The 83,239-nt window shown below is 59.8% G+C and carries 77 protein-coding genes, 2 tRNA genes and 1 pseudogene; 43 read left to right on the top strand and 37 right to left on the bottom strand.

Annotated features, from left to right (window positions below):
* Window positions 1-230 precede the first annotated feature (230 nt).
* From dapB to HMPREF2996_RS10320, 7 genes are all read left to right on the top strand, one after another.
* A complete protein-coding gene (dapB, locus tag HMPREF2996_RS10350) occupies window positions 231-977 on the top strand; it encodes a 4-hydroxy-tetrahydrodipicolinate reductase (RefSeq protein WP_070711328.1) in 747 nt (248 codons plus the stop codon).
* Window positions 977-1,726, top strand: coding sequence for an FAD-dependent thymidylate synthase (gene thyX, locus HMPREF2996_RS10345; RefSeq protein ID WP_070711327.1), 750 nt, complete (start codon window positions 977-979; stop codon window positions 1,724-1,726). Before dapB ends, thyX begins: the two co-directional genes overlap by 1 nt.
* Before the next feature lie 72 nt (window positions 1,727-1,798).
* Entirely contained in the window at window positions 1,799-2,707 is a 909-nt protein-coding gene (gene dapA / locus HMPREF2996_RS10340; protein ID WP_070711326.1) for a 4-hydroxy-tetrahydrodipicolinate synthase, read from the top strand.
* 2 nt (window positions 2,708-2,709) lie between these two features.
* On the top strand, window positions 2,710-4,779 hold the full coding sequence (locus HMPREF2996_RS10335; RefSeq protein ID WP_070446719.1) for a ribonuclease J: 2,070 nt from the start codon (window positions 2,710-2,712) through the stop codon (window positions 4,777-4,779).
* Window positions 4,780-4,822: 43 nt separating this feature from the next.
* Window positions 4,823-5,464: a TIGR03085 family metal-binding protein gene (locus HMPREF2996_RS10330; RefSeq protein WP_070731272.1), complete on the top strand. Its 642-nt coding sequence runs from the start codon at window positions 4,823-4,825 to the stop codon at window positions 5,462-5,464.
* 77 nt (window positions 5,465-5,541) lie between these two features.
* Complete coding sequence (locus tag HMPREF2996_RS10325; RefSeq protein WP_070731270.1) at window positions 5,542-8,760, top strand: DNA translocase FtsK 4TM domain-containing protein; 3,219 nt, start codon at window positions 5,542-5,544, stop codon at window positions 8,758-8,760.
* A 179-nt stretch (window positions 8,761-8,939) separates the two neighbouring features.
* Window positions 8,940-10,058: a TerC/Alx family metal homeostasis membrane protein gene (locus HMPREF2996_RS10320; RefSeq protein WP_070644975.1), complete on the top strand. Its 1,119-nt coding sequence runs from the start codon at window positions 8,940-8,942 to the stop codon at window positions 10,056-10,058.
* 17 nt (window positions 10,059-10,075) lie between these two features.
* On the opposite strand, the gene HMPREF2996_RS10315 is transcribed toward HMPREF2996_RS10320, so the two are convergent.
* The gene (locus tag HMPREF2996_RS10315; RefSeq protein WP_010190299.1) at window positions 10,076-10,366 is read right to left on the bottom strand and encodes a YciI family protein; all 291 of its coding nucleotides are present in this window, start codon (window positions 10,364-10,366) and stop codon (window positions 10,076-10,078) included.
* A gap of 47 nt (window positions 10,367-10,413) precedes the next feature.
* On the opposite strand from HMPREF2996_RS10315, the gene pgsA reads away from it, so the two are divergent.
* The 4 genes from pgsA (at window position 10,414) to HMPREF2996_RS10295 (ending at window position 12,821) form a co-directional block, all read left to right on the top strand.
* The gene (gene pgsA, locus HMPREF2996_RS10310) at window positions 10,414-11,004 is read left to right on the top strand and encodes a CDP-diacylglycerol--glycerol-3-phosphate 3-phosphatidyltransferase (protein ID WP_210386014.1); all 591 of its coding nucleotides are present in this window, start codon (window positions 10,414-10,416) and stop codon (window positions 11,002-11,004) included.
* On the top strand, window positions 11,001-11,486 hold the full coding sequence (locus HMPREF2996_RS10305) for a nicotinamide-nucleotide amidohydrolase family protein (protein WP_070644971.1): 486 nt from the start codon (window positions 11,001-11,003) through the stop codon (window positions 11,484-11,486). The genes pgsA and HMPREF2996_RS10305 overlap by 4 nt, the downstream gene beginning before the upstream one ends.
* Window positions 11,487-11,531: 45 nt before the next feature.
* The gene (locus HMPREF2996_RS10300; protein WP_070644969.1) at window positions 11,532-11,879 is read left to right on the top strand and encodes a helix-turn-helix domain-containing protein; all 348 of its coding nucleotides are present in this window, start codon (window positions 11,532-11,534) and stop codon (window positions 11,877-11,879) included.
* A gap of 105 nt (window positions 11,880-11,984) precedes the next feature.
* Window positions 11,985-12,821, top strand: a complete 837-nt coding sequence (locus HMPREF2996_RS10295; RefSeq protein WP_070446724.1) for a PspA/IM30 family protein — start codon at window positions 11,985-11,987, stop codon at window positions 12,819-12,821.
* Window positions 12,822-12,824: 3 nt separating this feature from the next.
* Here the strand turns inward: HMPREF2996_RS10295 and HMPREF2996_RS10290 are convergent, their stop codons facing one another.
* The 3 genes from HMPREF2996_RS10290 to HMPREF2996_RS10280 are packed head-to-tail and all read right to left on the bottom strand — an operon-like array spanning window position 12,825 to window position 14,713.
* Complete coding sequence (locus tag HMPREF2996_RS10290) at window positions 12,825-13,439, bottom strand: energy-coupling factor transporter transmembrane component T family protein (RefSeq protein ID WP_070446725.1); 615 nt, start codon at window positions 13,437-13,439, stop codon at window positions 12,825-12,827.
* Between the two features lie 3 nt (window positions 13,440-13,442).
* Window positions 13,443-14,135: an energy-coupling factor ABC transporter ATP-binding protein gene (locus HMPREF2996_RS10285; protein ID WP_070446726.1), complete on the bottom strand. Its 693-nt coding sequence runs from the start codon at window positions 14,133-14,135 to the stop codon at window positions 13,443-13,445.
* 5 nt (window positions 14,136-14,140) lie between these two features.
* The gene (locus HMPREF2996_RS10280; RefSeq protein ID WP_070711323.1) at window positions 14,141-14,713 is read right to left on the bottom strand and encodes a biotin transporter BioY; all 573 of its coding nucleotides are present in this window, start codon (window positions 14,711-14,713) and stop codon (window positions 14,141-14,143) included.
* A gap of 228 nt (window positions 14,714-14,941) precedes the next feature.
* Between HMPREF2996_RS10280 and HMPREF2996_RS10275 the strand changes: the two genes are divergently transcribed.
* The 6 genes from HMPREF2996_RS10275 to HMPREF2996_RS10250 all read left to right on the top strand — a co-directional run bounded on the left by HMPREF2996_RS10275 (window position 14,942) and on the right by HMPREF2996_RS10250 (window position 20,686).
* A complete protein-coding gene (locus HMPREF2996_RS10275; protein ID WP_070719132.1) occupies window positions 14,942-15,346 on the top strand; it encodes a hypothetical protein in 405 nt (134 codons plus the stop codon).
* Between the two features lie 267 nt (window positions 15,347-15,613).
* Window positions 15,614-16,747, top strand: coding sequence for a recombinase RecA (gene recA / locus HMPREF2996_RS10270; RefSeq protein WP_070446729.1), 1,134 nt, complete (start codon window positions 15,614-15,616; stop codon window positions 16,745-16,747).
* Between the two features lie 9 nt (window positions 16,748-16,756).
* Entirely contained in the window at window positions 16,757-17,356 is a 600-nt protein-coding gene (gene recX / locus HMPREF2996_RS10265) for a recombination regulator RecX (RefSeq protein ID WP_070446730.1), read from the top strand.
* A gap of 8 nt (window positions 17,357-17,364) precedes the next feature.
* The gene (gene miaB / locus HMPREF2996_RS10260; protein WP_210384585.1) at window positions 17,365-18,915 is read left to right on the top strand and encodes a tRNA (N6-isopentenyl adenosine(37)-C2)-methylthiotransferase MiaB; all 1,551 of its coding nucleotides are present in this window, start codon (window positions 17,365-17,367) and stop codon (window positions 18,913-18,915) included.
* A 21-nt stretch (window positions 18,916-18,936) separates the two neighbouring features.
* Window positions 18,937-19,569 carry an Rv2732c family membrane protein gene (locus tag HMPREF2996_RS10255; protein ID WP_070446732.1) on the top strand — a complete coding sequence of 211 codons (633 nt, stop codon included), beginning with the start codon at window positions 18,937-18,939 and terminating at the stop codon, window positions 19,567-19,569.
* Between the two features lie 28 nt (window positions 19,570-19,597).
* On the top strand, window positions 19,598-20,686 hold the full coding sequence (locus HMPREF2996_RS10250) for an alkene reductase (protein ID WP_083276477.1): 1,089 nt from the start codon (window positions 19,598-19,600) through the stop codon (window positions 20,684-20,686).
* On the opposite strand, the gene HMPREF2996_RS10245 is transcribed toward HMPREF2996_RS10250, so the two are convergent.
* The gene (locus tag HMPREF2996_RS10245) at window positions 20,668-21,744 is read right to left on the bottom strand and encodes a GNAT family N-acetyltransferase (protein WP_070731268.1); all 1,077 of its coding nucleotides are present in this window, start codon (window positions 21,742-21,744) and stop codon (window positions 20,668-20,670) included. The genes HMPREF2996_RS10250 and HMPREF2996_RS10245 overlap by 19 nt on opposite strands.
* A gap of 15 nt (window positions 21,745-21,759) precedes the next feature.
* Complete coding sequence (locus HMPREF2996_RS10240) at window positions 21,760-23,076, bottom strand: DUF349 domain-containing protein (RefSeq protein ID WP_070644957.1); 1,317 nt, start codon at window positions 23,074-23,076, stop codon at window positions 21,760-21,762.
* Window positions 23,077-23,207: 131 nt separating this feature from the next.
* On the opposite strand from HMPREF2996_RS10240, the gene HMPREF2996_RS10235 reads away from it, so the two are divergent.
* Genes HMPREF2996_RS10235 through dapF form a run of 3 tightly spaced genes read left to right on the top strand, consistent with a single transcriptional unit; the run spans window position 23,208 to window position 25,614 of the window.
* Window positions 23,208-23,840 carry a hypothetical protein gene (locus HMPREF2996_RS10235; protein ID WP_070644956.1) on the top strand — a complete coding sequence of 211 codons (633 nt, stop codon included), beginning with the start codon at window positions 23,208-23,210 and terminating at the stop codon, window positions 23,838-23,840.
* Complete coding sequence (gene miaA / locus HMPREF2996_RS10230; protein ID WP_070446946.1) at window positions 23,840-24,766, top strand: tRNA (adenosine(37)-N6)-dimethylallyltransferase MiaA; 927 nt, start codon at window positions 23,840-23,842, stop codon at window positions 24,764-24,766. The genes HMPREF2996_RS10235 and miaA overlap by 1 nt, the downstream gene beginning before the upstream one ends.
* Window positions 24,767-24,777: 11 nt before the next feature.
* Entirely contained in the window at window positions 24,778-25,614 is an 837-nt protein-coding gene (gene dapF, locus HMPREF2996_RS10225; protein WP_070446736.1) for a diaminopimelate epimerase, read from the top strand.
* A gap of 18 nt (window positions 25,615-25,632) precedes the next feature.
* Here dapF and HMPREF2996_RS10220 read toward each other — a convergent pair whose 3' ends face one another.
* Window positions 25,633-26,166, bottom strand: a complete 534-nt coding sequence (locus HMPREF2996_RS10220; protein WP_070446737.1) for a hypothetical protein — start codon at window positions 26,164-26,166, stop codon at window positions 25,633-25,635.
* A 20-nt stretch (window positions 26,167-26,186) separates the two neighbouring features.
* Window positions 26,187-26,969, bottom strand: a complete 783-nt coding sequence (locus tag HMPREF2996_RS10215) for a hypothetical protein (protein WP_070711317.1) — start codon at window positions 26,967-26,969, stop codon at window positions 26,187-26,189.
* Window positions 26,970-27,091: 122 nt separating this feature from the next.
* Between HMPREF2996_RS10215 and hflX the strand changes: the two genes are divergently transcribed.
* Both hflX and HMPREF2996_RS10205 read left to right on the top strand, forming a co-directional pair.
* Window positions 27,092-28,570 carry a GTPase HflX gene (gene hflX / locus HMPREF2996_RS10210; RefSeq protein WP_070731267.1) on the top strand — a complete coding sequence of 493 codons (1,479 nt, stop codon included), beginning with the start codon at window positions 27,092-27,094 and terminating at the stop codon, window positions 28,568-28,570.
* A 34-nt stretch (window positions 28,571-28,604) separates the two neighbouring features.
* Window positions 28,605-29,885: a uracil-xanthine permease family protein gene (locus HMPREF2996_RS10205; RefSeq protein ID WP_070711315.1), complete on the top strand. Its 1,281-nt coding sequence runs from the start codon at window positions 28,605-28,607 to the stop codon at window positions 29,883-29,885.
* A 98-nt stretch (window positions 29,886-29,983) separates the two neighbouring features.
* Here the strand turns inward: HMPREF2996_RS10205 and HMPREF2996_RS10200 are convergent, their stop codons facing one another.
* The 4 genes from HMPREF2996_RS10200 to HMPREF2996_RS10185 all read right to left on the bottom strand — a co-directional run bounded on the left by HMPREF2996_RS10200 (window position 29,984) and on the right by HMPREF2996_RS10185 (window position 33,862).
* Window positions 29,984-30,307 carry a hypothetical protein gene (locus HMPREF2996_RS10200; RefSeq protein ID WP_070711314.1) on the bottom strand — a complete coding sequence of 108 codons (324 nt, stop codon included), beginning with the start codon at window positions 30,305-30,307 and terminating at the stop codon, window positions 29,984-29,986.
* A 147-nt stretch (window positions 30,308-30,454) separates the two neighbouring features.
* Entirely contained in the window at window positions 30,455-30,724 is a 270-nt protein-coding gene (locus HMPREF2996_RS10195; RefSeq protein ID WP_010190265.1) for an HPr family phosphocarrier protein, read from the bottom strand.
* 58 nt (window positions 30,725-30,782) lie between these two features.
* Entirely contained in the window at window positions 30,783-32,867 is a 2,085-nt protein-coding gene (locus HMPREF2996_RS10190) for a PTS fructose transporter subunit IIABC (protein WP_070731265.1), read from the bottom strand.
* 23 nt (window positions 32,868-32,890) lie between these two features.
* A complete protein-coding gene (locus HMPREF2996_RS10185) occupies window positions 32,891-33,862 on the bottom strand; it encodes a 1-phosphofructokinase family hexose kinase (RefSeq protein ID WP_070731263.1) in 972 nt (323 codons plus the stop codon).
* A 238-nt stretch (window positions 33,863-34,100) separates the two neighbouring features.
* On the opposite strand from HMPREF2996_RS10185, the gene ptsP reads away from it, so the two are divergent.
* Complete coding sequence (gene ptsP / locus HMPREF2996_RS10180) at window positions 34,101-35,795, top strand: phosphoenolpyruvate--protein phosphotransferase (protein WP_070711311.1); 1,695 nt, start codon at window positions 34,101-34,103, stop codon at window positions 35,793-35,795.
* 82 nt (window positions 35,796-35,877) lie between these two features.
* Here ptsP and HMPREF2996_RS10175 read toward each other — a convergent pair whose 3' ends face one another.
* Complete coding sequence (locus HMPREF2996_RS10175; protein WP_070446745.1) at window positions 35,878-36,660, bottom strand: DeoR/GlpR family DNA-binding transcription regulator; 783 nt, start codon at window positions 36,658-36,660, stop codon at window positions 35,878-35,880.
* Window positions 36,661-37,028: 368 nt separating this feature from the next.
* The gene (gene lexA, locus HMPREF2996_RS10170; protein ID WP_070644943.1) at window positions 37,029-37,751 is read right to left on the bottom strand and encodes a transcriptional repressor LexA; all 723 of its coding nucleotides are present in this window, start codon (window positions 37,749-37,751) and stop codon (window positions 37,029-37,031) included.
* A gap of 750 nt (window positions 37,752-38,501) precedes the next feature.
* Between lexA and nrdR the strand changes: the two genes are divergently transcribed.
* Entirely contained in the window at window positions 38,502-38,960 is a 459-nt protein-coding gene (gene nrdR / locus HMPREF2996_RS10165; RefSeq protein ID WP_010190258.1) for a transcriptional regulator NrdR, read from the top strand.
* On the opposite strand, the gene hrpA is transcribed toward nrdR, so the two are convergent.
* The gene (gene hrpA / locus HMPREF2996_RS10160) at window positions 38,957-42,832 is read right to left on the bottom strand and encodes an ATP-dependent RNA helicase HrpA (RefSeq protein ID WP_070731261.1); all 3,876 of its coding nucleotides are present in this window, start codon (window positions 42,830-42,832) and stop codon (window positions 38,957-38,959) included. The genes nrdR and hrpA overlap by 4 nt on opposite strands.
* A gap of 108 nt (window positions 42,833-42,940) precedes the next feature.
* Between hrpA and HMPREF2996_RS10155 the strand changes: the two genes are divergently transcribed.
* Entirely contained in the window at window positions 42,941-44,008 is a 1,068-nt protein-coding gene (locus HMPREF2996_RS10155) for a hypothetical protein (RefSeq protein WP_070446748.1), read from the top strand.
* 106 nt (window positions 44,009-44,114) lie between these two features.
* Here the strand turns inward: HMPREF2996_RS10155 and HMPREF2996_RS10150 are convergent, their stop codons facing one another.
* Window positions 44,115-45,074 carry a hydrogen peroxide-inducible genes activator gene (locus HMPREF2996_RS10150; RefSeq protein WP_070446749.1) on the bottom strand — a complete coding sequence of 320 codons (960 nt, stop codon included), beginning with the start codon at window positions 45,072-45,074 and terminating at the stop codon, window positions 44,115-44,117.
* Window positions 45,075-45,247: 173 nt separating this feature from the next.
* Here HMPREF2996_RS10150 and HMPREF2996_RS10145 point away from each other — a divergent pair, with 173 nt between their 5' ends.
* Both HMPREF2996_RS10145 and HMPREF2996_RS10140 read left to right on the top strand, forming a co-directional pair.
* Window positions 45,248-45,841: a peroxiredoxin gene (locus tag HMPREF2996_RS10145; RefSeq protein ID WP_010190254.1), complete on the top strand. Its 594-nt coding sequence runs from the start codon at window positions 45,248-45,250 to the stop codon at window positions 45,839-45,841.
* A gap of 44 nt (window positions 45,842-45,885) precedes the next feature.
* The gene (locus HMPREF2996_RS10140) at window positions 45,886-46,419 is read left to right on the top strand and encodes an alkylhydroperoxidase, AhpD family (RefSeq protein WP_070446750.1); all 534 of its coding nucleotides are present in this window, start codon (window positions 45,886-45,888) and stop codon (window positions 46,417-46,419) included.
* Between the two features lie 128 nt (window positions 46,420-46,547).
* On the opposite strand, the gene HMPREF2996_RS10135 is transcribed toward HMPREF2996_RS10140, so the two are convergent.
* The 5 genes from HMPREF2996_RS10135 to HMPREF2996_RS10115 all read right to left on the bottom strand — a co-directional run bounded on the left by HMPREF2996_RS10135 (window position 46,548) and on the right by HMPREF2996_RS10115 (window position 52,709).
* Window positions 46,548-47,258, bottom strand: coding sequence for a VIT1/CCC1 transporter family protein (locus HMPREF2996_RS10135; protein WP_070731260.1), 711 nt, complete (start codon window positions 47,256-47,258; stop codon window positions 46,548-46,550).
* 142 nt (window positions 47,259-47,400) lie between these two features.
* Window positions 47,401-47,778 (bottom strand): hypothetical protein, encoded by a 378-nt coding sequence (locus tag HMPREF2996_RS10130; protein WP_070527229.1) that lies wholly within the window; start codon window positions 47,776-47,778, stop codon window positions 47,401-47,403.
* Between the two features lie 28 nt (window positions 47,779-47,806).
* Window positions 47,807-48,832 carry a PTS sugar transporter subunit IIC gene (locus HMPREF2996_RS10125; RefSeq protein WP_371441132.1) on the bottom strand — a complete coding sequence of 342 codons (1,026 nt, stop codon included), beginning with the start codon at window positions 48,830-48,832 and terminating at the stop codon, window positions 47,807-47,809.
* A 181-nt stretch (window positions 48,833-49,013) separates the two neighbouring features.
* On the bottom strand, window positions 49,014-51,587 hold the full coding sequence (locus HMPREF2996_RS10120) for a DEAD/DEAH box helicase (protein ID WP_070731255.1): 2,574 nt from the start codon (window positions 51,585-51,587) through the stop codon (window positions 49,014-49,016).
* 102 nt (window positions 51,588-51,689) lie between these two features.
* Entirely contained in the window at window positions 51,690-52,709 is a 1,020-nt protein-coding gene (locus tag HMPREF2996_RS10115; protein ID WP_070731253.1) for a PAC2 family protein, read from the bottom strand.
* Between the two features lie 352 nt (window positions 52,710-53,061).
* Here HMPREF2996_RS10115 and HMPREF2996_RS10110 point away from each other — a divergent pair, with 352 nt between their 5' ends.
* Entirely contained in the window at window positions 53,062-54,210 is a 1,149-nt protein-coding gene (locus HMPREF2996_RS10110) for a DUF4192 domain-containing protein (protein WP_070644935.1), read from the top strand.
* Here the strand turns inward: HMPREF2996_RS10110 and galE are convergent.
* The 6 genes from galE to HMPREF2996_RS12515 all read right to left on the bottom strand — a co-directional run bounded on the left by galE (window position 54,167) and on the right by HMPREF2996_RS12515 (window position 59,937).
* Complete coding sequence (galE, locus tag HMPREF2996_RS10105) at window positions 54,167-55,150, bottom strand: UDP-glucose 4-epimerase GalE (RefSeq protein ID WP_070731251.1); 984 nt, start codon at window positions 55,148-55,150, stop codon at window positions 54,167-54,169. The two genes, HMPREF2996_RS10110 and galE, sit on opposite strands and share 44 nt — an antisense overlap.
* Window positions 55,151-55,154: 4 nt before the next feature.
* The gene (locus tag HMPREF2996_RS10100) at window positions 55,155-55,835 is read right to left on the bottom strand and encodes a metal-dependent transcriptional regulator (RefSeq protein WP_070446758.1); all 681 of its coding nucleotides are present in this window, start codon (window positions 55,833-55,835) and stop codon (window positions 55,155-55,157) included.
* 287 nt (window positions 55,836-56,122) lie between these two features.
* Window positions 56,123-57,118: a sigma-70 family RNA polymerase sigma factor gene (locus tag HMPREF2996_RS10095; protein ID WP_046648202.1), complete on the bottom strand. Its 996-nt coding sequence runs from the start codon at window positions 57,116-57,118 to the stop codon at window positions 56,123-56,125.
* A gap of 139 nt (window positions 57,119-57,257) precedes the next feature.
* On the bottom strand, window positions 57,258-57,734 hold the full coding sequence (gene dtd / locus HMPREF2996_RS10090) for a D-aminoacyl-tRNA deacylase (protein ID WP_070446759.1): 477 nt from the start codon (window positions 57,732-57,734) through the stop codon (window positions 57,258-57,260).
* Window positions 57,735-57,833: 99 nt separating this feature from the next.
* A complete protein-coding gene (locus HMPREF2996_RS10085) occupies window positions 57,834-59,375 on the bottom strand; it encodes a DUF7782 domain-containing protein (protein ID WP_210398925.1) in 1,542 nt (513 codons plus the stop codon).
* 79 nt (window positions 59,376-59,454) lie between these two features.
* Window positions 59,455-59,937: a DUF3099 domain-containing protein gene (locus tag HMPREF2996_RS12515; RefSeq protein WP_141740731.1), complete on the bottom strand. Its 483-nt coding sequence runs from the start codon at window positions 59,935-59,937 to the stop codon at window positions 59,455-59,457.
* A gap of 48 nt (window positions 59,938-59,985) precedes the next feature.
* Here HMPREF2996_RS12515 and HMPREF2996_RS10075 point away from each other — a divergent pair, with 48 nt between their 5' ends.
* The 7 genes from HMPREF2996_RS10075 to dhaM all read left to right on the top strand — a co-directional run bounded on the left by HMPREF2996_RS10075 (window position 59,986) and on the right by dhaM (window position 66,931).
* The gene (locus HMPREF2996_RS10075) at window positions 59,986-60,237 is read left to right on the top strand and encodes a DUF3039 domain-containing protein (RefSeq protein ID WP_012715089.1); all 252 of its coding nucleotides are present in this window, start codon (window positions 59,986-59,988) and stop codon (window positions 60,235-60,237) included.
* Between the two features lie 102 nt (window positions 60,238-60,339).
* The gene (locus HMPREF2996_RS10070; RefSeq protein WP_070446762.1) at window positions 60,340-62,130 is read left to right on the top strand and encodes a DEAD/DEAH box helicase; all 1,791 of its coding nucleotides are present in this window, start codon (window positions 60,340-60,342) and stop codon (window positions 62,128-62,130) included.
* A gap of 215 nt (window positions 62,131-62,345) precedes the next feature.
* Window positions 62,346-62,792 (top strand): DUF2871 domain-containing protein, encoded by a 447-nt coding sequence (locus HMPREF2996_RS10065; RefSeq protein WP_070731247.1) that lies wholly within the window; start codon window positions 62,346-62,348, stop codon window positions 62,790-62,792.
* A 2-nt stretch (window positions 62,793-62,794) separates the two neighbouring features.
* On the top strand, window positions 62,795-64,423 hold the full coding sequence (locus HMPREF2996_RS10060; protein ID WP_070731246.1) for a DHA2 family efflux MFS transporter permease subunit: 1,629 nt from the start codon (window positions 62,795-62,797) through the stop codon (window positions 64,421-64,423).
* A gap of 124 nt (window positions 64,424-64,547) precedes the next feature.
* A complete protein-coding gene (gene dhaK, locus HMPREF2996_RS10055) occupies window positions 64,548-65,549 on the top strand; it encodes a dihydroxyacetone kinase subunit DhaK (RefSeq protein ID WP_070719178.1) in 1,002 nt (333 codons plus the stop codon).
* Window positions 65,550-65,551: 2 nt separating this feature from the next.
* Window positions 65,552-66,217 (top strand): dihydroxyacetone kinase subunit DhaL, encoded by a 666-nt coding sequence (gene dhaL / locus HMPREF2996_RS10050; protein ID WP_070644929.1) that lies wholly within the window; start codon window positions 65,552-65,554, stop codon window positions 66,215-66,217.
* Between the two features lie 3 nt (window positions 66,218-66,220).
* Window positions 66,221-66,931 (top strand): dihydroxyacetone kinase phosphoryl donor subunit DhaM, encoded by a 711-nt coding sequence (gene dhaM / locus HMPREF2996_RS10045; RefSeq protein WP_070446767.1) that lies wholly within the window; start codon window positions 66,221-66,223, stop codon window positions 66,929-66,931.
* An 88-nt stretch (window positions 66,932-67,019) separates the two neighbouring features.
* Here the strand turns inward: dhaM and HMPREF2996_RS10040 are convergent, their stop codons facing one another.
* Both HMPREF2996_RS10040 and ppgK read right to left on the bottom strand, forming a co-directional pair.
* Window positions 67,020-68,489 (bottom strand): RNA polymerase sigma factor, encoded by a 1,470-nt coding sequence (locus HMPREF2996_RS10040; protein WP_070446768.1) that lies wholly within the window; start codon window positions 68,487-68,489, stop codon window positions 67,020-67,022.
* A gap of 201 nt (window positions 68,490-68,690) precedes the next feature.
* Window positions 68,691-69,488, bottom strand: a complete 798-nt coding sequence (ppgK, locus tag HMPREF2996_RS10035) for a polyphosphate--glucose phosphotransferase (RefSeq protein WP_070731244.1) — start codon at window positions 69,486-69,488, stop codon at window positions 68,691-68,693.
* Window positions 69,489-69,822: 334 nt separating this feature from the next.
* Between ppgK and HMPREF2996_RS10030 the strand changes: the two genes are divergently transcribed.
* On the top strand, window positions 69,823-70,113 hold the full coding sequence (locus HMPREF2996_RS10030; RefSeq protein ID WP_070446770.1) for a DUF4193 domain-containing protein: 291 nt from the start codon (window positions 69,823-69,825) through the stop codon (window positions 70,111-70,113).
* A 64-nt stretch (window positions 70,114-70,177) separates the two neighbouring features.
* Here HMPREF2996_RS10030 and HMPREF2996_RS10025 read toward each other — a convergent pair whose 3' ends face one another.
* Window positions 70,178-70,705, bottom strand: a complete 528-nt coding sequence (locus HMPREF2996_RS10025; RefSeq protein ID WP_070446771.1) for a DUF3093 domain-containing protein — start codon at window positions 70,703-70,705, stop codon at window positions 70,178-70,180.
* A 113-nt stretch (window positions 70,706-70,818) separates the two neighbouring features.
* Here HMPREF2996_RS10025 and dut point away from each other — a divergent pair, with 113 nt between their 5' ends.
* From dut to dxs, 5 genes are all read left to right on the top strand, one after another.
* The gene (dut, locus tag HMPREF2996_RS10020; RefSeq protein WP_070446772.1) at window positions 70,819-71,295 is read left to right on the top strand and encodes a dUTP diphosphatase; all 477 of its coding nucleotides are present in this window, start codon (window positions 70,819-70,821) and stop codon (window positions 71,293-71,295) included.
* A gap of 45 nt (window positions 71,296-71,340) precedes the next feature.
* The gene (locus HMPREF2996_RS10015; RefSeq protein WP_070731242.1) at window positions 71,341-72,255 is read left to right on the top strand and encodes a DUF3710 domain-containing protein; all 915 of its coding nucleotides are present in this window, start codon (window positions 71,341-71,343) and stop codon (window positions 72,253-72,255) included.
* A 55-nt stretch (window positions 72,256-72,310) separates the two neighbouring features.
* Entirely contained in the window at window positions 72,311-73,066 is a 756-nt protein-coding gene (locus HMPREF2996_RS10010; protein WP_070446774.1) for a DUF3159 domain-containing protein, read from the top strand.
* On the top strand, window positions 73,063-74,355 hold the full coding sequence (locus tag HMPREF2996_RS10005) for a class I SAM-dependent RNA methyltransferase (RefSeq protein WP_070719187.1): 1,293 nt from the start codon (window positions 73,063-73,065) through the stop codon (window positions 74,353-74,355). Before HMPREF2996_RS10010 ends, HMPREF2996_RS10005 begins: the two co-directional genes overlap by 4 nt.
* 114 nt (window positions 74,356-74,469) lie before the next feature.
* A complete protein-coding gene (gene dxs / locus HMPREF2996_RS10000; RefSeq protein WP_070719189.1) occupies window positions 74,470-76,362 on the top strand; it encodes a 1-deoxy-D-xylulose-5-phosphate synthase in 1,893 nt (630 codons plus the stop codon).
* On the opposite strand, the gene HMPREF2996_RS09995 is transcribed toward dxs, so the two are convergent.
* Window positions 76,359-77,606 carry an HRDC domain-containing protein gene (locus HMPREF2996_RS09995; RefSeq protein ID WP_070731241.1) on the bottom strand — a complete coding sequence of 416 codons (1,248 nt, stop codon included), beginning with the start codon at window positions 77,604-77,606 and terminating at the stop codon, window positions 76,359-76,361. The two genes, dxs and HMPREF2996_RS09995, sit on opposite strands and share 4 nt — an antisense overlap.
* Before the next feature lies 1 nt (window position 77,607).
* Window positions 77,608-78,222, bottom strand: a complete 615-nt coding sequence (locus tag HMPREF2996_RS09990; protein WP_070731279.1) for a DUF3000 domain-containing protein — start codon at window positions 78,220-78,222, stop codon at window positions 77,608-77,610.
* 176 nt (window positions 78,223-78,398) lie between these two features.
* Here HMPREF2996_RS09990 and hemQ point away from each other — a divergent pair, with 176 nt between their 5' ends.
* Window positions 78,399-79,100 (top strand): hydrogen peroxide-dependent heme synthase, encoded by a 702-nt coding sequence (gene hemQ, locus HMPREF2996_RS09985; RefSeq protein ID WP_070446778.1) that lies wholly within the window; start codon window positions 78,399-78,401, stop codon window positions 79,098-79,100.
* A 56-nt stretch (window positions 79,101-79,156) separates the two neighbouring features.
* Here the strand turns inward: hemQ and msrB are convergent, their stop codons facing one another.
* The 5 genes and pseudogenes from msrB to HMPREF2996_RS09960 all read right to left on the bottom strand — a co-directional run bounded on the left by msrB (window position 79,157) and on the right by HMPREF2996_RS09960 (window position 82,763).
* Window positions 79,157-79,570 carry a peptide-methionine (R)-S-oxide reductase MsrB gene (gene msrB / locus HMPREF2996_RS09980; protein ID WP_070522057.1) on the bottom strand — a complete coding sequence of 138 codons (414 nt, stop codon included), beginning with the start codon at window positions 79,568-79,570 and terminating at the stop codon, window positions 79,157-79,159.
* Window positions 79,567-80,778 (bottom strand): glycosyltransferase family 87 protein, encoded by a 1,212-nt coding sequence (locus tag HMPREF2996_RS09975; RefSeq protein WP_070731239.1) that lies wholly within the window; start codon window positions 80,776-80,778, stop codon window positions 79,567-79,569. Before HMPREF2996_RS09975 ends, msrB begins: the two co-directional genes overlap by 4 nt.
* 104 nt (window positions 80,779-80,882) lie before the next feature.
* Window positions 80,883-81,326 (bottom strand): annotated as a pseudogene (locus HMPREF2996_RS09970) (dihydrofolate reductase family protein); the annotation flags it as partial.
* Between the two features lie 205 nt (window positions 81,327-81,531).
* The gene (locus tag HMPREF2996_RS09965) at window positions 81,532-82,428 is read right to left on the bottom strand and encodes a TDT family transporter (RefSeq protein ID WP_246823026.1); all 897 of its coding nucleotides are present in this window, start codon (window positions 82,426-82,428) and stop codon (window positions 81,532-81,534) included.
* Between the two features lie 260 nt (window positions 82,429-82,688).
* Window positions 82,689-82,763 (bottom strand) — tRNA-Val (locus HMPREF2996_RS09960).
* Between the two features lie 290 nt (window positions 82,764-83,053).
* On the opposite strand from HMPREF2996_RS09960, the gene HMPREF2996_RS09955 reads away from it, so the two are divergent.
* A tRNA-Gly gene (locus HMPREF2996_RS09955) sits at window positions 83,054-83,129 on the top strand.
* Window positions 83,130-83,239 lie beyond the last annotated feature (110 nt).

The following is an 83,239-nucleotide window of genomic DNA, read 5'->3' as shown; positions in this document are numbered from 1 at the left end:
CCATAGTTAGCGCTAAATTCATGTCAAGTCGTCACTATAAACGGGGGTAGCCACCATGGGTTAGCCAGGACATTCGATGCCGAATGACTTGAGTGGTGTCGCCTGTGTCCGCAACGAAAGGAAGAAAATGCGTATTAAAGGCAGCCTTTTGAGCCCTGTCTGAAACCTCGCCGGTGTCAGGGATAGACTGGGCACAGTTAACCGCACGAACACGTATGAAGGGATTGTGAATGACTATCAAGGTAGGCGTCTTGGGGGCTAAAGGGCGCGTGGGCCAAGCAATCGTGGAAGGCGTTAATGCGGCAGAGGATTTGGAGCTAGTTGCTTCCATCGACCGCGGGACCCCGTTGGAGAAGCTGGTTGAATCGGGTGCCGAGGTCGCCGTCGACTTCACCCAGCCGGCATCGGTCATGGACAATCTAGAGTTTTGCATCGCACATGGCATCCACGCTGTTGTGGGGACCACGGGATTCGATTCAGAACGCCTAGCCAAGGTGGAGGGGTGGACTCAGAAAGAGGACGCCGGCAACGTTCTCATCGCCCCGAACTTCGCTATTTCAGCTGTACTGACCATGGTGTTTGCCGCGCAGGCGGCGAAGTTCTTTGACAGTGCCGAGGTAGTTGAATACCACCACCCGAACAAGCTCGATGCGCCGTCCGGTACCGCGGTTCACACTGCGCAGGGCATTGCAAAGGCTCGCCAGGAGGCAGGCTTGGACGCTATGCCGGACAAGACCGAGCAGTCTCTCGATGGAGCGCGCGGCGCAGACGTCGATGGTGTTCACGTCCACGCAGTCCGTATGCAGGGAATGGTGGCTCATGAAGAAGTTATCTTCGGCACTCAAGGCCAGTCCTTGACCATCCGTCAGGATTCCTATGACCGCTCTTCCTTTACCCCCGGTGTTCTGCTGGGTGTACGAGAAATTGCATCCCACCCAGGCTTGACCGTGGGACTTGAGAAGTACTTGGGGCTGTAATGGCAAAAGTCTCTGAGCTTGATGTCCAGCTCATTGCGGCAACCGCTTTCCATGCGCCGCGAGGAGTGGACTGGGAGGTTGATGAGGGGGCGTCGGAAAGCGAGGCTCTAGTCGAATTTGCCGGGCGCGCCTGTTATGAGTCCTTCGACAAGCCGAATCCCCGTACCGCCTCAAATCAGGCCTATCTGCACCACATTCTGGAGGTAGGCCACGATGCATTGCTGGAGCATGCCACGGCGACGCTCTATATACGGGGACTGTCGCGGTCGGCGTCGCATGAGCTGGTTCGCCACCGTCATTTCTCCTTCTCGCAGCTCTCGCAGCGCTTTGTGCATTCCGAGGAAGCAGAGGTAGTTCTGCCCAAATTCATTGCGGAGGATGAACAGCTAACGCGGTTGACCTTGCAGGTGGCCGACGAAGCGAGGTTTGTCTACGAGGAGCTCCTTGACGCTCTCGAGTCCAAGCTGGAAGAGGAGCCAAATGCATTGCTGCGCAAGAAACAGGCTCGACAAGCAGCGCGTGCGGTATTACCCAATCTCACGGAATCCCGCATCGTCGTGACGGGAAACTATCGCGCGTGGCGTCACTTTATTGGCGCGCGGGCGACTGAACAGGCCGATACAGAGATGCGCCAGCTCGCCGTCACGTGTTTAAAGCTCTTGCGGGAGCAATCGCCGGTGCTTTTCGACGACTTCCATATCACCACCCTGGCTGACGGTACCGAAATGGCCTCGAGTCCCTACGCTTAAAGCACTCAGTAGGAGACTCGCGCACGACCCCGATGCGGCCAATGGGGGCGAAAGCAGGTAATCTTGACGCCTATGAGCACAGGTATGACAGCACAGGCAGGCGTCGACACCTTCGGACGCGTAGGCGTAGCTATGGTCACTCCATTTGACCAGGACGGCGGCTTAGACGTGTCCGCTGGTCGTCGCCTAGCAGCTCATTTGGTTGATAGCGGCGTAGATTCGCTCATTTTGTCTGGGACCACGGGCGAATCACCGACGACGTCGTTGGATGAGAAACTGGAGCTGTTCGCAGCTGTAAAGGAAGAGGTAGGCGGCCGCGCTAAGTTGTGCGCTGGTGCGGGAACTAATAACACCGCCACCAGTATTGAGGCAGCGCGCGCTTTCGCTGATGCGGGAGCAGACAGCCTTCTGGTCGTGACCCCGTATTACTCCAAGCCTTCCCAGGCTGGTGTGTACGCGCACTTTAGCGCTGTGGCTGACGCCGTGGACCTCCCAATTTGTCTGTACGACATTCCTGGCCGCTCGGGCATTCCGATTGAGACGGAGACCCTTCTTCGCCTCGCGGAGGTGCCGAACATCAAGGCTGTTAAGGACGCCAAGGGCGACCTTGTAGCAGCCGCACCGCTTATCCAGGAAACCGGTTTGGCATGGTACTCCGGAGATGACGGACTGAACTTGCCGTGGCTGGCCCTCGGTGCTTCGGGCGTTATTTCCGTGATTGGCCATATTGCTCCGCGGGCCCTGGCTGATCTCTGCGTAGCCTTCGATGAAGGCGATATTGCACGTGCACGAGAGATTAACGCGAAAACTTTGTCCCCGCTCGTCGAGGCACAAGGTCGCCTCGGAGGAGTAACTCTTGTTAAAGCTGCCCTGCGCCTGCAGGGTATTGAAGTTGGAGAACCTCGTCTCCCAGTTACCGCGGCTGACGCGGAGGAGATCGAGGCTCTCCGCCACGATTTGGAAAAGGCTGGAGTCCTTTAAGAATGACTGAATCCCGTAATCGCTCCCGCAAGGTAACCCGTAAGGCGGGTCCGCCTTCGGAGACTGAGACCGCCTCGAATGAGGCGGCTTCGCCGGTTTTCCAAGCGCCGAACGAATCGGCTGCTTCCGGCGCCACCTCTAAGGAGTCTGGAAACTCTGACGACGGCAACCGTCGTTCCCGTTCTCGTGGTTCCCGTGGCGGCCGTGGTCGCGGCCGCGGCGGCAACAACAACCACAACAACGGCAATAGCAACAACGGTGGTCGTAACAACCGTAACCGCAACAACAACCGCGGTCGCCGCAATGTGCCCAAGTCCATGCAGGGCGCGGACTTGACCAAGCGTCTGCCAGAGCCGCCGAAGCAGCAGAAGGATTCGCTGCGTATTTATGCTCTGGGCGGTATTTCTGAGATCGGTCGAAACATGACCGTCTTCGAGTACCAGGACGAAATGCTCATCATCGACTGTGGTGTGCTCTTCCCGTCCTCCGGTGAGCCGGGCGTGGACCTGATTCTCCCGGACTTTGGCCCGATTGAGAAGAAGATTCACAAGGTCAAGGCGCTCGTCGTCACCCACGCACACGAGGACCACATCGGTGCGATTCCGTGGCTGCTGAAGCTGCGCCCGGATATCCCGATCGTGGCTTCGCGCTTCACCATTGCGCTGATCGCGGCCAAGTGTAAGGAGCACCGCCAGAAGCCGAAGTTCGTAGAGGTCAACGAGAAGTCCGATGTGAACTACGGTCCGTTCCGCTGCCGTTTCTGGGCAGTGAACCACTCCGTCCCGGATGCGCTTGGCGTCATGCTGGGTACCCCGGCCGGCAACATCATCCACACCGGTGATATCAAGCTGGACCAGACCCCACTGGATAATCGTCCGACGGATCTGCCGGCCCTGTCGCGTTACGGCGATGAGGGCGTGGACCTCATGCTGTGTGACTCCACCAACGCCAACATTCCGGGTGTGTCTGCCTCTGAGGGCGACATTCCGGCAACGTTTAAACGCCTGGTGTCTGGGGCCAAGCAACGTGTGATCATCGCCTCCTTCGCCTCCAACGTTTACCGCGTGCAGGCGGCTATCGACGCCGCCGTCGCCGCCGGCCGCAAGGTTGCCTTCAACGGTCGCTCCATGATGCGCAACATGGAAATTGCGGAGAAGATGGGCTTCCTCAAGGTGCCGCGCGGCACCATTATCCCGATCGATGAAGCAGCCAAGATGGCTCCGCACAAGGTGCTGCTCATTACCACCGGTACCCAGGGCGAGCCGATGGCGGCGCTGTCCCGCATGGCCCGCCGCGAGCACCGCCAGATCACGGTCCGCGATGGTGACCTCATCATCTTCTCCTCCTCCCTGATTCCGGGTAACGAGGAAGCCGTGTTTGGCGTTATCAACATGCTCTCTCAGATTGGTGCTGAAGTCATCACCAACAAGGAAGCTAAGGTTCACGCCTCCGGCCACGGCTACGGGGGCGAGCTGCTCTTCCTTTACAACGCTGCCCGCCCGAAGAACGCGATGCCGGTGCACGGTGAGTGGCGCCACCTCCGCGCGAACAAGGAGCTGGCTATTTCCACCGGTGTGGCCCGCGACCGCGTGGTCTTGGCTCAGAACGGTGTTGTCGTCGATCTGCGCAACGGCCGCGCTGAAGTTGTCGGCCAGATCCCTGTGGGCAACCTCTACGTCGATGGTGTGTCGATGGGTGATGTCGACGCAGATACCCTGGCGGACCGCACCAACCTGGGTGCTGGCGGCGTTGTTTCCATCACCTGCGTCATTGATAACCGCACCTCGCGCCTGCTCGAGCACCCGACGGTGTCCACAACGGGCTTCTCCGACGATGACCGCGGAATCGTGCCCGAGGTGGCTGAGATGGTGGAGAACACCATGAATGACCTCGCAGCGGAGGGTGAGAACGATACCTACCGCATGGTGCAGAAGCTGCGCCGCAAGGTGTCGAAGCTCATGGATTCCAAGTACAAGCGCGAGCCGGTGATTCTGCCGACCATTGTGCCGACGAACTCGGATATCTTGCTGCCTGACGACGACGAAGTTCACGCTTCCCGTGAATCGCTCTAGGCTTTAGGCCAACAGCGCCCCAGCGTTCCCGTCTTTGGTGGGTATGCTGGGGCGTATGTCGTTTTCCTCAAGCGAGCGCGCCAAAATGGTGGCGTTATTTCATGAACTTGGTCCCGACGCACCGACGTTGTGCGTGGGCTGGTCGGCCCATGACCTCATAACGCATTTGTGGGTTCGTGAGAACCGCCCTGATGCTGCGATCGGGGCTTTTATCCCGGCACTGTCTTCTCATGCTGATGACATCGCTAGGAAGATTCGTGCGCAGAAGGCATATGAGGAGCTTGTTGATTCCTGGGGTAGGGGAGCGGGCAGACTCAATCCTCTGCGCTATGCGGACCCAGTATTCAATGCTGCGGAGCACTTTGTCCATCATGAGGATCTTCGCCGCGCCAATGGTCACACTGAACCGCGGGATTTGTCACGAGCCGCACACGCCGAGCTTCGTGCGCCGTTGAAACTACTAGGCACACGGCTGTTATCACGTTCTCGCCGTCCTGTCGTGCTGGAACCACAGGGCTTTCCACCGATCGTGGCCGCGGATAAGCGGCACGTTTCGGAGCAAGGCGATGCAGTGGTGCGGGTGCGTGGCACCGTGGCCGAATTGCTTTTGTGGGCTTTCGGCCGCGAGGCCGCGCGGGTTGAGATCGAGGGCGATGCCTCCGCCATCGTTAGGTCAAGCCTGTAGGCTGAACTGCGAAAATTCTTTAGCATGCGCGTGTGGCGTATGTGGTTAATGGTGCGTTTGCTACTAGAGTGGCAGGCATGTCTGTCAAGAACGCTCCGTCTCGCGCCTCCGGTCGAGGTCGCACCGTAAATCGGGCGCGGCCGTCGGGCCGCACAAGCTACTCGCTGACGTCTGCAACCCGCGCTGCCGAGACCTCCGAGGAGAGGACCGGCAGCGCCTTTCGTGCCGTTGGCCGCGGACTCGGCAGCGTTTTTGGCGCCACCGCCAAGGGCATGGGAAGCATGGCGCGGGGAGTCGGGCATGGCCTCGCTGGGCTTAAGCCAGCTGAAGCGGGAAGCCGGGACGAGGATCTCTACGATTCTGCTTATGATGCGCCCCATGATGAGGGGGCAATTGATGATTACGACGAGTTGAGGGAGCCAGGGGAAATTTCTGGACGCGCGAAGAATAAAAAAACTAGCAAGAGGGCAGAGGGCGCTGCTTCGTCGAAGAGCAAGGTGACCCGGGCCCATGACGTCGACGGTGATATGCCGACGACCGTTATGGAGCGCCCTACTCGCATGGAGAAGAGCATTCGTGTCTCTAATCCAGATGCGGTTGCGCTCGTGCTGATTGGTGTGGCCATCATCCTTGCCTGTGCAACGTGGTTCCAAGTCGCCGGCATTATCGGTGAATACCTCACCAATGCTGTTCGCTACGTCATTGGTGCAGGCGCCTATGTCCTTCCCGTGGCATTGATTGCGGTTGCCATCGCGCTCATGATGGACCTGTCCGGTCCCGCGGGCCATTTCAAGCCGCGCGTCGTGGGTGGCACCGCCCTCATCGTGGTGTGCATGCTCAGCCTCATTCATATTTTCGCTGGGCTCCCGAAGCTGACCTGGAAGGACAATGCCGCCGGAGAGGCCGGTGGTGGCATCGGGTATCTAGTAGGCGAGCTATTGGTAGCGGCCTTCTCCAGCTATGTGGCGGTGCCACTGCTTTTCCTGCTCATCGTGTACGGAGCGCTCAATATCACTGGCATCACCCTGCGCGAGGCATATGACTTCGTGGCCGCCCAGTTTTCCGCGCTCCTCGGCGGACTCCGCGATCGGAAGAACCGCTCAGATGAGGAGCTGCTTGACGACGCCCCCGCGGACGATTACGGCTACGCCAGCGAGGACATCGACGCCATCGCCGAAGGGCGCGAGCGTCCCGCACGCCCGGCGTATACTCCGCGCCCGCGCCCGAAGCTGACACCGAAGCAGCCCCCGAGGCAGATGCCGGATGAGAATGCCACGGTTTCCTTTGACTCCGCGGCACAGCCAGTATCCCAGGAGCCGGTACAGCACGGCCGCCCAAGCTTTGATAGCCGTGTCGATGACACAGATGAGATCCCTGTCGTGCCGGAACCGGAGCCTGCTCCGCAGTCAGAGCAAAAGGCGGCACCGCAGCCAGTATCCAAACCAGCACCGAAAAAGCGTCCCCGCGTGGACGTCGGCGGTGCCGCCGGTGCAGCACTGGGAGCGGCGGCTGCCGAGGCGTCGGCAAGCGCAGCGTCGGCTGGCTCAGCGGGAGAGGACGTGGTCTCCGCCGCTCATTCCGAGGCAGTGCGCATGTTCCAGGAACGATCCGGACGTGATGCGCGAACGGGTGCCAAGATTGAGGATGAAGCCCAGAGCGTAGCCGAAGAAACACCTGCAGCTCCGAGTGGTGCGGAAGACACTGCCCTGGGCGGCGGCTACGATGTGCCGACGACGGACCTGCTCACCGCCGGCAAACCTGCGAAGGCACGCACGGAGGCTAACGATCGCATCATCGAGGCCATCACCGAGGTCTTTGAAGAATTCAAGGTCGATGCCCAGGTCACCGGTTTTAGCCGTGGTCCGACAGTCACGCGCTATGAGATCGAGCTGGGCCCTGGCGTCAAGGTTTCGAAGATTACAAACCTGCAGTCCAACCTGGCCTACGCAGTCGCGACGGATAACCTGCGCCTGCTCACCCCGATTCCGGGCAAGTCTGCGGTCGGCATTGAGGTGCCCAATGCTGACCGCGAAATGGTGCGGCTGCGCGATGTCTTGGATTCCCCGGCACTGCGCGCCGACCATGACCCCATGCTGATCGGCTTGGGCAAGGACATCGAGGGTCAATACACCTCTTTCTCCGTAAAGAAGATGCCGCACCTGCTTGTGGCCGGCGCAACCGGTTCGGGTAAATCGGCGTTCGTGAACTCCATGCTGGTCTCGCTGTTGACCCGCGCGACGCCGGAAGACGTCCGCCTCATCCTCGTCGACCCGAAGATGGTGGAGCTCACGCCGTACGAAGGTATCCCGCACCTCATCACTCCCATCATCACGCAGCCGAAGAAGGCTGCGGCGGCCCTGCAGTGGCTGGTGGAGGAGATGGAGCAGCGCTACATGGATATGCAGGCTGCCCGAGTGCGCAAGATTGAGGACTTCAACCGGAAGGTCCGCAGTGGCGAATACCAGGCTCCTGCCGGCTCCCAGCGTGAAATGCGCCCGTACCCGTACATCGTGTGTGTCGTGGACGAGCTCGCAGACCTCATGATGACAGCCCCGAAGGAAATCGAGGATTCCATCGTCCGCATCACCCAGAAGGCGCGCGCAGCCGGCATTCACCTTGTGCTCGCAACGCAGCGCCCGTCCGTGGACGTGGTGACCGGTCTTATTAAGACCAACGTTCCTTCTCGTCTGGCTTTTGCGACGTCCTCGCTTACGGACTCTCGAGTCATCCTGGATCAGGGTGGAGCCGAGAAACTCATTGGTATGGGCGATGGCCTCTTCATCCCGCAGGGCGGCCGCCCAGTGCGTATGCAGGGTGCGTTCGTCTCCGACGAGGAGGTGCAGGCGGTTGTCGATGCCGCGAAGGCACAGGGCTCGCCGAACTACACCGAAGGCGTGACGGACGATAAGGCCTCGGAGGCGAAGAAGGAGATCGACGAAGAGATCGGCAAGGATATGGACGACCTCTTGGAGGCCGTCGACCTTGTGGTCACCTCCCAGCTGGGCTCCACGTCGATGCTCCAGCGCAAGCTGCGCATCGGCTTTGCCAAGGCCGGTCGACTCATGGACCTCATGGAGTCGCGCGGTGTGGTTGGGCCTTCCGAAGGCTCCAAGGCGCGTGAGGTATTGGTCAAGCCGGAGGAGCTCGACACCATCATCTGGATGATCAAGGGCGCTGACCCAGCAGAGGCCCCGAAGGAGGTCCAAGACGCTGAAGATGCCGGCGGGGTAGATGACGCTGAAGCCGATACCCGCACCGTAGAAATCTCCGCTAACCCCTCCACAGGTGCGTTCTAAGCTCCGTGTAGGATAGGACGAGTCTTGGAGGGGAGTACCCCAATCCACGGCGTCGATCGTCAACACGGCAACTGCGGTACAGTTCCCGGTCGCGCCGGCTAGCGGGACTGTGCATAGAGCCTGCTAGCGGGGGAGACCTCCGGTCTTTATTGTCGCGTCGACCGGAGGGATAACTCATTATGCATGTGCCACTATGGGTCTGGGCCATCACCATCGCGGTGATCTTGGGCTTTTTTGTTTTCGATTTCTATAGCCACGTCCGCTCACCCCACGAGCCCAGCATCAAGGAATCCGGTGGGTGGACACTGTTCTACATGGCCGTCGCCGTTGTCTTTGGCGGAGTTGTATGGGTGCTGTGGGACAGTGAACATGCGGCACAGTTCTACACCGGTTGGGTGACGGAACAGGCGTTGAGCGTGGATAACCTGTTCGTGTTCTCGCTCGTCATGGGCTCCTTCAAGATTCCCCGCAGGTATCAGCAGAAGGTCCTGCTCATCGGTATCGTCCTAGCGCTGGTTTTCCGCCTTGTCTTCATCTTGATGGGCGCGGCCATTATTGCGGCATGGTCGGATGTCTTCTACCTGTTTGCCATCTTCCTTATTTACACCGCAGTCAAGCTGCTCATCGATGAGATCAACGGGACGCCCGAGACCGACCCCAACGACATGCTGGTAGTCAAGTGGCTGCGCAAAGTGGTCCATGTGACCCCGCGCTACCACGGTGACAAGCTCACCCACCGTGAGGAATCCGGTGAGAAGAAGGGCAAATTCGCCCTGACGCCGCTTTTCGTTGCTTTGGCGGCTATCGGGCTGATCGACGTCATGTTTGCCTTCGACTCCATCCCAGCTATCTACGGCATTACCTCGGAGCCTTTCCTCGTCTTTACCACCAATGCCTTCGCTCTCATGGGGCTGCGCCAAATGTTCTTCCTCATTGATGGCCTGTTGGACCGCCTGGTCTACCTGCCTTATGGCCTGGGTATTATCTTGCTGTTCATTGGTGTCAAGCTGCTCTTCCACGCTCTGCACGAGAACAACTTGCCCTTCATCAATGGAGGTGAGAATGTCAGCGCAGTACCGGAGATTACGACCCTTGTGTCGCTACTGGTCATCGTCGGCGTCCTCCTGGTTACGGTGTTGCTGTCAGTGTGGAAGGACAAACGCGACCAAGCCCAGGGTGGCGTGGTGGTTTCTCACAACCACTATGATTGGGACGATTTTGGCAACAAGATCGTACGCAACAAGGAGGGCGAGCTCGTCGGCAAGGCGGACGAACTTCCCAAGTCCGAGCTGCCTTAAACTCGGGCCGCGGGGATTTAGAAGGAATTAATAACGGGATTCCACTCGCGGAAAGCGCGCCCAGTAACAGCGCCTTCGGTGTAGAAGGGATCCTGGTCCATGAGGGCGATGACATCGGCCACCTTTACGGACTCATCCTCAAATTGCAGGACGATGAGCGCCCCGCCCTTGGAATCGGTGTAGGGGCCAGAGCCACAGATCTGGCCCTTGTCGTGGAGTGCGCCGATGAATTCGCGGTGCTTCGGGCGAACCTCAGCAATAACCGGGTTAGATGGATTGTATTCATAGGAAACTGCGAAATACTTCATACCGACCATGGTAGTGCTCGCCCGAGGGGCAGGCAGGCCACGGTAGGATGAAGAGCGTGAATGATTCTCAGGCTGCGCACAAGCAATCTCAAACTACGGATGTTAACCCCGAGGTCTCCAATTGGAACCTGCCCAACATCCTGACCAGTTTGCGCATCCTCTTTATCCCCCTGTTTGCCTGGCTGGTGCTCGCTGGCCATGAATGGTGGGCTTTCCTCTGCTTCGCGCTCTTGATGCTCACGGATAAGTTGGATGGCGATATTGCACGCGCGCGGGGACTCATCACTAACTTTGGCAAGATTGCGGACCCGATCGCGGATAAAGCCCTGATGACCGCGGCCCTCGTGTGCCTCAATATCACTGGGGCTTTGCCGGTGTGGATCACCGTGCTGATTCTGTTTCGCGAATTCGGCATTACGATTTGGCGCTTCTTCTTGCTGCGTCAAGGGAAGGTGGTGCCGGCTTCCCAAGGCGGAAAGCTCAAGACGGCTCTGCAGACTGTGGCGGTGGCGTTGTATCTTTGTCCGCTGCCAGGGTGGATGGACCTTCCGAGCCTCCTCGTTATGTTGGCCGCCGCCTTCGTTACCGTCCTGACCGGCATCCAGTACCTCATTGATGGCCATAGGGAGAACCAATGAGCATCGAGGCGCAACTAGTATCCACGCTCAGCGAACGCGGTGAAACTGTGGCGTTCTGTGAGTCCCTTACTGCTGGTCTAGCCGCTGCGACTGTGGCGTGCATCCCGGGAGCCTCGGCGGTGCTGCGGGGTGGGCTGGTGACGTATGCGACAGAGGTCAAGGCTCATTTTCTCAACACCACCGTGGAAGAACTTGAGGAGCAAGGCGTGGTGTCTGCTGCGACTGCTGCGCAGATGGCTGAGGCGGCGGTCGTTGAAACGCGTGCAGATTGGGGGGTAGGGCTGACTGGTGTAGCCGGGCCGGACCTCCAGGAAGGCAAACCCGCGGGCACGGTGTACGTGGGGTTATGCGGGAGGGGTGGCGGGGGCGTCGCCAAGCGCGGCGTCCTTTATGAGCTTCCTGCTGAGGGGCGCAACGCGATTCGTTTCGCTGCCGTTGAGGCGGCATTGAGTCTTCTCCTATCAACTCTTGAAGAAAATTAGTTGATTGTGGGAACAAGTACGACTGCTGAGCCGTTGTATGGGGTGATGAACACTTCAGTTGCACTACTCGATAAACCCACCCAGTCCCCGGCGCGGTCGACGCGGACTCCTGAGCCGCTGCTGCGCGAGGCCCTCGGATTAACGCTTCGCGCCTTCCGCGCGGATAAAGGCGTGACCCTCCGCGAGCTCGCCGGTGTGGCGCGTGTTTCCCCGGGATATCTTTCGGAGCTGGAGCGTGGCCGCAAGGAGGTTTCCTCCGAGCTGCTGGCCTCTGTCTGCTATGCACTTGATGTCAGCGTCTCCGATGTCCTCATTGAGGCGGCCGGCTACATGGCGTTGCCGTCGATGGATGAGGAACTTGCATCCACTGCGCCAGCTGCATCCGAGTTATAGAACTGCGGCGTAGCTCTCCTTGCTTCGCTAATATTAGGCAGGCAGAGAATACTCTGATTACCCATTTATCCACACAACGAACTGCTGAGAAAGGCACCTTCTGTTATGGCGAATCCATTCGTAAAGGCCTGGAAGTACTTGATGGCTCTCTTTGACTCGAAGATCGAAGAGAACGCTGATCCGAAGGTGCAGATCGAGCAGGCGATCGAGGACGCGCAGCGCCAGCACCAGGAGCTATCCCAGCAGGCCGCTGCGGTGATTGGTAATCAGCGTCAGCTGGAGATGCAGCTCAACCGTCGTCTTAGTGAGATTGAAAAGCTGCAGCAAAACACCCGCAACGCTCTCAGCTTGGCGGACAAGGCCCGTGCTGAGGGTGACGTGCAGAAGGCTACCGAGTATGAGAACGCAGCGGAAGCCTTTGCCGCCCAGCTGGTAACCGCGGAGGAGTCTGTTGAAGACACCAAGAAGCTGCATGATCAGGCACTGCAGCAGGCGGAGCAGGCTAAGAAGGCCGTCGAGCGCAATGGCATGGCTTTGCGTGAGAAGGTTAACGAGCGCTCGAAGTTGCTGTCCCAGCTCGAGCAGGCCAAGATGCAGGAGAAGGTCTCCGACTCCCTTAACTCGATGAACGAGCTTACCGCGAATGGCAACACGCCTTCCCTAGATGCCGTGCGCGATAAGATTGAGCGCCGCTACTCCAAGGCTTTGGGTCAGGCGGAGCTCGCGGAGAACTCTGTGTCGAACCGAATGCATGAGATTGAGCAGGCCGGTGTGCAGCTGGCTGGCCACTCCCGTCTTGAGCAGATTCGCGCCGAGATGAACAATCCGAAGGCTGTAGAGGGCAACTCCCAGCAGGCAATCGGTTCGGCTGAAGCTAAGGCTCAGCCGAACGTACAGGATGATGCCGTCCAGGCTCGCCTGCGTGAGCTGCGCGGTGAATAAAGTTTAGTCTCCGACGCCGCGCGCTTGCAGGGCCTCGCCCATGGCGCGTGCGCGACGGATCGAGCGAATGATAACCGGGGTGCCAAAGGCGGTTAGTGATGCCGTGGCACCCCGGGCTTTTCGTGCGTCCAGCACCTCGACGACCGTCCCTAGCATCAGGGGAAGTAAACGAATGGTCAGGGACATCGCTAGCGTGATGTTCTCAACGGGGACCCCGAGGCGCCCCAGAGGAGCCAGGGCGCGATCCAGGGAGTCCATCATCTCCGAGACCTTTGTGGTGAGTGTTAGCAGCACCGCCGCGCTAATGGCGGCGTAGATGGTGAGGAACATGATGGCAGCCGCCGTCAGGTCTTTCTGCCACCACTGGAACGCGGCGAGCGCGAGGAGAAGGTAGAGCGGCGGTGCGAGTTGGCCAAACGCAACGCGGAAAGGAACTCGGGCAATAGGGAAGAGGCCAAGGGGGAGAGCCAGGCTCACCGCCGCCCAAGGGATCGTGTGCACCGCCAGCGATGTTACGAGAATGAAGGCGATGAGTAGTAGGAACTTCACCGCGGCGGGGATGCGGTGAATGATGGTATCGGCGTCGACATAGAAGCCGAGTGGGATGTTCTTGGGCATGAGTTAGAGCGGGCGGGATTCCATAAGGTTCGTGTAGAAGGGGATGACCTCCTCGGGTGCTCCATCGGCAACGACGCTGTGGTTGTCTATGCACAGAACGCGATCGAAATCGGAGAGGAAGTCTAGATCGTGAGTGACGACGATGAGCTGTTGTTCCAGACGTGCGAACTCGCGGCGAATGCGGTCGCGGTTGCGCAGGTCGAGCAGGGTGGTTGGCTCGTCAGCGATGATGATGGTCGGTTCGATGACCAGTACTGAGGCCAGTGCAAGGAGCTGTTTCTGCCCACCTGAGAGCGTGTGCGGAGACTGCTCTGCCAAGGGGCCTAGGCCGAAGCGTTCGAGGGCGGCGTCGACACGCTTGGTACGTTCTTCCCGAGACAATTTGAGACGACGCAGGGAGAACTCCACGTCATCGCGTACCTGCGGCATGACGATCTGGTTCTCGGCATCAGAAAAGACGAAACCCACGCGGCGTCGGATTTCCTTGCCGTGCTTGGCGACGTCCAGGTTGTCCACCACCACCTGACCGCTGGTGGGGTCACCGAGTCCGTTGATGAGCCGAACGAGCGTGGACTTGCCGCCACCATTGGCACCGATAATGCCGATGCGCTGTTCGCTCAAGCAAAGTGAAATGTCTTTGAGTACGGGGGTTTCGTCGAAGGCGACGGAAACATTGCGGAAATCGATCTGCGGCACGGGAGCTACTTCGCTTGAGCGCGTCGACCCATCAGATCGGGGAATGCTGCATGAACACCGACCGCGATAATGACCATGACGGCGACCTTGATGAGATCGGGGATGATGAATGGGCCTTGGGCAATGATGGCAGCCCCGAAGGACATGTCAGAGCGGAACACTAGGCCCAGGCTTCCACAGAAATATTGCACAGCTAAGCCAACAAGACCAGCAATGGCGAGGATGGCGGTCATGCCTCCCTTGCCGCGCGGCGCCCGGTAGGCGATAAGACCGGTGATGGCCGGAGCGACCACATATCCAACGAGGTAGCCCACCGTGGGGCCGGCGATAGCACTTAACGCGCTGCGCCCGCCAGCCAGGATGGGAAGACCAACGAGGCCGAGAGCTATGAAAAGCAGGCCCACGAAGAGGCCGCGCCGGCCGCCGAGAACCAGGCCGGCCAGGATGATAACGGCATTTTGGAGAACGATGGGCACACCCGCGGTGGGGGTGGGGATGGAGACGAAAGCAAAGACTATGATGAGCGCGGTGAAGACCGCGACGTACGCGATGTCAGCCGCGACGGAATTCTTTTTCATGGGCCAAAGTTTATCCAGCGGGGTAACGGTGCAGCAAATGAGCCCTTTTGAACACCGTTCAAGCATGGGCTTTGGATCCCACGATCACCCCGAACGGGGTACCCTCGGGGCATGGCAGATAGGCAGGGACAAGCACGGTTTAACGATGTGATGCACCTAAGCGTGCGCGGGGGTGCAATAACACTTCTCTCCGGCTTGGTCATAGGTAGTCTGACTGGATGTTCGTTGATGAATTCCGCGAATGTCATTGAAAATATCGATAGGGCAGCCGGGGTGAAGGAGGGGGATCCTGGCAGCGTGGACATGCAGATCGGTGACATCTTTGATTCCGAGTATGAACGGGTGATCTTAATTTGCCCCGGTGCTTCCGAAAAAGATGTCCTAGCGGCGAGCGAAGGTACCTGGCAGGGCGGTAGTGATGAGGACGATGAGTGGGTGCCGCCTGCTGCGGGGCAGGTTGAGCTCTACCGGGATGTGCAAAGGCCCGGGTATTCCTCATTCATGAGCAGTAGGGCTGACCTTGACGAGCTAGACATGTGTGGTCAACTAGGGGAGGAGGTGGCCGTTCTTCCAGCTTCTGAGAAGGTGACTTTCTCTCGGCAGGAGCAGGGTGGCCCGTGGGTGCTCCAGTAACGGACTTGGCGCCCTGGACACGCGTCACGGCAGAATGGCCAATCGAACACTTGTGTGTGTATTGTGGGGACGTGGTCCGGTGAGCGCGTTAGGGTGCTTTCGTGGCTTGTGGTGAGGATGAAAGGCTAATTGAGTCAAAGCCTGGGAACCAAAGTCACGAGGCGGCAGTCTAACTAGGTGCCACCTTTAATTAACACTCAAGCATTAACACGCACGTATTAACGAGCAAGAATGCACAACAACTGACGCACGATAGTGAGGAAATGAATGGCTACGAAGAAGAAGTCCTCGACGGCGAACAAGGGCGATGATCGTCAAAAGGCCCTTGATGCCGCAATGGCGATGATTGAGAAGGATTTTGGTAAGGGCGCCGTCATGCGTTTGGGCGATGATGACCGCCCGCCAATCCAAGCCATTTCCTCCGGCAACACAGCTATCGATATCGCATTAGGCGTCGGCGGTTTCCCGCGTGGGCGTATCGTGGAGATTTATGGCCCGGAATCCTCGGGTAAGACCACCGTTGCGCTGCACGCCATTGCATCGGCGCAGAAAACTGGTGGCATCGCCGCATTTATCGATGCTGAGCACGCTCTCGACCCGGAGTATGCGCGCCTACTCGGCGTGGATACGGACAACCTGTTGGTTTCCCAGCCAGATACCGGTGAGCAAGCTTTGGAAATCGCCGATATGCTGGTGCGTTCCGGTGCCATTGACATCATTGTCATTGACTCGGTCGCGGCGCTGACACCGAAGGCTGAGATTGAGGGCGAGATGGGAGATAGCCACGTTGGCCTTCAGGCGCGCCTCATGTCCCAAGCGCTGCGCAAGATGACCGGTGCTCTGTACAACTCGGGCACCACCGCCATCTTCATCAACCAGCTGCGTGAAAAGATCGGCGTAATGTTTGGCTCGCCGGAAACCACGACGGGTGGTAAGGCGCTGAAGTTTTACGCCTCGGTGCGTTGCGATATTCGCCGAATCCAGACCCTGAAGGATGGTCAGGATGCCATTGGTAACCGCACCAAGCTCAAGGTTGTGAAGAACAAGGTTTCCCCGCCGTTCAAGATCGCTGAGTTCGACATCATGTACGGCGAGGGCATTTCGCGCGAGTCTTCCATCATTGACTTGGGCGTCGAACACGGCTTCATCAAGAAGTCTGGCTCGTGGTTTACCTATGAGGGCGACCAGCTGGGCCAAGGCAAGGAAAAGGCCCGTAACTTCCTCAAGGACAATCCAGATCTCGCGGATGAGATTGAAAAGAAGATCTTCGTCAAACTCGGCGTTGGTGCCGCCGCTGCCGAAGCGGGCGAGGATGTAGCGATGGACGTGCCGGGCGCGGACGATCCGCTGACGGATGAGGCTGTGGATCTTGTACCGAACGTCGATTTCGACGACGACTAATCGGAATCAATGCCACAACCTTCACCAGAGAAACTCGAAAAGCTGCGTCGCGCTCTCGAAGCCTACGAGTCGGGTGACGCCGGCGGGCAACTCATTGACGCGGAAGCCGAAGCGGCGAAGGCACCCGTGCGTTCCCGTGCGCTAGGTCTACTGGATCAGCGGGCGCGTTCCCGCAAGGAGCTGCGTGACCGGCTCGTCGCTGCGGACTTTGAGCCAGAGGTCGTTGACACTGTCGTCGATGACTTAGCAGGGGTAGGGCTTGTTGATGATGAAGCCTTTGCCAAGGAGTGGGTGCGTCAGCGTCACGCCCGGCGAGGAAAATCGGCCCGGGCCCTCAACCTCGAATTGAAGGAGAAGGGCGTCGAGGCTGCCGACCGTGCCATAGCTTTAGAGCAGATCACTGAAGAATCTGAAGAGGCTGTCGCCCGCCAGGTAGCTGAAAAGAAGGTGCGAACCCTCAAGAGGGTTCCCGCTGACCGGCATGAGAGGGACAAGTTCTTGCGTCGCATCGTTGGCACGCTCGCGCGGCGCGGCTATAACCAGGAACTCGTTATGCGTATCTCCATTGAGGTCTTGGACGCACGCATTGCCGAACTTAAGGCATTATGAGTAGTCGGATGGGCCAGTTAGAATGTCCCCCCGTGAACTCCCCCGTAATTAATTCCCAGCCCCGCACCTATGAGGTGCGGACTTTCGGCTGCCAAATGAACGTTCATGACTCAGAGCGCATCTCCGGCCTGCTTGAGGAAGCCGGCTATTCGGCGGCACCGGAGGGCACTGAGCCTGACCTCATCGTTTTCAATACTTGCGCCGTGCGCGAGAACGCCGATAAGCGCCTGTACGGCACGTTGGGTGCGTTAAAGAAGACGAAGGAAAACCACCCGGGCATGCAAATCGCGGTGGGTGGCTGCTTGGCGCAGAAGGATAAGGACACAGTCCTTGACCATGCGCCGTGGGTAGACGCTGTTTTCGGAACCCACAACATGGCTGCCCTGCCGGCATTGCTGGAGCGTGCCCGCCACAACGATGAGGCCCAGGTCGAGATCGTCGACGCCCTGGAGGCCTTCCCGTCCGTGCTGCCGGCAAAGCGCGAATCCGCTTATGCCGGGTGGGTATCGGTATCCGTAGGCTGCAATAACACCTGTACCTTCTGCATTGTTCCCTCGTTGCGCGGCAAGGAAGAGGACCGCCGCCCAGGCGATATCCTCGCAGAGGTTCAAGCACTGGTGGACCAGGGCGTGTCCGAGGTGACCTTGTTGGGGCAAAACGTCAACGCCTATGGTGTCAACTTCGCCGACCCGGATCTGCCGCGGGACCGCTTCGCTTTCTCCAAGCTGCTGCGGGAAGTAGGCAAGATTGAGGGCCTTGAGCGCCTCCGCTTTACCTCCCCACACCCTGCCGAGTTTACGTCCGATGTAATCGATGCCATGGCGGAGACCCCAGCGGTGTGCCCACAGCTGCACATGCCGCTTCAGTCTGGTTCGGACAAGGTGCTCAAGGACATGCGCCGTTCCTATCGCACGAAGAAGTTCCTGGGCATTCTCGATGAAGTGCGAGAGAAGATGCCGCATGCTGCCATTACGACGGATATCATTGTGGGCTTCCCTGGCGAGACAGAGGAAGACTTCGAGGCCACTCTAGAGGTGGTGCGCCGTGCCCGCTTCGCGTCCGCCTTTACCTTCCAGTACTCGCCGCGCCCAGGCACCCCGGCTGCGGAAATGGAGAATCAGATACCGAAAGAGGTCGTGCAGGAGCGCTTCGAGCGCTTGGTAGCGCTGCAAGACTCCATCCAGGCTGAGGAAAACGCGAAGCTCGTCGGTTCCGATGTGGAGCTTCTGGTTCAGGCGGAAGGTGGTCGTAAGTCCGCCGAGACTCACCGCCTTACCGGCCGTGCTCGCGATGGTCGCCTCGTTCACTTCGCTCCCGTCGATCCTGCGGGCAAGGACATTTCCGCGGAGATTCGTCCCGGTGATGTCGTGCACACCACCGTGACGGGTGCGGGCTCCTTCTTCCTGGTTGCTGACTCCGGCGTCAGCGAGCACCGCCGCACGAAGGCCGGCGATATGTCGGCGGCAGGGCAGACACCTACGACGGCTCCGATTGGGGTGGGGCTGGGGCTGCCGGGCGTCGGCAAGCCCAGCGCGCCGGCTGATTCTTGCGGCTGTTAGAAGAGAGTAGGCTCCGGTTCTATGAGTGATGACTTGAAGCAGGTGCGCGACGCCGTCGCGGCAGAGAAGCGTGCAGCGAGGACCATTGAACTGGGAAAGCACAAATACGCGCTCATCGTATCCGTCCTGGCGTGGGTAGCGTACCTGGTGCTTCCTTATGCTGGCGAGGCTCGCGGATGGGAAGCGCTCTTCGTCGGAGGAACCGTTGAGGGAGTCCGGATCTCGCTTATGGAGACCGTCAGCGCCTGGCTAGCGTTGGGTGGCGTGGGTATTCTGACCACGGCCACACTCCTCACGCGGCGGACGTCTGTAGCTCTCGCCGCATGGATGATGGTGACCATCTCCTTTTTCGTCAACTTATGGGGCTTCTGGTACCGCGGCGGCGCCGCTGAGGGTGCATCCATCGGCATGTACGCGGGTGCTATCTCGACGTTGGTGGCCTTTCTTGTGTACTGCCAAGTTGCGTTGCGCCGCAGCCCTGAGCAGCTAGCCGCCGCTGAGCGTGTCCGTGAAGTCTCGGGGCAGCTTGACCACGTGGGTGTCTTGCAAAACGAAGCCGCGACTGAGCTGCCAGCGGAGCAGAACCCGCTGCTTATCGACGACCGCCGCTCACGCGCCGCCTCACGCCACCGCCGTCAGCAGGGCGAGGAATAAGCACTCCTACTATCGTGTTGTGGAGTGCATGACTACACTCTTCGACTCACTTGAATTGGGACGACTAACCCTGCCAAACCGCGTGACCATGGCAGCTTTGACCCGCTCACGGGCAGGCCGTGACGGTGTCCCCACACATGTGCACGAGACGTACTACACGCAGCGCGCTTCCATGGGCCTTATCGTGACAGAGGGCGTATTCCCCTCGATGACGAGCCGCGCCTTTCCTGGCCAGCCCGGTGTCGAAACTCCAGAGCAGATTGCCGGGTGGCGTCGCGTGACGGAGTCCGTCCATGAGGCCGGCGGGCGCATTTTCATGCAGGTAATGAATGGCGGGCGCCTGTCTCATGCCAGTCTCCTCGAAGGGGCACAGCCGGTAGCGCCCTCCGCAGTGGCCTCTGGGACTGCGGTCAGAGATTTTGAGTCCCGCAAAGAGTGTCCGGTTCCCCGAGCCCTCGACGTTGAAGAGCTACCTCGCATCATCGGAGAGTTCCGTCAGGCCGCTCGCAACGCCATCGACGCAGGGATGGATGGCGTAGAGATCCATGGCGCCAATGGCTACCTTCTGCATCAATTCCTTTCCCCGAGCTCCAATCACCGAGAGGATGCTTATGGTGGAAACCCAGAGAATCGCTATCGCCTCGTGGAGGAAATCCTCCGTGCTGTGGCCGAGGAGATCGGTGCAGACCGTCTCGCACTGCGGCTGTCGCCACAACACAATATTCAGGGCATCGAGGAAACTGACGCCGCGGATGTGCTTGCCACGTATGGAGGGCTGCTCCGTGCAAGTGAAGACCTCGGTCTGGCCTATGTTTCCTTCCTCCACGCAGAGCCTACCGGTGAGCTCATTACTGAGCTGAGCACCCTTGCACGCGCTAACGGGCGCACCCGCGTCATCCTGAATTCGGGATTTGTCCAGGTCACCCAGCGTGCCGAAGCCGAGGAGCTGGTTCAGCATGGTGATGCGGTGGCCGTGGGCCGCTTGGCCATCTCGAACCCGGACCTCGTTCGCCGCTGGCAGGAGCAGCTTCCAATCACCGCGCCGGACGAAGGAACGTTTTACACAGGTGGGGAGCGCGGCTACACCGATTATCCGCTCTACACGGTGAGCTCGTAGGCGCTGCTGGCGGAGATGATATGCGCGCCGAGGCGCGCGTAGAGCGCATTCATCGCTGGATCAGCTTGGGCCACAGAACAGTACGCCCGGCGAACGGTGGGCCAGTGGTGCGTCACCGCGTACTGAGCATGCTGCTTGGCGCGCGTGGCCAGTCCGCGCCGGCGGTAGGCGCGGTCGGTGACTGTGAGAGTCCACTCGCACACTTCGGGGTCTGCATCGCCGTGGCGCGACAGCTCCGTGAGTGCGACGACTCGACCGCGCTCGAGAATGCCGACGAGCAACGTGTGAGCCTTCCGGGAGCGTAGCCGGGCGTAAGCTTCGTTGAGGCGCTGCCGCGTCCACACGATGGGCTCAACGCTCAAGTCACCGTACACGGCGTCGGCGGAGGCAATGGTGAGCAAGCGGAGGACATCATCCAGAAGCTCTTTCGGGATGTCATAGTCCGGCCACACCTGCGCACCGAGCACCGGGGCAGTGGGCTGGATGTCGACGTACATCTGACGCTCGGCGTGCTTCTGGCGAAACCCCAGTTCGAGGTAGGCCTGCGACATTGGATCGTAGGTATGGCCCGCGTCCGGCGGATACAGCATGCCAACCTGGGCATTCTTGCGGCCCAGTTGGCGGGTAAGCCGGAGTGCCTCGCGGGCGAGGGCTCGCGTAACGTCGAGAGCCTCTGGCTCTAGTTCCTCCCCAGGCAAGGGCAAGAGATCCGCGGCGAGAACGCATTCGATATCGGCGTTGTCCGTTTCCTCCAAGAGAGGAAGTGAGATATGGATGAAACCGTCGAAGTCGATTTCTGGGCTGGGCTCGGCTGCTGAAATGACCGGCAGCCCCAGTTCTCCTGCAGTGCCCATAGCAGTGGTAGTGAGCCCGAAAAGGTAAGTCACGGACTCTGCGGAGCCTTGCAAGCGCTGGAGCACACGGCGTGGAGAGCCACTGGCCGCGGGATCACCGCTGGCTTCCTGTGCGGCAAGGTTAGCGTCGAAGACAAAGCTGCGGAGGCAATCCGCCGGCTCAGCGTGTGCCGAGCCCGGCGGGGCGACTATCTGAACGAACACTCAGACTGGGAGCCGCTACTTATCGTTGACAGCAGCCGCAGCGGCATCCGCGAACTCCTGCCATTGCTGCGCCTGGGCGCGCAGTTCCTCTGCCTTTTTGGCATTGCCCTTGGCGTCTGCGGCCTCCGCCTGTGCAGTGAATTCATCCACCTTGGCTTGGAACTGGGCCACGCGGGCTTGGGCCTCTGGGTCCGTCCGGCGCCATTGTGAATCCTCGGCGTCGCTCACGCGCTTTTCCAACGCCGAGATCTTAGACTCGTATTCGCGCACCTGCTTGCGCGGGACGAAACCAATCTCTTCCCACTTTTCCTGCAGCTCCCGCAGCTTGGCCTTTGCAGCGTCGATGGACTTGGATGGATCAATCTGGGAGTCATATTCCGCAATGAGCGCGTCCTTGGCGGCGGCGTTTTCTGCGAATTGCTTATCCCGTTCGTCGTTGACCGCGTTGCGGGCGTTGAAGAAGTGGTCCTGCGCGGCACGGAAGCGGGCCCAGAGTTTATCGTCGATCTCGCGGGGAGCGCGGCCAGCGGCCTTCCACTCCGTCATGAGGTCACGGTAAGCACGCGCCGTTTCACCCCAGTTGGTGGATTCCTTAATAGCCTCCGCGCGCTCCACTAGCTCTTCCTTCTTGGCGCGGGCTGCAGCGCGGTTGCGATCGAGCTCGGCGAAATGCGACCCCCGACGACGGTTAAAGGAATCGCGGGCGCGGGAATAGCGCTTCCACAGTGCATCATCCGTCTGACGGTCGATGCCACGAATCTGCTTCCACTCCTCGAGGATGGCGCGAATGCGGTCGCCGGCGGCCTTCCACTCCGTCGAGTTGGCGGCGATGTCCTCGGCCTCGGCCGCCAGCTTTTCCTTCTTGGCGATTGCCTCTTCGCGGCGGCGAGCCTTGTTAGCCTGCGCCTGCTCGCCGGCCTCCACGGAATGCTCAATGACGGTGCTCAGGCGCTTGTCCAAGGCGGCAATATCACCAATCACTGCCTGCGTGGGCAGGGAGTCCCGGAGCTCTGCCGCGGTTGATTTGATCGACGCTGCATCGTCCGGATGCGCCTGCAGGCGGGATTCCAGCAGCTCGATTTCGGTAGACAGATCGTCGTAGCGGGCGCCAAAGTGCGCCAAGCCTTCTTCTGGGGTGCCTGCCTGCCATTCGCCGATCTTGCGTTCACCTTCGGGCGACTTCACAAAGACCGAACCATCAGCATCAACGCGGCCCCATTTAGCGGGATCATTCTTTGCCGGCTGCACCGGTCGTGCGGCGGGGGCGGAAGCCGACGGGCCGGGACGAGCGCCCTTGCGGGGCATGGCTCCAGGAGAAGGAATAGCGGACATGGTAGGAAACCACCTTCGGTACTATCGCGCCGCGCGACACGGCTGCCAAAACTTATGTGACACAACACTACCGTTTCCGCCGTGCAGCCGCGTGTTAACCCCGAAAAACAAACCTTATAGGATGGGAGTTGATGCAGAATCTCATGGTTATGCCAGCCTCCCCGGCTCTGGCGGAAGAACTCTCTCCCGGCGATGACGCTTCGCGCGCGCTGCTCGGCGCGGCCTGCGAGCTCGCTCGCGATGCCGCACGCATAAGCGGCGGAGGCCCTCTCAAGGTAGATATCGTGGGATCGCGTGATACTCGGTGGCGCACCGAGCATACGGGAAGCTTGCGAGCATGGGGAGCGCCGCAGGTCGACGTCGGCGGAGGCAACTTTCTGCCAGAAATCATGGCCCGCTACGTGCTTTGTCGCGCGCTTGCCCACACACCCGATGAACCAGGCTTCGTGGTGGAGGATTCCCGCGCTGAACTCGGTGAGGTCCGTCCCGCCCGCCTGACCGTTGTCTGTGTTGATGGCTCAGCAGGCCTGACCAAACGCGCGCCACTAGCCCTCGTCGACGGCGCACGGGATGCCCACCTGTGGTGCGAAAGCGTTCTTGCCGGCGGGGAAGCACACTGCGACGAGGCACGTCTGCGGTCCGCAGGTGTGCTCGAGACGAACCTCTGGGCACAGCTGGCAGGCGTGCACCCACGGCACGCGGAGCTTCGGGCAGCGGATTCAACCCTCGGGGTAGGGCGCTATGTGGCGGGGTGGCAGTGCTGATGACTCATACTCACCCGCACGCGCCAACCCCCATTGCAGTGGTCGGCCCGACGGCCTCCGGAAAGTCGGCTCTCGGCGTAGCTCTTGCACACGAGCTTGACGGGGAAGTTGTCAACGTTGATTCGATGCAGCTCTACCGTGGCATGGACATCGGCACCGCCAAGCTAACGATGGAGGAACGCGAAGGTATCCCACACCATCAGCTCGATGTGTGGGACGTGACGGAAACGGCGTCGGTAGCACGCTATCAGTCCGCTGCCATCGCGGATATCGAGAGTATTCGAGCGCGTGGCAAGACTCCGATCTTGGTGGGCGGCTCCATGCTTTATGTCCAATCACTCGTGGATGATTGGCAATTCCCGCCCACTGATCCGCAGGTGCGCGCTCGCTGGGAAGCCCGGCGCCAAGAGATTGGTACCGATGCCTTGCACGCAGAGCTTGCCAGCGTGGACCCGGCAGCCGCGGCCATCATTGAAGATAAGGACCCGCGCCGTACCGTGCGCGCACTGGAAGTCATCGAGCTTACAGGCAAGCCTTTCAAAGCCAGCCAACCACCGAAGAACGCCCCGCCCCGATGGGGCACGAGAATCCTCGGGTTGCGCACGGAAGCCAGCTGGTTGAACCCGCGCATCGAGCTGCGTAGCCGCCTCATGTTCGACAAGGGGCTGGTGGAGGAAGTGGAGAGCCTCCAAATCCGCGGCTTGAAGGCTGAGTCCACAGCCGGGCGGGCGATTGGCTATGCCCAAGTTCTCCAAGCACAGCGCGGAGAGCTGACATGGGAGGAGGCAGTGGAGCGCACTATCACCGGAACCCGCCGCTATGTGCGCCGCCAGCGCGCCTGGTTCAACCGCGATAAACGGATCCACTGGTTGGATGCCGCGGCTGACACGACCACGCAGGCTTTGCGTGTCCTCGAAGGGCGTTAGACTCTACAGCTATGAACTTTGCTAAAGGCCACGGAACTGAGAACGATTTCGTCATTGTGGAGGGAACCGAGCCGCTACCGCCGGAAAAGGTGGCGGCACTGTGTGACCGTCGAGCCGGAATCGGCGCCGACGGTGTACTGCGCGTCATCCGCGCTGGTGAACTGCTCGCTTCTGGAGAAATCGATGAGCTCGCGCCGGGTATTAACGCCGATGACTGGTTCATGGACTACCGCAACGCGGATGGCTCCGTGGCGGAAATGTGTGGCAACGGCACCCGCGTCTTCGCGCATTGGGTCCGTTCCCGTGGGTTGGTGGAAGAAGACACCTTCACCGTGGGCACGCGCGCCGGCGCCAAGCAGGTTACCGTGCACTCTTTCAGCGAGACTGAGGCCGAAGTTAGCGTGGAGATGGGACCAGCACAGGTGCTCGGTGTCTCCACGGCTGCGATGGCGGGGGAGAGCTTCGCCGGGCTAGGAGTGGACGTGGGAAACCCCCATTTGGCGGCTGTAATCCCGGGGCTTAGCGCAGAGGCCTTGGCTGGAAAGCGCCTTGAGCAGCCTGTCTTTGACACTGATTTTTTCCCGGCAGGCGTCAACGTAGAGCTGGTGACACCTTTGCGCGATGGTGTGATTCACATGCGCGTCTTCGAGCGCGGCTCGGGGGAGACTCGCTCGTGCGGCACCGGAACGGTGGCGGCAGCGTGCGCCGCGCTTGCCGATGCCTCCCAGGTCACCGGCCACGTCCGCGTCATTGTTCCGGGCGGCGAGGTAGAGGTGGACATCACCGAAGACGGCTCCACGCTGACGGGGCCTTCGCGCATCGTGGCAACTGGTGAAACCTCACTATAGGGCTTTTCGGGACGGCGTTTAGCGTCCGTCCTCTTTTTTGTAGTTGGTGCCCAAGGCCAAGGCGGCGCGGCGGGCCGCGAGCCAGGCTTCTTTGAGTTCTGCGGCGCGCTCGTCGGCCACTTTAAGCAGGGATTCCAGCTCACTGGTTTCAACGTGCGGTGAGTTCACCCGCGCATCGAGGCGGCGTAAGAAGCGTTGCGCACCATGCATCTCGTAGTGGAACGCTTCGATGACGGGGTTTGCGCAGTCGACGTCGACAAGCGCGGGGCGGTGCAATGTTCGGTCGGCTAAGGACTCCGCGTCATCGCTCGTAGCAAACGTGGCATAGTCCTCGAGGACACCCGTGATGTCCTCCACCGTGAGCGCAATGGAAGCCCGCAGTGCCGCATGCTCCGAGGCGTTGGGGCGGGCATCGGCGAAAAGCCACAGCGCGCCGCAGACGAAAGCAGCGAGGATGACTCCCGGCAGCTTCAGCGTCACAATCAACACCGCAGCGGTAACTGCGGCGAGAAGCAGCGCTAGACCGCGACGCTGAGATGCGGAAAAAATCATGGTGACAACTCTCCGAGACCTTAGTGGCCTCCGCAGCCTCCAGAGCCACAAGCGCAGCCGCCTTCGCCGCCACAACCACCGGTGGGCAGCGCAATCGAGGCCGTCAACATCGCCGAACCCGCAAGAACGGAATCCTTCGGTGGCAGCTCACCAAAGCTCTCCGGCAGACACAGATCGAAGGGGAAGGTGCCATCCATGACGAGGTGCATGAAGCGCTTACCTGTGAGCTGGTTGTGGCGCCACTCGGATTCCATGACCCGTGCGGAAAAAGTGCAGCCCGGCGTGGGGGATTCGGAACCGGAACCGGCCGCAACAATTGCCGCGCCAGTGGATTCAAACGTGGCTGGGTAGGCACCCTTCTCGGCTTCGTAGGCTTCAGTGCTGTCGAAGGCGGTGACGTCGAGGCCCATCGCGGTGAGCTCTACCTGTTGCCACTGCTGGGTGTCCTCATCTGCCAAGAGCGGGCCCTGCGCCAGGTTCGCCGTTGCTTGCGCGAGAACGTTTCCGAAAGGATCGATGATGTCCAGGTAAGCCAAGACATCGTTGATCATAGAGACGTGAGCGAATCCTTGGGTGACGCCCTCGAAGCCGATAAAGGTGGCGAAAGGTTCGACGGCAAGGATATTGAGTTGCGCCCCGGAAGGATCCGAGAACTGAATGAGTTGTCCTCCGCGAACCTCCCCGGTGACTGCCAGCTGGTTGGTGGAAATGGCGGCTTCGACGGCGTCCTGCCAGCGCTCGTAGTTGAGGCCAATGGCCTGCATCTCTGGGTGGGTGGTCTCTTTGACGGTCATGCGGCCCATTGTATCTGGCGCCGCGATGACTCAAAAATGTTGTCGGTGAGCCTTGCCGCCGGGATCGGCACAAGGTCGTGTGCAACGGAGATTCCCTGTTAAGAGGCGTGACGTGCAAGAATAGAAAACATATGACACAAGAAACCCATGATGATCTCCTCGCGCAGGCTTTTGGTGAGCCCGCGCCCATGCCACAGGTGCCGTCCACCGGTGATTTCGACCTCGCGGAGCGCAATGCCTTCCGGCGAGTGAACCGTAAGACCACAATCCGCTCAGAAGACAGCACCGACATCTACGAGGTGGAGTACCGCAAGCTCCGCCTTGAGCAAGTGATCTTGGTGGGCGTGTGGACCGAAGGCACCGTGGCCGAGGTTGAGGCCACGATGGCGGAGCTTGTCGCGTTGACGGAGACCGCGGGTGCAGAGGTCATCGAAGCCCTGTATCAGAAGCGCGACAAGCCGGATCCTGGAACCTATATCGGTTCCGGCAAGGTGAAAGAGCTCAAGGATATCGTGACTGCCACCGGCGCGGATACCGTGGTATGCGACGGCGAACTTACCCCGGGCCAGCTCACGGCATTAGAACGAGCGCTCAACACCAAGGTTATCGACCGCACCATGCTCATCTTGGACATCTTCGCGCAGCACGCCAAGTCCAAGGAAGGTAAAGTCCAAGTCTCGCTCGCACAGCTGGAGTACCTCTACACCCATACACGCGGTTGGGGCGGTAACCTCTCGCGCCAGGCGGGTGGCCGAGCCGGATCCAACGGCGGTGTCGGCTTGCGCGGACCCGGTGAAACCAAGATTGAGACGGATCGTCGCCGCATCCGCACGCAGATGGCGCTGCTGCGCAAGGAACTTAAAGGGATGAAGACGGAACGCGAGATCAAGCGCTCGCGCCGCGCATCCTCAACGATTGCGCAGATCGCTATTGCTGGCTACACCAACGCTGGCAAGTCTTCGCTCATCAACGCGATGACGGGCGCTGGCGTGCTGGTGGAGGACGCGCTGTTCGCTACCTTGGATCCCACTACGCGCCGCGCCGAGCTGGCCGATGGCCGTCAGGTCGTCTTCACCGATACCGTCGGCTTTGTGCGCCACCTGCCGACGCAGCTGGTGGAAGCCTTCAAATCCACCTTGGAGGAAGTCCTCGCAGCGGACTTGATGCTTCATGTGGTGGACGGCTCTGATCCTTTCCCGCTCAAGCAGATTGAAGCGGTCAACAAGGTCATCTATGACATTGTGAAGGACACCGGTGAGGAAGCCCCGCCGGAGATTATCGTCATTAATAAGATTGACCAGGCTGACCCCCTGGTACTCGCGGAGCTGCGCCACGCCCTCGACCGCGACAATGTCGTCTATGTCTCCGCCAAGACAGGGGAGGGCATCGATGAGCTCACTGCGCGTGTGGAGCTGTTCCTCAATTCCCAGGACGAACATGTGCAGTTGCTCATTCCGTTTACCCGCGGGGACGTGGTCGATCGCATCCATACCCAGGGCACCGTGCGCAGTGAAGAGTACACGGGTCAGGGCACGCTTGTCGACGTTCGCCTGCCCGCCTCTATTGCCGCCGAACTCAGGGAATTTCGCGTGGCCGGTGAGGACGCTTAGGTTTCAGTGCTCCCGTGAGCCATAATTATGGTTCGTGAGTAATTTTGGCTGGGCCGTCCACGGGGACGGAAAAACGATTAAGCCGGGCGCGGTCGTCGCACCCGAAGAACGATTGAGCTGGGGCCGCACTATCGGCATTGGCATGCAGCACGTCGTGGCCATGTTCGGCGCGACACTGCTGGTGCCCACCCTGACCGGATTCCCGGTCAATACGACGTTGCTGTTTTCAGGCCTGGGAACAATCCTATTCCTCCTGATTACCCGCAACCGCCTGCCTTCCTACCTGGGATCCTCTTTCGCGTTCATTGCGCCGCTGAGCGCCTCCCAGCAGTACGGCATTGGCGCACAGGCGGGTTCCGTCTTAGTGACTGGCCTGGTCCTGGTGGCGATTGGTTTCGCGGTGAAGGCGGCGGGCCGGAAGGTCCTTGACGCCGTCATGCCGCCGGCTGTGACCGGCGCCATCGTGGCACTGATTGGCCTTAACTTGGCGCCCAATGCTGCCACCAATTATTCGAGCCAGCCTCTAGTTGCCACGGTGACGCTGGCGGTCATCATCCTTGCCACCGTCGCCGGTCGCGGCATGGTGTCGCGCCTGTCGATTCTTATCGGCGTCGTCGTCGGCTGGGCTTTCGCGGCCGCTACAGGCAACCTTGGCGAAGGCGCTGTGGAGTCCATCCGCGAAGCAGCCTGGATTGGCTTCCCGCAGTTCCATGCGCCGGAGTTCCACGTTTCCGCCATCGCGGCAGCCCTGCCGGTGCTGGTTGTGCTGATTGCTGAGAACGTCGGTCACGTCAAGGCGGTCTCGGAGATGACCAAACGCGATCTCGATGATTTGGCCGGTGACGCTCTCATCGCTGATGGCCTGGCTACCTCCCTAGCCGGTGGGTTCGGCGGCTCCGGCACAACAACCTATGCGGAGAATATCGGCGTTATGGCCGCGACCCGCGTCTACTCCACGGCCGCCTACTGGGTAGCTGCTATCACAGCCATCGCTCTGGCCTTCATCCCGAAGTTTGGCGCGCTCATCTTTACCATCCCCACCGGCGTGCTGGGCGGCGCTTGCATTGTCCTCTACGGGCTCATCGGCATGCTCGGCGTGCGCATCTGGATGGACAACAAGGTCAACTTCAATAACCCGGTGAACCTCACTGCTGCGGCGGTGGCGCTCATCGCGGGTATTGGCAACCTCACCCTCGACGTCTTTGGCGTGACGCTTGAGGGCATTGCCTGGGGCTCTGTCGGCATCATCGTGCTCTACCCGGTGATGAAGAAGCTCTACGGCTCCATTGGTGAGGGCCGCGGCGCGAAGTACTAGACATACCCTCGCCGCCTGAACGGAGTAAAGGCACCATCTGGAGGCTTTGATTTAGAAAATCCCAGGTGAATGTGTGCAGAAGTCTGCATAAGGTGCTTTTACTTCGGTCCCTTTAGAGCTCTCCCCACGAACTCATCATTCAGCCAGACATCATCACTGTCGGAATGAGCCTGTGCGTAGTCCAGCAGCTCTTCCACCGTGTGTATGTATACCTCGTCGTCGGTATGAGTTGGCCACGAAATGGTTTCGGGGTTGGCGAAGTCTGCTTTTCCAATCGGATAATCTCCCGCTAATTGATCCGCCCAGAGGCGTGAGGCGACTCCGTGGTAGAGGGTTTCGGTATCGAGGTCGCCGCGGAACCGGGTCAACGCTCCCATGACCTCGTAGCCGAAGTCTGGGGGCGTTGTTGGCTGGCCAGTCATGTCTTTGACTCTACACAGTAGGTCACTTCAGTCGAGGGGAGAAGACGAGAGAAAGAGCCCGCGCAGACACGGAGAAACAAAAAGCTCCCGCCACCCTCAGTACAAGAGGGAAGCGGGAGCTCTGCCGTTCTATAGACGGAAAGTGCTTTAGGAAGCGTCGAGGTCCTGCTCGATGAGACCGGCGATCTTCTCCACAGCGGCCTCGTTCTCAGAAGTCACGGTGACTTCGTCGCCTTGCTCGGCGCCGAGAGCCATGATCATGAGGGAGGAAGCAGCATCGGTCTCATCCTCGTCCTCATCGCCGACGAGGGTCAGGAAGATGTCCTCGTCGAACTCAGCGGCGGCATCGGCGATGATGGAGGCCGGACGTGCGTGCAGTCCGACGGAGGAGCCAACCTTGACGGTCTTAGAAGCCATGATAATAATCCTTTCGAATTACGGTGTTTCGTGCTTACAAGTGTACGCGGCTTAGGCGCTAGGCGGCGGCCTTGGTCTTGTCTGCCTTCGCAGCAGCTTCTTCAGCAGCCTTGTTAGGCCAGAATTGCTTCATCGCGATGACCGCAATGGCGGACACGATGACGCCGGCAAGGATAGCCACGAAGTAGGCCCACGCAGGTTCGATAGCGAAGATAACAAAGATACCGCCGTGCGGGGCGCGAGACATGACGTCCAGGGACATCGACAGAGCACCAGTTACTGCGCCACCGAGCATCATTGACGGGATGACACGCAGCGGGTCGGCAGCAGCGAATGGGATAGCGCCCTCGGAGACGAAGGACAGCCCCAGCAGCCAGGCGGACTTACCGTTTTCCTGCTCCGCAGGCGTGAACAGGTTCTTGCGTACGAAGGTAGCGATGGACAGTGCGATCGGCGGAACCATGCCGGAGGCCATAACGGCGGCCATGATCTTCATGGAAGCCTCATCACCCGTGGACAGGCCAGCAGTAGCGAAGAGGTAAGCAGCCTTGTTGACCGGGCCACCCAAGTCGGAGCACATCATAAGTCCCAGGATGATGCCCAGAAGGACCGCGGAGGAACCGGACATAGAGGACAGCCAGTTCTGCAGGCCTTCCATGATGGCGGCCAGCGGTGCACCGAGCAGCAGGTACATGAGCAGGCCGGTAATCATCGTGGCGAGCAGCGGGATGATGACCACAGGCATGAGGGAGCCGATCCAGCGCGGGACCTTCCACTTGCCAATCCACATCGCAACAAAGCCAGCGATAAGGCCGGTGACCAGACCACCGATGAAGCCCGCACCGAGGGTGACCGCAATGGCACCACCGGCGAAGCCCGGCGCGATGCCCGGGCGGCCCGCCAGCGCGAAGGCAATGTAGCCGGAGAGCGCCGCGACGATGAATCCCATCGATGCTTGACCGATGGCGAAGAGCACGGCGCCGATGTACAGGGCGAACCCTGCCTTCTTGAAGGTCATCATTTCGCCATCAACCATGACGTCATGGCCCGGCAGGTTGGTCAACGAGTAATCGCTGGTGATGGCCTGCCAACCGTTGGCCATGTCGTAGCCACCGAAGAGGAAGCCCAAGGCTAAGAGGAGGCCACCGGCAGCGACGAAGGGCACCATGTAAGACACACCGGTCATGATGGCCTGCTGAATGCGCTTGCCCCAGCCCAGACCTTCGCCTTCTTCTGCGGAACTAGAGGAGGCTGCGCCTGCCGTGCCTGCGACCTTGTGTGCGTTGGGGTTCTTGGACGCAGCGATAGCTTCATCGAGCATCACGCCCGGCTCGTTGATGGCGCGCTTGACGCCTGATTCAATAACGGGCTTTCCGGCGAAGCGCTCCCGGTCGCGAACACCGACATCGGTAGCGAAGATGACGGCGTCGGCAGCCGCGATGGTGTCTGCAGAAACAGCGGTGTTATTGGAGGAACCCTGGGTTTCAACGGTGAGCTCGACATCGTCGCGCTCCTCGGCGGTTTGGGTGAGGGCGTCGGCTGCCATGTATGTGTGGGCAATGCCGGTCGGGCATGCGGTCACAGCCACGATGCGGGTCTTCTGTGAATACGCAGCCTTGCTCGCCGCAGGCGCTGCAGTCGCAGCTGCAGGTGCTGATTCGCTGGCCGTAGCCTTCTTCTTCGGTTTTTCGGCGTTAACCACGTCGAGTACCAGGGAGACGATTTCCTCCTTGGTCTGCGCGGTGCGCAGAGCCTCCAAGAAGTCCTTCTTCACCAGCGCGCGAGCCAGCTTGGAAAGGATCTTCAGGTGTGCTTTACCGCCACCTTCCGGGGCGGCGATGAGGAACACCAGGTGGGCGTCGCCATCGGGCCCGGAGAAGTCTACACCGCGCGAGAGGCGGGCGAAGGCCAAGGTGGGTTCAGACACTGCGGCGGAACGGCAGTGTGGGATGGCAACGCCACCGGGGACACCGGTGCCAGCCTTTGCTTCACGCTCGATGGCGGGGTCAGCCAGTTCCTCCACGGAGGTGGCGCGGCCGGTGTCGTGGACAAGCGTGGCCAGGTTGGTAATGACTGTCTCGATGCTGTCACCGAAGTCGGCGTCGAGCGCCACAAGATCGGTGGTGATGAGTTCTGATGACATCGGGTACGTACTCCTCAGTACTGCTAAAAGTCGGTGACGGCCTGAACCGTCGTGTGTTCGATATCTAGTTCTTCAGGGGTTGGTATCTGGGTTCCCGGGAGTGCTGCGGCAGCCGAGCCGTAGGCCACCGCTTGGCGCAGGGCTTCCGAGTAGGAGGCACCCGAGCGGCGGGCGAGGATATAGCCGGAGAGCGAAGAATCACCGGCGCCCACGGTAGAGCGCAGGGTAATCGGCGGGGGAGTAGCGGCCCACGCTTCATCGGCAGTGACCAGCACTGCGCCAGCGCCACCCAGGGTGACGAGAACCTCGGGGATGCCGCGCTTGACGACGACCCTCGCGGCCTTGACCACACCGCTAAAATCACCGTTCTCGGCGGCAGCTTCGAGGGCCTGACCATCCACGTTGGCTAGCTGGCCAAGCTCAAGACCATTCGGCTTGATGAGGTCGGGGCTGGCGGTTTCGAGGTTTTCTCCGAGAGCCACCATAGGGGCGTCGGAGGTGTCGACGGCTACACGGATGTCGGGGTTGGCTTCGCGCGCGACACAGATGAGCTGCGTGTACCAATCTGTAGGAACGCCTTGGGGAAGAGAGCCCGCCATGACGATCCACTCGGCGTCAGCGCAGAGTTCAGCAACGGCCTGTGCCACGTCTTGCTGAATTGATTCATCGAGCGTGGGGCCGGGTCCGTTGAGTTTGGTCGTACGGCCATCCGGTTCGGTCAGGGTGGTATTGGTGCGCACCGCGTCATGTGCCGGCACGGCGTGCACGGGGATAGACGCGTCAGCGGCGAGGGCTAAGAAAGGGTCTGAGGCCACAGCCGGTAGAAGGGCCAGACTGTCGACGTTGGCGAGCGTTACGGCGTGCGTGACGTTGACGCCTTTACCACCGGCAACGCTGGATACAGACCCTGCGCGGTGTACAGCACCAGGCTCGAGTTCCTCGTTTAGGCGCACGGTGGCGTCGATGCTGGGGTTGGGGGTCAAGGTAAGGATCATTGTGGACAATGTCCCCTTTCGCGGAGTGCGTATATTGGGGGCAAACGCGCCTCGGCGGCTTAAACAAGAACTCCCGTGCGGATTGCCCGTGGTCAGCGTGAAAGTAATGTTGCTTAATGTTGATTATTGCCCGTATGTGTCCGAATGTCAACGGAATCACTGTGGTTTTCGTTGCATTTTTGACCGACTTGTGATGATCTGGATAGAGAAAAACATCGTCTCCGTAAGGAAATGTGTCATGGAAAACGCATCCCCATCCACCATTAAAGGCACCGGCGTCGTCGCCGGCGTTGCATACGCTGAGGCGGTGTGGGTTCGCCCACGCCCAGAACTGCCCACGGCTGGAGAAACCGTGGCGGAAGAGCAACGTGATGCTGAATACGATCGCTTCCTCGAAGCCGCCGACATCGTTGCCAGCAGGCTAGAACAGCGTGCCGCTGGTGCTGAAGGTCAGGCAGCAGAAGTTCTGGGCGCTACTGCTGGAATGGTCAAGGACCGAGGTTGGCACAAGGCAGTGCGCAAGGGCATTCGCAGCGGCAAGAACGCCGAATATGCAGTTGTTGGTGCCACAGACAGGTTTGTCACCATGTTTGAGGCCGCCGGCGGCGTAATGGCCGAGCGCACGACTGACCTCAAGGACGTGCGCGACCGTGTCATCGCACAACTGCGTGGTGAGCAAGAGCCGGGCCTGCCCATGGTTGAAGGGGAGGCGGTGCTGCTGGCGGATGACCTTGCACCGGCGGATACCGCAACCTTGGACACCACCCATATCAAGGCGCTTGTGACCGAGCTGGGCGGTCCCACCAGCCACACGGCAATTATCGCTCGTCAGCTCGACCTTCCGTGCATCGTGGCGGTCGGCGCTGAGCTGCGCACGATTGAGGCGGGAACCCAGATCTTCGTCGATGGCTCCGTGGGAACAGTGGCCCTTGGTGCGGATCGCGCTGCCTCGCTCAAGGCTGTAGAGGAATACCGCGAGAAGGCGGCACGAGTGGCCGAGTGGCGGGGTCCGGCCCAGACCAAGGATGGACACCGCGTGCAGTTGCTCGCCAATGTTGCCGACGGCAACGCAGCTCGCATCGCCTCTGATTCGCAGGCAGAAGGTATCGGTTTGTACCGTACAGAGCTGTCCTTCCTCTCCGCGAGCGAAGAGCCCACCGTGGAGGAGCAAGCGCGCATCTACGGCAAGGTTTTCAACGCTTTCCCGGACTCCAAGGTCGTTGTTCGAACACTCGATGCCGGTTCTGATAAGCCGATCTCCTATGCCACGTTAGACTCTGAGGAGAACCCCGCCTTGGGCGTCCGCGGCCTGCGCATCGCCCGCGATAACGAGGCACTTTTGACCCGTCAGCTCGATGCCATCGCGCAGGCCGCAGAAAAGCGTGCCGAAAGTGCCACGACGTGGGTTATGGCACCGATGGTGGCCACGGCAGTCGAGGCAAAGTGGTTCGCCGAACTCTGTCGCGAGCGTGGGCTCACGGCTGGTGCGATGATTGAGGTACCGGCTGCAGCCCTGATGGCGGATACTATCCTGCCGCACCTCGACTTCGTGTCCATCGGTACCAATGACTTGACGCAGTACACTATGGCCGCTGACCGCCTATCGCCCCAGCTGGCCTACTTGACTGATCCGTGGCAACCGGCCGTGTTGCGTTTGATCCAGCACACCTGCGTGGTCGGGCGCGATAATAATGTTCCGGTGGGCGTCTGCGGCGAAGCAGCAGCAGATCCCATGCTCGCCTGCGTGCTAACTGGCCTTGGTGTGACTTCACTGTCTGCGGCGTCGACTGCGGTCGCAGGTGTTGGCGCACAGCTTGCTGAGGTCACTCTTGAGCAATGCCAGAAGATGTCGGACGCAGCAGTAAACGCTGAGGGCCCAGCTGATGCCCGCGCCGCGGTGATTGACCTATTGGAGCAATTCCAAGCGTCCTAGATTATTGTGAATGCGCAGGAGGTGTGTGCCCCTCACCATGAAGGGGTGCACACCTCCTGAAACGATCTAGGGGCTAAAGCGCCTACTTCTCTGCAGCAATGATCACCTCAATGCCGTGCTCACGCAGCGCTTCAACGTAGGAAGCGGGCGCGCCGGCATCGGTGATAACGACATCAATTTCATCGAGGGACGCAAAGCTCACGAGGTAGTCATTGCCCAGCTTTGAAGAATCGCACAGTACGACGACGCGGTGCGCATTGGTGACGAAAGCGGACTTGATCGCAGCCTCTTGCGAGTCTGCCGTTGAGAGACCGTGATCAATGGTCAGTGCGTTGGTGCCGACAAAAGCCACGTCGGCACGCATGAGCGCCATGGTGCGAAGGGCGGTATCACCAACCACGGCCTGGGTAATTGCCCGTACTGTACCGCCAAGGAGCTGGACTTCGGATACCCCGTTGCTGGCTAGCGAAAGGGCGATCGGCAGGCTGTTGGAGACGATGCTGAACTGACCTGCCGAATAGCGCTGGCCAATGAGATCAGCAAGCGCATTCGTCGTGGTGCCGGCGTCGAGGAAGATGCTGCCGCCATCGGGAAGCTGTTCCAGTGCAGCGCGCGCAATGGCCATCTTGGCGCCCGTGGCCGAGCGTTGACGGGTATCAAGGGTTAACTCCGCGGTTTGGAAGGATTGGGAGGCAACCGCACCGCCATGGACTCGGTGCACGACTCCTTCCCGGTCCAAAACCGCGAGATCGCGGCGAATCGTCTCAGCGGTAACATCGAAGCGTTCAGAAAGTTCGGTGACATTGACACGGCCTTCGACGGCGGTCAATGAGGCAATTTGTCGGCGACGCTCTTCTGCGTACATAGTTCCTCCCGGTGAAGTCTGCCTGTGGTGGTCACTGCGCCCGCCGCGGAAAGGAAACGGGGCTGGGGCGTGTGAACGAAAAGAACAACGAATGTTGCGGCGATGCTTCTATTGTCCCACTGAAGGTGAAGAAAACGGAACGAAACAAAGAAAAACTCACATTGAGATTGCTGTCTTAGTGTAAAAATTCCGTCATAACCTGCACATATGTAAATGTGTGATGTCGGACGCTAAAGCGGTAGGAATCGGGCATGTACACACACAAGGGGGTAGAAAGAAACAATCCCCCGGCCCTTTACGCCCGCACCGAGTGGACTGGCGCTGCGGGGTGGGTAGGGCCCTGGGGGATGGCTGCGAAGTGATGATTCCTAGAGCTTGCGGAAAACTGACACTACCTTGCCCATGATCTCAGCTTCGTCGCCCTTGATGGGGGAGTAGGCATCATTATGGGGGAGAAGCCAGACGCCGGAGGAGTCGCGGTGAAATTCCTTTACGGTGGCTTCTTCGCCGTCTAGGAGAGCGGCGACGAACTCGCCTTCCTCTGCGACGGATTGTGAGCGAATAATCACCCAATCGCCGTTGAGGATTCCGGCGTCCTGCATAGAATCGCCCACGACCTGCAGCATGTAAAGCTCGCCGCTGCCAAGGATTTCGCCCGGCATGGGGAAATAAGCGTCAACGTTTTCTTCGGCGGTAATTGGGGAACCTGCGGCAATGCGGCCGACAACAGGGATATAGTTCGGCGTCGCTGCGTCCTCGGGGATATCGGGGGTGGAAAGATCCGGAGACTTGTTTGCCTGGCTTGTCTTGCGGCCGGGCTTCTTCGAGTCTTCGGCACCGGGGAAGTGGCGGACATCAACGGCGCGCGGCTTGTTTGGATCGCGGCGCAGGAAGCCCTTCTCCTCAAGCTGCTTCAGCTGGTAGGCCACGGATGATGTGGACTGTAGGCCGGTGGCATCACCGATCTCACGAATGCTTGGCGGGTATCCGCGGAGCATTACGGCATCATGGATAACCTCCAGGATGCGGCGCTGGCGGGCGGACAGGGTGTCGAGGGAAGGGTGGTCGCTTCGCTTGGATTTGCGGGCCATTCTTTCTCCTAAAACTATTGCGATGTGCACATTCGTGGTTGAGGCTTTGGCATGCCAGGCATGTATGGGGCTGCCGATGGTGCTTCTGCTTTCCTTTTTAGCACGACAGGAAAAAATGTTCGACTGGCGTCGCCGAATTATGGACAAATTTTCGAGACGGTGCTATAAATCGAACATACACGCTAAATCGAACGGTTGGTCGATGGTGATGTTCGAAAGTGTCTGCCTGGATTCTTATACTTCGGATATTGCATCGATGGAGAAGGAAGAACTAGAAAGGAGCCGTCATGGCTATCGCTCTCAATAATGCCTCTGTACTGCGTAGGGATGTTCGTCGGAAGCCTCGCAATACGGCAGTGCTGGTCCCTCCGGCGGCAATTTGGGATCCTGTGCAGGGCCAGGTGCGAACCCATGAATTATCACCTACTTCTTCCCGTGGCTCGTCTGTTGTTCGAACGCTCTCTTCGGAGGGTAGAACACAGGGGCGCACGATCAGCTCGGCACCATCCTGTGTTTCTTCCCCGCGGAGTGTGTCGCGGAGCCGGCGTGGTGGGTCGAACGTAGGTAACTATGTTTTGGGCGCGGTCTTTGGCGCTGCAGTCTTTATTGGAACAGTGTGGGGTGGCCTCAGCATCGATAGTGAGGTTCCTAGTAACAATGGTGCTTCAGCTACCGCGGAGGCAACTTCGCGCTAGAATTCCTTGGGCCGGGGAAGCAAGGCGCATCGGCGGAGAGGAAGGTTACGGCACTATGTATTGCCCGTTCTGTCACAATGAACAGTCACGAGTCATCGATTCGCGCGTGATTGATAGTGGAACCTCAATCCGGCGGCGTCGCGAATGCGCCGCATGTAAAGGCCGTTTTACCACGATCGAGAAGGCGGTCCTGTCGGTAGTCAAGCGCAATGGCTTAGCGGAGCCCTTCAGCCGCGACAAGCTGATTCGCGGCGTCAAACGCGCGTGCCAAGGGCGTGATGTAAGTGATGATGCTCTGAAGAAGCTTGCACAAGAAGTCGAGGAGACCGTGCGCAGTCATGGGTCTTCCCAAGTCAATGCCAACGACATCGGCCTTGCCATCTTGGAGCCTCTCCGCGATCTCGATGAGGTCGCCTACCTGCGCTTCGCCTCCGTATACAAGTCTTTCGAAAGCGCAGACGACTTCGAATCGGAAATCCGCCTGATGCGTCGGCGTGACCGCGATAGCTTCTAGCGCAATTTATCCGCGGCCTTTTGGATTCTCCGAACAGACACCGCATGAGCGGTTCCTAGGCGTTGCGCGAAGAGCGATACGCGCAACTCCTCGATCATCCACAAGATCTCCTTAACTTCACGCTTCTTCTCGCGGCCTGCAGGCAAGGAGCGCAAACGATTATTCAGGTAGGCCTTGGCCTCGTCGACATCTGCCTGGCGGTCAGCGTCACGATCTGGATCCAGGTTCATATCATCAAGCCTGATACGTGCAGCCTGGATATAGCGCGGTAGGTGGCGCAAGTGTTGGATTCCATGCACGGTGATGGCGTGCGGTGGCAATAGGAAGTCGAGCTGAGCGCGAATATCATCGATTGCCGGCCCCTCCCAGTGCTTCAGCTCTGCGTTGAGGTTGGAGTACTCTGCCAACCCTGGGGCAATGGCCACCACCGCCTGACGCACACGCCCCGGGACCTCAGGCTTTACGGCGTTCAGCAAGGCGGTAAATTCCTCAGGAGTTCTTACGGGCCCGCCCTTCTCCATCATGATGTCGCGCACTGCGGCTACTCGTGCATCGTTGACCAACCCTTCGGCTCCGCCGTGTGGGTAGGAGTCGACAGCTACCCGCTGCTGTAGCGGTAAGCCCTTGACCATCTGTTGTGCACTCACGGAGATTTCCCGAAGCAACAAGGTGAGGGTGGCGGTGATCATGGAGGCGTCGGCAGCCGCTTTTGTCGGGTGCACCTTGAGAGCGACGCCTTCCTTCGTTGCTACGAGTGCTGGATAGGCGGTGACCTCGTGCCCATCAACGACAGTGGTTACCTCTTCATCGATAGCGCCCAGAGTGTCCTTTGACCATTCCTTGACGGCGGTGGATTCAGCTGCCCGGCCAACACGCGAGACGGAGGACGAGATATGCCCGGCTTGGCGTTGCACGAGCGCCTTCAAGTCTCGATCGGAATCGATGACCTTTCCTCGTTTGTCCACTGCCGCGTAGTTCATGCGCAGGTGCGGAGGGAGCTGGTCGGGGCGGAAATCCCCTGCGTTGATGCCTTGGCCGCCCATTTCTTGCAGAACAGCAGCGAGTTGCTCAGTGAGTGCGCCTTCATAGGGCACAAGCTTGGGCAGCGCTCGTTCAGCGAATTCGGGTGCTGGAACCACAGTGCGCCGAAGAGCCTTCGGGAGTGAGCGAATCAGCTCCGTTACCAGCTCTAGCCGCAGGCCGGGTACGAGCCAGTCGAAGCCCTCGGAGTCCAATCCCGCAAGGAGGGGGACAGGGACCATGAGCGTGACACCATCGAGGGGGTCACCGGGTTCAAATTTATAAGAGAGGTCGTAGTCGATGCTTCCCTTCAGCCATCGGTCGGGGAAAGCCTCTTCAGTAACAGTGTGGTCCTCTTCGAGGAGTGCTTCCGGGTCGAAGTCCAAAGAGTGCTTGTTCTTCTGTTTCTTCCACCAAGAATCGAAGTGACGGGCAGTGGTGACAGACTCGGGGATTCTCTGGTCATAGAAGTCGAAGAGCGTGTCTTCATCCACCACGAGGCCGCGCCGACGGGCCTTCTCCTCATACTCGGAGGCCTCGGCAAGCTTGCGCTTGTTGTCGTGGAAGAAGTGATGGTGGGTGGTCCATTCGCCGTCGACAAGCGCATTGCGAATGAACATATCGCGTGCCGCCGCAGGATCGACGCGGTGGTAGGGCACCGTCCGGTCTGCGACCACGGTGACGCCGTACAACGTCGAGCGTTGGGTAACGACCGCTGAGCCACGCTTCCGTGACCATGTTGGATCGGAATAGTTGTGTTTCAACAGATCCTTCGCCAGTTTTTCCACCCAGGCCGGGTCGATGGCGGCAACATCGCGTGCCCACAGTCGCGAGGTTTCCACCAGCTCGGCTGCCATGAGGAACTCCGGTGGCTTCTTTGCGAGCGCTGATCCCGGGAAAACAAGGAAGCGGGTATTGCGTGCGCCAATGAACTCCTTGGAGTTACCGTCACGTGCGCCGATGTTGGACAGCAGGCCAGAGAGCAACGACATGTGGATGTCATCGGGGCGCCGTTCGGTGCCCTCTTGAGCGTTCCATCCGAGCTGCTTGGTGACGTCCCGCAGCTGCCGCACCAGGTCGAACCACTCGCGGATGCGCATATAGTGCAGGAAATCGGCCTTCATCCGTTTGCGGAAAGCATTGCCGCTCATCTCCTCGCGCGCTTCTTGGACAAAGTCCCACAGGTTGAGCATTGCCATAAAGTCTGAAGACTTGTCTTTAAAACGAGCATGGGCTTGGTCAGCCTGCGCTTGCTTGTCGGTAGGCCGCTCGCGCACATCCTGGATTGTCATCGCGGCGACAATGACCATGACGTCGTGGAGGCATCCGGAGGTGTTGGCTTCAACGAGCATGCGGGCCATGCGCGGATCCACGGGAATGCGGGCAAGATTGCGTCCAATTCGGGTTAGTACCGGCAGCCCATCTTTTTCTTTGCCCTCGAGTGCGCCCAGTTCGTGGAGGAGGAGCAGACCATCGCGCACGGCCTTCGGTTCGGGGGATTGAACGAAGGGGAAGTCGGCGATATCACCGAGGCGCAACGAGATCATTTGCAGGATGACGCTGGCCAGGTTGGTGCGCAGGATTTCGGGGTCGGTGAATTCTGGCCGGGAGAGGAAGTCCTGTTCACTGTAGAGGCGGATGGCAATGCCATCGGCAACGCGACCACATCGGCCTGAGCGCTGGTTAGCGCTTGCTTGGGAGATCGGCTCAATGGGCAGTCTTTGCACCTTGGTGCGAGTGGAATAGCGCGAGATGCGCGCGGTGCCCGTGTCGACGACATAGCGAATGCCAGGCACCGTCAATGAGGTCTCAGCGATGTTGGTAGAGAGCACGATTCGGCGGCCGCGGTGCGAGCGGAAGACGCGATGTTGTTCCTGGTTGGACAGTCGTCCGAAGAGCGGAGTGACCTCCACGTTGCGCCAATGGCGCCCTTCGATGGCTTCCATGGCGTCGCGGATATCGCGCTCGCCCGGGAAGAAGCACAGAATGTCTCCTTCGCCTTCGGCCATGAGTTCTTCGATGGCTTCGCAGAGGGCGTCCAAGGGATCGAGGTCGATGGTCTTGCCACCTGATTCGACCTCGAGCGGGCGGTAGCGGATCTCCACGGGGTAGGTACGCCCCGATACCTCGATGATCGGCGCTGGTTCACCGTGAGCGTCAGCGAAGTGCTTGGCGAAGCGTTCCGGATCAATGGTGGCGGAGGTGATGATCACCTTTAGGTCGGGGCGCTTGGGCAGCAGCCTTTTGAGGTACCCGAGAAGGAAGTCAATGTTGAGCGAACGCTCGTGCGCCTCATCGATGATGATCGTGTCATAGGCGTTGAGGAAGCGGTCACGCTGCATTTCTGCCAGCAAGATGCCGTCCGTCATGAGTTTTACAGCGGTGGTGGAGGAGACTCGGTCATCGAAGCGGATGGCATAGCCGACTGAGTCCCCGATGGATTGGTCAAGCTCTTCTGCAATGCGCTCAGCAACCGTGCGCGCTGCCAAACGTCGTGGCTGAGTATGCCCAATGAGCCCTCGACGCCCGCGGCCGAGCTCCAAACAGATTTTGGGAATCTGGGTGGTCTTTCCCGAACCAGTCTCACCGGCGATGATGACTACCTGATGATTCTCGATAGCTTCAGCTATATCATCGCGGCGCCCAGTGACGGGAAGCTGTTCGGGGTAGGTAATGGGTGGTACATGCGCATCGATGGTGCGCACCTTGTCTTGGGCGGCTGCGATATCAGCTCCAATGGCATCCAGGGCCTTGGGGGAGCGGGCCTTGCGCAGGCGACGGCGGAAAGCGCGCTCATCACTCAAGGAAACCGAAGTGAGAGCGCCGTAAAGGTCTTCGCGAGTAGCAGTCATAATCGACCTAAAAGTCTACTCGGAAGGCTATTCGCTCACAGGTCGAGGTGGAGATATTGGTACCCTCGTGTTTATTGCGTGAACACTAATCAATGAAGGGTATGAATTATGACTAATCCTTTTGAATCGAATCCGGAGGATAACGGCTCCAACCGGGGCTTTGGCAGCAACCCGGCTCATAACTCCGGCGACTCCTCCGGAAACAACGGCGGACTTCCCAAATACGAGCCTACTTCTCACCCAGAAGATCAGGCTGGCTTCGGCCAGTCCAGCAGCTACGGCAATTATGGCGGCGGCGCCTACGGCTCCCAGTCCTATGGTGGGTACGAGGCTGGCCAGCCGGGCTACGCTGGTGCGGGCTATGGAAGCGACTCCAGCTACGAAGGCCCAGGCCCAGGCGCCGGCCCGGCCTACACCGGTCCGGTCAGCGCTATCGAAGCTATCAAGTGGGGTTTCAAAGCCGCGCTCAGTAACGCACTTTTGTGGGTGCTGGGCGCCGTCGTCGTGTTTGCTATTCAGTTTGTTCCACAAATTGGAATCAGCGTTGGTGCGCAGAACGCCGATGGGGCGGAGACCTCCATTATGTTGGACCTCTTCTCCTTCGCGGTGTCCATCCTGTCCTTTGTCATTGCTCTGGTTGTTTATCGTTTGGCCTACCGTGAAATCGACAAGCCGAGCCCCACATGGGGCACCCTGTTCCAGGGTGTTCGCTGGGTACCGCCGCTCGTGGTGAACATCGTCTTGGGCATTCTTGGTGCGATTGTCTTGGTGATTGTCATCGTCGGCCTGCTTATGGTGGGCCTCGGTGGTGTGGCAGGTGTGGACCTCCAGAACCCAGAGCAGCTCAGTGAAAATGATATTTTTGCACTCGTTGGCTCTATCTTCGGCGGAGTCATCATCGTCATGCTGATTGCGCTGTTCATTCAGCCCTTCTTCACTCTCATGCCGTGGTTGGCAGCCGATAGCTCCTCCGTTGGCGAGGCTTTCTCCCAGGGCCTGAAGCTGGGCAAGGAAAACTACGGTCACATCTTGCTGTTCATTGTCCTGTCCGGTCTGATGGCTTTCGCCTCCCTCATCACCCTGGGCTTGGCACTGATCATCATCGCGCCGGCACTGCAGCTGGCAACCGCACACCTGTGCCGCCAGTGCCAGGGTCGCTATGCTCCTGCAGCCTAAGGCTTAAGCTGTCGAATCGATATGCAACGCCGCCCCTGACTTCATGAGGTGAGTTAGGGGCGGCGTTGTCGTCTTCTTTAGCTCTGATGCTGGAGCTGGGGAACAGTTAGGAGGCCGTGAAAAGTGTCCGGGAACGCTCCGCGGCGTCGTGGAAGGCAGCGGTGACCAAGGTCCCGAAAGCGCTGAACTCATCGGCACGGGCAGCGGAAGAGCGGAAGACAAGCCCCACGTGCCGCTCCGCCGTGACAGAAGGGGCAAAGTGTGCGACGGAGAGCCGCGGATTCTGGCATTCCGTTGCCAGGGCGGACTCGGGGACGAGAGTGGCGCCGAGGTTTCCCATGACCAGCTGCAAGATAGTAGTCAGCGATGAGGCTCGAGTGACGGCATTGGTGGCTTCGGAGGGATTGACCTTCGCGCGGCGGCACAGGTCGAGGACTTGGTCGCGGAGACAGTGGCCGTCGTCAAGCAGGAGCAGATCAAGGTGCCCTAGATCCTCGAGCGTGAGATCCTTTCGACCCGCAAGTGGGTGCTCTGCTGGGGTAACTGCGGTGAAGGCCTCGCTGTAGAGAGGAATCTCCACCATTCCGGGGGCTTCGGTGGGCAGGGCAACAATGGCCAGGTCCAGGTTGCCCTCGCGCAGCTTGTCTAGCAGGTGCTGGGTCTGTTCCTCGACGAAGCGGGGTTCTAAATCGGGATAGGTCTCGCTGATGGACTGCAGTATCCCCGGCAAAATATAGGGCGCGATGGTGGGGATGATGCCGATAGTGAGGGGGCCGTTAAGCGTGCCGCTGGCGCCGCGCGCTTGGCTGAGGAAAGCATCGGAAGCTTCGAGTGCTGCCTTGGCATAAGGCAGTAGCGCTTCACCTGTGGACGTCACGATGACCTTGCGGGTCGAGCGTTCGATCAGCTGTACTCCCAAACCTTGCTCGAGTGCGACGAGGGCCTGGGAGAGCGAAGGTTGGGAGATATCGAGTTTGGCGGCTGCGGTTCCAAAGTGCTTGTTTTCCGCAATCGTGACGAAGGTGCGCAACTGGGCGAGGGTTGGGCGATACTCCTTATTGTTCATGCCTATAACTCTAACATCTCTAATTCGTGGAGCCTATTGACGTGCCAAGCCTTCCGTGGCATACTTAACAAGCGAGCGACTGCGTACCAGCCAAAAGGCAAAGTGGTGTGCGGTCGTAGAGATTTGCATCACTTTTGTGCATTGTTGTGACTATTGAAGGAGATGAGTCTTCTATGCCTATCTTGACCGTTGGTGAGAAGTTCCCGGAGTTCGAGCTGACCGCGCTGAAGGGTGGCGACCTCCACGACGTCAACGCTAACCAGCCGGAGGACTACTTCGAGCAGGTATCTCTGGACAAGTACCAGGGAATGTGGAAGGTCGTGTTCTTCTACCCGAAGGACTTCACCTTCGTCTGCCCGACTGAAATTGCGGCTTTCGGCAAGCTGAACGAGGAATTCCTGGACCGCGATACCCAGGTTCTTGGCGGCTCCACCGATAACGAGTTCGCGCACTTCAACTGGCGTGCAACCCACCCGGAGCTGAAGGAAGTTCCGTTCCCGATGTTCTCTGATATTCGCCACGACCTGATCCGTGCCCTCGGTGTGGAAAACGCCGACGGTGTTGCTGACCGCGCTACCTTCATCATCGACCCGGACGGTGTTATCCAGTTCGTGTCCGTGACTCCGGATGCTGTCGGCCGCAACGTAGATGAGGTTCTGCGCGTGCTGGACGCCCTGCAGTCTGAAGAGGTCTGTGCCTGCAACTGGGAGGCTAATGACCCGACCAAGAACATCGACAAGCTCGAGGTTGTTAAGTCCGCTCTATAAACCAGCACTAAGCACAACCGCCCAACCTTAAAGGAGTTAGATCAGTGTCCATCGAAAATCTGAAGTCCGCGCTTCCGGCATATGCCAAGGATCAGAAGCTCAACATTGGTTCCCTTACGCGTAGCACCGAGCTGAATGAGGAGCAGCTGTGGGGCAGCTTGGTTGCTGCCGCCGCTGCGACCCGCAATGACCTGGTGCTGTCGGAGATTCTTGAGGAAGCTCGCGAGCACCTCAGCGAGGAGGCAATTGACGCAGCTCTCGGCTCCGCCACGGTGATGGCTATGAACAACGTGGCCTACCGCGCAAAGAGCTGGTTGGGTGATGATTTTGCCCAGGTCAAGTTTGGTCTGCGCATGAATATCATTGCTAAGCCTGGCGTAGACAAGGCTACGTTCGAGCTGTGGAGCACCGTCGTCTCCGCCATCAACGGCTGCGAGCACTGCCTGTCCGCACACGCTAATACTCTCCTCGAGGAAGGCGTGACCAAGGAGCAGATTTGGGAAGGCATCAAGGTCGCTGGTGTGGTTGAGGCCGTTGCACAAGCGCTCCAGGCCGAAGCCGTACGCTCCGCTGAGTAAATGACTCAGTGCGCTTTCCCAAGCGCAGTTAAGCAGTCCCACTCACCGCTCGCACTGCGGTGAGTGGGACTTTGTGCATTGTCGGCTTGGGCCCGGACCTGGGGCAGAGGAAAGTGTCCTAGCATGGGCTAGCCGATGACCCCGCCGAAGGCTACGCCGATGCCATAGGTGATGGCTAAGCCGAGCGCACCACCGATAACCAGGCGGCAGACGGAGCGCGCGGCATCCGTGTCAGCGAGGCGTGCCGAAACGTAGCCCGTGATTGCCAGGGCGATCAGGGTAACAATGGCGACTGTTGCTGCAGCCATGCTCATGGGTGCGAGGAAGATTGATAACAGGGGGAGTGCGGCGCCGGCAAGGAAGGATACGGCCGACCAAAACGCGGCGTGCCAAGGATTTGTCAGGTCTTCGCCATCAATGCCCATCTCCAGTCGAAGGTGTGCCTCGAGAAGTCTATCTTCGGCAGCGATCTCGCGGGCGGCAGTATCCGCGGTTTCGGTATGCATGCCGTAGCTGGCGAGCATAGAAACGAGCTCGGCATGCTCTTGCTCGGGGAGATCTGCCAGCTCGCGGGTCTCCTTGTCTATCATCATGCGCTCGGAGTCGCGTTGTGCCGAAACAGAGACATATTCTCCGAGTGCCATGGAGGCAGCGCCCGACACCGTTGCGGCTAGGCCGGCGGTGAGGATGGCGCTTGCCGACGCCCCAGAACCAACGACGCCAAGTAGAAGTGCCGCGACGGAGACGATGCCGTCGTTAGCCCCAAGTACACCTGCGCGAAGAGAGTTCAGACGAGCGTTGTGTGAGGCTCCGTGGGGTTCGCTGATATGTTGTGGCATTGCCAGCTCCTTGGATACCAGAATATGCGTGGCTCTCTAGTGCTTTCGCAGTTGTCTAGAGAACTTCTTATGTTCCAGTATCGCCGCTGGTCAGGGCCTTGTAAAGCGTGTGTAGGCTTAGCTGAATGCAGAGAGTGAAGGCTTAGATTATAGTGCCGGTCCATTCACCGCATGCCGCACCGTCCACGGAAAGAGCCATGGTAAACACTTCTTCCGAGAGGTTGAAATGAGCGGTGGGGAGGGTAACAGTCAACTCTTCCGGGGTGTACTCGTAGGGGTAATCAACCCGACGGTGGGCGTCCCTGGTGTCCTCGCCGAAGGAAGAGATTTCCATCGACGTGAGCTGCTCTTGTTCGAAGTGAGCGGTGAGCTCCAGATCGAGGGTGTGCAGGGTGAACACGACGTCACGGTGGTGGGGCATTCCTCCAAGGAGCCAATGCACGGTGACGGCGTCTTCGTGCGTCTCAAAATGAACGCCTGCGAGGCGGATGCCGGTGGGCGGGGTGTTCTGTTCGTTCATAGCGGTCCCCACTGTACTCCCCGGATACCTACTTAAAGTCGAGAGAAAAGTACTCAGCCCTAGTCAGGTGCAGAACCTTTTCAAAGAGCCAGCAAAAGAGCAGCGCAAGGGCGAGGGGAAGGATGACATAAACGAAGGTAATAATCATCACGTTGCTGGCGCTCCAACCCCAGCCTTCGTAACTGAGGGCTGCCAGTGGGCCCATGAGGCCGGAGATGCCAAAGCCAGCAGAGATAGGGGTGCCGGAGATTCCTAAAGCGCCACCGACGCCGCCCAGCACGGCAGCGGAGCATATCACGGGCAGGAAGGTGACTGGCTTGGATAGCATGTTGGCCATTTGCACCTTCGGGGAACCCAAAACATGCAGGATAGAGGTGGCGAAGCCGTTGACGCGCCAGCCGGCAACGAGGAGTGTGAACCCAGCGGCGACGGCGCCCAGGTTCGCGGTACCGGAGGCGATGCCGTCAATGAAGATGGCAGTGGCAATGCCGACTGTGGAGACTGGAGAGACAATCATGATGGCGAAAAGGACGGCGAGGACAACACCCATGAGAACCGGCTGCAAAGTAGTTGCCCCATTGACCAAGTTGCCCAGCCAAAGAGTGAAGACCTTGACGATGGGGAAGGTGACAGCCCAACCGATGGTGCCCGCCACCAGCGTCACGATGGTGGATAGCAACAAAATAGAGTAATTTTTCAGCCTGTCGCCGATAAAGAGCAATAATCCCACTGCTATGGCTGCGGTAAGGCCTGAGTTGATAACAAGACCGGTGCCTTTGAGGAAGAAACCGCCTTCGGGATTAACAGTGGCCACGCCTGAGCCGCAGAAGGAAGCAATGCCGACCGCAGCAGTCTGGATGGGGGTCATCTTGAATTCGATGCCCACGAGGACACCAATCATTACCGGCAAGAGGCTTGCGGCTAAGCCCGTCAGTGCAATGACGGTGGCTGCGCCGGACCACAAGGGGAGTAGCGCCTTGGCTAATTCACCGAGCAGTGCTTGTGGGACGAGCGACACAACGACGGCGATGGAGATGCCGTTGAGGACCTTCATGGTGAAGGAGCCGGGGGTGAGGCGCTCGGCCGCAGGCGCTGCGCTGGCGTGAGGGATAGGGGAAAGCTTGCGTTCGTCTATCTGCTGTGGCGTACTCATTCCCCAATCATACGCATAATATGCGGTGTGTAGAAAATATTAATTCAGAAAGGGGGGTATTAATAGTCCCTGCTTATGCGCCCTAGTACTCCACGCGCAGCTCGGATAGCCGTACCTCCCCGGCTTCATCGGAGGCATCGAGATCTACGGTGCCAACGAGCTGATAGGAATTATCACCCTCTGGGTCCTTAAGGATCTGACGCACGGTCCACGACCGCGAGCCGCCAACGCCACGAGAGCCCGAACCTGAGTCGCCCTTGTCCAGGAGGAAGTATTCCTGGCCCCTAGCCGCTGGCCCAGTGTCAATGTCATCGTAGTCATCGAAGTAGTCATCGAGGGCACGGCTAAAGTCAGGAATCTCCTCCAAGTAGTCCAACAGGTCTGCCAAGCGCTCTTCCTTCTCCAACGCAAAGAGTTGGGCAAGGCGGAAGAAGTAGTTGCGCACCATGATGCTGAAAGCCCGCTGATTCGCGGTCAAGGCGGTGGGATCCTCGACTCCGAAGGCCAACTCGCGGTCCAAATCTTCCTGGGAAATGGGGGAGTCCTCGCCAGCCATCTCAGCCCACTCGTCGACAAGCGAAGAATCGACTTGGCGGATAAGCTCCCCGAGCCAGACGATAATGTCCTCGAGTTCCTCTGTGAGGAACTCCGCAGGGATAGACTGCTTGAGCGTGCGCCAGGCATCGGTCAGGTAGCGCAAAATGACGCCTTCCGAGCGGGCCAGACCGTAGGTGGCGACGAGATCGGAAAAAGTCATGGCGCTCTCCAGCATGTCGCGCACTACAGACTTAGGCCGCAGCTCGAACTCCTTCGCCCATGGGTTGGTCTGGCAGAAGGTCTCATAGGACTGTTCGAGGAGCTCTTCCAGAGGCTTTGGCCACGTGATGTCTTCCACGATGGCCATGCGCTCGGTATAGTCCACGCCCTCGGCCTTGAGCGCCGCGATTTCCTCACCGCGCCGCTGCTTCTGTTGGGCAATGAGTACCTGGCGAGGATCATCCAGCACCGATTCAAAGACAGAGATGACGTCGAGTGCATAAGTATCCGATTCTGGATCTAATAAGGTGAGCGCTGCCAGCGCGAAGGGTCCTAAAGGCTGGTTGAGGGCGAAATCGCGCGGCATCTCTCGCACGACGTGGTAGGGACGGCCGTAGATATCGAGCCCCTTCGTAGACTTTTGCACTACGCCCGAATTGAGAAGTCCCCGGAACAGACTCAATGCCGTCAGGATGTCTTCGTTCTGGCGGGCACGCGTGTTGTGGCTGGTGCGCAGCAGGTGCTTGAGATGCTCGTAGCCGTTGCCGTGCCGGGCGAGCACGTTGAGCAACATGGAATTGGACACTCGGAATTGGGACGTTAGTTGCTCCGGTTCGGCGTCGATAAGCCGTGCGTAAGTCTGTTCCGACCACGACACTTCACCGTCGCGCGCAGACTTCTTTTTCAGCTTCTTGAGCCTTGCTGGGTTATCGCCCACACGGCGCCGCGCCTTGGCGTTCTCAATCTCATACTCCGGCGCCTGCACGACGACGGTGCCTTCCGTGTCATAACCGGCGCGGCCAGCGCGGCCGGCAATCTGGTGAAACTCGCGAGACTTCAGAATGCGCTGGCGGGTTCCATCATATTTGGCAAGGCCGGTCATCAGGACTGTGCGAATGGGGACGTTGATGCCCACGCCCAAAGTATCGGTGCCGCAAATAATCTTGAGAAGGCCCTTCTGGGCCAGGCGCTCAACCAAGCGCCGATATTTCGGCAACATACCAGCGTGGTGCACACCGATTCCCTTACGCAGAAGCTTAGAGAGGTCTTTGCCAAACGTCGTGGTGAAGCGGAAGCCCGCGAGCTCAGCTGCAATGGCCTCCTTCTCCTCCGGGGTGATGATCTTCGACAGGGAAGTCAACGCCTGCGCGCGCTCTGAGGCCTCGCGCTGGGAGAAGTGGACGACATAGACAGGGGCCTTGCCATCGGCGAGCAATTCTTCGATGGTTTCGTGGACCGCGGAAAAGACATAAGAGAAGTCGAGGGGCACTGGGCGAGTTGTTCCCGCTACCAGAGTCGTCGTACGGCCGGTACGCTCCGTCAAATCCTTCTCCAGCCAGGCGGTATCGCCCAAGGTGGCGGACATGAGCAAGAATTGGGCCTTCGGTAGCTCCAACAGCGGAACCTGCCAGGCCCAGCCGCGATCAGGCTCGGAGTAGTAATGGAACTCATCCATGATTACCTGATCAATGGCGGCTTCCGCGCCATCACGCAGCGCAATATTGGCCACAATCTCAGCCGTCGCGGCGATGATGGGAGCGGAGCCGTTGACCGTGGCATCACCGGTCATCATGCCGACGTTCTCGGGGCCGAAAATCTCGCAGAGCGCGAAGAATTTTTCGCTCACCAAGGCCTTGATGGGTGCGGTGTAGAAGCTGCGCTGGCCGCGCGCCAAAGCAATGAAGTGGGCGGCGTTGGCCACCATGGATTTGCCGGAACCAGTGGGAGTTGCCAGGATGACGTTATCCCCGGCAAGAATGCCGAGGGAGGCCTTTTCCTGCGCTGGGTAAAGCGAAATACCACGGCCAGAAGTCCAGGACAAAAATGTGTCCCAGATGGCCTCATCAACCATCGACTCGGGGACTTCGGCGAGATCGGGCAACATCTGAGAAAGGTTCACCCGTCCCACCTTAGGCGAAAAGCACCGCGGACTAGGCCTCCACCCCGGATCCCCAGATGGCTGTCCTCGGTGCCTGTGCTCGTGCGGTAGATCTAACCGCGATTAGACGTCATCGTCCATATCCGAGCCGGGTCCTTGCTCCCGCCCATAGTTGTCTTCGCGGTCATCGATATCATCGGAGAGGATATCCGGATTGTCGTCGAGGCCCGCCAGGAAAGCTTCAAAGTCTGCTCCGATCTCCTCACCAGTAGGCATGTGCTCTTCGCCAGGCATGATGGCCTGCGGGTGGCGGGAGCGGTAGCGCTCCATGTAGGCGTCGTACTGCTCCTCCAGCTGGTGGACCACGCCTGCAATTTCCTCAGAGTTGGTAACCTGCTCCTCCAACTGCTGGTTAACGCGAGTCACGTCTGCCTCCAAGCTGCCCAGTGGGATGTTGAGGCCAGCTGCGGTTGCCACCGAATCCAAAAGACGCAGCGTGGCCGACGGGTACGGGGAGGCGGCCAAGTAGTGCGGAACATGGGCGGTGTACCCGGCAACGCGGCGGCCCTTCTTGTCCAAGGCTCGCTCGATATACAGGGCGGCGGCGCCGGGGACCATCATGGTGGATTCCATGCGCACCATTGAGTTAAGGAGCTCCGGCGAATTGCCATGCGCTGTTACCACAGTGGGGCGGGTGTGCGGCACCGGCATGGGGGCCGAGTAGAGCATGATGGTGTTCTTGATATCGAATTTCTCCACCAAGTTCACTACCGCATCAGTAAAGGCCTCCCACCGCAAGTCCGGTTCAGGGCCCGAAAGAAGCAAGAATGGAGTGCCAGAGTTATCCCGCAGCACCTTGATACCCAAGTCAGTGTTCTCAATCTCCACCGTGCGGTCATGATCGATGGTGACGGCGGGGCGGCGCGAGCGGTAATCAATGAGCTCGTCATTGTTAAACGAGGCCAGCTGGCGGTTTTCCAAAGCGGCCTTGAGGTGATCGGCACTGGCTTCGACGGCTTGTCCGGCGTCGGCATAACCATTCATAGCAACGATCATCGTGGGGCCGTTGTCTGGAGTCGAATCATCCTTGATCACTGGAGCGGGATACTCCAGCTCATACATGCGGCGCTGTTCTTCCTGCATGGTAGTGACTCCTCCTTCTCATCGTGCGCTTCTTAACGAGCGTACGGACTTCATCAGCGTTCTGTGTCATGCAACGCTTAAGGCTTGCTGCCTATTCCCAGCTGAAATGGTGCTCCAAGGAGAACACAAACCCGGGAGGCTGCGTATGTGGGACTGCCTGCGGGAACTGGTGTTGATCGTACAAGCATGCCATATAGTCATTACTTCTTCCAGGCTTGCCTTTGCCAAGGTGTGGATAACCCAGTGGATTTCCATGGATTGAGTGGCAGTCCGGACTTGTTATCCACAGATATGCCGTGCGCGCCGGGGTATCCCTAGCGGTGGCTACCGTTGGTGGTTCAGGCTACAGGGTATGAACACTTTTTCAACGCACACAGACCGTACACCACCAATAACAACTCCAGGTCATCTTCTCGCTAACATCCCCGGCCTCTTAGGCTTCTATCCCACCGAATCAGTGGTGTTCATGGCCATCGACACCACTCCACGCGGCCCAGCCATGGGGCCGCTCGCTCGCGTCGACATCACGGATGCCCAAGGAACGATCACAGACATCGCACCGCTACTAGCGGAGCATGCCCGCGAAGGTGTCTTTGCCTTCCTCATCTCGAAGCAGCCTCTCACCGAACTGCGGGAAGTGTCCCACTGGCTTTATGGCCTGGACCGTGCTGAGGATGGGGTGGAGATCGACGCCGCGTGGTATGCCCAGGAAATCACCCAGAATGCGCCTTATATATTGCTGCATGGAACCGTCAACGCGGACGGTAGCGGGCCGATGAAGAAGTGGGTTGAGGGGACTATACCGGCGCTAACCGACGCCCCCTCGATGCGCTCTTGCGTCGACCACAATGTGGTACCTGAGCTAAACCGGGAGGATTTCTTTTCCGTCTTTGCGCCGGGGAATAGCTACCTCGACGCTGAAGAAGCTAAAGTCTTAGCGCAGCAAGCCCGCGATTCGGCAACGCGATATCGCGAGCAGGTGGCCGTTGCGCACGGAAAGAAGCGCAAAGACCTGCTGGATCACTTTCTTGAGGATGCCCAGTGGGCGCTTGACCAAGTGGCATCGGTGGAAGAAGCAGAACAGGACAGCAAGCTACTGGAAACCTGCGCAGTGTGGCTCGCGACGACGTGGACGCGCGACCTCGTAGTAGATATCTGCGCGAAGGCAGGCGAATCCGGGGCGGACCTTCTCCTCGCAGCGGCCCGCACATTCAGCGGGGAGCTGCGGGCGAATGCGCTGACCCTTTTCGCATTAGCGCAGTTGGAGCAGGAGTGGGATATCCTTGCCGGACCAGCATTGCAGCTCGTCACGGAGGAGTTTCCCAGCCACCGCCTCGGGGCGCTGCTGTGCCAAGCGTACCGCCATGGCCTGCATGAAAAGGTACGTGATTCGATTCATACAGGGGCGCTCAAGGCTTATGACACCGCCCTAGGGGAGGAGCCTAAAGAAAAGACGCTTAGCGCCGAGCGGAGTGAGCCCGCTCGCCGAGCTGCCGGGTGAAATTCCAAGCATCCGTGACGATGGTCTTCAAGTCGGTGCGGCCTGGGTTCCATCCGAGCTCGGATTTAATCTTGTCTGAGGACGCCACGAGCGTCGCGGGGTCACCAGCGCGGCGCGGCGCAAGCTCTGCTGGGATGGGGTGTCCAGTGACTTCGCGGCAGGCCTCAATAACCTGCTTGACCGAGTAGCCGTCCCCGGAGCCCAGGTTGTAGATGCGGTGGGTGCCAGCGGCATTGCTCTCCAGCGCTAAGACATGGGCTTCGGCCAAGTCACGAATGTGGATGTAATCGCGCACTGCGGTGCCATCGGTGGTGTCGTAGTCATCGCCGAAGATGAAAATCTTTTCGCGATGTCCCAGCGCTACCTGCAGGACAAGGGGAATGAGGTGGGTTTCCACCTCGCGGTTCTCTCCGATATCGCCGTAGGCGCCGGCGACGTTGAAGTAGCGCAGGGAAGTCGCCCCCAAGCCATAGGCCCGGGCATAAGAAGTAATCATGTAGTCGATGGCAAGCTTCGATGCGCCATAAGGGTTCGTCGGCTGGGTGAGCATCGTCTCCGTGATCGGCACTTGCGCCGGCTCACCGTAGGTGGCAGCGGTTGAGGAAAAGACGAGGTTGGTGACCTCGAATTCACGCATAGCGTTGAGCAGCTTTAGAGTTGTGACCACGTTGTGCTGCCAATAGTCAGCCGGGGCCTCCACAGATTCGCCCACGAGGGAGCGGGCCGCGAAGTGCAAGACTCCTTCGAAACCGCCCTCAGATAACACCTCACGAGCGACATCGGCCACGTCGCCTTCGACAAGGCGCGCCTTCTCCGGGATGGCCTCGCGGTTGCCGGTAGAGAAATTGTCGATGATGGTGACATCGTGGCCTTTTTCAACGAGGACGGCCGCGCATACGCTGCCGACATAGCCGGCGCCGCCGGTAACTAACAGCTTCATCGGTTTAGTCCTCCTTGACGCGGATAGCGTGAGCAAGGTCGTCGACAAGCTCGACAGTGTGTCCTGATTTCGTTGTCAGCCTAATCGTCCCGCTCTCATTGACTACGGTGACGTGCGAGCCAACCTGGATTCCGCAGGCATACAGGTCGTGGAAGGTGGAATTATCAGCTTGCAAGACCTCATTGATTTGCACGATAGTGGCCTCGGTTTCTTGCCCCGTGGGAAGGTCGATGGCGCGCGTGCCCAAGTCGAGCTCTACCGGAGACATGCCCAGCTGTGCCAAACCGGGGATTGGGTTGCCGAATGGTGAGCGGGAGGAATCCTCCAGCACCGCGACGACTCGCTTTTCTACTTCTTCGCTCATGACGTGTTCCCACCGGCAGGCCTCGTCGTGGACCTTGTGGATATCAAGGCCAAGGACATCCGTGAGCAACCGCTCAGCCAAGCGGTGTTTGCGCATGACGTTGGTAGCTAATTCGCGGCCCTGCTGAGTGAGATCAAGGCTGCGGTCGGTGCGCACGTGAAGAAGTCCATCGCGCTCCATCCGGGCCACGGTCTGGGAGACGGTCGGTCCGGACTGCTCTAAACGCTCTGCAATTCGAGCACGCAGTGGGGTAATACCTTCCTCTTCGAGCTCGTAGATGGTTCGCAGATACATTTCCGTGGTGTCAACTAGGTCCCTCACGTGGGCTTACCTTTCTGCGTTGTCGGCGGTCCGTAGCCACATAGGTTTAGGCGCGGTAATAAAAGTGTATTAAGAGAATATCTTAAACAATAGCGCATTTTTCGAAAGCTGAGAGCGCGCAGCACTGTGCGTTCGACTGGGAGGAGAGGGGCGGGAATTAAAAACCGTGAGGACCACCGCGAGGAAAGAAAAAGCCACCGAGCAACGTCCTCTGCGGCCCAGCAGCACAAGTCAACTGGGCAGCAAAGGCATTCCTCAATGGCTAAGGCTGGGAAGTCAGCTAAGGCTTAGAGCGCGTACTCGCGGAGGCGGTCCGCACGGTTGCCCTCGCGCAACTTGGCCATCACCTCACGCTCGATTTGGCGAACGCGTTCACGAGAGAGGCCGAACTTGCGGCCAATCTGGTCGAGGGTGCGCGGGACACCATCGTCCAAGCCATAGCGCAGGCGGATGACATCCTGTTCGCGTTCCTCGAGGGAACCAATCACGGAGCGGATATCGGAGTGGCGCATGGAGGCCACCACAGCGGTCTCGGCATCCGTTGCCTCGGCATCCTCAATGAAGTCACCCAACGGGGCTTCCTCATCGGTACCGACCGGCATGTCCAAGGAAACAGGATCGCGGGACTGGCGCAGCAGCATCTCGATCTTGGACTCTTCGATTCCGGATTCCTCCGCGAGCTCCTCATTCGTGGCCTCGCGGCCCAAGGACTGGTACATCTCGCGTTTAATGCGGGAAAGCTTATTTACCTGCTCAACTAGGTGCACGGGGAGGCGGATAGTGCGGGACTGGTCAGCCATGCCGCGGGTAATGGCCTGGCGGATCCACCACGTTGCATACGTGGAGAACTTGAAGCCCTTGGCATAATCAAACTTCTCCATCGCACGAATCAGGCCCAAGTTACCTTCCTGGATGAGGTCCAGCAGCGGCATGCCGCGGCCGGTATAACGCTTAGCCAGGGAGACTACGAGACGCAGATTGGCCTCCAAGAGGTGGGAGCGAGCCTTCTTGCCTTCGCGGGCCAAAATCTTCAGGTCGCGCTTCTCAGCGCGGGTCAACTTTTCGGCATTAGCGAGCTTGTATTCGGCGTACAGGCCTACCTCGATGGCCTGTGCGAGCTCAACCTCGTCCTCAGCACTCAGCAGCGCCGTTTTGCCGATTCCGTTGAGATAAACGCGGACCAAGTCCGCAGAGGGATTGTCATTTGTTTGGTTACGGCGTGAGCCGCGGTCAACTTCCTGTCCGTCCTCGTCCTGGACGCTAGCAGCGGATGATGTGGCCATCTCATGCCTCCTAAGTTGCGGCTTGGTTCATCTCCTACAACGAGCTTTCGGCGCAGTTAGTTCCCGTGGCCCGAAAAATGTTCTAACACCCCGCGGGAAGAGTGAGGTTTTAGGCCATTTTGGGGGAGGCGCGCCGCACCTAGACCTCCACGAGCACGGTGAACGGCCCTTCGTTGACCGAGGAGACGCGCATCATCGCTCCGAACTGGCCTTCCTCCACGGTGATTCCGCGTTCGCGCAGGCGCGCAACTACACCCTGGATCACCGGCTCCGCGGCCTCGCCTGGGGCTGCATCTGACCACGAAGGTCGGCGGCCTTTCGCGGTTCGTCCGTAGAGGGTGAACTGGCTTACCACCAGAACTGGCGCACCACTATCGACCACGCTGGTCTCACCCTCGAGGATGCGCAGCTCAGCGATCTTGCGCGCCATCGTGTCCATCTTCTCCTCTAAAGTCGGGCCGTCGCTAGCGGTGGCGTCACCACCTGCCTCGACGTCCTCCCGCGACACACCAATGAGTGCTAGGACTCCGCCGGTGTCGGGGCAGGTAATGGACCCAACGACGTCGTTGTCAACGGTGACAGAGGCTTCAGAAACACGGGTTAAAACAGCACGCATGGCAGGGAAGTACACAACCTTTCTGTAGAGGAGTTCTTTCTCGGATGAGAAGTACGCGGGGATTGAAGGGGTAAAGAGGCTCTTAGTGGGGGCGCGAGGCTACTCAGTGTGGCTAAAAGCTAGCAGCTCGGTCGGGATGAGAAGCCCGTGGCGGATAAGATCCACGATGGCCGGAAGTGCTGCGCTGACCAACTCGGCTTCTTCAAAACCCTGCGCGGCGGCGTAGAGCTCGATGGTTTCACCGATGCTCAAACCATTCGGGTTAAACCCGGCGACAATGGCCGCGAGATGCTCATCGACATCGTGCTGCCAGCGGGGGCCATCGGTACGGCTGAGCCGCAGTGCCGCGCGCTCAAAGCCCATGCCCAGGTCCCCATCGGGCAGTGCAACGTCCTCACGGGCCACCCCGGGGCGCAGCTGTACATGCTTAGTTTCTAATTCACCCGGCACCAGGTTGCGCAGCCATTCGACGCGCGCGAAGTATTCTTCCACTTCCGGGCCGAGCGGATCGATAACTGGCTGCGCCATGGTCTCCGCCAAGATATCCGAGGGCTCGTCCTCACCGATGCGCTGGATGGCCACGAAACCAAACCCGATTCCGGTGACCTCGTTTTCACGGAAGTGCTCCAGCCACCGGCGAGACCGCTCTTGGCCTTCAGGGCTGCGAACATCCACGGATTCATCGCTCAACCAGGTTGAGACATATAACGCTGGGTCCGCCACATCGCGCTGAATGATCCATGCAGCGACGCCGGTATCCGGTAGCCACGAGGCGACGCGCTGCTGCCACGATTCTTCGCCTTGATGCACCCAGGCTGCGAGTACGTGCGCTGTGCCCCCAGGGTTGAGATGCTCGACTGCTTGGGAGACCACCAGCTCGCTTGCTCCATCCAGGTTGAGGCCGGAGTCTCGATAGACATGCCCCACTTCGGGTAAGCCAACCACGAATGGAGGATTAGCCACGATGCGGTCGAAGCGCTCATTCTCAACGGGTTCGTACCAGGAGCCGTGGCGTAGCTCAACGCGGTCTTCCGCCTCCGCCGCGAGGACGGTGGCGCGGGCGAGTTCAAGGGCTCGCTCATGGACGTCGGTAGCCACAATGCGTTGCGCAGAATCCAGCTGCCCAAGGACCTGGACGCCTGAACCCGTGCCTAAATCTAGTACTGATTCCACTGGTGTCGTTGGCGTTGAATGCAACAAGGACAGGCTGGCCGAGCCCACTCCCAACACATGCTCGGGGCCGGGGACGTGATGCACCAGAGATGCATCAACATCGGAGAACACGACACGATTCTTGCCCACGATGATGTGCGGTCGAATGTCATAAGCCACGTAGGCGGTGCCGTGTTCGTCGCCGAGCACGACACCGCAATCAATGAGTTGGGCGGCTAGGCGTGCTCCGAGGACGTCGGAAAGCAGCGTGGCTGGTACGTGTTCATGCAGCAAGAAGATACGGATGAGATGGTCCAGACGGGAATCACCGCTTGCTCCTAGCGCAACTGCGGCGGGCTCGCCGCGATGCAGGGCTTCGGTGTACTCGGGTCCCAAATGGCCTGCGATGCCATCCGCACTAAACCCTGCCTCCGCAAACACTCGGGAAAGTTCTGCCGCAACGTCCGCGATGGGGTGTTCCGGGTTCATCGCTGGGCCAAAAGGAGAAGGCTGCTGGGTGCTCACAAGAGAATCCTTAAATGCATCGGGGAGGGAATACAGTGATGTTCTAATCTTCGTGGTCAATAGTGTCAGCTGCAGTACTGTTTGTGTCTGCTCCTGACGAGGGTTTGTGCCGCCCAGGCGTGCTGGGCAGTTCACCATGGGAACCGCTGGTGAGTTCTTCACGTTGTGCTTGCGCCATTTGCCGGGCAAGGGCTGGTTTATAAACAGCTTTTTCGCGCTTGTCTTTCTTTTGACCCCGGCCATTGCCAATGACCACAGCGATCCAGGGGAGGGGGAAGGTGACGGCCACGACAAGGGCGGCGGGGATCCACCACTGCCAGACATAAACCATGGCCCCGGCTATCAGGAGGGATGGAACGCGCAGAAACTGCAGTATGGAGTAGATGATCTCGCGGCGATGCCGGTCCTGACCGGGGGCGAGTTTTGCCGTGGTGATGAGGTGCGTTTCGCGCCCGAATCGGCGTCCGCGCCGCTGCCCCGATCGTGGGGTATGGCGGGCGTTATCGCGCGAGTTCGAAGGGGTCATGCCTATCAGCGTAGCTGGAGGACTCGCCAACTTCGATACTGATGCGGCATGATAGTGGGCGTGAGTACGACGACTAAGACTATTGAGCGCCCTGATGTCCGCGAGGATACGTCGACCAACGACGACACCCCGAAGTTCTTCCACTACGTGAAGAAGAACCAGATCCTCGACTCCGCGGTCAACGGCAAGTACGTCGTTGCCCTGTGCGGAGAGACCTTCCCGGTAACCAAGCAAGCCAAACCTGGTTCGCCCGTGTGCCCTGACTGCGAGCGCGTCTATAAGAGCTTGCGCCGCCGTTAAGCTGTGCATCGACGTTCATCCTGCGTCGATGCCAAGCATTAGGGATAGAGAACTTCACAGAAGCGGGATGTTGGGATAACTAGAGGGGGATAGTCGCTGACCGTGTCTACACAGACTCCAGCACAGAGATTTGCCAATAACGGTTCGCTGCGCGTGTGGCAACGCGCTGCTTTGGATAAGTTCCTAGCCACCAAGCCGAAGGATTTCATGGCGGTGGCAACGCCAGGTGCAGGTAAGACCACCTTCGCCCTGCGGGTGGCCACAGAGCTTATGGCGGACCGCACCGTTGAGCGCGTCATCGTGGTGGTGCCCACCGAGCACCTCAAAGTGCAGTGGTCGGAATCCGCCTCCCGCGTTGGCTTAGCGCTCGACCCCAAGTTCACAAACTCCTCGGGAGTCAACCCCGCGATGGACGGTGTCGTGGTGACTTATGCGCAGGTGGGCATGCACCCGTACAAACACCGAGCGGTGGCCTCAGCTCGGCGCACCCTGGTGATCCTCGATGAGATCCACCACGCCGGTGATGCCAAGAGCTGGGGCGATGGCGTGCGGGAAGCCTATGATGATGCGGAGCACCGCCTCGCGCTGACCGGTACCCCCTTTCGCTCCGATGACTCGCAAATTCCCTTCGTGCGCTACGAGGAGGATGGGGAAGGTCACCTCGTATCCCGTTCTGATCACACGTATGGCTATGGCGATGCGCTTGCCGACGGTGTCGTGCGCCCCGTCGTCTTCCTCAGCTACTCCGGCGAATCCCGCTGGCGTGATAGCGCCGGTGAGGAACATGCGGCCCGGCTCGGCGATATTCTCAATCCGGAGCAGACCGCCCGCGCATGGCGCACGGCCCTCGACCCGAAAGGCGAGTGGATCCCCACCGTCCTGCAGGCGGCGCACACACGGCTGATGCAGATGCGCCGCAACATGCCGGATGCCGGCGGTCTCGTGCTCGCTACCGACACGACAACCGCGCGCGCCTACGCCAAGATCCTCAAGCAGATTTCCAATACCCCCGTCTCCGTCATCCTCTCCGATGACCCAGGCTCCTCGGCGCGTATTGCAGAGTTCTCTGAATCCACCGACGAGTGGATGGTGGCCGTGCGCATGGTGTCGGAGGGCGTCGACGTTCCCCGCCTCGCCGTGGGCGTGTATGCCACCTCTGCGTCGACACCGCTCTTCTTCGCGCAGGCCATCGGGCGCTTCGTGCGCTCCCGCATGCCAGGGGAGACAGCCTCCGTCTTTCTTCCTTCCGTGCCGGTGCTCTTGGGGCTTGCCGAGAACATGGAGAAGCAGCGCGACCACGTCCTGGGAGGGGAGAAAAACCCCGACAAGGATGGCTGGGACGATGAGCTGCTCGAGGACGCCAATAAGAAGAAGTCCGAACCGGACATGCTCGAGCCTTCCTATGAATCCTTAGGCGCGGAAGCAGAATTCTCAGGACTGCTTTACAACGGCTCGCAGTTCACCACGGGCAATATCACCGATGAAGAAGAGGATTTCCTCGGCATCCCCGGGCTTCTCGACGCCGACCAGGTCAAGGACCTTTTGCGCAAGAAGCAGTCCGATGAGCTGGACCGCCGCGAGGCAGAAGAGAAGGCGCGCCGGGCTGCAGAGGCGGCAGAGGAGCAACGCCGCAAGCTCTACGGCACTCCGCATGCGCCCAAGCGCGGGGCGGAGGCATCGGCAAGCAGCACCGGTTCCCAGTCAGGTGTGGTGGATGAGATTTCCGCGTTGCGCAAGGAGCTCAACACAGTAGTGTCTATCACCGCTCAACGCACCGGCCGCCCACACGGCGCTATTCACACTGAAGCCCGCAAGGCTTGCGGCGGCCCTCCCACCGCGTTGTGCGACGCCGAGCAGCTCCAAGAGCGCATCGATTATCTGCGCAAGTGGTAGTTGGCGCCGCTGAGTCGGCGTGGATTCGGGGAAGAAGAGAGCTGCGGGCTGAGGGCTAGGTGCGCGATCAACTAGTTGGTTGATGTCAAAATCAGCCGACCACTCGATGACTGTGCTGGCTGCGCCAAGCAGGATGGATACCAGAAGGCTTTGGCCGTGATAGATAACACCCTCGGTGCAGCAGCCACAACACCGTGGCTAGGAAGGAACAAGTAATGAAGTCCCTGTATAGAGCAGCTATTTTCTACCTCGTTATGGGGTTGGCAGCAGGACTATTCTACCGTGAGTTCACACGCGCAAATGATTTCCCGGAGGGCCAGTTCACCCAGTTGGGCGTGGCCCATACCCACCTCTTGGCGCTGGGATTCATGATGTTTTTGATCTTCCTCGTCGTGGACAAGGTATTCGGCGTCTCGCGGAATAAGAAGCTGTTTAACTCCTTCTTCTGGTTCTACAACATTGGTGTCGTGCTTACCGTTGGAATGCTCACCTGGCACGGCAGCCTGACCGTGTTGGGCGAGGAATCCACCGCCATGATCGCCGGGATTGCCGGTATTGGCCACATCCTCATCACGATTGGCCTCGTTCTCTTCGTTGTCGCACTTGGCCGCGCATTGAAGGAGCCGGCTAACTCTTCCACCCCGGCACCCGTGAGCGCCTAGTCATGTTGTCGCCCACAGCGGGTTCCATCACGGCGGTGCCGACCCGCCGTGACTGGATTAGTCTTGCGGTTTTGTCGGTAGGACTGGGCGTCATTGTCCTTGATGGCACCATCGTCGGGGTAGCGCTGCCGGCTATTATTACTGACCTCAAACTGGACATAACTCAGGCGCAGTGGGTCAACAGCCTCTACGCGGTAGTGCTTGCCGCACTGTTGTTGTCCACCGGAAAGATCGCGGATAGTTGGGGTCGCAAGCGAGCGTTTCTCGCCGGTCTTAGCATTTTCGTAGCAGGCAGCGTGTGGGCGGGTTTCGCGGACTCCGCAGGCACGCTCATTTCCGCGCGTGCAGTACAAGCAGTGGGTGCAGCGTTTATCATGCCCTCAACCTTGTCCACGGTGAACGCCGTTTTCCGAGGCAAGTATCGCGCGGCTGCATTCGGTGTGTGGGGCGCAGTTATCTCTGGCGCCGCCGCCGTCGGACCTTTGGCCGGTGGCGCGCTTACCCAGCGGCTATCGTGGCATTGGATCTTCCTGGTCAATGTTCCCATTGGCATCATCGTGGCTGTTGGAGCTGTGCTCACCGTGCGGGAAACCCGTAGCCCCGAAAAACGGCCCGGGGTCGACGTCGATGGCGCACAGTTGAGCGCGATTGCCTTCGGAGCCCTTGTTTTCGCGGTGATTGAGGGGCCAAGTCTTGGCTGGTGGACACCACAGTCCGAGCTGACGGTGTTCGGCTGGACATGGCCCACCACCGCGCCGGTATCTGCGGTGCCAGTTGCACTGCTCATCGCCGCGATCAGTTTCAGTTTGTTCATCCGCTGGGAGGAGCACCGTGAGCGAGTACAACGCTCCGCGCTGCTGGACCTGGGCCTCTTTTCCTACTCCACGTTTTCCTGGGGAAACATCACCGCGGGCGCGGTAGCTATCGGTGAGTTTGCGATTATTTTTATCCTCCCGCTGTACCTCATTAATGCACTGGGCTTGAGTGTGATGTCCGCTGGCCTCGTGCTCGCGGCGATGGCAATCGGCGCCTTTATTTCGGGAGCCGCCGCACGGCATGTTGCTGGCCGCTTTGGTGCTCCTGAAACAGTGCTCATAGGTCTGGGCCTAGAAGTTGTCGGCGCGCTTATCCTCGCGATGCTCCTGAGTCCGGACACTAGCGGCTGGGTCATCGCGCTTCCGCTTGTGTTGTATGGCGTGGGCTTGGGGTTCGCATCTGCGCAGTTGACGGGCACGGTCTTGAGCGAGATACCGGTAGCGAATTCGGGGCAGGCATCTGCTACCCAGAGCACGGTCCGCCAGATCGGCTCCTCCCTCGGCACCGCGGTTTCTGGTTCCGTCTTTTCCGTCGCCCTAGCACTGGCGTTGCCGAAGGCGCTCGAAGACATCGACGTCGTCGGCCCAGCCGCAGATGCCATGGCGGAAGCTACCCGCCAGTCCGCGGGCTCGAGCATCGCAGGACTTCGCGCACAGGGCGCGGCTGGACCCTTTGGGGAACAGACAACAGCGTTGGTGCAGGCGTTGAGCGAAGGCATGAGTGATGCAGCTCGATGGTCGCTTCTGGCCGCAGTGATGTTCTTGGTACTCGGTGTCTTTGGTGCGTTGCAGGTTCAAAAGGCCGCGAAGAGCTAAGAAGGTGAGGCGGGGGCTACAGGAGCGTTACGCTGGTCTCGGCAGACCGTCCGGTAGCGAGGGTAGGCTCGGCAGCATTCCCAGAAGAGTGCTCGAGGGCAATGAAAACCTAAGGAGAAGGATGATGAAGAAGCTCATCAACTCGCCGGACAGCGTAGTAGAGGAATCCGTGGAGGGCTTTGCTTTAGCACACGGTGACATAGTCACTCGATCCACCGATCCTCTCTTTGTGTCCCGCTCGCAGAAGAAAGAAGACGGCAAGGTAGCCATAGTCTCCGGGGGCGGTTCTGGACATGAGCCGCTGCATGCCGGCTTCGTTGGCTACGGCATGTTGGATGCAGCAGTGCCCGGTGCCATGTTTACATCGCCAACGCCGGACGCAATCCAAGCGGCCACGGAGGCAGCTAATGCCGGGGCGGGGGTGCTCTACATCGTCAAGAACTACACCGGCGATGTTCTCAACTTCGACACCGCGGCGGAGCTGGCGGAATTCGATGATATTGAGGTCAGCCAGGTCATCGTGGACGATGATGTTGCGGTGGAGGATTCCACTTTTACAGCTGGTCGCCGCGGTGTTGCCGGCACACTGTTGGTAGAAAAGCTGGCGGGTGCTGCAGCCGAGCGCGGTGATGATCTCGCGGCGGTGGCCGCTGTGGCGAAGAAGGTGGTAGAAAACACCGCGACCATGGGCGCAGCGCTGAGTGCCTGCACGGTGCCACACGTGGGCAAGCCCTCCTTTGACCTCGGGGAAGACGAAGTCGAGCTCGGCGTGGGTATTCATGGGGAGCCGGGCCGCAAGGAAATTCCGTTGGTCTCTGCCGACGACGTAACTGACCATCTGCTTGATCCGGTGTTGGCAGACCTTAAGCTGGGTGATGGGGAGCGTACCATTGTCCTTGTCAACGGCATGGGTGCTACTCCGGCGTCCGAGCTGTACGTGGTCTACCGTCGTGTGGCTCAGCGTCTTAAGGACGCGGGTGTTAGCATCGAGCGTTCCCTCGTGGGTAACTTCGTTACTAGTCTAGATATGGCCGGTTGCTCCGTTACAGTCATGCGCGCGGACGAGGAAGACCTTGAGCTTTTTGATGCCCCGTGCCACACCACCGCACTACGACAAGGAATGTAATTATGACCGACAATGCAACTTTGACAACAGCGTGGGCCCAGGCATGGATGAAAAACTGCGCCGCAGCGGCACACGAACACCGCGAGGAACTCATCGAGCTTGACCGCGCCATCGGGGATAGTGACCATGGCGCAAACGTCGACCGCGGTTTCCGAGCTGTCGCGGAGAAAGTGGATTCGGATATCTCACCGGAGACGTCTCACGTTGCTGATGTGTTGAAGCTGACGGCAAAGACGCTTATGTCCACCGTTGGTGGCGCCTCTGGTCCATTGCTGGGAACCGCTTTTCTACGCGCGGCTAAGGCCGCAGGCTCTGGAGAGATCGATGCGCCTACGACGGCCGCTCTCATTGAGGCCGCGCTTGAGGGAATAGCCACCCGTGGTAAGGCCTCTGAAGGCGAGAAGACAATGGTCGATGCCTGGGCGCCGGCCGCACGGGCCGCTCGCGCTGCGGCGGATGCCGCACAGAGCCCCGATCAAGTGCTGCGCGCGGCTGCCGACGCCGCAGCAACAGGCGCGGAAGCGACTATCCCGATGGTGGCCACGAAAGGCCGCGCTTCCTACCTAGGGGAGCGTTCTGCTGGACACAAGGATCCGGGCGCTACATCCTCGGCACTTTTCATCGCTGCGGCTGCGGGCGCCGCCGAAACCCTCAAGGAGGAAGCATAGGATATGGCACAGCCCCGCGTTGGACTCGTTCTCGTATCACACTCGGCAAAGCTCGCTGAAGGTCTGACTGAGCTTGCTGCTCAGATGGCTCCTGACGTGACCATCCTTCCTGCCGGTGGTCTGGAGGAGGGCGGCATCGGAACGTCCTTTGACCTCGTCGAAGGGGCTATCAGCCACGCACGTGGCCAAGGCCTTAGCGTGGTTGTCCTCACCGATTTAGGCTCGGCCACGATGACCGTTGAGTCCGTTCTCGAGTTCCTTGACGAAGACACGGTGACGTTTGTCGATGCCCCCTTGGTCGAATCCACTATTGCAGCAGCCACCGCCGCTCAGCAGGGCGATGGACTCGCCGCCGTGATCAAAGCCGCGGAACGCGCCATCGAAGTCTTCGTTCCGAAGCAGCCCTCAGCCACTGCGTCTGCAGCCGAGGATGACCTAGCAACAAACGCTGATGGGTACTCGCTGACAGTGACTGTGGCCGATGAGGCGGGTCTGCATGCACGTCCGGCGTCAAGGATTGCAGAGCTGGCGGCGGAAGCGGCAGGGGATGTCACCCTCTCCTGTGACGGAGAGTCGGCAGAGGCAGACTCTGCAATGATGCTGATGTCTCTCGGGGTATCCCAGGGCGCTTCGGTGACCATCAGCGGAGATGTTTCCGATAAAGACGTTATCGATCGGATCGCCACAGCCATTGAGCTGGGGATCGAAGGCTAGAAAGCCCTTGGGTTTGCCGGCTGTATAGGGCAAAGAAAAAGCGGCGAGGAGGTTTATCCCTCCTCGCCGCTTTATTTCTTCAGTTTGCTTAGTCCAGGTAGTCGCGCAGCACCTGGGAACGCGATGGGTGGCGCAGCTTAGACATGGTCTTCGACTCGATCTGGCGAATACGCTCGCGGGTAACGCCGTAGACTTGGCCAATTTCGTCTAAAGTGCGCGGCATGCCATCGGTCAGGCCGAAGCGCAGGCGAACCACGCCGGCCTCGCGCTCAGAAAGGGTAGTGAGCACATCTTGGAGCTGGTCCTGCAGCAAAGTGAAGGACACAGCGTCGACGGCAATGACGGCCTCGGAATCCTCGATGAAATCACCGAGCTGGGAGTCACCCTCATCACCGATGGTCTGGTCCAAGGAAATAGGCTCGCGGGCATACTGCTGGATCTCCAGCACCTTTTCCTCGGTGATGTCCATTTCCTTCGCCAGCTCCAGAGGGGTAGGCTCGCGGCCCAAGTCCTGCAACAGCTCACGCTGGATACGGCCCAGCTTGTTGATGACCTCCACCATGTGCACCGGAATGCGAATGGTACGGGCCTGGTCCGCCATGGCGCGGGTGATGGCCTGGCGAATCCACCACGTGGCATAAGTGGAGAACTTATAACCCTTGGTGTAGTCGAATTTCTCAACGGCACGGATCAGGCCCAAGTTGCCTTCCTGGATGAGGTCCAAGAATGCCATGCCGCGGCCTGTGTAGCGCTTAGCCAAGGACACGACGAGGCGGAGGTTCGCTTCGAGGAGGTGGTTCTTTGCCTTGCGTCCATCACGGGCGATGGCGCGCATATCGCGCTTCTCCATGGGGGAGAGCTTGGCGGCCTTGTCGCCCTCGGCGCGGGCCTTTTCCATCTCATCCATGCGGTATTGAGCGTATAAGCCGGCCTCGATGCGCTTGGCCAGGGATACCTCCTGCTCTGCGTTGAGCAGGGCGACCTTGCCGATTTGCTTCAGGTAGGCACGGACAGAGTCTGCCGAGGCAGTTAGCTCTGCATCCTTGCGAGCCTGGCGCAGGGCTGCGGACTCATCCTCATCCCAGACAGATGAGCCGTCATCTTCTTCTTCAGAGTCCTCGCCCTCGAGGTCGTCATCGTCGTCACCGAACTCGTCGTCCTCGTCCAACTCTGCGTTGTCCGGATCGAAGTCGATATCGGCATCGTCGTTGGTTTCGGCATCCAACTCGTCGTTCTGATCCTCTGCGAGCTCTTCGGCAGATTCAGAGCTTTCAGGCGAGGTTGCCTTCTTGGCTGCCGACTTGCGCACAGTCTTCTTGGCGGTCTTCTTCGTCGCCTTCTGCGCAGACTTGCGAGTTGTCTTCTTAGCAGCCTTCTTGGCGGTCTTTTTAGCCGTCTTTTTAGCCGTTTTCTTCGCAGTCTTTTTCGCGGTTTTCTTAGCCGTCTTCTTGGCTGTCTTTTTTGCCGTCTTCTTGGCGGTCTTCTGTGCAGGTGCAGATGCCTCGGAGGCGCTCTCGCCCTCGCCGAGTACCTGGTCTGAAGAATCAGTGGCTGCCACGTACGCCCTTTCGACTTGCTCTTTGAGTGGAAACTATGGGGACGCGCAAGTTTATCGCGACTAGTCCCCGATGCTAGCCCGCCTCCGTAATGAGCAGGGGAGGCGCGCCGCTGGATATTCGATAATCGACAGCCCAGTATAGATCATTTTTGTCACTAGGCGGTGACTGGGGTCGACTGGGGAAGATAGGGTCTGCTCGGTTTATGGGCGAATGCCTTCCTTCGCTGCCATTGCGGCCCCGACGATGCCCGCGCGATTGCGGAGCTGAGCTGCAACGACTGGGGTTTCGATGCTCAGGTGCTCGCCCCACTTGTCAAACTTTCGAGAGATTCCACCGCCGATGACAAAAGCTGAGGGGTTAAAAAGCGCCTCGTATTCATGGAGTACTCGGTCGACGCGCTTTGCCCACTGCTTAGTCTTGAGCCCCTCACGATCCTTGACTGCGGACGAGGCTTGGTGCTCTGCCTCCTTTTCCCCGACGATGAGGTGGCCGATCTCCGTATTAGGGAAGAGCTGGCCATCTAGTAGGAAGGCAGAGCCGATGCCGGTGCCTAGGGTAAGGAAGATAACGGGGCCGGAGCGCGCGACGTCATCGCCGTAGGCCACCTCGGCGAGGCCGGCTGCGTCGGCGTCGTTAAGCACAGTACAAGGAGCAGCGAGGTACTTGCCCAGCAAGTCCTGTGCATCGACCCCGATCCATGACTTATCAATATTCGCTGCGCTGCGAATAATCTGTTCTTTGACCACCGCGGGCATGGTGATTCCGACAGGACCGTCCCAGTTCTTCTCAGCGACGATCTGCGCGATTACCGTGGCCACGGCGTCGGGGGTGGCAGGCTGTGGCGTGGCGATCTTGAGGCGGTCGCCGACGAACCCTCCTGTCGCGAGGTCTACTACGGCACCTTTGATACCGGAGCCTCCAACATCGATGCCGAAGGCATGGCCATGGTGCTGGGGGCTCGGATTCGTGTCCTGCTGCTGTGATTCTTGCACGGTCATACCGACAGTCTATGTTTAGCCGCCCGATGATGTGGTGATACTTCAGCATTTAAGCCGAAGGTGTGGGGGAGAATACTTCGATTTTCGCTGTCCGATGCATCGTGCCCCAATGCATATTGGGTGAGGTGTGAGGAGCTTTACCCAGAAAAATTTTCCACGATACGAAAGGTGCAAACGCACAGCTTAGAACCATGAAAGCAGGAGCGGAGGGGGTATTAGGGTGAGCCGCATGGTGCCCCCATGGCGGGGCGAGTGTGACACGCGGGCCTGTGTGGTTTAGGATGCCGTCGATAAATACACGTACCTATCTATCTGACTCACAGAGGCAAGCATTATGGCCACCGATTATGACGCACCGCGTCGCCGCGCTGAAGATGAGCTCGAGGCTGATTCCCTCGAGGGCCTGAAGGCGGCTGAAAATGACAACAACGGCATGGATGACGATGGCGAAATCGTCGAGGCTTTTGAGCCGCCGTCAGTAGACCTGACGGGCGAGGAGCTCAACGTCACTGTCGTACCGCGCAAGGAAAACGAGTTCACCTGTTCCGTGTGCTACTTGGTGCAGTCCAATAAGCGCCTGGACCACGAAGAAGACGGGCAGCCCGTCTGCATGGACTGCGCTTAGCTCATTGGTCAGCCAATTGGTTGAACCAATGAGCTAACGAGCTTCCTGATTCTGCACGCGGCGTTTAAGCCTTGGCAGCAGCGGCCTGTTCGGGCACGAAGGCCGCAAGTAGCTCGTCGGGGTTCTTTGAGCCAATGAGCCAATAAGGTGTTGGGTCCTCTGGGTCATCGAGGACAAGCATCACATGTTCTGGTACCCAGCCATGTGTCACAAGGAATGCAGCGGGATCGAGCTGTGGGCCCAACGCATTGCGACGCGCGGTGGCCGGCACCGCGGTGCTTCGGGCGACAACATCATGTGGCAGCTGCGCATCCTTCACGGTGAGCCACCGCGTGCCGTCGGTATCCTGTTCCACCTGCACCACCGTGTTGGACCATGCTAAGAGGACCCACGCGGCGATGGCGCTGAGCAGAATAGCGGGGATGATGACCCACATGATTCCGCGGTTGAGGCTGACCGTGGCTGTAGAGATCACCACAACGGCGGCCGCCATCAACCACCAGTGCCACGGCACCCACTGGCGCTCGCGGTAAAGGATGACGGGGGATTCGGCAGCCGCCGAGGGGGAAGCAGACGAAGAACTCGAAGACATGGCCTCAGAGTCTAGTCGTCTGGGGAGGGGAGAACCCAACGCGCCGAGTAGACATAGCCTCCAGGCCCCAGCCCGTGGGTGCGGCACGGTGGGAGCAAGGTAGGCTGGGCCGCGTGAATGAGCAACATCCCCTCGTAGAACCGGTAAGTCCTTTTGGTCAGATTCAGGTAAAGCGCCTTGATAAGGAGCTTCCGCTGCCGCAGCGCGCCCACCGTGGCGATGCCGGCGCGGATCTCTATGCTGCGCACGATGTCACTCTGCGTCCCGGCCAGCGGGCTTTGGTTGGCACGGGTATAGCCCTTGCCCTGCCGATGGGCACGGTCGGCTTGGTTCACCCTCGGTCCGGCCTGGCAGCCAAGCATGGGATTTCCGTGGTCAACACGCCAGGCACCATCGATGCGGAGTACCGCGGTGAGATTAAAGTCTGCCTTATTAACCACGACCCAGTAGAGACCTTTGAGGTTGAGCGGGGAATGCGTATTGCCCAACTCCTTGTGCAACGCGTGGAGTTGGTCGGTTTCCGTGAGGTTGAGGAACTCGATGAGACCGCTCGCGGTGAAGGCGGTTACGGCTCCACTGGCGTCAACTGACTCGAATAGACCAGTAACACACACGAATTAAGGAAGGCATAAACCATGGCGATGTGGCCCTTTGGCAAAAAGAAGAAGGACGAGAATAAGACCGAGGACGCGGGGAAGAACCCGGATCTCCGTCAGGACGAGGCTGCTCCGGAGGCAGCAGAGACCGTAGCCGATACCGCTGCCTCGGCTCCTGCCGAATCCAGCGCTGGCCTAGTCCGCGAAGCCAACGATGATTCTCATGGTGTTACCGGGATTAAGGCCGTGGCACATGATGCCATCAACGGGGAAATGGGGCCCTACGACGGCGATAATGTTGATATTGCCGAGTTCAACTTTGAGGACTTCTCGGTTGGTTTGCTGGACCTGGGTTCCATGCGCATCCCGCTGCCGAAGGGCTCGCAGGTCCAGGTGGAGATGGGCCAAGACGGCCCGCGCATGCTCCACATCCTTACGCCGCACGGCCGCATGACCCCCGTAGCCTTTGCCGCGCCGCGCACGCCAGGGCAATGGGCGGAATCTGCGGAGGATATCGTCCAAGGCTTGGAAGCCGATGGTTTTGCCGCGCACCCAGAGGACGGGCCTTGGGGATCTGAAATTGTTGGATCCAGCGACAAAGGCGGGATCCGCATTATCGGCGTGGAGGGGCCGCGGTGGATGTACCGATTGACCCTGGCCGCCCCGGCGGGCAAGGAAAAAGAGCTCGCAAAGCTGGGGCGTGAAGTCGTCGCCCGTACCTTCATCTACCGTGGTGAGGCGCCTATCCTGGCCGGAAGTTCGCTTCCTGTTATGCTGCCGCAGCAACTGGCTGAGCAAGTTCAGCAGGCCCTGAAGGAGCGCCAGCAGCAGGCTGCCGATGCCGACAACACTGCAACACCGGAGGCCGCATCAGCTACCGAAGGCGTCGAGAACGCCGCGGAGGCCCAAGCCCGCGAACAGCTGCGGGAGCTCGAAGACAACGAGAAGAACTAAAACTTTAAACGTTGTTTTCTCTCCCCGGCACTAGCGAAAAGGATTCTTAAAACACGTGACCACCCCTACGCCTGAAGAGCACGATTTCACTGAGCGCGGCGCCGCCCCTAGCCCCGCAGATACCGCGGGGCCGAGTACCGATACGTCACCGCAGGCAACGGCCGTGGTCCCGGATGCCGAGGTGGAACCATCGTTGCTCGAACAGATGGGAGGCCTGACTGGGCTCGTGTCCGCGACCCTACCGGTGCTGGTTCTCATCCCAGTCAACAACGTCTGGGGTCTGGGACCAGCGCTGGCTGCGGCGCTCGGCGTGGCATTGGCCATTAGCGTGTGGCGTTTGGCCCGCAAAGAGACCCTGCAGCCGGCTGTTTCCGGCCTGTTGGGCGTAGCTATCTGCGCCGCTATTGCCTGGTTTACAGGGGATGCCAAGGGCTATTTCCTTTATGGAATCTGGATGTCGCTCGTGCTGTTCATCGTGGCGGTGGTCTCTATCATCGCGCGCTGGCCACTCGTGGGCGTGGTCTGGAAGGGCCTGAACGGCGATGACATGGGGTGGCGCACAGTACCGAAGGCACGGCGGGCCTATGCCTTAGCAACAGCGGGGTGGGCCGCAGTCTTCATCGCCCGGTTCATAGTGCAGCGCGCGCTGTACGACGCCGACGAGACCACAACCCTCGGCATCGTCCGCATCCTCATGGGCTGGCCGCTGACCGGTATCGTCACCATCTTGACTGTTTGGATGGTGCGTCGCGCCAACGCTGTTGTTGAGGAAGCGCAGGGCTCCGGAATTACACAAGGAGAAAACTCATGACTAAGACTGAGCGGAACGCTGAGAGCGCAGCCATCACCAAAGGCCAGTCTTTCGGTACCTCCATCGAGCGCATGGGGCACGGCGGTGTCGGAATCGGCGCAGCACCCGACGGGCGTGTGTGTTTTGTCCCCGGCGCTTTTCCCGGAGACCAGGTAGCAGTGACGGCTACCAAGGTGAAGAAATCTTTCGTGGAAGCCGAAATTGATGCTGTGCTCAAGGCAAGCCCTGACCGCGTTGAATCTGCCTGCCCGGCGGCACAGCGTGGTGCCGGGTGCTGCGACTTCGCTGAGCTAGACCTAGCGGCGGAGCCGGGAATCAAGGTCGCAGTCTTGCGGGATCAGCTGCGCCGGGTAGGACGCCTTGAGAGTATTCCAGAAATTGAGCCTATTGATGTGGCGCCCCAGCGAGGGTGGCGCACGCGGGTCCGGTTGGGCGTCGACCAGCAAGGCCGTGCTGGTGTGCGCAAGCGCGGATCCACAGAACTGGTTACGGACGTGGCGTGCAGCCAGCTAGTACCGGGCCTTGTCAGCGGTCTGGTCGGTCCTGGAGCCCGCACATTTAGCCCTGGCGCGGAGGTCATTGCGGTCATGGACAGCGACGGTAACCGCCACGTCGTGGAAACCCGGAAGGCGCCGCGCGGCCGGAGGATCGAGACTATTCGGGAGACCATCGAGGCGCCGACGCAAGACGTAGTTCAACGCGCTGATGGCCACGAGTTTCACTTCCCACCCACCGCCTTTTGGCAAGCACACATCGGCGCACCTGATGTCTACACACGGCTTGCGCGTCAGTGGCTCGCGGCTGAAGGCGAGGCCGAAGAACACGAAGCAACGAAGGGATCCGAGGTCACAGCAGTAGCGTGGGATCTCTACGGAGGAGTAGGGCTATTCGTTCCCGCGCTGGCTGAAGTCACTGCACCTGAGGGTGGGCACGCCACGGTGTATTCCGTCGATTACTCGCCGGCGGCTGCGGCAGCGCAGCCGGGCCTTTCAGGAATTGATGTGCACTTCCGGACAGCTAAGGTGGAGCAGGCCGCAAGCCAGCTGCCGCGGCCAACAACGGTCATTTTGGATCCTCCGCGTACCGGTGCGGGTGTTGAGGTGGTGGACGCCATTGCCGCTGCGGCGCCGCAGCGCGTCCTCCACATTGGCTGTGACCCCGCTACGTTTGCGCGTGATATCGCTGCATGGTCCGAGCGCGGCTACCGCATGGAGCGCCTAGCTATGGTGAATGCCTTTCCGGGAACACACCATTTTGAGACCTTGGCACTGCTGGTTCCTGCGGCATAAGGCAGGATGCATCCGCGGCGGAAGATCCCGGGGTAATGATTGACGTGTCACGCGTATAAGCGGGTACGGTGGTAGAGAAGAAAACGATCGATGAAGGGGTTTAAGGCAAGCTCTATGGGCATTCTGGATTCCATTCAATCACCAGGCGATCTCAAAGCCCTGAGCAAGACGCAACTGGTTGAGCTCGCGGCGGATATCCGCCAGCGCTTGATTGAGAAGGTGTCCGCCACGGGCGGTCACCTCGGGCCCAACCTGGGCGTTGTGGAGCTCACGGTGGCGATCCACCGCGTCTTCGACTCCCCGCGGGACCCCGTCGTCTTCGATACCTCGCACCAGTCTTATGTGCACAAGATGCTCACCGGCCGTGCCAACCAGTTTGATTCCTTGCGCCAGAAGGGCGGCTTATCCGGGTACACGGACCGTGGGGAATCGGAACATGACTGGACCGAATCCTCGCACGCTTCTGCAGCGCTATCCACGGTGGACGGCCTTTCCAAGGCTTTCAAGATTCGCGGTGAATCGCACCGCAATGCCGTGGCAGTCGTCGGTGATGGTGCCCTCACCGGTGGCATGTGCTGGGAGGCATTGAACAACATCTCTGCGGATAAAGACCGCAACGTCGTCATCGTCGTTAACGACAATGGCCGCTCCTATTCGCCGACCATTGGCGGCCTTTCGGAGAACCTCGGGCGTATTCGTGCACAGCATGGTTATGACGAGTTCATGGAGTTGGGCAAGAAACGCCTGAAGTCGATGGGTTGGGTAGGCGAGCGTACCTTTGATGCTCTGCACGCGGTCAAGGAGGGCGTAAAGTCCACCGTTCTGCCTACCGAGATGTTCCCAGAGTTGGGAATCAAATACATTGGCCCCATTAATGGCCACGATATCGACGCGGTGGTCCGGGCACTGAGTTATGCCCGGGACTATGACGGTCCCATCATCGTGCACACCGTCACGGAGAAGGGGCATGGCTTTGCCCCGGCGGTCAATGAGCCGAAGGACCAGATGCACTCCACCGGAGCTATCGACCCGGTCACCGGTGTCTCCAAGGGGCAAAAGCAGCCGGGATGGACTGCGGCCTTTTCCGAGGAACTCATCAAGGCCGGTCATGCGCGCGAGGATATCGTGGCTATTACCGCTGCTATGGCGGGGCCGACGGGTCTTGCGCCCTTCCAGGAGGAATTCCCGGAGCGATTCTTCGACGTTGGCATCGCCGAACAGCATGCCATGGCCTCCGCCTCCGGTCTGGCGCTGGCCGGAATGCATCCGGTAGTGGCGGTGTACTCCACCTTCCTTAACCGTGCAGTGGACCAAGTCGTCATGGACATCGCGCTGCTCAAGCTGCCCGTCACCATCGTGCTCGACCGCGCCGGTGTCACGGGCTCTGATGGCCCTTCGCACAACGGAGTGTGGGACATGGCGTTGATGAGCATCGTCCCGGGGATGCGCATTGCCGCGCCGCGCGATGGCGCACGCCTGCGTGAGCTCTTTAATGAGGCCATCGCTATTGAGGATGGCCCCACGGTGGTGCGCTTCCCCAAGGGCAACCTCCTTGATGACCGCGACGAACTCAAGCGCCTCGATGACGGGGTAGATATCCTGAGCTATTCCGATGCTGCTGCGGCGGAAGCCACTGATGTACTTATCGTCGCTATCGGTGCCATGAGTGCGCGTTCCCTGGGAGCAGCTGAGCTGCTCGAAGCCCAAGGCTTCAACGTCACCGTCGTGGATCCGCGCTGGCCGGTGCCGGTCCCGCAATCCATTGTTGCACTCGCTGCTGATCATGATCTTGTGGTCACGGTAGAGGATGGCCTCTTGCGGGGCGGCGTGGGTTCCATGGTGGCGGAAGCACTCGACGCCGCGGATGTGGATACCCCAGTCCACCGCCTTGGTGTTCCTGGGTGCTTCCCCAAGCATGCCAGCCGCGGAGAAATCCTTGAGGAATTCGGGTTGACCCCGGAGGGAATCACGGACTCCGTGAATGAGTGGGTAGCTGCTCGGAGCTAGAGGCGCGGTGGCATAGAGCGTATTCGCGCTAGACCGCGACGCAGGAGCGGCGCGGATAGCTCTACCTGCCATTCGCGCGCACCTTGGGAACGCAGGAAATCGGGGATATCGGCGTCTGCTGCGATTTCGCCCGCCACACCGCCTTTAGGTCCGCAGGCCGCCCAGACTACAGCGCGGACCAAGCTGGGTTTGAGGATCAGCTCGTAGCTCATGCCCAGCTCTTCACCGAGAGCCTCGAAATCACCACGGATCTCGGTATAGAGCTGCCACAGCTCGGGGAAATCTCGGTTAAAAGCTGATTTGGAAGGAACCGGGCGTGGGCTGCGCAACGCCTTCGGCCACTGCTGGCGCGGGCTAGCAAGGGCGGTCTCGACGGCATCGAACCAGCGCAAGGTGGCGCCGCCGCGGCGGCGGGGGAAGCCTTTAACTTGATTGATTTCGTGCGGCGACCGGGGCACGCGGCGCGCGATGTCGACGAGCACACGGTGCGGCAGTACTCGGTTAGGGGCGATGTCTTGGGAGCGGGCGATGGATTCGCGTCGCTGCCACAGTTCACGGGCTACCACGAGTTGCTCTCGGGAGCGCAGAGAGGAGACACCCTTGAGGGCCCGCCACGACCTAGGTTCAGGCCCAGTGATGCGGGCGTGGTCTTCGACAATCCTCTCAAACTCTTCATAAGCCCAGTCGAGCTTGTCCTGTTCCGCAAGAATATCTCGCAGTGTCACGGCGAGCTCGTTGAGAAGCTCCACGTCGAGCGCCGCATAATTGCGCCACTTCCGCGGGATGGGGGTTTCGGACCAGTCGGAATCGCCGTAGCCTTTTTCCAGTTCAACGTCGAAAAGCTCCAGCACCATTGCGGCTAAGTTAGGGTGTGCGAAACCGGCGAAGCGGGCAGCTAACTCGGTATCGAACAGCATGCCCGGGTATAGGCCCATCCACGCTAGGCTCGGGAGATCGGAAGGGGCGGCATGGACCACCCACTTTTGCCCATTGAGCACCGGTGCGAGTGCTGCGCGGAGCTCATCGCGGTGGTGCTCCGGGGCGAACAAGAACGTGCCTGCACCCTCCCGGCGGATTTGCACGAGGAAGGCGCGGTCATCAAAACGGTAGGACGAGGCGCGTTCGGTGTCGATGGCAAACGGCCCGGTGCCCGCAGCTAAGCGGGCGGCACCGGCTTGAAACTCACGGGGAGAAAGGAGGACTTTCGGCGTCCCATCAACCGGTACCTGGCGCAATTCGCTCATCTTAGCGTCCGAGTTCGGCTACGCCCTCTGGCGGCAAACCAGCGACGAGAGAGAGGACTTGCGCAAAAGCTTCGACGTGTGGGGCGAGATCCAGGCCGGAGGCAGTCCACGAGGCGCGCATTTCTAATTGGTAGGCGCGCGGTGGTCCGCCAATTTCGCCGAAACGAACGGAAGCGGTCGAGGTGACGGTGCCTCCCAAATTCGTATGAGTAGCTTCGCGCACGTCGAGGGATTCAGTGAGCCATTCCCAGGCGACGTCGGGAAGCAGCGGGTCCCCGGCGACGGCATCGTCCAAGTCTGCCTGGATGTAGGCCACCAGGCGCATCGCACCTTCCCAGGCTTCCTCAGCGCCTGGGTCGTGCAACAGGATGAGGCGGCCGAAGGCATCGCCTTCAGAGTCAGTAGGGATAAGGTCCCCGTGTTCTGTGCGCTCAACCTCGAGGCCGATGGCGTGGCTGAATGGAGCCAGGCGTTGCGGTGGGCGGATGGTGCCCAAGGTGATTTCGGGGCGCAGCTGTGCGGTATGGAGGGACTCGACGGCCTCCGTGAAGGCGGTCGGAGTGCTCGGCTCCGCAGGGCGCGATTCGGTGGAAGAGGCGGCGGCGCGATCGTGCAGGTTGGTCGGTGCCCCTGCGAGGTTGCGCGAAGAAACGTCGGAATTGCTCACGGGGATCAAGGTATAAGCTCCGCCCGTGTGGCGGTGGAAGGCGCGCCGAAAAGCTAGTGGCGCGCGGAGGCGCCTCCAACTTATGATGGATAAGAAACTCTGTCGGTTGAAAGAAGGAGAAAGGCATGTCGAAGGTCAACTTCGCCGAGCTCAACAAGGTCCAGCGCTACTCGCAGCACGCGGTATTTCAGGTGATCCCGGGTGCGTTGGGCACGGAGCGCGAGGAGATCGTGGCGCAGGCGCAGAAGTTCTTCTCTGAGCTCGAGGAAGCAGGCGTGGTTACCGTTCGCGGTATCTATGACCTGTCCGGAATGCGCGAGAGCGCTGATTACATGATTTGGTGGCACGCGGAAGAATTCGCCGACATCCAGAAGGCTTTCGCGGATTTCCGCCGCGAGACCGTCCTGGGCCAGGTTTCTGAGGTGACGTGGGTAGGAAATGCTTTGCACCGCCCGGCGGAGTTCAACAAATCTCACCTGCCGTCCTTCATCATGGGCGAAGAACCTGGCGAGTGGATTTCTGTCTATCCCTTCGTGCGTTCCTACGACTGGTACACCATGGATGAAGAAAAGCGCCGCCGCATCCTCATGGAGCATGGCATGCAGGGCCGTGATTACCCGGATGTGCGCGCAAACACCGTGCCGGCCTTCGCGCTGGGTGACTATGAGTGGATCCTGGCCTTTGAGGCCCCAGAGCTGCACCGCATCGTGGACCTGATGTACCTGATGCGCTACACCGAGGCTCGCCACCACGTGCGTGAGGAAATTCCCTTCCACACCGGACGCCGCGTGAAGGACGTCGCTGAGCTCATCGCTATCCTGCCTTAAGAGCTGCGATAATTCGGGGTAGCGGCAGCGAAAGGCACCGGAAGTCGGTTGAGGGTTTAGTCCTCGACCGGCTTTTCTTCTAGGTCGAGGCAGATGGAATTAATGCAGTAGCGCAGGTCCGTCGGCGTATCGTAGCCTTCGCCTTCGAAGACGTGTCCAAGGTGGGACTCGCAGTTAGCACACAGCACCTCGATGCGGCGCATGCCCAGTGAATTGTCTTCACGCTCAATGATGGCGTCGCCGGCCAAAGGGGAGAAGAAGGACGGCCAGCCGCAGTGCGACTCGAACTTTTCCGTGGAGCGGAAGAGCTCGGCACCGCAGGCACGGCAGGAGTACACACCCTCGGTGGTGGTGTTGGTGTATTCACCGACGTGCGGTGCCTCGGTGCCAGCCTCGCGCAGGACGTGGTATTCCTCCGGACTTAGGCGCTTGCGCCATTCAGTATCAGCAATGAGCTTGAAATCAGTCATGCAGGGATTTTATCGCTCGCTTGAGGCTTGGGGCTAGTGCCTCGCTCCGCAGCCCACCAGCCGGCCACCGAGGCGGCGGTGACCACAATGAGCAGTCCCCACCCAAGGGTAGCGATAAAGACGCTCATCCAGTGCGCGGCGGTGGGCATGCTGGACGACGTCCACTCGAGCGGCGCCAAGAATAAAAATGCGGCCAACCATGCTCCCCACGTGTGGAAGACCGAGCGCGCAAGTACCACCGTAAACAGCATGGGGATAAGCCACATGGAGTAATACTGCTGACCCAGGGAGGAAAGGAAGAAGATGCCGACCATGATGGCACCACTGGTGCTCAGCGCCCAGAAGGTGGGCTCACTGTCGTGCCAGCGCAGCAGACCGAGGATCGCCACTGCCGCAAGTACTGCGAAGAGCAACCAGATGGGATAGTAGATGATGCCGGGGAGATCGAAGTAGGCGCGCACGCCCGGCCACGAGGCGTTGGCATAATCGCGCGTGGTGGACAGGTAAGGCACAAGGTTGGCGCGGAAGCCCTCCACGCCGGGGACGAACGGCCAGGCTGCAAGGTTGACTACCAAAGGTACGGCTACGCCCAAGCCTACAGTGAGCCAGCGCTTGCGGACGAGGGCGAGGAAGAGCAGCGGGGCAAATTGTGGTTTGACCAGAATCGCCAGTCCGATGCACAAGCCAGCGGCCCAGCCGTGTTTATCCAACAAGGCCAAGAACGCCACCATCGCGAGCAGCAATAAACCGTTGATGTTGGTAAAGACCAACGTGTTGATAACTGATTCGGTAGCGAAGGCAGCAGCGATGCTGACCGGCCACAGTGGGCCCCGCAGGCTGTGGCCCACGAAGCGGGTCAACACGGCTAGTGCAGCGATGATGGCGGCGGCGTTGGCCAGAATGAAGGCGATGCGCGCGTGTTCCTCGGACACGAGCCCCAAGGGGGACAAGAGGACCGTGGCGCCTGGGTTATACAGGTAGAGCGGTTCGACGAAGGAATAGTTTTGCTCGTAGACCGGGGTGCCCTCCCACAGGTTCCGGATCGCGCGGTAGACGGTGCCGAAATCATCAGTCACCGTGCCGTTGAAGGCGAGCACGAACACGCGATGGAAAACCAAGACGATGGCGGCGGGCCACGCGGCGGCCGTCCACAGTCGCGCGGAATCAGCGAATGTGGAATCTGAGGGTGAGGGAGCCGGAGAAGTCACGGCAGCACAGTTTACGGGGTCTGAGTGCGCCGGTAGCGCAGAAACACCGTGTTGTCGACGGCGGTGACGTTCTCTAGCTCGAGCTTGAGCGCGGGGGAGGTGGCCTCGCCGTCAACGACTGGCTTTTCGACGGAAGGGGAAAGGTGCGGATCAAGCGTCAAATACAGCTTGTCTACGAGGCCTTCTGCGATAAAGGCGGAGTAGACGGATGGCCCACCTTCACAACTGATGCGGCGCGCGCCCTGGGCGCGGAGGGCAGCAATAGCCTCGCTCATGGTTCCGGTACCTGTGCTAACGACTTCGGCACCAGCGTCGGCTAAGCGCCGTGCCTCGAGTGAAGATGCGCGTTCTGCGGGGGTAAGCACGAGGGGGCCAGCTGCAATGAAGTCCTCGAAGCCGGAAAAATCGAGGGAGTGGCTGAAGACGGCGAGACGGGTATTTGACGCCGGCCCATAATCTTCTGCTTTCACCGTGGCTGAGCCGACGACGGCAACGTCCGCCCACTCGCGTAGGGCGGCAAAGAGTTCAGCGTCGGTGTCGTTGCCCATCGGTTCGGAGGTGCCATCGATGGTGGCGGAGCCGTGGAGCGTACTCACCGCAATTAAGCGGATTCCTTCTTGGTCTGGGCCCAGCAGGCGTTCTATTAGCGCAGTGTCACTCATGGCGCCCTACGGTACCTCAAAGGGTGACTATGCCTGGGCTGGGCTGCCCCTGCGCTGGACTGGGCTGTGGGCTGGGCCGAGCTTCAGAAGTTTAGGCGCTCTGGAGCCGCCACGTGCCGAAACGCAGCGCGGAGGCTCCCCAGTGGAGCAGCAAGAGCACCAGTAAAGCGAAGGACAACCGGTGCCAGCCTTCATCCCATGAACCTAGGCACAGCGTTCCGACTGGGAAGGTCGAACCCCACCAGCCGGGGCCGTAGGGAGCCCACGCGAATACCGCTTGGTAGAAGCAGTACATGGCGAATGCTACGCAGGGTGCTCCGATGGCGAACATGATGATGCCGTAGAGGTGGGCGTCAAAAAGCAAAGTCGAGGCGGCCGTTGATTGACCAACCACGCCCAGCGGGATCCACGCTGTACCAGCAGCTGCGCCGCACGGCCTATCTCGGCGTTGTACAAGAGACCGGTAACAGTAGGCGAACAGCGGAATTGCCGTGATGAAGGTGAGGAAGAAGCACAGCTCGCCGGCAAAGTGATAGAACTGCCCATGGTTGATAGCCAATTGGCCTGCGGAGGTCGCCGCCACCATAGGGGAAACCAGCGCTAGCCCCCAAGGAAAAGCGGGCTTGTCGTAGTGGTGCGGCTGCTGGAATAACCCCCAGAGCTGCCACAGGCACACCACGACAGAAAGCGGTGCGCCAATCCACCAACTTACTAACTGGAAGGCAACGTTTCCGGTTAACGCAGTCCACGCCGAGCCGCACGCCAGCAGACCCATCGTGTACATCCCCCACGCCGCCATGTTCTGGTGCCGAGGAGGTTCATTCTTTGCCCCCACGGTAAAAATCACCAGCAGCATTGCTGCGATAAGAGCGAAGACAATTTGGCCTACGTCTAAACCATGTAAACCCGACAAAGTTGACGCAATGGAGGTTCCCATCAAGGCGCCTGCCCAGGCTGGGCCAAACTTTGGCAACTGCACGAAAATCATCCTATTCCTGCACTTGTTGCTAGTGAACTTTTATGGAGTAATTGGATAACTGCGCCAGGGGGCAGGTTCAATGTTGTGCAGGCTTGTTCGACCGTGCCGTGACCCCAACGCGTTAAGGTATGCGTCTAGCTCCGGTGGTCAGTATGAGGCGCAACGAGAAAACACCCCCGCGAGAAAGGATGAATGCAGGTTTATTATCCTCATCATCTCCACGTGGAGGCTTTTATCCAGTACTGCATGTTGCTGACTCGCAGTAATAATGGTGGTCCTAGCTGGGATTGAACCAGCGACCTTTCCGGTGTGAACGGAACGCTCTCCCACTGAGCTATAGAACCTCGGTGCAGGCTTTAAAGTACACCGCGCATATGGAAACCCCTAATCGTCCAGCTCAACCGTGTTTTAATTTGTGGCTTGTCGGCACTAGAGCCTTGATGGAGTTAATAAGGGGGCTTGCAACCGCCATCCCTGCCGTGTCCGTTGTAACTGCAGTCTCAATCACACTGATGTAATCTGAATCCTGTTGGAAGTCAGGGGATTAGTGCCGTGGGCTGCGGATTTGGAAACTGGGGCGGCGCACGATAAAGTTTCTTCTCGCACCACGGCATACCGGCCGGGAACGTGCAATGCGGATGTAGCGCAGTTGGTAGCGCATCACCTTGCCAAGGTGAGGGTCGCGAGTTCGAGTCTCGTCATCCGCTCCAGGACTTTCTTGAAGTCAAGGTCACTTGGCTAGGTTCAAGTAAGAGTCTTGATAAATGCATAGGCGCGATTAGCTCAGTGGGAGAGCGCTTCCCTGACACGGAAGAGGTCA

Origin of the sequence: Corynebacterium sp. HMSC066C02 (assembly GCF_001814945.1) — a bacterium.
Classification (GTDB): domain Bacteria; phylum Actinomycetota; class Actinomycetes; order Mycobacteriales; family Mycobacteriaceae; genus Corynebacterium; species Corynebacterium aurimucosum.
This window is presented reverse-complemented; position numbering and strand designations above follow the sequence as displayed.

Coding starts and splice junctions, on each gene's coding strand:
- HMPREF2996_RS10305 (WP_070644971.1), top strand. CDS start 11,001: ATGAGCATCGAGGCGCAACTAGTATCCACGCTCAGCGAACGCGGTGAA.
- HMPREF2996_RS10240 (WP_070644957.1), bottom strand. CDS start 23,076: ATGTCCGCTATTCCTTCTCCTGGAGCCATGCCCCGCAAGGGCGCTCGT.
- msrB (WP_070522057.1), bottom strand. CDS start 79,570: ATGACTGATTTCAAGCTCATTGCTGATACTGAATGGCGCAAGCGCCTA.
- dtd (WP_070446759.1), bottom strand. CDS start 57,734: ATGCGTGCTGTTTTAACCCGTGTTTCTGAAGCCTCTGTCACCGTTGAC.
- HMPREF2996_RS10150 (WP_070446749.1), bottom strand. CDS start 45,074: ATGAACAATAAGGAGTATCGCCCAACCCTCGCCCAGTTGCGCACCTTC.
- miaB (WP_210384585.1), top strand. CDS start 17,365: ATGGGCCAGTTAGAATGTCCCCCCGTGAACTCCCCCGTAATTAATTCC.
- lexA (WP_070644943.1), bottom strand. CDS start 37,751: ATGGCCCGCAAATCCAAGCGAAGCGACCACCCTTCCCTCGACACCCTG.
- HMPREF2996_RS10335 (WP_070446719.1), top strand. CDS start 2,710: ATGACTGAATCCCGTAATCGCTCCCGCAAGGTAACCCGTAAGGCGGGT.
- HMPREF2996_RS10235 (WP_070644956.1), top strand. CDS start 23,208: ATGCAGAATCTCATGGTTATGCCAGCCTCCCCGGCTCTGGCGGAAGAA.
- dapB (WP_070711328.1), top strand. CDS start 231: ATGACTATCAAGGTAGGCGTCTTGGGGGCTAAAGGGCGCGTGGGCCAA.
- HMPREF2996_RS10185 (WP_070731263.1), bottom strand. CDS start 33,862: ATGATCCTTACCTTGACCCCCAACCCCAGCATCGACGCCACCGTGCGC.
- HMPREF2996_RS10325 (WP_070731270.1), top strand. CDS start 5,542: ATGTCTGTCAAGAACGCTCCGTCTCGCGCCTCCGGTCGAGGTCGCACC.
- dxs (WP_070719189.1), top strand. CDS start 74,470: ATGGGCATTCTGGATTCCATTCAATCACCAGGCGATCTCAAAGCCCTG.
- HMPREF2996_RS10015 (WP_070731242.1), top strand. CDS start 71,341: ATGGCGATGTGGCCCTTTGGCAAAAAGAAGAAGGACGAGAATAAGACC.
- HMPREF2996_RS10005 (WP_070719187.1), top strand. CDS start 73,063: ATGACTAAGACTGAGCGGAACGCTGAGAGCGCAGCCATCACCAAAGGC.
- dapA (WP_070711326.1), top strand. CDS start 1,799: ATGAGCACAGGTATGACAGCACAGGCAGGCGTCGACACCTTCGGACGC.
- HMPREF2996_RS10300 (WP_070644969.1), top strand. CDS start 11,532: ATGAACACTTCAGTTGCACTACTCGATAAACCCACCCAGTCCCCGGCG.
- HMPREF2996_RS10320 (WP_070644975.1), top strand. CDS start 8,940: ATGCATGTGCCACTATGGGTCTGGGCCATCACCATCGCGGTGATCTTG.
- HMPREF2996_RS10135 (WP_070731260.1), bottom strand. CDS start 47,258: ATGCCACAACATATCAGCGAACCCCACGGAGCCTCACACAACGCTCGT.
- pgsA (WP_210386014.1), top strand. CDS start 10,414: ATGAAGAGCGTGAATGATTCTCAGGCTGCGCACAAGCAATCTCAAACT.
- HMPREF2996_RS10155 (WP_070446748.1), top strand. CDS start 42,941: ATGACTAATCCTTTTGAATCGAATCCGGAGGATAACGGCTCCAACCGG.
- HMPREF2996_RS09995 (WP_070731241.1), bottom strand. CDS start 77,606: ATGAGCGAATTGCGCCAGGTACCGGTTGATGGGACGCCGAAAGTCCTC.
- HMPREF2996_RS10255 (WP_070446732.1), top strand. CDS start 18,937: ATGAGTGATGACTTGAAGCAGGTGCGCGACGCCGTCGCGGCAGAGAAG.
- HMPREF2996_RS10125 (WP_371441132.1), bottom strand. CDS start 48,832: ATGAAGGTCCTCAACGGCATCTCCATCGCCGTCGTTGTGTCGCTCGTC.
- ptsP (WP_070711311.1), top strand. CDS start 34,101: ATGGAAAACGCATCCCCATCCACCATTAAAGGCACCGGCGTCGTCGCC.
- HMPREF2996_RS10095 (WP_046648202.1), bottom strand. CDS start 57,118: ATGGCCACATCATCCGCTGCTAGCGTCCAGGACGAGGACGGACAGGAA.
- HMPREF2996_RS10295 (WP_070446724.1), top strand. CDS start 11,985: ATGGCGAATCCATTCGTAAAGGCCTGGAAGTACTTGATGGCTCTCTTT.
- dhaL (WP_070644929.1), top strand. CDS start 65,552: ATGACCGACAATGCAACTTTGACAACAGCGTGGGCCCAGGCATGGATG.
- galE (WP_070731251.1), bottom strand. CDS start 55,150: ATGAAGCTGTTAGTTACCGGCGGCGCCGGCTATGTCGGCAGCGTATGC.
- HMPREF2996_RS10190 (WP_070731265.1), bottom strand. CDS start 32,867: ATGTCATCAGAACTCATCACCACCGATCTTGTGGCGCTCGACGCCGAC.
- dapF (WP_070446736.1), top strand. CDS start 24,778: ATGAACTTTGCTAAAGGCCACGGAACTGAGAACGATTTCGTCATTGTG.
- HMPREF2996_RS10200 (WP_070711314.1), bottom strand. CDS start 30,307: ATGACTGGCCAGCCAACAACGCCCCCAGACTTCGGCTACGAGGTCATG.
- HMPREF2996_RS10025 (WP_070446771.1), bottom strand. CDS start 70,705: ATGTCTTCGAGTTCTTCGTCTGCTTCCCCCTCGGCGGCTGCCGAATCC.
- HMPREF2996_RS10275 (WP_070719132.1), top strand. CDS start 14,942: ATGAATTCCGCGAATGTCATTGAAAATATCGATAGGGCAGCCGGGGTG.
- HMPREF2996_RS10195 (WP_010190265.1), bottom strand. CDS start 30,724: ATGGCTTCTAAGACCGTCAAGGTTGGCTCCTCCGTCGGACTGCACGCA.
- ppgK (WP_070731244.1), bottom strand. CDS start 69,488: ATGACCGTGCAAGAATCACAGCAGCAGGACACGAATCCGAGCCCCCAG.
- hemQ (WP_070446778.1), top strand. CDS start 78,399: ATGTCGAAGGTCAACTTCGCCGAGCTCAACAAGGTCCAGCGCTACTCG.
- miaA (WP_070446946.1), top strand. CDS start 23,840: ATGACTCATACTCACCCGCACGCGCCAACCCCCATTGCAGTGGTCGGC.
- HMPREF2996_RS10330 (WP_070731272.1), top strand. CDS start 4,823: ATGCTGGGGCGTATGTCGTTTTCCTCAAGCGAGCGCGCCAAAATGGTG.
- HMPREF2996_RS10315 (WP_010190299.1), bottom strand. CDS start 10,366: ATGAAGTATTTCGCAGTTTCCTATGAATACAATCCATCTAACCCGGTT.
- HMPREF2996_RS10065 (WP_070731247.1), top strand. CDS start 62,346: ATGAAGTCCCTGTATAGAGCAGCTATTTTCTACCTCGTTATGGGGTTG.
- HMPREF2996_RS10175 (WP_070446745.1), bottom strand. CDS start 36,660: ATGTACGCAGAAGAGCGTCGCCGACAAATTGCCTCATTGACCGCCGTC.
- HMPREF2996_RS12515 (WP_141740731.1), bottom strand. CDS start 59,937: ATGACCCCTTCGAACTCGCGCGATAACGCCCGCCATACCCCACGATCG.
- HMPREF2996_RS10215 (WP_070711317.1), bottom strand. CDS start 26,969: ATGGGCCGCATGACCGTCAAAGAGACCACCCACCCAGAGATGCAGGCC.
- HMPREF2996_RS09965 (WP_246823026.1), bottom strand. CDS start 82,428: ATGATTTTCGTGCAGTTGCCAAAGTTTGGCCCAGCCTGGGCAGGCGCC.
- recA (WP_070446729.1), top strand. CDS start 15,614: ATGGCTACGAAGAAGAAGTCCTCGACGGCGAACAAGGGCGATGATCGT.
- HMPREF2996_RS10290 (WP_070446725.1), bottom strand. CDS start 13,439: ATGCCCAAGAACATCCCACTCGGCTTCTATGTCGACGCCGATACCATC.
- HMPREF2996_RS10110 (WP_070644935.1), top strand. CDS start 53,062: ATGAACACTTTTTCAACGCACACAGACCGTACACCACCAATAACAACT.
- HMPREF2996_RS10145 (WP_010190254.1), top strand. CDS start 45,248: ATGCCTATCTTGACCGTTGGTGAGAAGTTCCCGGAGTTCGAGCTGACC.
- HMPREF2996_RS10075 (WP_012715089.1), top strand. CDS start 59,986: ATGATAGTGGGCGTGAGTACGACGACTAAGACTATTGAGCGCCCTGAT.
- HMPREF2996_RS10220 (WP_070446737.1), bottom strand. CDS start 26,166: ATGATTTTTTCCGCATCTCAGCGTCGCGGTCTAGCGCTGCTTCTCGCC.
- HMPREF2996_RS10060 (WP_070731246.1), top strand. CDS start 62,795: ATGTTGTCGCCCACAGCGGGTTCCATCACGGCGGTGCCGACCCGCCGT.
- hrpA (WP_070731261.1), bottom strand. CDS start 42,832: ATGACTGCTACTCGCGAAGACCTTTACGGCGCTCTCACTTCGGTTTCC.
- nrdR (WP_010190258.1), top strand. CDS start 38,502: ATGTATTGCCCGTTCTGTCACAATGAACAGTCACGAGTCATCGATTCG.
- HMPREF2996_RS10085 (WP_210398925.1), bottom strand. CDS start 59,375: ATGAACCCGGAACACCCCATCGCGGACGTTGCGGCAGAACTTTCCCGA.
- thyX (WP_070711327.1), top strand. CDS start 977: ATGGCAAAAGTCTCTGAGCTTGATGTCCAGCTCATTGCGGCAACCGCT.
- HMPREF2996_RS10130 (WP_070527229.1), bottom strand. CDS start 47,778: ATGAACGAACAGAACACCCCGCCCACCGGCATCCGCCTCGCAGGCGTT.
- dhaK (WP_070719178.1), top strand. CDS start 64,548: ATGAAGAAGCTCATCAACTCGCCGGACAGCGTAGTAGAGGAATCCGTG.
- recX (WP_070446730.1), top strand. CDS start 16,757: ATGCCACAACCTTCACCAGAGAAACTCGAAAAGCTGCGTCGCGCTCTC.
- HMPREF2996_RS10030 (WP_070446770.1), top strand. CDS start 69,823: ATGGCCACCGATTATGACGCACCGCGTCGCCGCGCTGAAGATGAGCTC.
- HMPREF2996_RS10115 (WP_070731253.1), bottom strand. CDS start 52,709: ATGCAGGAAGAACAGCGCCGCATGTATGAGCTGGAGTATCCCGCTCCA.
- dhaM (WP_070446767.1), top strand. CDS start 66,221: ATGGCACAGCCCCGCGTTGGACTCGTTCTCGTATCACACTCGGCAAAG.
- HMPREF2996_RS10280 (WP_070711323.1), bottom strand. CDS start 14,713: ATGAAAAAGAATTCCGTCGCGGCTGACATCGCGTACGTCGCGGTCTTC.
- hflX (WP_070731267.1), top strand. CDS start 27,092: ATGACACAAGAAACCCATGATGATCTCCTCGCGCAGGCTTTTGGTGAG.
- HMPREF2996_RS10250 (WP_083276477.1), top strand. CDS start 19,598: ATGACTACACTCTTCGACTCACTTGAATTGGGACGACTAACCCTGCCA.